We start from the raw sequence: 105156 nt of genomic DNA, 5'->3' as shown, positions 1-105156 counted from the left end.
AGGGCCGGGGTGTTTTCGGGCCATGTGAAACACTCACACAGGGCCGGGGTGTTTTCAAGCCATGTGGATTACTCACACAGGTCGGCTGTGTCTCGAGCCATGCGAATGCCCTTAGGCACTGATGACCTTGTGGGAGCGAGCTTGCTCGCGAAGACGGTGTTTCAGTCGATGCATTTTCGGCGCTTGTGCAAACTCTTTCGCGAGCAAGCTCGCTCCCACAGGTACGGGGTGTTTTCGGGCCATGTGAAACACTCACACAGGTCGGGGGTGTTTTCGGGCCATGTGAAACACTCACACAGGTCCGGGGTGTTTTCAAGCCATGTGGATTACTCACACAGGTCGACGGTGTTTCGAGCCGTGCGAATGCCCTGCGGCACTGATGACCTTGTGGGAGCTTGCTCGCGAAGACGGTGTTTCAGTCGATGCATTTTCGGCGCTTGTGCAAACTCTTTCGCGAGCAAGTTGGCTCCCACGGCCTTCGGCCAGAATCAAGAGCAGACCTGTGTATCGTCAGGTATCAGCGGCCAGCGCGGGACTCGCGGATGTAGAAGCGGGCTTTCTCGGACTTCTCGGTGCAGCCTTCAAACGCCTCGAACTGCTGCTGAGTCTTGGCACCCGTCAGCAGCGACAATGCCTTGGAGTAACTGACCGTTCCGGCAAAACCTTCAGCCTTGGCCAGATCCAGCTCATGCCAGGCAGCGTCGAGCTGAGTGGCACAGCTGTCGCGATATCCGGTCTTGCCAGCACAACCTGCAAGAACCAAAACAAGCAATGGCAGACAGATAAGGGCTTTCATTCGGGTGTTACCTCAAGAGTGAACAGGGAGTGTGCGGCTTTGACGGTGCGCGGCAGTAAAAGTGCCGCAGCACAAGGCTATGCTCGCTTTTTTCATCTAGTAATCAGCCAGCAGACGATACCCTATTCCAGGCTCAGTGAGGATGAACCGCGGAGCGGTCGGATCATCTGCCAGCTTCTGCCGCAAATGCCCCACCACGATACGCAGATAGTGACTGTCTTCTGTGTGCGTAGGCCCCCAGATATCCTTGAGCAATTGCTGCTGGGTAATGACCCGCCCGGGATGCCGCGCCAACTGCGCCAGCACCGCGTATTCCTTGCGGGTCAGCGCCACTTCCTGACCATCGAGCAACACACGCCGATAGGCCAGGTCCACGGTGAGCGGCCCGAACTCAAGCGCAGACTCGGGCTTTTCGCTGCCCGACGCCTGCCTGAGCAGCGCCCTGATGCGGGCCAGAAACTCCTGAATGCCAAACGGCTTGGTCACGTAATCGTTAGCGCCGGCGTCCAGCGCCTGAACTTTCTGTGCCTCGCTGGCGCGCACCGAAAGCACCAGCACCGGCACGGCCGACCACTCGCGAAACTCGCTCAACACCTGCTGACCGTCCATGTCCGGCAGCCCAAGGTCAAGCACCAGCAAATCCGGTTTGTTCAAGGCAGCCTGAGTCAGACCCTCGGCGCCAGTGGCGGCTTCCAGCACCTTGTAGCCCTGCGAGACCAGACTGATGCGCAGAAACTTGCGAATCTGCGGCTCGTCGTCGATGACCAGAATGGTGGTCGACTGGCTCAAGCGGTCTCCTCCAGTTCCACATCCGGCTGCGCCTGCAGCGGCAGAAACAGTGTGATGCGTGTACCCAGCCCGTCGATGCCCTCCTCGACCGTGAGCCGTCCACCGTGCGCGCCGATCATGCCCTGACAGATCGCCAGCCCAAGGCCCGTGCCCTGCCCGCCGCGATCGCCGCGGGCGGCGGTGTAGAACATGTCGAAAATCTTCGCTCGCTCGTCCTCGGGAATGCCGGGGCCTTCGTCACTGACCGAGAAAAACAGTTCACTGTCGACCACACCGGCCGCTACCTGCAAGCGTCCATCGACGGGTGAAAAGCGCGCAGCGTTCTCAAGCACATTGACCAGCGCCTGCTCGATCAGCGCCGCGTGCACGTACAGCAGCGGCAGCTCGCCAGTCACCTGGGTGCTGACCTGCAAGGGCGCCAGTACGGCACGCAGCCGGTTGAGCGCGCTACCGACGATATCGGCGGGCGACACCCAGTCGCGGGCCAGCTTCAGCGCACCGTGCCCCAGACGCGTCATGTCCAGCAGGTTCTGGATATAGCGGTCCAGGCGCTCGGCTTCATCGCGGGTACCTTCCAGCAGCTCGCGGCGATCCTCCAGTGGAATGGCTTCACCCAGGGCCAGCAGGCTGTCGATGCTGCCGCGCATCGAGGTCAGCGGGGTACGCAGGTCGTGGGACACCGAAGCCAGCAAGGCGCTGCGCAATTGCTCGGTTTCGCCGTGCAGACGCGCGGCTTCAAGCTCCTGGGCCAATTGCGCACGGGCCAGCGCCTGCGCCAGTGGCTGGGTGAGCGCGGCCAGCAGACGTCGATGTTGCGCGGTGAACGACTGGCCTTCCCGCGCGCAGACCCCAAGTAGAGCCAGCGGCCCTTCTTCTGCGGTGATCGGCCACCACCACCAGCGTCCGGACGGCAAGGTGCCAGTGCCACTGCCCGCGGGTTGATCGTGCTTCCAGGCCCAGTCGGCAGCGGCACGCTCGGCTTCCGAGAAGGTCAGCGGCCCGCCGGTTTCGACCACCCAGCCGCCCTCTCCGTCGCGGTCGACCAGACACAGGTGCAGTTCCTTCCAGCCGGAGAAATGCTGTTCTGCTGCGCTGAACACCGCTTTACCGTCAGTGGCGGCAGTCATCTTGCGCGACAGGTCGAGCAGCTCACTGGTCTGTTCCTGGGTATCGCGCAACGCCTGCAATTGCCTGCGCTGGCGTGCCGCGAGCTTGCCGGTCAGGGCCGACATCAGCAGGAAGAACAACAGCGTCAGCACGTCTTCTTCGCGCTGGATGTTCAGGGAAAAGCTCGGCGGAATGAACAGAAAGTCATACGCCAGGAACGATAACCCGGCGCAGGCCAGCGCCGGGCCCATGCTGCTGCGCACGGCGACCAGCAATACCGCAGCGAGAAAGATCAGGGAAATGTTCGGCAGTGCCAGCACGCCTGCAACCCCCCAGGCGACCAGACTGGCGATCAACGTAGCGACGAAAGCCAGGCCGTAATCGAACCACACCACTTCGCGAGCCGGACGCGCACGCGGCGGCTGATCGGGCAGTTCCTCGCTGTCGTCGAGTACCGAGATTTCCAGCCCGTGCCCTTCGCGCAGCAAACGCGCAGCCACACCGCCGCCGAAGATTTTACGCCGCCAGTGCCGACGCGACTGGCCGACCAGCACCACGCTGGCACGTCGTTCGATGGCATGCTGCACCAGCGTGCGGGCAACCTCCCCGGCGCGCAGCGAAACCGCTTCGCCGCCGAGCCGCTCGGCCAGTTGCTGGGCGCTTTGCAGACGCGCGCGGGACTGCTCGTCGAGGGTTTGCCCGTCGTCCACATGCACGGCGCTCCACGGCAGATGGCGACGCTGGGCAACCCGACTGGCGTGACGCACCAGACGCTCGGCATGGATATCCCCATCGATGCCCACCAGCATCCGCCCGCGAACCGCCGGGGCCGACTGGCCCAATTGCCGGTAGCCCTGCGCCAGATCGTTATCGACTTGCGCCGCCGCCGTCTGCATGGCCATTTCGCGCAGCGCGGTGAGGTTGGTCTGGGTGAAAAAGGCATCGATGGCCGCGCGTGCCTGCTCCGGCACGTAGACCTTGCCGTCGCGCAGGCGCTCCAGCAGTTCGCGGGGCGGCAGGTCGATCAGCACCAGATCAAAGGCTTCCTGCAACACCCAGTCCGGCAGCGTTTCACGCACCTGCACGCCGGTGATGCCACGCACCTGGTCATTCAGGCTTTCCAGATGCTGGACGTTGACGGTGGTATACACATCGATACCGGCGGCCAGCAGTTCCTGAATATCCTGCCAGCGTTTGGCGTGTCGACTGCCGGGCGCATTGGTGTGCGCCAGTTCGTCGACCAGTACCAGGCTCGGCGCAGCCTTGAGCAGCGCGTCGAGGTCCATTTCTTCGAGGGTCATGCCGCGATAATCAGTGCGCAGCAAGGGCTGTTGCGGCAGGCCGTTGAGCAGCGCCTCGGTTTCTGCGCGGCCGTGGGTTTCGACCACGCCCGCCAGCACCTTCACCCCTTGGCGCAGCTGCGCGTGAGCCGCCTGGAGCATGGCGTAGGTCTTGCCGACGCCTGGCGCAGCCCCGAGAAAAACCTTCAGCCGCCCGCGCCCCTCGCGGGGCAGCTGGGCCAGCAGTGCGTCAGCTCGACCGGAATCACTCACGTTGGTTACCACCCTCTTTCTGATCAGCTACAGCTTAGTGAATCTGCTGCGTACATGGCGCACTTTGTTACAGCTGCGCGTTGCGCGGTGCAGACGGTAACTGATTCAGGCTCATATTCAAGGCCAATACGTTAACCACGGGTGGGCCGATCAGCGGACGCTGGGTATTGGCGTCGATCAGCGCCTGCACTTTGTCCAGCGGCAACTGGCGCGCCGCGGCAACGCGACCGGCCTGCCAGGCAACCGCTTCAGGCGAGAGGTGCGGGTCAAGTCCGCTGCCGGAGGTGGTCAGCAAGGCCATTGGTATCGGTTCCTGCGAGACGTTGGCCAGTTTCGCGGCGTCCTCTTTCACGCGTGTCGCCAGCGCCGGGTTGCTCGGCGCGAAGTTACTCGCGCCGCTGGCCACGGTCGCGAATGCGCCAGCCGAGGGGCGCGACTGAAACCACTCATCGCCGGTGAACGACTGGGCGATCAGCGCCGAGCCACGCACCTTGCCCGATGCGTCATACACCAGGCTGCCATTGGCCTGCTCCGGAAACGCCACTTGCGCAACCCCGGTGACCACCAGTGGATAGGCCACGCCGGTGATCAGGCTCATCAACACGATCAGGCTCAAGGCCGGACGCAATACATTGGACATCTGCACATCCTCAATCAGGTGAGGCTGCACGCCGACCGGCGTGCAGCACAGGCTTCAAACAAGGCCGAGTGCGACCAGCAGCATGTCGATCAGCTTGATGCCGATAAACGGCACAACGATGCCGCCCAGGCCGTAGATCAGCAGGTTGCGACGCAGCAAGTGAGCCGCGCTGGCCGCCTGCACACGCACGCCACGCAGGGCCAGCGGGATCAGTACGACGATGATCAGCGCGTTGAAGACGATGGCCGAGACAATCGCGCTCTGCGGGCTGGCCAGCTTCATGACGTTGAGCACGCCCAGTTGCGGGTAGATCGAGGCAAACAGCGCAGGCAGTACCGCGAAGTACTTGGCCACGTCGTTGGCAATCGAAAAGGTGGTCAGCGCACCGCGGGTAACCAGCAACTCCTTGCCGATCTGCACCACATCCAGCAACTTGGTCGGGTCGCTGTCGAGGTCAACCATGTTCGCCGCTTCGCGAGCGGCCTGAGTACCGTCGTTCATCGCCATGCCGACATCGGCCTGGGCCAATGCAGGTGCATCGTTGGCGCCGTCGCCACACATCGCCACCAGACGCCCTTCGCCCTGCTCCTGGCGAATTCGCTCCAGTTTCTTCTCCGGCGTGGCTTCAGCCAGCACGTCGTCGACACCGGCCTCGGCGGCAATCGCTGCGGCAGTCAGCGGGTTGTCGCCGGTGACCATCACGGTCCGGATACCCAGTTTGCGCAGCTCTTCGAAGCGTTCGCGAATACCTGGCTTGACCACGTCCTTGAGATGGATCGCGCCCAACAACCGACCGTTGGCGCAGACCAGCAGCGGTGTGCCGCCGGTCTTGGCGATCTTGTCGACTTCACGGGCCAGTACAGGCGGCAGCTCGCTGCGCTGCATGTTGATGAAAGCCAGCAGCGAATCCACTGCGCCCTTGCGGTACACGTGGCCCTGGTAATCAACGCCGGACAGACGTGTGTCAGCGCTGAACGGCACAGCCGTCACCGAGCTCAGGGTCGGCTCGTTCATCGGGTGCAGGTTGCGCAGAAACTCGACGATGGATTTGCCTTCTGCCGTGTCGTCGGCCAGCGAGGCCAGCAAAGCGCCCTCGCCCAGCTCCTTCGGGGTCACGCCCGGTGCAGCGTAGACGGCGGCGCAGCGACGGTTGCCGAAGGTGATGGTGCCGGTCTTGTCCAGCAGCAGCACATGCACATCGCCCGCGGCCTCCACGGCGCGACCCGACTTGGCAATCACATTGAGGCGCACCAGGCGGTCCATACCGGCAATGCCGATGGCCGACAGCAGACCGCCAATGGTGGTGGGGATCAGCGTGACCAACAACGCCACCAGAAACACCAGCGGCAGGCTGCCACCGGCGAAGTGGGCGAACGGCTGCAAGGTGATGACCACCAGCAGGAAGATCAGGGTCAGGCCGATCAGCAGAATATCCAGCGCGACTTCATTCGGGGTCTTCTGCCGTTTGGCGCCTTCGACCAGCGCGATCATGCGGTCCAGTGTCGATTCACCGGGGTTGGCGCTGATGCGTATCAGCAGCCAGTCGGAGACCAGCCGGGTGTTGCCGGTCACAGCCGAGCGATCGCCACCGGATTCGCGGATCACTGGCGCGGATTCGCCGGTAATCGCGGCCTCGTTGACCGCAGCGATGCCTTCGATGACTTCGCCATCACCGGGAATCATTTCGCCGATCTCGACGCGCACCACATCGCCCTTGCGCAACTCGCTGGCATTGATGATGCGCAGGCTGCCGTTGTCGTCCCTGATACGTGCCTTGAGCCCTTCGCTGCCTGCCTTGAGACTGTCGGCTCGTGCCTTACCGCGGCCCTCGGCCAGCGCTTCGGCGAAGTTGGCGAACAGCACGGTGAACCACAACCACAGGGCGATCTGCACGCAGACCGAAGTCGGCACCTGCGGGTTGGGGATCACGCAGAGCACGGTGGTCAGGATGGCGGTCAGTTCCACCACCAGCATGACCGGCGAACGCTTGAGCTGACGCGGGTCGAGCTTGACGAACGCCTGCACCAGCGCCGGACGCCACAGGGCGGCGATGCCGGTTTTTGCCGATTCGGTGGCCTGCGATTCAGTAGATTTCGCAGCAGCATTTTTTGCAGGATTAATAGGTAAGTTCATGATCGGTTCCTCAGAAACCCAGGCTCAGGTGTTCGGCAATCGGCCCCAGTGCCAGGGTCGGCAGGAAGGTCAAACCACCCACCAGCAGAATCGTGACGGTCAGCAGGGTGACGAACAGCAGGCCATGGGTCGGGAAGCTGTTCTGGCCCTGCGGCGCGGTCTTCTTCATGGCCAGGCTACCGGCCAGGGCCAGCACCGGCAGGATGTAACCGAAGCGGCCGATGAAAATCGCCAGGCTGAGCATCAGGTTGTGGAACACCGTGTTGGCACTGAAACCGCCGAACGCCGAGCCGTTGTTGGCCGTGGCCGAGGTGTAGGCGTACAGCAACTGACTGAAGCCATGCGGGCCAGGGTTGCTGATGGCACCTGCCGGGCCGGGCAGGCTCGCGGCAATCGCGCCCAGCACCAGCACGCCGACCGGCATCACCAGCAGGGTGGCGACCAGCAGCCGGACTTCCTGCGCTTGCAGCTTCTTGCCCAGGTATTCCGGGGTGCGGCCGATCATCAGGCCCGCAAGGAACACGGCGATCAGCACGTTGAGCAGCATGCCGTTGAGGCCGACACCGACGCCGCCGAAGATCACTTCGCCGACCATCATGTTGACCAGCGCGACCATGCCGGTCAGCGGGTTGAGGCTGTCATGCATGCCGTTGACCGAGCCGTTGGAAGCCGCAGTGGTAGCGACTGACCACAGCACCGTGCCGGTGGTGCCGAAGCGGGTTTCCTTGCCTTCGAGCGGTGCGGTCTGCTCGACACCGGCGATGTTCAGCGCCGGGTTGGGCTGGTACTCGGCCCACAGCGAGACCGCGCCGCCGATCAACAGCAGCGCCAGCATGCAGCCGAGAATCGCGCGGCTCTGGCGCATGTCCTTGACGTAGTGGCCGAAAGTGAACACCAGCGCAGCCGGGATCAGCAGGATCGAGACCAGCTCGAACAGGTTGCTCCAGGCCGTGGGGTTCTCGAACGGATGCGCCGAGTTGACGCCGAAGAAGCCGCCGCCATTGGTGCCCAGTTGCTTGATGGAGATCTGACTGGCCGCAGGGCCCATGGGCAGGCTCTGGTCAGCGCCTTGCAGGGTCAGTGCGTCGATGTAGTGGCCAAAGTTCTGTGGCACGCCCTGCCAGACCAGAAACACCGCCAGCACGATACTGATCGGCAACAGGCCGTAGAGCGTGGCGCGGGTCATGTCGGCCCAGAAGTTACCCAGGCTCTGCGATGAGCGACGACTGATGCCGCGACACAGCGCGACCAGCACTGCCAGGCCGGTCGCGGCGCTGACGAAGTTCTGCACGGTCAGGCCGACCATCTGGCTCAGGTAGCTGAGCGACGCTTCGCCGCTGTAGGCCTGCCAGTTGGTGTTGGTGACAAAGCTCATCGCAGTGTTGAAGGCCAGCGACCACTCCATGCCCGGTAATTGCTGCGGGTTGAGCGGCAGCATGCCTTGCAGCATGAGGATGGCGAACAACACGACAAAACCCGCCAGGTTGAACGCCATCAACGCCCAGGCGTATTGCTTCCAGGACTGTTCGGTTTTCGGGTCGACGCCGGAAATCCGGTAGCAGGCGCGCTCGACCGGCCCCAGCACCGGGCTCAGCCAGGTGCGCTCGCCTTCCATGACCCGGTAATAGAAACGTCCCAGCCACGGCGCGGGGGCCAGCAGCAGGACCAGAAAGGCCAGGATCAACAGATAATCGTAACTGTGCATGATCACTCCTGACTCTGGTCGGCGCGCAACAGCGCCACCAGCAGATAGATGAACAGCCCGACTCCCATCAACAGAGAGATACCATCCATAACGCTCATTGAAATTTCCCCCATCAGGCAACACCGGTACGGCGAAGGCCGCGTGGGGTGATTGTCCGCAGGCAGGGTGTAAAGGCGCGAGATCGACAGGCTGGCCGGGGCGTAAAGAAGCTGTAAAAAAGCGCTACAGCCTTGACGGCGCAAGGCCTTCACGGTCCTGCGGCGCTGTCATTTATGTCAGGTTCGCGTTAGGGGTTGCAGGGGTATCGTGGTGCGGCGATCTTCAGGGAAAGGACTTCACCATGCTTCGCGACAATGGAAAACCACCCGGCACCACGCCGCCTTCCCAAGTCACACCCGCCATCGTCCAGTTGACTGTCAAGGAGCGACAAGTCCTGGAATGGGTGGCGCTCGGCAAATCCGCCTGGGAGATATCCCGGATACAAGGCTGCTCGGAAGCGACCGTGCACTTTCATACCAGCAATATCCGCCGCAAGTTCGGGGTGACGTCATTGAAGGCGGCGCTGGTGATGGCGATCAGGCAGGGAGTTATTTTGGTGGAGTGATGCAGCCCCAAAAAAACATCAAGATGACAAGGGTGGCTTTAACAGCCACCCTTGTTTGACACAGCTAGTTGAAACTATTAATCGAACCTGCCACCAGAATGAGCTGCTCCAACGAGCTCTCGTCTTTTACGTCCATTCCCAAGTCCTGCAGCTTGTCGACTTCGATAGTTTTTGACGAAACGAATGTCTTCCATTATTTCAGCAGCCTCTCTCCTGTTAACTGGATTAGCATGTTCAATCTTAAACACCAAGTCCTCGGCTGCCTTTCTAGAGGGACGAGTTACACCCAACCTCCCAAGATTATCTTGTGCATAGTTTCTTGCCAGATTCGCTTGATGAGAGTCAACACTCTTCTCATAAATCTTATTAATGTCGTCAGAATACCATGTCTGACGCTTTATAAACCCTTCGGGATCTGGAACGTTAATTTTACTCTTGGCATAATCCACCTTTGCTTGAAGATGCCTTGACATAGCCGCAACCTTGCCTTCTTTATGGCTTGCAATTTTATTAAAGTTACTGACATCGGCATCATCAATTTTATAAAAACGCCTTTTAGAAGTGCCCCCTAAAGCCCTGAGATCTCCTGGAATCTCCTGTGCGAGCGCAGATTTTGTAGTTGCAACCTTACTAAATTTTCTGACAACAGCTTTGTACAATCCAGAAAAAATACCATGCCCCGACGGATCCACGCTATTCACCGGATCCCCCTCGACATACGCATACCCATTCACCCCGCCCTCGCCAAACGGACTCCAGCTATCAGGACTGTTGAAGCGCATCAACACCGGGCTGTAGGCACGATAGCCATTACCCAGCATTTGCCAGCCGGTATCCGCCTCGGCCAGTTCGCCGTTGAACCCCAGTCTGCCGTGCGGTGGATCTTCGCCGCTAGCGTGGCCGTATGCCGTATACCACCTCCGGTTGATCCCGTTGGCATCGACTTCACCGAGCACGCTGTCACTGTCGTTGGTGGCAAGCAGCACCGTCCGATCAATCTGCTGTTCGGCCAGCAGGTAGTCGTCGCCACGCATGAAGGTGCTCTGCACATGACTGCCGAGTTGATTGGCCAGCTCCCCGTCACGATAGAAGCGCAGATCCCTGTCCTCTCCGCGGGTCTCCCCTGTCAGTTGGTCCTGGGGGTCATACTGATAGTGAATGCCGGCTGAGGGCGTGCCTACTTCGATCAGGCGGCCGAGGGGATCGTATTTAAGCGTGCGCCCGGCTTCGTCGATGTCCAGATTGCCGTCCGGGTCATAGTGAAGCTTGATTTCAGGCGGGTAGTGCGCGTGGTTACTGTTCGTTACCCGGCTCAACTGTACGGGGTCGTCTTTTTCGTAAAAATACCGGGCAGTGTTGGTACCGCCATCGAAGCGGGTCGTAACGACCGTCAGGTTATTCGCGCCATCGAAAGTGAAGTTCTGCGCGAGGAGGGTTCTGCCATAGGGGTCCACCGGCCGCTGAGTTCCCGTGCATTGGTATTGCATCAGGCGACCGGACGCATCGTAGCGGTAGGTTTCATCACGGAGTATTTCCGCGCCCTCGCTCAGGGTGCGCTGGACCATGTTATCCACATCGTCATAGACCTGAACCATGTGTTGCTCGACACCATCGAGGTCGAACACACGTCTGACTTCTCGCCCCAGGTCATCATATTCAAGGCTGATTGCGACAGTTCTTTCGCGGCTGATATCGGTTTTGTCGGTGGTAGTGATTTTTGCGAGGCGACCAAAGACAGCGTCATAGTCAAACGTCGAATAGACCTCACCCAGCCAGGTTTGCTCTAGACGACCGACGTTGTCATAGCGATTGACCTGCTCCTGTCCCAGTACGTCGGTGTAAGACAGCAGCAGACCCTGTCGGCTGTAGCTGTAGAACATGTCGTAGGGTTTGTTTTCAGAGGTGCGCGTCTCACTTTTCAGCGAGCCGGTACTGTAATACGCGCGATCCAGTATCTCGCCCTGCTCCGAGGAATGAATCAGACGAGCATTCTGCTTATCGTAACTGTAATCGGCAGTCACACCCGGCGCCAGCGTGTTCCCGGAGTCGGCGGTTCCAGGTTTGGGCACTGCCTCGGACTGCACCCTGCGCCACGGCTCGTCGCTTACCTGGGGTTTGTATTCGTAATCGATTTTCCGCCCGCTGGGCAGGGTTACCGTTCTGGGTTGCAGCAGACCGATGTCGTAAACGAGTTCACGTTTACGCCCCCCTGTGACAGACGTGACCAGGCGATCCAGCCCGTCGAACGCCTGCTCTCCCAGCACAATGCTTTTGCCGTTGTGCTCGATGCCGATACTGACCGGCAAGTCTTCGCTGCTGTGGCTTGCATAACTGCGACGCACGATGGCCCGGCTTGGCAATGTGGAATGGGTCACCCGATCGAAGACGTCGTAAACATAGATCGTGCGCCGCCCGCCGTTTGCCACCCCGATAACTTCTTCGACACGGCGGCCAAGGCCGTCGTAATGGTACTGGCTCAGGCTGACCGAGTTGCCCGCCTGATCCTGTCGCTCGCTGCGCGTCGGCTGTTCGAACAGGTTCATCCAGGTCTCGGTGAACTCGCTCTTGCCGACGCCATCGGCGCCTTCGATCCAGCTACGCTGAATCGGCCCCTGCGATTGCGATGTACCAATGGGGTCGGTCTCTTCGACCGTCTTGACTTTATCCGGCCCGGTAACGGAACGCTGTTCGCCCCAATCGTCGTATTCGAAGACGCTCTCCAGAGCCAGGTACTTCTCATCCAGCCAGTCGAACTCGGTCTCACGGGTCATCTGCCCCCATGCGTCGTAAACGGCAGCGTAGGTCTGTCGCGGCATTTTGAAGCGCGCAGGATTATCTGCGTCGTCCCGCTCTTCGTAGATAACTCGATTGAGGCCATCGAAGTGACTGGTGGTTTTTACATTCTTGACGTCGATGAGCGTCTGCATGGCCTGATCAGTGGCCTTGGCACACAGGCGATACTCATAACTTCTGGTCGCGTTATAGATCGCATCATCTGGCGCCACCGTTTCGCTCAAGACACGCCGCAGACTGTCGTAGACATAACGGATTTCCACGTTGTTGTCGTCGCGATTGAGCAAGGGTTCGCCATTGAGCAGGGAATCCTCCAGCGTAATCACCTTCGTCGCGCCGTCGAAGCCGGTCACGGTCTGTACAGTTCGCAGCACAGTCCCGGCGTAACGATTGCTCTCACGGGGGCGATCAGCAGCGTTCTCAGCGGCGTCCTCGGGGCGGGGCTCAGAGAAGCGTTTGGGCATGGTGTAGGCATAGCCTGTGCTGGTCACCTTCCCGCCCATGATCACTTCCTGCAGTTTGAGCCGACCGTGCAGGAGTGCGTTGTTCGGCTCATTGAAGTATTCATAGGTGGTGAGGCGCTGCTCCTGCTCACCGTCAGGAGCCTGCATCAGTAACGTCTCGCTTTGCGGTGCAAGCCATTCCTGTAGCTGACCGCCATCCACTGCAGGCAACGCCAGGTAGCGATAGCGGGTGATCAGGACCGGGGCCTCGCCGTAGCCGGACGCCGTCGGAATGACCTGGCTGCTTTTCATCCAGCGCACGAAGCCTTCGGGGTCTGGCGGGCATCCGTCCTCGCCGGCCGCCGGATACCACTCACTGACTTCGACCACACCGTTGGCCTGAGTCTGAGTGAGCAGATTACCGTGCGGGTCATAGGTGCTGCTGACGATCTCACTGCGCGGCACACTGCCGTCTGACGAGAGCCGCCAGGTGGTCTGGACCTCTTTGGGCAACTGGCAATAGGGAGGCTGAGTGAAAAAGGGCTCGCCCGGATCGATGTAGTAGCGAGTGTCCACCTGCATGACGCTAAGGTTCTTGCGCGTGGTTTCCCGGATGAGCAGGTGAAACTGGTTGAAGGTCCGCTCGATACTGCGCTCGGCATCAGGCTGGCCCGGGACCTGGACACGCAATGTCTCGGTCGACGAATACTCGTACGGCTCCGCCCCGAGGTATCGGTACAGATTGTCCAGACCGTTGTCTTCCCAGACGATATCCAGCCCCGCGCCCAGAAAGTTGCGCTGGCGCCCGGCGCTGTCCTGGTAGGTGTAATGGACGTCCATTTGCGCCTGACCGAATCCGGGCGTCGTGCGATGGCGCGTGACTCTGGGCAGCGGGTCACGTCCCGCCTTGGCGGGAAACTGATGGCCGCTGTCAGTGTAAAAGATCTCCTCCCGACCGCCGACGGGTGTTTCCACCGACGTCATGCATAAATGGTCACGGTTCAGACTGTATACAAAACGCCAGGAGGCCGCGTTGTCGGTCGGCAGTTCGATACGGCTTACATGGTGATCCGACCCGCCCAGCACCATCACGAATGTCGCATCCGGGCCTTCGCCAGTGGTCATACGCAGCGTCACCCGCGTGGCTTCGCGGCTGATGCCGAGCAGGATCTGCCCCGAGTCATCCGTGACTTCGCTCAGCATCTGATGCCCGCCGAACGAGGTGTAATCCAGCGTGACACTGTGACCTTCCGGAGCGAATACGCGTACCGGCAGTGCGATCCTGTTGGCCCCGCTGCCGCGCAGTTCGAGCAGCTCCACCAGACCGGACTTGTGCATCACCCGGTAGTGGGTTTCGTCCTCCTTGTACAAGTGAAAGCTGTCGATTTTCTTTTCCGGCATCAGCATCTGGCCGTTGCTGGTGCCATTGACCTTGAATGTCTCGCCGCTGCTCAGCGACACGATCTGGTTACTCGGATCGTACTGCGACAACTGCAGGTTCCAGCCCATCCCGAAGCCGCTGTCCAGGCGGTTGAGAGGGTTATAGTTGAGTGCCAGTGGCATGCCCGGGCCACGCAATCCGTTGGTCTTGACGTCGGGCAAGGTGATCGCCACCGTGTATTGCCCGGTACGGGGGTCAACGCCGCTCTGTACATAACTCAGAAAGTTGAACGCGTTGGAGTGTACGGAAGTCGATGCTGTCATGATTCATGAACCTCGAACTTTATAGAGTGGTATAACCGTCACCCTATGTGGGTGACGATTAACACGTTGGCCTGACAGGTCCGGTTGTGCTGAGGGCTAATCCGATACATCGACACGCACGCAGGACAACTTGCCTTTTATGTTTTCACCCCCGCTATACGCCTTGGTCAAAACAACGCCGCGAGTGATAATGCTGTCGACCGGTTTGCCTCTGAGCTGGTCGATGGAGATCCAGACTGTTGTAACGGGGTCGATAAAGGTTTCGAGTCCAAATACCCAGCCTCCCGGATCATCGCAATCTCTGGACTCCAGGCGTATCTTCATGGCCGAACGCACGTTATCCAGCTTGATAAAACTCATCTGATCGTTTGTGCATTCATGATCACCCTTGTTGAGACGAACCACGTCGTCCTTGGCGACAAACGTGCAGTTCTTGCCGCCGCCATCGGAGGTTTCTGCGAGCATGATCATTCGAACCGGCTCTGCCGGGGGCTTGGGTACGGGCCTGTGGGACGGGACTAACGTACAGCCTGCCAACCCCGCAAGAGCCAGGTACGCAAGGGTTTTATTCAACGCATTCATGGTGATGACTCCCTGTCAACTTGTTGCGTCAATGCCTCATTGGGGCCGGGTTTCCGAATACAAGGTATGCATGAGGCGGTTGCGCCTGCCGGAGCCGCTGGGCAGAAAACTGATTCGCCGTTTATGGGCATTGCCCTGCTTATCGATCAACAGGACTACCAGTGCACTCGGGGCTGCCAGTGTCCCCATCAACTTGTCGCGGGCGGGATCTCCTTCCGGGATATAGGTAAGGCCCCGGAGGCGATGCAGGCTGATAATCAGTTTGCCGGTCTCGAATACGGACATATCGACGTTAATGTCCAACGTGTGAACGTCGCCCATCACATCCTGGAGCGCTTCGTCAAAGTGCACCTTGCTCACATCGCCTTTGACCGCCGGGTCGTCGAAGATAAACCCCGTCCAACTGAACATTACTTCTGCTGCCTGCCTGCTTTCCCAGAGAATGATCGAGGTATTGATCACGTCACTGTCGGGCCTGTAGGGCAGAAACTTCAGCGTCTCGAACTTTACCTCTTGCTGGGTATCGGGGTTAGTGACATTCAGCTTCCAGTAATCGGTGGTATTGAAGTGCAAATCGAAAGGATCATCTGGAGAGCCTTCTGGAGGCGGATCAACCGAAGGATCTGTGCCATTGTTATCCAGACGTTTCGGAACGAAGGTGTAATTGCGGGTATCGAACGTGGGCACGCGTCGCGGGTTGATTTCGACCTTGCTGTTCACGTCTTCGTACCTCACTGAGGTCCACCACTTGCCGTTGTCATCCTGAAAGGTCGCGTAGAAAACACTGATCAAACCCGGTTCCGCCCGACTGTGCAGGTAGAAGTCCTGCGGGAATGGCCGTATGGCATCCAGGCCCGGCTCCGCAGCGAAAACGCCGGCGCCGGACAACTCGAAGCGGTTATGTTGATTACGCACGCGCCACGCCTGGTCATCACCTTCGGGCATGCCCTCGAGAAGCGGGAGCACTGACTCGAGGTTCTGCGCGGTGTTATCGTCTACCAGGCGCATCGAGGCCCTCTCTGCGGGGCTCAGTTCGGACTCGACACCGTCGACCGGCATCACCTGAGTCTTGACCTGCAGCCTGAGCTGCTGATAACCGTTGGGGTACAGAGTCCCGGTCCGGTGGTCAGGCGTCGACGTGCCGGGGACCGTGATGGTAAACATCGACATTTCTTCCCAACGCACTTCGTCGATCACTTCGGACAATTCGATGACGCTGTAGCCGCACGCCAGAACCACCCCGTTGTTCACCACTTCACAGCTCACCACGCTACTGGCGACGAGCGCCTGGTCGGGCGGCATGAAAAGCCCCTGCCGATCGACAGTGCCTGCTCCGCCCACCACCTTCCAGCGTCGCTCAAGCCCGGGCAGCAGTGCGTGGTCATCCTGCAACTGCACCGCGACCTTTGGCCGTGCTCTGGGCACAAAAGCCGGCTCGATGCGCAGCATTTGCTGCCCATTGGCGACAAGCACGGTAGCGATGCCAAGGTCATTGCCCTGCGCCTCTATCTGTTGCACGGCCAGCGCTCTTTTTCCGGACCTGGCATCCGGACTGAAGAGCGCGCCCTTGCCGGCCTCACTCAACCTGCCAAGCTCCGCGCCCAGCAGCGCCCAACTCACCGGGCTGCCGTCGAGCGTCGAAGCCGCCAGCGAGACCGTTTGCAGCGCAGCGCCCCCTGGTACTACCGTTACACGTGGTGCCAACTCCATGCTCCGCGATACCACACTGACCAGCGCCGAGACCTTGACGACAGCGCCTGACTCTTGATATGCGGCGGTGATCACCACGCACAGCGCGTCATGGCCGATCGCCTCAAGACTCGCCGCCGTGTAAACGCCGCCGGCAGAGATGCTGCCGCTTCCGGCAGCCACGTGGCTTTTAATGCTTAACGCAGTCCAACTGGTGGCCGGTATTTCTTCGCCTTGCGCGTTACGCAGGACAAAGCGCTGGGTCTGCCCGGCCGTTATGGTCGAGAACAGTGGTGTAAGGCTGGCCTGTGTTGCACGAAGGCTGCCAAACATCAGCAGGTCATGCCGGCGGTATTGCTCAAGCGGTTCAAATACGCATCCACCGGTGAACTTCAGGCTGTCCAGCACCTGCAAGCGTTCACGCTCGATCATCGTCAGGGTCTTTTGCGAGAGCATCAACACCGTGCCGTATGCTGGCTGATTGTCTGCCCCGCGATCATCAGGGATCGGATAAACGAAATCGTCTGTTGGCGGAAACAAGCCTTCGCCTTCGCCATCCTGTGCGTGCATGAACAGCATAAGCGCGCCATCCCCCGCACTTTCCATGTGCGCATCGCTTGAACGCGGCGCGGCGCGGGCAAGAAGGCGCAAGCTGCCTGGCGTCTGAACGTGGTAGCGATTGAGCTGTGCCTGCAGCACTGAGAAAACCCGGCGATGAAGCGCAATCTGCTTGAACTCCTGAGCGAAGAAATCCGCCAGTTGCTGATTGATCGCCTCATCGACGCCCCCCAGATTACAGGCAACGCCGGCTCCGCCAGCCAGATCGAGCAGCACATGCCCCTCCTCGCCCACGAAGAGGTCGACCGTCATCGCCAGCCTGAAGCCCATGGGTTCGCTGATGATGAAGCTGCCGGACACGGTGGTGGCGCTGCCCTGCGGCTGATGCAAGCCGCTGTAGCGGCCAGACACGATGTTCATCGTGACCAGCACACTGCTGTAGCCCGGCGAGTCAGTCAGAAACGACAGGACCGGCACACCCAGCCCGACCTGCTTGAGACGAACAGTGTCGCCTTGTCGCTCATCCACCACGATGTCGCCGGTGAACAACGGCAAGAAGGCCAGTTCCTGATAGCGCTCAATGTATTGCTGTTCGATATGCCGGTTGAGATCGCTGCGACTGACCGCTGCGACGGCTCCCCAGCCCTGGGTCAAGGAACCTGCACCCGCTTGCTGCACAATACCGCTCAGTGAACGGGGCATTGCATGACCCACCGAGCCCAAGGCCGGCTGTCCGGTCAATGCCTGCAATACGTCGGAAGAGCCACTCAAGGGCAGCGGCAGAATCAGGTGCCCGGCCAGCATGCCAATGGCTTCGTCGAAGAGTTCTGCGAACACGACAACGAAGCGTTCGGGTGCTTGGGGATCGCTGAAGTAAATACCCGAAGCATCTATGGAGCCTGGGCCGCTCAGACTCCATGTGACCGGGAGGTCGCGCCCATTGATGGTGACTTTCAGCTCGGCAAGCTCATTACTGACGCCGACAAGCGTGATGGGCAGCATCGGTGCGTGGCGCAGAACCAGAACCTGGATTGACTGGGTGTGCTGATCGTCGCTGACCGTTATTGTGTCAAGGACATAGGTGTTCCCTGCCCCACCTGGACCGGCGACGTAAAACTGCTCATGCGGCGCATCGACGCCATCCTCGAGCGTCCCGCTTTGTCCAGGCACCGGATCGACCAGGGTCCATTTCAGGGGAGTTGCGCGCGAGCTGCGTGCTGAAAGCGCTACCCGCTCACCGTAATTACACACCTGAATCAACGGGCTGACGCTGACGCTGCTGGTGAGCACCGTCAACAATGCCGTAGTGCCATGCCCCGACCCCGGGTCCATGGCCTTGATCAGTACGCGTTGAAGACCCTGCCTCACGGGCAGCCCTGCAGGCGCCGTATACACGCCTTGCGCATCAATTTTCCCCAGACCGTCAACACTGCCCCCCGATGGGTTGGCCAGAGACCAGACGATGCCCTTGCGCGCAGGCTGGGTGGTAAATTGCAGCGTTTCTCCCGTGCCGATCAGTGCCTGTTGCTCGACGATAATGAACGTGGACGCACCGGGATCGATACGACCGAACACTGCCAGGTCATAAGGCAGACGCTTGAGTACAGGTTGCAGCACTTGCTCGTCGGGCAATAACCAGCCGCCCAGAAAACGCTCGGCGCCGGTTGCATCCAGGGTTTTGCTCAACCCTTGCAGCAACGCGTGTTTGACGGTGTAGGCGACAAAACCGTTGACCTGCTCCAGCTCCCCGGCACTCAGGTTGTCCAGGGTTCCCGGAACGGCGCTGACTTCATGATCGAACAGATAAGGCGCATAAAGTTGCCCTTCCATTGCCTGATCATCTGACTCACTTTCAATCAGATGAAACTCATGCTTGAGGCTGATGTTGAACGTAGCGTTGTACGATTGCCATTGATCGCTGTCCAGCGCCCTGTAGCGAAAGCCCAGCGTGCAGGGGAATTCCCAGGTCTGCGTGGTCTGGGCGTACTCGAAATCAATGGTCAGGGGATGCTGGGCATTGAAGGCCTGGACACTGAAGGGGTCGGATTCGAAGACGAATTCCGCGCTCCGATAGCCTCCAGCCGGAACTGCAAACGTGCCGGCCTGAGCAATCATCCGCTGCAACGGTTTATCGTCCGAAACGATGAAGCTGAAGTCGGGCGTCTGCAGCATTTGCATCACCGCATGGCCAAAGGCTGCACGGTGCAAGGCGTGGGAGGAAAACACGGCGGTCGCCGAATACGAAAGCTGAGCATCGTTGGGAATCAGGTAACGGAAGTCGGACTCGTCACTCGGAATCCCGCCCGTGACGCCGTACTGCATGGTCGTGAACAGCAGCAAGGCGCCTTTTTTATGGACCGATGCAGCATCGGGGCTTTCAAGCTGCGAGCGCACATCAATTCTGCGTACGTTGAGCAACTCGTTGCTCTGCTCGTTGAAAATGCCCAGCCTGAACAGCTGCTCCTGATTTCCCGGGTTGCTCAACCAGGCCTGAAAAAACTCGCCGATCGTGCTTCGTTCTATAATCGCGCCGGGAAAATCCAGCGAAAGGTTTTGAGCCAGACCAAGATTCACTACCAGATCCGGGCCTTGACTAGTCAGCTGCAGATCGAAATCCAGGCCCGGCGCGTTCAGCGGATCGTAGGCAGTGATTCTGTAAACATTGTGCTGCCCATTCGTGTTTTCTACCACGGTATGCACACCGGCGATAACCGGAATGCGCCAGGCCAGCAGGGAATGCTCCAGGCCACTGTGCCTGAACGACAAGGCTGGTGCTCCGAGCACACAGCCCGAGAAAAAGTGAGAGTCGTACGTATCGGGAATCGTGATACTTCCGTCCGGCACCGGACGCGACAGCCCCTGAGCCGCCCCCTGCTGATAAACGTGATCGAGCAGCTCGTTGACCTTGTCGCCATCCAGAGCAATGATCGCGTCCCAACCTCTCAGACGCGTGGTATTTTTCATCCATGCCAGCAGACTTTCCGCTGAATAACCAGCCATGACATCACCTCCTGTGATGTAGATATACATAAGACCGATGGGCGTTCGGTTATGACGCCTGTACTTTTTTGCCCTTCATCAATTCCACGTCCCCGGCAAACCGGTCCAGCGGTAGCGGCAATACGATGTGTCCTTCTATGACGCCAAACGTTGTACTGGGCGCCTCGGCAAAAATAAGCACGAACCGGTCAGTCGACAGCACATCCGGGGTGTACAGGCCGTTACTGATACTCCCGCCCCCGACGCCCACTCTCCATTTCACGCCCGGCGGCGTCATGGCATTGGCAATCGCTTCCAGTTGAACCTGATCGGCACGAACCGCAAGGTTCACGCGCTTCCAGGTTTTCACGACTCTTACGACTTTCATGCCTTTCACAACGCGTACGACTTTCAACGTTTTTATCACTTCCAGCGCTTCCGAAACCTTCACGGTTTTTACGACTTTCACGACTATCCTTGGGGGTTGATGCTTTACCAGTACCCACGACGAAACACTCGCCTGCCCGCTGGTCACGACTATCTGATCCAGTACATAGGTTTTGCCGGTCACCTTTGATGCAGGGACGTAACGGTGATCACCATCCGCCAGTTCGCTGGGCTCCAGAACACCGCTTTCGCCAGCCACCGGATCCTTGATCGACCAGTGCAGTTCTTCCGTGCCGAGTGAACCTGCCTGCAGCTCCACCTTCGCCCCGGCGTCACACACCTCGATCAACGGATTGAGGGTGATCGGGTTGGTCACGATCGTGACCAGGGCTGAACTTCGATAGTCCGAGTCCATATCGGTGGCCGTGACCCGAACACGTGTGAAAGGAAGCTCGGTCACAGAGGTTTCTGGCGCGTAATACCTGCCGGTGCCGTTGATGGCGCCGAAGTTCTGTGCATCACCTTGCAGAAGTTCGACACTCCACGTCACATTCGCGCCCGGCGGTTGAATGGCGAACGTAGTGGAACTGTCGGCGACCATCAGATGCTCCGCCGGGCTGACGACAAAGTCTGCCCCGGAACTGTTGATGCGGCCGAAGGCAGCTATGTCTCTGGGCGCACGAAGTACGTCAGGCACAATGGCTTCGTTGAAGTTGAGATCGATGCTGTCCCGGATGAACGAACTGACCGGCACAGTGGCTTCAAGATCGCTCGTGAGGCTGTCCCTGATGCTGGACTCGAACCGCTGCGCATTCAGTCTCGCAAAGTTGTCCTGCACCACGACGATCAGTAAGCCTACTCCAAAGCTGGTTCCCGGATTGGTCGTAGAAGTCACTTCACTGGCAGTCGTGCTTACCGCCAGGTTGGGCCTGAGGACAAGGTCGTTGGCATACTCCGCAAAGGTGTAAGTACACGTCACATCGACAGTCACCACCTTACTCGCCGTGAGTGCAGGGGCGTCATAGCCTGGCACGGTCAGAAGGATGAATTCCTGTGCCTCTGCGGTCCAGGTCAGTACTGCGCGTCCGTCGTCATGGATCTCTACTGACAAGGGTTTCTTGCCCGCTGCATCAAGTTGAGTTCCGGCACTCCAGAGCTCGGCGATCACCGTCACGCCACCGACCTTGACTGGATGGGTTGTAAAGCTTGATTCAGAAGTGATGTAGGTTCCTGAGGTGGCGGTTGCCTTGATCAGTCGGCCGGAACCGTCATGGAAGCTCTGGAAAGTAAAGCGGTCGAAAATCGAAGAAGCTGCCGCCATGACTTCGCCAATGAACACTGCCGCCTTGAACGTCCGCTGCGCACTGAACAACACCGTGGCGGAGTAATCTTTCCCGGCATCATCCGGTATCAGGTATTGGTACTCTACTGGGATGTCGCCGCCTTCCTGACTGCCTTCCAGGCGAATGAACACCAGCACCGCCCCGTCGCCGTAGTTGGCGGCCTGCGGGTCGAGAGGAGCAGCAGGATTGGTCTGGGTGCGCAGTTTGAACGACTGGGGGTGCATCAGATTATTGCTGCCACGCTTGATCACGCCCAGCGTCCAGATGCGTTCCTCGTCCGGCAACGCATCGAACAGGGCTTTGAAAAAAGCCCCGCCAAGTGCCCGCTCAGCGCTGTTAACCGCGAAGGTCAGAATGAAATTGTCACTGTCCTTGAGATCGAGCCGCACCCGGCCATCGCTCTGGACAATGCCCGGGACCTTCTCCAGGGCGAGATCCAGTGTCAGTTTCGGACCTTGCAGCGCATCGATATGAATCACTCTGTAGGCTTCCCAATTGTCGACGTTATTTCTCATCGTCAATTGCGTTCCGCCCAGAATCGAACAGGTCAATGTTGCATGAGACTGACCCAGGTTATCGTTCGAGAACGCGAGCCTGGGCGCATCAAGAATGAAGTTGTGAATACGTTCCTTGACCTGGTCGGTCAGTGCCACCTCTCCGCTGACGGGCTTCAAGTAGGCGTTCGATGAGAAACGCGCGATGTACTCCTGAAGCAACAGGTTATTCACCTTGCCCCGAGCCATTGCAGCGATGGAATCCCAGCCCCACATCACATTGTTGCCGGGGTCTTTCATCCACTCGGTCAGGCTGTTCAGCGAGTTATTGGCCATACGATCACGTCCATGTAAGTGTGGGGTCATGCCGGTGCCTGTCGCGTCCTGCGCCAGCCCGCCGCCCTGTAAAAAAAGATCCTCCAGCACCGTGAAACCGATGGCCGGAAACTGCGTGTAATGCGCCCCTTCATCAAAGCTGACTTCAACTGTCACCGTGTTGGTCTGACTGTCTCTTTGCAGACTTTCCAGGAAATCCCTCGGGATAATCACCGACACCTTCTTGGCATCGTATTCCGCCTCACTGAGCGGTTCGGCGGCGCCGGTACGTAGTCCGACCGTCTGCTCCAAGCCCGATTTCAACAAGCCAGTGGCCTTGATTCGTACCCGTTGTCCGGGCGCCATGTAGACCCAGGACGCCAGGTCAAGACCAGCACCTTCTGGTGGTACCTCGGCCAGTGAAAGCCGGCCGTCGGTGGCGCGTGGGCGTATGATCTGGATGTACGGCCAACCGAAGTCCTCGGCTCTGACTTCCAGATCGAATACTTTCGAGGTGCCCGATTGCGTTGCTGAAACGACCTTGTAATACACGGCCAGACGCTTGCCCATGTTGGCCGGGACCGCTGTGGGCGGGATGAGGAACAGGCGCGGATCGTCTGGCGAAGGATCAGCGATAAAGCTGCCCGTGCTTCCGTAACCGTCCCAGTACATCTGTACCGTGGAGTCTTCGCCGATGACCGCTTCTTTCGGTATGCGAATCGTCACCCCGGTCTCCATCTGCGAGGCAAAGATATAGCCCTTCACCCCCCCTTCAACGGGATTCTCAATGATCGCGTCTTCGATAACGGGCACCGGTAGATCGAGTGGCCGACGCAGAATGACCTTGCGCGGCAACGAGCTGGCTGCACGGCCGGGTCGCGCGTACTGGTACACCAGCTCGATTTCCTTGCCGTTATTGGCGGAAAGCCAGGCCTGAGCCAGCGAGAACTGCAGTACGCCACTGTCGAGATTGGTTATGTCAGCCCTGAGGGTCTGCACCAGTCGATTGCCGCTGGAGACGTAAACCACGACATCGTCATCGACTTGAATGCCGAAAGGGTCGATCAGCAGGGTGATGCCGTCAGGAAAAGCCTCCGGGTCCAGTGAGCCGCCGTTGAAATCCTTGATGGTCAGGGCGGGCAATAACGCCGCTGAGGGTGCGACGATGGCCAGCGACTGAGCGACCGAAGCCGTCGTCGATGTGGAGTCGGCATACTCGATGCAGTAGCTCATCAGAACGAAGCCATTTTCAATGGATACAAATTCGTTGGGCCCTATCGGCCACTGCAAGGGCTGGCCCACCTCTTTCAGGGTCAATACCTGGGAAGAGGACAGAGAGTGCGAGTAATCGTTTTCAGCGTAATAAAGATCCAGCGTGAGGGTCACCCTGTCGCCCTCGCGCATGGCCAGATACGGCGGCGTCACGATCAACAAGTCCTCGCCTTGCCACAGCAGCTCAGGGTCAAGCTTCAGATCGTGAGACTCTTTGCATTGCGGCACCCCCAGCCCGGCGGCCGTTGACGGTGGTTTACCGACATAGAAGAACAGGCGCAGGGATTCATGGGGGCGACCAACGACGACGTACGAGTAAAACACCCACCCCTTATCAAGCCTCACCAGCAACGGATTATTGATCAACAGGGGCATGCCTTCAGGCTGCAATCCCACGACCTCGATCACATCGCCGACATAGTCCTCCACTGCGCCCAGAGCGCCGCAACCTCGCCAGTTGGGCATGAACCGATCGCCGTTCTTGATGCCTGGGTAGTCGATCCAGGTGGTCAGGTCGACACTGCCCAACTGATCCAGATCGAGGTAGTTCCCGGGCTGCTGCAGGCCGGGCACCTTGGGGGCGGGAAGATCCAGCGCCATGAGTGAGACTCCTTTCTCGTTTCCGCCTGAAATGGGTAGATCGCAAGGTTGCCCCTGAGAATGCGGATAGGATTTTTTTACGCCGATGCACCTCAGTTGCCCACTAGCACTACTGCTAGGTTGTTGCCCGGGCACGGACTGTTAGGGTTAGGCAAGACCTCCAGCCACACGGACGCCTCCGGGAATTCAGGCTTGGGGTCGTCAATGACCAGAGCGCAAGGACTGCACAATCGTCAGGCACCGCTGCGCTTGTCACGCATCAATCAGCGAGGTCCGCTCCATGGCTGCTTCTACTTCCGTGCACTCCAACGCGCTCAATTTCATGAGTTGTCTGAAAAGCGGCGTTGACCCACGCACCGGGCTGTACAACATATCGATCAGCTTGCCCGATCTGCAAAGCAATGACCTGCGCGGGCCAGAGTTTCGACTCGACATGTCCTACAGCCAGCTCAATAAGCTGGACAGCGGCTATGGCCTGGGCTGGAACCTGCAAGTGTCGCAGTACGATCCTGCCACTCAGATCCTGTCCCTCAGCACGGGCGAGACCTTCCGGGTCGACGGCACCAGCAGCGGCGGTCGACTGACGATGACGGAGAAGAAACTCGACACCTTCCACTTCTACAAGCTGGACGATGAGCGTTACCGGGTGGTGCACAAGTCAGGTCTGGAGGAAATCCTCAAGCTGCACAGCAGCGGCAATAAAAAAATGGCCTGGGCGGTGGAAATCACTGCGCCGTCGGGGCACAGCATTGCGCTCAAGCACACGGTGTTCAACAGCAGCACCTACAGGCTTGATTCGATCACTGATGACCTGGGTCAGACGCTGCTGAAAATTGCCCGCAGCACCACCTCCGTCGAGCTGGATCTGCATCCGTACGCGGGCGCTGGCGGCACTCCGCTGGCGCGCTTCCTGATGACCCTCGTCGGTACCGCCAAACACGTATCGCGCATCACCCTGCCCACCGAGAACAACGCGTCGTGGCGCTTCGAATATGGCCTGGAGAATGGCAATCAGTTATGTGTCAGGCATGTAGAGACACCGACAGGAAGCAGCGAAGACATTTACTACCAGGACGAGGGCCATGCGTTTCCATCCAGCGCCGGTCGCCTGCCCATACCCAGAGTGACACGACACATCATCGATCCCGGTCTGCGTCTGGCAAAGTTCGATGTGCGCTATACCTACAAGGACCGCCAGCAACGCTCACGAAATTTTCTCGGCGCAGGATTGCCCATCTTCTGGGAGGACAATGGCCTGGACAACCTCTTTAAACATGTGCAGGAGTACAACTATGTCTGCACCGAAAGCCTGTGGGTCGACAGCAAGGCCGTGCGCAGCATAGAGCGGACCTTCAACCGCTTCCACTTGCAGACCATTGAAGTCACCACCCAGAACAACAACCAGCAAACGGTCACGACCGACTACAACATCCTGGAGGGCGTGCATTACTCAAAGCAGCCCGCCGATTGTCAGCTACCCAGCAAAGTCACCACCCGCTGGCAACGACTCGACGAGCCTGAGCGGACCCGCACAGAGACCGTCACCGATACCTATGACATTTACGGCAATCTGCTGGTGCATACGCGAGCCAACGGAATCGAAGAAGTCAGCAGTTGGTACCCGGCCAGCGGTGGCGACGGTTGCCCGGCCGATGCGGAAGGGTTTGTCTCCCGGGTGAAAGAAAAAGTGGTCAAACCCGCCCTGTCGTCGCAGCCCAAGGCCCCTACCCTGTCCACGCGTTATCGCTACCGCACATTGCCCGCACTGACCAGCAGCGGCTTACCCGACTGGATCGTGCCGGAAACGGAAACGCTGCTGCAGCTTGAAAGCGATGGCACCACTGTGGAATTGCAAAAGACCCTGCTGGAGTACATCAACCAGCCGGATACGCCTTTCCAGCATGGTCGAACCGGGAAAAATATCGAGTCCATGAATGGAAACGACACCGTTACCGTCTACGAGTACAGCAACAGCAACAGCAAGGGCAAGAGCAGGCAACTGGAGGTCCCGGTACAACTCATAGAAATCACCACGATCGGCTTCGACGGCACCCGCATAAGCAAGCTGCAACAGCAGTCGTTGTTGACCGGCCAGGTGCTGCTGACCCTGCAAGAAGGCGTGGAGATCCTCTATGTCTATGACGCGCTCAACCGGCTGACCAAAGAAACGATCGCACCGAATTCGGGTTCCACCGGCTATGAAGCCAGTCGCGAGTACCTGTACACCCTGTGTTCCGCTCCGCAGCAGCAGGCAGAACAAGTGGTGATCGATGCCCGCAAGGTCAAGACCCGCTCCGTCATGGACGGCCTGGGCCGGGCAATACTCGAGGAACGGGACCACATCGACAGCAGTAATCCTGCAGTGATGCACATGATCCATTCCGCGCACTACAACGCCTGGAACAACGTGCAATACGAAACGGATTACGACTGGTTCGACAACCAGCAACTGTTCACCACGCGCAGCACCTACGCCTACGACGACTGGAACGTCCAGTCTGTCGTTACCACTGATCACGGCGTGCAGACGCACCAGTACTACGACCCCATCGGCAATGAAGAACATAACGGTCCTATCCAGAGCGCCTGGGTACAAAGCGGTGAAGCCGAACCTCTGATCAGTGGTCGCAGCGAGACCTGGCTGAACATGTTCGGCAAGCCCGTCAAGATCAAGAGCCAGAACGCAGCTGGGAAAGACCTGAGCTCACAAAGCTTTCTCTACGACGGACTGGGACGCTGCACGGAGCAGACCGATGAGTCCAACCACAAAACGCAGTTCAGCTATGACGCCTGGTCGCGCATGGTCAGCACCCGCTTGCCGGATAGCAGCGTGGCGCGTCGCAATTATGCATCGCACAGCAACGCCGAGCTGCCGATCGGCCTGGAAATGACTCATCCGGACGGCACTACCAAAACTCCGGCGGGTAAACAGGCGTTCGACGGGCTGGGGCGTATGACACTGGCCCAGGCCGGGCAACGTATCGAGCATTACCAGTATGAGGACGGTCACACGCAGGTCAAAACCCGCAAAACGGCCAAGGGTGACGGCATCAGCTACACCTACAAACTGGCACTCACCGACCAGATCGTCTCCAGTACTGCACCGGATGAGACCGCCGAGTTTGACTATAACAACGTCAGTGCCCGCCTGACCTCTGCCACCAATCAGCAAGGTAAGCGCGCTTACGCTTATGACGCGCACAACCAGTTGACCGAAGAGACCTGGAAGGGTGATCTACAAGAGCGGACCTGGAAAACCCTGCATCGGACATCCCTGCAGGGCCGTGCGATGTACCGCACCGACGTCGAACAAAAAGAAGTCAAAAACCCGGTCAAAAGCGTCGTCAAAGGCCGGCTCAAAGGCGGCGTAAAACACCGCGTCAAAGGTGTGGAAACGAGTTACCGGTACGACAAGTTCGGCCAGCTTGAAAGCATCGTCCAGGACAACGTGAAGGTGACTGTCGCGTATGACACATTGGGTCAGACCCGCGAGATCACGACCCACGACCTGGCCGCCGGGACCCGCCTGGTAAACCGCATGGAGTATGACGACCAGGGACAGGAAATTCTCAGGACGCAGATTGCAGGCGATCACCCGGTACGTACGCTGGAACAGCAATGGCGACCCGACGGGCTCCTGCAAAGCCGTCACTTGCAGAAGGCGGGCAACAGCCTGCTGCTGGAAGAGTTCAGCTATGACGCACGAAGCCGTCTGATCCTCGTCAGCTATTCAGGCAGCAAATTGCCAGTGCACGCATCCGGCAGGGCGATACTCAGGCAGTCGTTCAGCTTCGACGAACTGGACAACATGACCCTGAACTTTACCGAGTTTGCCAACGACACCATGGAGACAGCCACTTTTCGCTATGGCAAAGAGGGTGACCCCGAATCCGGGGACCGATGCCAGTTACTCGGCATCACCTACAGGCCTCCTCGGAGCACACCCGACCCGACGTTCAGGTATGACGCCAACGGCAATCAAACCAATGACGAGCATGGCAACCAGTTGGACTACGACAGCCAGAGCCGCCTGTTACAGGTGAATAAACCGGCGGGTGGGGCGATCAACACTTACACGTACGACGGCCATGATCATCTGCTCACCACCCGCAATGGCAATGACAGCGAAATACTGCGTTTTTATCAGGATCAGCAGTTGAGCAGCACCGTGCAGGACAGCCGACGCACTCAGTTTCTGCACATCGGCGAGCAACCCGTCGGCCAGCAGACCGTCGGAGAACCTGCAGACACCCTGCTGTTGCTGACGGATGCGAACCAGAGCGTTCTCGCTGAGTTTCAGCAGAACACCTTGCGAACAGCTGTATACAGCGCCTACGGAGAACGCCACAGCGATGACTCGCTGCTCAGCGTCACAGCGTTCAACGGCGAGGTATGCGAAAAAGACACGGGCTGGTACCTGCTGGGCAATGGCTACAGAGCCTACAACCCCGGAATGATGCGTTTTCACAGCCCCGATTCCTTGAGCCCCTTTGGCGCAGGCGGGCTCAACCCCTATACCTATTGCCTGGGTAATCCCATTGCCTGGCGCGACCCCACCGGGCATGACGCCAGCTCCCAGAGCGGCAGGCTGCGACGGCCCGATGAGGATGCGATACCGGCAGAGAAGCCAGGGGACCTGGGGATGGGGACCTGGCTCACGCTCGCGGCTGGCGTGGTGATCACACTACTCGGTTTCTACGCGACAGTTACCACCTTCGGAATAGCCACACCCATCACGGGCCCTATCACATTTCTGGGTATATCGATGACCGCATACTCGGCTGCCACCATTACAGCAGCAGTGTTGGCGACAGGGACCGTAATCAGTGCTGCATCAACGGTTGCCAGTACTTATGGTCTGGCGACGGGAGACACCAAAGCCATTCAGGCAGGGCAATACCTCACCTATATCGGGGCCGCTGTAGAGATTGGTGGGGGGATATTGAGAAGTGCGCTTAAAAGCGCGGTCCAAGCTGCGCTCAACGCTGGAGACGATGCAGCTAAAGCGGCAGCGACGGGCGGACTATTCAGTTTTTTTACCGGTTGGACGCGAAAGTCTAAGGGTGCGTCTGGTCCAGCGCCTTTGGGCGTAGATGACTTTGTAGGGAATAGTTTTCCAAGAGTGACGGTCAGGCCAATACCGAACCCGCGGCCGAGCACAGGCCCTAACGCCCGGGTCAGCCCGACATCGGCACGGGCTACTGCTGCTGCTAATGCTGCTGATGCTGCTTCTGCTGCACAAGCACCATCTAGAGCCAGGCGAGATTGGCGAGCTACCGGTTTATTAGAACCTATTCGCAAACTCGGCAAAGACGCATTCAAGTTTACACCCTACAGAATTCGCGAGAGATAAAGCTCGATTCCCAGCCGCCGACAAAAAGTTTGTTACTGTCGGCGGTATTTCAGTCAACGTTTTTTACTTCTCCAGCCGTTACATTCGCCCTTTCTATTTCCCTGCCCGAACAAATAACGCAAAGACCAGCGAAAAACCCGGAATAGCATTAAAAGCCAAGATTTAAAATGTACGACACTAGTTTAGGAAATATCCTACACCTCCCGCCATTAAACAAAGCCTTCCAGAGACTTTGCAACTAACGCCCCTGCTGTAAACTCCCGCCCCGTCATGACACGCAACACAAACCGTCTCCCAAGACACCATAAATAGTTACATTTTTACTCCTGTAACGTTAATACTTATAAGGTTTTTATCGTGAACAAAACGCTATCCGTACTGGGCCTTGCTCTGGCGACCACACTGACCGCCACTGTCGTATCCGCAAACCCCGCCCCCGGCACCATCCGTTTCGAAGGCAAGATCACCGCCACCACCTGCCCTATCGAAGTGGTCAATCCGGGCGATGGCTCTATCGGCAACGTGGTGAACATGGGCTCTATCGAAGCCAGCCGTTTCACCGGCATCGGTGACGAAGTGTCTGGCAAGAGCTTTGCCCTGCGCGTCAATGACGACGGCAATTGCGGCCTTACGTCTGGCGGCGCCGCGAATACTGCCAAAGTCACCTTCATCGGCGCCCCTGACAGCAGCGGCGATTACTTCGGCGTCACCCCTACTGTCGACGGGGCAAGGGGCGTTGCGATCGTGATCAAGGACCAGACCGGGGCCTCCATCAAACCAGGCGACGCCTCGGCGGCTTACCCACTGGTCGAGGGGGGTGTCACCGACATGGTGTTCAACGCCTACTACCGTTCGACACTGGCTACCGTTCAACCCGGTGCCGCTTCGGCGGATGTACAGTTCGTTGTCGGGATTAACTGATACATCGACTCATTCGCTCACCGTGTAAAAACCAACCGTTCTTTCACGTGAAGCATCTTCAATACGTTCAGGTTCGCTTCGGGCCTGAACGTACAAGGTAACTTTCCATGATTTTCCAACAGGCGTTTAAACCACCTGCGATTGCGGCGTGCATGCTGTTATTCATGTGCGCAGCTTATATACCCGCCAGCCAGGCAGCCTTGACTGTCAACGCAACTCGCATCGTGTTCGACGGCGACAAGCGCAGTACTTCGGTGGTCATATCCAATCCCAGTGATCGCCCGTTCGCGGTGCAGACCTGGGTAAATACGGAGGCAGACGACACGGTCACCGTCGTTCCATTCGCACCTTCGCCGCCACTTTTCCGCCTTAATCCGGGCAAGGAACAACAGGTACAGATCAATGGCCTGCCCCACGACCTGCCCTCCGATCGTGAATCATTGTTCTACTTCAACGTGCAGGAAATACCTCAGGCCAGTCAGTCGCAAGGCAATGTACTGAATATTGCCCTGCGCACCCGTATCAAACTGTTTTATCGCCCGGCTCTGCTGACTGACAACCCTATTGCCCGCCTCAAGGACCTGCAATGGTCGGTCAGGCAGATTGCGGGCAAGGCAGAGCTGACCGCGATGAATCCGACGCCCTTTCACGTGTCGTTCATTCGCCTCGAAGTCTCCGGCGGTGGCAGGACTGAAAAGCTCAGGGAGGTCGCCATGCTTGGCCCGTTCAGCTCTCGCCAATACGAGCTCAATGAAACGAAAGCCGGTCCGGGCCTGCAGGTGGTGTTTTCCGCGATCAACGATTACGGCGGCTACAGCACGCCGCTGACAGCCACGGCCACGCTGACTGACTGAACCAGCGCTGGCCCGCTCCATCCCCAGGACATTGAACATGACCCTATTACCCGATTCCGGGCTCATACCAGTGCGCCTGCGCTTTATGCAGATGCTGATTGTGTGCGGCAGCGTTGCCGTGCCGCTGGAACTCACCAGAGCGGCAACCCCCGCCAATTTCCAGTCCGGTTTCCTGCGTCAGGGCCAGGACTATGACAGTGAGGCCGCAGCCAGCGTGCTGAACCAGCTGGCAGTCGCCGACAGCCTCGGACCAGGCGAGCATTGGGTAGAAATCCACGTCAACATGCGCTATTTCGGCCAACGGCAGATCCGTTTCGATGCCGACCCGCAAGGCAACGGCCTGCTGCCCTGCCTGTCGCGAGAATTGCTGGAGCAGATCGGCGTACGCCTCGACAGCCTGGCCGACCCGGCTTTGTTGCAGGTTGCCTGTGTCGCTCTGGGGCAATTGATTCCGGACTCCAAAGTCGTACTGGACGGCGGCAGACTGCAACTGTCGATCTCGATACCGCAGATCGCCATGCGCCGCGATGCCACCGGCCGGGTGGACCCGGCGCTTTGGGATTACGGCATCAACGCCGCCTTCATCAATTACCAGACCTCGGCGCAACAGACGGCCCACAAGGAGACAGGCACCAGCAGCAGCGCAGACCTGTACCTCAATACCGGTATCAACCTCGGGGCATGGCGATTGCGCAGCAATCAAAGCGTGCGTCAGGATGCACAGGGACATCGAGAGTGGACCAGAGCCTATGCTTATGCACAGCGCGACCTGCCCGGCACGCACGCTAACCTGACCCTCGGTGAAACCTACACCGGCGGCGATGTCTTCCGCAGCGTGCCGATCAAGGGCGGGTTGATCAAAACCGATCAGGAGATGCTTCCCGATTCCCTGCAGGGTTACGCACCGGTGATTCGTGGCGTTGCGCAAAGCAGGGCCAAACTGGAAGTGCTGCAGAACGGCTACCCGATCTACTCCACGTATGTCAGTGCCGGCCCCTATGAAATAGATGACCTGAACACGGCGGGCAGCGGCGAACTGGAGATCGTGCTGACCGAGGCCGATGGCCAGGTACGGCGTTTTACCCAACCCTACTCGACCATCAGCAACCTGCTGCGCGAAGGCGTCTGGAAATACAGCGCAGCCCTGGGCCGCTTCAACGGTGCCTCTGCCACAGAACATCCCTGGCTGTGGCAGGGAACGCTGGCCGTTGGAACAGGCTGGAACTCGACCCTTTATGGCGGACTGATGACCGGCGACTTCTACCATGCCGCTGCGCTGGGCGTTTCACGGGACATGGGCACGCTGGGAGCGATGGCGTTCGACGTGACCCGGTCACGCGCCAGCATCGATCAAGCCGGCCAGTCCAGCGTGCAGGGCATGAGTTACGCCATCAAGTACGGCAAGGCGTTCACGACCCATACCAATCTGCGCTTCGCCGGTTATCGCTACTCCACCGAAGGCTATCGGGACTTCGACGAAGCCGTCAGTCAGCGCAGCAACGACGATACGTTCACAGGCAGCCGCAGAAGCCGCCTGGAGGCTTCGGTTCATCAGAGAATCGGCGCACGCAGCAGCGTGGGCCTGACGCTGTCGCAACAGGATTACTGGGGCAGCGATATCGAGCAGCGTCAATTTCAATTCAACTTCAACACCCATCATGCCGGGATCACCTACAACTTCTACGCCTCCCAGTCACTGAGCACAGCCAGTAGCCGTGGCAACGACCGGCAGTTCGGCCTGAGCATCTCGATGCCCCTCGGCACCGGCCATTCGAGCAACGCCACACTCGACCTGCAGAGCAGCGCCAATCGCCACAGCCAGCGAGGCAGCCTGAGCGGCAGCCTGAGCGGCAGCCTCTACGAAAACCGTGTCAATTATCACGCCAGCCTGAGCAACGATGATGGCGAGCAGCAAAGTGCCAGCCTTGCGGCGGGCTATCAGGCCCCCTTCGCCAGCCTGGGCGCCGGTGTGAGTCAAGGCAACGATTATCGAAGTGCGTCGGTCAACGTCAGTGGCGCCTTGTTGCTGCATGCGGACGGCATCGAGTTCGGCCCGAGCCTGGGCGACACCATCGCGCTGGTCGAAGTGCCGGATACACCAGGTGTTGGCATACAGAACGCGACCGGTGTCAGGACCAATAGCCGCGGCTACGCCTTGATGCCCTATCTGCGCCCCTACCGTTATAACCCGATCGCCTTGCAAACCGACCGACTGGGTCCCGAGGTGGAAATCGATAACGCCAGTACTCAAGTGGTGCCTGCCAGGGGTGCGGTGATCAAGACCACCTTCGCTGCGCGCACGGTGACACGCCTGGTCATCAATGCGACCACTCAAAGTGGCAAGCCGCTGCCATTCGGCGCCCAGGTCAGCGACGCGCAGGGCAACATCCTCGGCATCGCAGGCCAGGGCGGGCAGCTGTTGCTGTCCACCGGCATGCAGGCGCAAACCCTCGATGTCCACTGGGGAGAGAAAAGCGACCCGCAGTGCCGCCTGCACATCGACCCCGCCGGCATGCCTCTGACCAAGGGCTACCGAATGCAAGACATGACGTGCGCCCAGTGACATCAGGTCTGAGCCATCCGCGACATTGTTATTTCAGGAATCACCCCATGAACACTGCATTGAACGCCCTGCTCTCGAGTCTGATCCTGTTGGGGGCCAGCTATAGCGCTGCGGCTTATTCCGACGTACCGGACGACACCCCCAGCAACGATTGCTACTGGGTTTCCCCTCCGGGACTAAAGGATTACCGGCGTGACATCGGCACCCTCTACGTCCCGAGAGACGCCAGAGTGGGCACCGTCATCGGCAGCATCGATGTGTTTGAAGGCACACCAGACCACGCGGGCCTGGAGGCGGCCTGCAGAAATGACGGCACGGCCCTTCTCGAATTCAACGCAACGGCAACGGCTCCGATCTTTCCTGGCAACGTGGACCCTATAAATGGCGAAGACCTCAGCGGCAAGATCCTGCAAACCAATATTCCTGGCGTCGGGGTGCGGATCAGACTGGGGCACCCGTATGACAGCAACTGCCCCAATTGCTTCATGCCGGCAGGCGGCAGCGCCACCGTTCCGTTCATTGGCCTCAACGACCACCGGGATATGCTCACGAGCATTCGCTTACTGCATATGAACAACTACCTCACGCTGGTCAAGACCGGGCCGATTCCTTCCGGACCGAATGTGCTCAATGGCAGTGAGCTGTTCTCCGGAAGCATGACGACGCTTGGCAGGATCATGAGGTTCGGGCTAACCGGCACGGTACTTCAGGCACAGTGCAGCGTCGGTGCAGACCCGGTCAGTGCCGACCCGGTGCAGTTGGGTGAGTGGGACAGCGCTGACTTCACCGGTCCCGGCTTCACCACACCGGCGGTGCCCTTCAGTATTGCGTTGAGTAACTGCGAGACCGACACGGGCTCAGGCTTCGTGGCAACGGCGCATATCCAGCTCGATGGTGTCGAAGGCTCGGTCCCCGAGGGCCCTGCCAACAGCGGGGTTTTCAGCCTGACCAGCGATTCGGATGCCAAGGGCATGGGGATTCAGGTCCTCAAAGGTGATGGCGTCACGCCCATGGAATTGCAGACCGAAGTGCCACTGATCGCGATCACACCCGGCAACGTGGTGCTGAACTTCTACGCCCGCTTCTATCAGACGCAGGCCAGCAGCGCGATCCGGCCGGGCAAGGCCAAAGGGGCACTCAGCTTCACGATGACCTACAAGTAGCAATGCGCCATGGACCGCCGACCCGGCGGTCCATGACCTTCTCAGGCGTACAACGTCGGTCTCAGTGAAGGAAAAGGCTGCCAGGAGAGCGTCTGGTCGAAACTCACCCGCACCCGGACATCCAGCTGAGTGCCGATCAGAAATCTGTTCAAATCCGTTTTGCTGATCTGACCGGCGTCGATTTTATCGCCCACCAGCGGCACCGGGTACTCGTCCAGCACGCTAACGATCAACAACTCATTATCAGCACTGCTGACGCCATGCACCTCGACGCTGACAAACTGATCAGTGCCCATGAATGACCAACTGTCCAGGGTGAACCGTGCGTAACCTCCCTCGGCAATGTCATTCAGTCTCAGACGCCCCCCGGACACCTTGTCACACTGCACGACGGGAAAGCCTGTCATTCCCAGGATACTCAGCGTATGCCGGTCCGAAAGATGCGGTGAGTCGGCGTTTTTTTCGAACACCTCGTAGTACACCGGGATCGACTTGCCGAAATGCTGGGCAATTTGCGTGGGGGGAACGCGGAACAGTCTCGAGTCTGCGATTTCCGTAAGAAAGGAGCCCACACTGCCTGGCTCGGCCCATTGGACGCGGACCGTCTCACCGGGAAGAATCACCGCATTCTCAGGGATCAATACCACTGCGCCCTGAAAGGCATCTACCGGATCAAGCAAGCTGGCGCTTGCCGAGCCTGCGGCCTTCTGAACCCGCGGAGGAGGCAACACACGTGGAACTGGCTGAGCGGAGACCAGCAGCGAAACAGCCAGCGCTCGAGGCCCGGCATTGCCCGAACGATCCTTCAGCCTGTAGGACGCATAACGAATGCCATCGCCGCTCTCGAGAATCAGTTGCCTGTCGAAGGCAATATGGATCGCACTACCGATATCGGACGTTTCAAGCGTCAGGGTTCCGGTGTGCTCCGACCCCGTCAGCGTGCTGCTCCAGTACCAGGTAATGAGGTCCCCTGCGCTCGGCGAAAAATACGCAGGTACCTCGGCCAGCAGGGTATCGCCATGAGTGTCCAGCCAGGCCGCCGTGAGACCGTCACTGACGATTTCGGCTGGAAAAATCAGCGCCCCTTCGTCGGCGAATACCGGTGCCGTTTTATCAATGACAAAGGCCAGTGTTTCGGACTCGGTCTGCACCTGATTGGCGGTCTCGACGCTATAGCGGAGTCGATGCAGGCCTTCTATAAGGTATTGCTGCTCGATCATGCTGAACAGATCGGCAGGCTGTACAGGTTCGGTCCAGACCTTCTCCTCCAGCAGCATGTCATTCCAGTACACGCGCAGATACTCGGGATCGACCGGGGTGGGTCCGGAGTTTTGCCACATGGGAAAATCGACCCGCAACGGCACGAGCCAGGCGCTGCTGGGCAGCAAGTTGGGTTCACCACCGGGTACGTCAGGAAGAAGTTCGGCGATCATGGGCGGCGCAAGCAGCGCACTCTTGCGCCTTGAAGCTGGCCAGAACAGGTTTCTGATCTGTTCGATCCACTTTGAAATCACAGGCATGAGCCGGGCCTCCAGCACAATGAAGCGGTGGCCGACCCGTTTGCCGACCGCCATGCCCATCAGTTAACACCCTGTTTTTTTCTGCCGATACTGGCACAAGTGATAGGACCGTTGGCGCATCAGCGATCAGCGATCAGGCGTGAGCCACCGCGCCTCGCTGTCACTACCAGCTGTAACGCAAGCCCGCACTGGCGCCCCACGGCTGCTCGATGGCATCGCCGTTGCTGTAATCGAAATCAGCGTGCAACTGCAGGTTGTCAGACAGCGACACCGACACACCCGCCCCCAACTCGCCACGGGAACCGGAGAGGTCGTTGTTGAACACGTTGTCATTGACCTTGACCTCGTTCCTGTTGACGAACTCGTGAGCCACGGCCACCCGCACGTAAGGTTGCAGCGTACGTCCCTTGCCCAGGTCGAAACTGCGCCCCGCTGTCGTACCGACCTTGCCGAGCAGCGACCGGCTGCGGTCACCTTCGGCACGCATACCGTTATCCAGTGCGTAGTCCTTGCCCTGAACGACCAGACCCGCCAGCTGAGTATAGGGTTCGAGAAAATAGCCGTTGTCCAGTTTGATGTGCCGACCCAGCTCCAGCGACGCGCCCACTCCCAGATTGTCGTAGTTGCCGCGCGTGCGGGAACCATCGCTGAGATTGACTCTGGCCTTGTTCTTGAACTGATTGAGCTTGATCACGCCATCGACGTAATAGCCGCTCTCGCTGTCCAGCCAGGTGCTGTAAGCGCCCAGCGAGTAGCTGTCGACCTTGCCACTGGCACCGTGATCCAGACTGAGGTCGGACGTACTCTGCCCGATCATCACACCTGCCAGCCATTGCCCAGACCCCACAGGCAGCTTGCCATCTGCGCCGAGTGCGACACCGCTCTGAACCTGCTGATATCCAAAGCCTGAGGCGTCGGCGACATTGAATTTGTTGCCGTAGGTCCGTATCCAGCCACCGGAACGGGCCTGGTCCATACGCAACTCGCCCATGCGCGAACGTAGCGTCGTCAATTCCCCGTACCAGACAGTCGGCGCCGTGTTGAACAACGCCATGACAGTCTGTGCGCCAGGGCTGATGGTGCGGGTGGTGGCATCCAGATACCAGTCGTTGTCGCCCTGCTTGATCAGGTCATAGGACCAGGCACCCAGATCCACTGCGCCGCCTGCGAGCGAAAAGCTCGCATCGCCGGCTGCCGCATGCACGACGTGCAGGCTGGTATCGCTGAGCGGATCGACACCCGTGCTGCCGATAAGCACAGTATGACTGCCGGTCGCGCTGCCCGTGATGTCAAGAAAGTCAGTGGCCTGGCCACCGAAATCCACGTCCATCATGAACGTGCCGCTCCCTGACAGGCTTGCGAGTGACAAGGTGTAAAACGAGGCCGCGTCGCCAAACCTGACCGAACCGCCGTTCATGGACAGTTCATTCACCTGACCATTCTCGACCATCACCCACTGGCCCTGGCTACTGAGCGACAGGCTGGATACGTTCTCCAGGCGCCCGGTCAGGGTCGCGTTATTTTGCAGTGTCAGGCTGGCGGTACTGCCCTCACCCGCCGATACATCGCCCAGCAGATGGCTGTTGTCCACGGTCATGTGCGCCGTTGAACCGTTGATCAACTCCAGTATCTTGCCATTGCCGCCGGTCAACGTAGAACCATTGTTGACCTGGATATCGGCAGTCGCGGGCGCGCCGGTGGGCGTTCCGACGATCAGCGCCGACCCGGTGATACCTTCGACCCGGGTTCCCTCCAGAACCAGCAGATTGCTTGAGGGTACGCCCGGGTCAGCGCGCAAGCGCACGCCATATTGCTGCCCGGTGATGGTACTGGCGGACGCCTTCACCGTGGAGTCAAACATCTCCATGCCTCTGCCATTGGTGCCGGTGGCCGTCACCGAAGTCCCTTCCAGGGTCAGGTTGCTGAGCGAACCGGCATTTATCCCGCGATTCGTGGCCGTGATCGTGCTGCCGATGACGGTGGCCGTGGAGCCGACCAGTCGCGCACTTTCATTGCCCATCCCAAGGCCATCCGCGGCACCTGTCAGGACGCTACCGACGATCAACGCATCTGCCCCGGTCAGCGATACGGCTGAAGAGTTGGTGCCCGCACTGACCTGACTGCCAGTGAGCGTCAGCTTCGCCCCGGTGACCGTGGTTATTTGCAGGGTTGTCGCGCCGTTGGCGGTCAGATTCCCGGTGCTGACAATCCGATAGCTGTCCAGCGGGGCTGTCGCATCAATGGTCTGCGGCGTATCGACAAGGATTTGCGCAAGCGCATGACTGCCGGTCAGCAAGGGAGAGAGGAGAATAACGGTCTTCAATGTCCATGAAAGCGGACGCAGCACGAATGGAGCATTCATGAGTATGCATTACCTTGAGGTAAACCAGGTCGAACCCCGTGACGACTGCCCGAAAGCGGCCTCGGGAGGGAGGCCGCAAGACTAGCGGGATCCAACTGAATGCTCTGTAGGACGTTTCCTAGGTAACCGTAGGGAGGTTCCGACAGTAGAGGGTCGTCGAGGGAAATACCGATAAGCGTAGGTGACATGACCCGGTACGCGTCGGCCTTCCTAAACCGTTTGGGAGCAACCTGAGCCGGCTTATACCCGACAGGGTGCCTGCGACTGGCCGCAGACCCCCTCTATCGGCAACCCTTGTTACTTTTCTTTCGGCTCTTCTGGACGAAGAGGACAAGGCCCGGCTGCGTCGTACATCCCTACTCGGGCGGTGGTTTCCAGCGAGTTAATGGTTTTCCTGGTGATTTCCGGCGGGTTAACGGTTTTCCTGGTGGTTTCCGGCGGGTTGATGGTTTCGCTGGTGGTTTCCGGCGGTTTAGTAGTGGCGCTATCCATGCTGAAGGAGTACTTGATCCTTGCGCTCCCGTTTTGGCTGCGGCCGCCACGATCGTAGATGGGCAGGATGTGTGTATCGTAGGGGGTGACCAGCCAGGTGAAACCGGTGACAGGATGGCTGGCTCCCAGCAGGATATCCTCGTCTTTTTCGGTGCCGGGAATAGGCTCTTCGCCGGTATTTCCCTCGGAGCCATACCAGTGCAACGTCACGGTTTTACCGTCCGACAGATATTTCGAAAGATCCGGAACGCGGACCCGTATACCCGGTTCGCCCTTGTCCGGAGGGCCACTTGGGCTGGCGTAGAGTGAATTGCAATTCAGCCAGCCATTTGGACTGGTGCCCTCGAAGACCGGGGCTTCCGGCATGATGACAATGGCGTCTACGTTGACCAGAGTGTTCGGCGAGTGTTGCGTGTTTTCTGAATCGGGCCCATGAATGCGGTAATGAACCGGCAAGTCAACGCGATTGCCTTCATAATCGATGTAACTCCAGGGTATTTCAACATCACGCTCAGCGCCTGCCAGGTCGCCAGCAGCCACGGTGTATTGAGCCTCTGCTACATGGCTTGTGCCCCAGTAGAAATCTATAATTTCACCCGCTTGAAGTTTGTCATACAGCCTGAAACTGACCTTGGCAGGCTGGTTATAGTCCTCTTCTTTCAGGACGTTCAACTGATTGGACGTCTGGCCATAGACCTCGACCCGCAGTAATGCGTCGTTGACCGGATCCGGCCACCCAGGATCGGTTATAGGGTCAGGGCCGATAGTGGCGAAATTGACATTGACGCTGATGCTTTTCACTTCGGACGGAACGACGCCACGCAGGATTCGATAACTCACATCGGTGGGCTGGTCGCCGCCGCTCGCTTGATTGTATTGCCCCTGCAGAACCAGATCAGGGACTCTGATCGAAGTCGGAAAATCTGGAGAGCTGCCGACTTCCTCAGGTCGAAGCACCTCAGTGCCCCAAGTGACTTCGATGCGGTCAGCCGGCTTCCAGTTATCGAACGAATCGATCAACACTTCGACCCCGAGTCTCGCATCAGGCAGGTTGATCAACTTTTCTGGAGGCTCTGCCAATGGCACGACGGGGTCTTTCAGGTTGTCGGGCAATAGCCCCAGCGCCACGTCGATGCGTTTTGGGCTGGAAAGCGAAGTGCGATTGGTGGCTTTGTCGACCAGAATGTAAACGGCGTAGTAGGGCTCGTCCCTGGACGCTTCAATGGCCGAAACGGGGAAGGTCACCGTATTATTCGTCGGGTTGGCCACGTCAACGAAACCCACCGGATCCGGCAGGTCTTCAGCACTTTCTGGCAATGGCGTGCCAACCCAATAGAAGGCTACCTTGTCGCCGGGTTTCCAGTCGTCATAGTCAGGCAGCGTGCCGACCAGACCGTCGGGATGTGCGTCCAGAAACGCCTGGGTCAACTGATCTGTTGCCAGACTCATCTGCTCAGGCTCAAGCTGCTCGCCCGGCGGCGTGGTATCGACGATCAGGCTGATCGACGGGCTGGGGGTCTCTTGTTCATTCGGTTGTACAATCCGGTAGCGCAGACTGTAAGTACCGTCTGCAGGCTTGTCCAGGCCTGCCATTAAGCTGCTCAACGGAATCTCGATCTTCTTGGGAAAGGTGTCAGGGTCCACCGGTGCGGTAACGGTATCGCGAAACACCTGTTTAAACGCGTCGTTATCCGCCGCTGCACCGATGGCCCAATCGATGAAAAAAGTATCGGAGTCGCCCGGGTCAGTGACCAGTCCTGCCCACTGAGGCAGGGTGACCTCAAGGAATTCGCCGAGCAGGACATCCTTGTTCAGCGTTCCATCGTTCTTGTCCACAATGCCCGCCACCTCTGCCGGGGCAAGCGATGCGTCGGTCCGTGAACCGCGTTGAGTGCGCGCCAGCCGGTAGGCGATACGCGCTTTTTTTTTGTCATCCAACGTTGCTGTTGTTTTTGAATCGGCCATCATCAGCACTCCCTTGCTATCCGATTGCCGCCCCTGTCTATGTAGAAAACAGGCGGGCGGATTGATAATGCGCCCAGGGTCTGTTGCCCTTTCATCCCGAGCCACGATGAAGCGGCAACAGCCCCTGGCCTTCTCGACAAGTGTTTGTCTGCCAGAACCGGCCATCCAGGCCGGTAGCCCGTTCGATTAAACGGCAGTTGCGCGACACTGGATACTGTCATAACTATCAGGGTGAGCTTCGCAGGGCACGCTCGACAGGCGCTCGTATCAATCTCGATACATTTATGACATGCGCACGACATTCGATCACGCCACCCTACCGCCGAGCCTCCCGGCGAAGTAGCATGAGGGGCAGCGTTGATCTTCAACAGCAGCCAGTCCATGGCGGCACAAGCAGGCGACAGACGCATTATGCAAGCACTTCCCGACACCTCCCTGGATGCCACATCGACCGATCAGCGCTGGAGCGTTCGCGCGCTGATCGTCGATGACGATGTGGCCATTCGCGAACTGCTCTGCGATTACCTGACGCGCTTCAATATCAACGCCCGTGGCGTCACCGACGGCACGCAAATGCGTCAGGCGCTGACCGAGGAAACCTTCGACGTGGTGGTGCTTGACCTGATGCTGCCCGGTGAAGACGGGCTGTCACTGTGCCGCTGGCTGCGCAGCACGTCGGACATCCCGATTCTGATGCTGACCGCACGCTGCGAACCGACTGACCGGATCATCGGCCTGGAACTGGGTGCCGACGATTACATGGCCAAGCCGTTCGAGCCGCGCGAACTGGTCGCGCGCATCCAGACCATTCTGCGCCGGGTCCGCGACGAGCGCAGCGATCAGCGCACCACCATTCGCTTTGACGCCTGGCGCCTGAACAGCGTCCTGCGTCAGTTGACCGCCGCCGATGGCCTGGTGGTGCCGCTGTCCAACGCCGAGTTTCGTCTGTTACGTGTGTTTCTCGAACGGCCGCACCGGGTGCTGAGCCGCGAGCAGTTGCTCGATGCTGCGCGCGGGCGTTCGATCGAGGCGTTCGACCGCAGTATCGACTTGCTGGTCTCGCGTCTGCGCCAGAAGCTCGGAGATGATCCGAAAAATCCACAACTGATCAAGACCGTGCGCGGTGAAGGCTATCTGTTCGATGCCAGGGAGCTGGGTTGATCCGCAGATTCGACACGCTGTTTGCGCGACTGTTTGGTGGCGCCCTGTTGGCTATTCTGCTGGCGCACCTGCTGGCCTTCATCTGGTTCACCCAGTACGGCATGCGCCCGCCGCCGCCACCTAACGCGTTCAACGCCGAGCATGGGCAATTCGATCAGCGGCCCATGCACAGACCGCCGATCCTGGGGGGGCCGGCGATAGTGCTGCTCTTCCAGTTCATCACCATGATCATCGCTGCATGGTATGGCGCCAAGGCCCTCAGCCGTCCGATACAGCGACTCAGTGAAGCAGCCGAGCGCCTGAGTGAAGACCTCGACAGCCCGCCCTTGGAAATCAGCGGCCCGCAGGAAGCCCGACAGGCCGCACAGACATTCAACCTGATGCAAAGCAAAGTGCGCGAACAGATGCAGCAGCGCGGGCGCATGCTGGCTGCGGTATCCCACGACCTGCGCACACCCCTTTCGCGGCTCAAGCTGCGCGTCGAACAGATCGAAGAGCCCAGGCTGCATGGCCAGATGACTCAGGACCTCAATGACATGATCAGCATGCTCGACGCCACGCTCGCCTACCTCAATGAGCACCGACGCAGCGAAGGCCTGCAGCAGTTCGATCTGCAGGCACTGATCGAGTCGCAGGCCGAGAATGCTCAGGACAATGGCGACGACGTACAGTACGAAGGCCAGTGCAAACCGCTCAAGACGCAGCCGATGGCACTGCGCTCGTGCCTGCAGAATCTGGTCGACAACGCTCTGCGTTATGCCGGCAGCGTACACATCGTGATCGAGGACAGCAGCGAGCGTGTGCGCATCTCTGTGGTCGATCACGGGCCCGGCATTGCACCTGAATTTCACGAAGCCGTGTTCGAGCCGTTCTATCGCCTGGAAGGTTCTCGCAACCGTAACTCCGGCGGTATCGGCATGGGCATGAGCATTGCGCGGGAAGCGGCGCGACGCATCGGCGGCGAACTGTCGCTCACGCAAACGCCTGGCGGCGGCCTGACGGCGATACTTGACCTGCCACGTCTCTGACGCACTCTGTAACACACCGCGTACAAAGCCTATATCCCCTCGACAACTGACACCCCGAGGCTGCAAAAGCCGGTACACCGTTACCGGGCACATTCATCTCAGGGGAGTGAGACCAATGATCAGTGGGATAAACAGCAGTTTCTCCAGCTACACCAGTTCGAGCAGTGCAACCTCCAGCACCAGCAACAAGAAGTTTCAGGAAGAGCTGTTGGCCAAACTGGATAGCGATGGCGACGGCAGCATCGGCAAGAACGAGCTGAGCTCGGCCCTGTCGTCGAACAGCAAGGATGGCATCACTGTGAGCCTGAGCAAGGCATTCAGCGATCTGGACAGCAACGACGATGACAGCCTGGATGCCGACGAGCTGGCCGCGATGACACCACCTCCGCCGCCGCCCATGCAGTCGGTCGATGAGCAGGCAGAAGACCTGCTCGGCTCGCTGGACGGCGATGGCGACGGCGCGATCAGCAGCGACGAGCTGACCACCGGTCTGAGCAATGCGGGCAGCACGGCGAACAGCAACCAGGTGTTCGATGCACTGGATACTGACGAAGACGGCACAGTCAGCCTTGAAGAGCTGGTCGCCGGCATGCAACCGCAACAGCCTCCTGCCGGTATGTCGCCTGCGCAGGTGAGCACCTCCGGCAGCACTGACAGCGCCAGCCTGTTCAGTACACTGGACAGCGACAGCGACGACAGTATCAGCGCTTCCGAGTTGTCTGCCGCATTGAAGCAGAGTGACACCACCATCGATCAGGGCAATACCAATCAGATCGCCACTCAGGCCTTGAACAAGATGATCGCCGCACTCAGCGAAAAATATGACACCCAGAGCAGCAAGCCAGTCGGCAAGTACCTGGACACCGCGGCGTAACGCGAGGCTCCGCCGCCCGTCATGGCGCGGCGGAAACTTTCGCCGTCAACGGCTGCGGGCACGCTCGCTGCCGACCCAGTCGGTCAACAGGCTGTAAGCGACTGCCAGCAGCGTCGGGCCGATGAACAGTCCGATGAAGCCGAACGCCAGCAATCCGCCGAACACGCCCAACAAGACAATCACCAGCGGCAGATTGCCGCCCCTGCTGATCAGGTATGGCTTGAGCACGTTGTCCACGCCACTGATGACGAACATCCCCCAGATGCCCAGAAATATCGCCATGCCGTACTCCCCCTGCCAGACCAGCCAGGCAGTGGCAGGCAGCCAGACCAAGGGCGGGCCCATCGGGATCAGACTGAACAGAAAAGTCAGAATACCCAGCACCAACGCGCCGGGAATGCCCGCGATCAGGAAGCCGATCAGCGCCAGTACCGCCTGGGCCGCTGCCGTACCGATGACCCCGTTGACCACGCGTTGCACCGTGCCGGCGACCAGATCCAGATAATACTGGGCCCGCTCCCCGATCAGGCGCTCCAGCAGGCTGAGCACGAAGGCGGCCAGGCGCGGACCGTCCCTGTAGAAGAAGAAGGCGAAGACGATGCTCAGGGTCAGTTCCAGAATTCCGCTGCCGATCTGCGCACTGCGTGCCAGAATCCAGTTACCCACCTGCCCCAGATGCGGTTTCAGCGTCGCCATGAAAGCCGCGCCTTGCTGATCGATGGTGGTCCACAGCGCTACCAGTCGTTCGCCCACCAGCGGAATACCCGCCAGCCATTGCGGTGGGTCGGGCAAGCCGTCGACCTGAATGTCCTTGATCAAACCCGTGGCGTCACGCACATGGTCGGCAAGATTGAAGCCCAGCCACACCAACGGCGCCGCGACCAGCAGCATCCAGCACAGGCACATCACCAGCGCAGCCAGCGACTCACGGCCCTTGAACCAGCGGGTCAGCAAACGCATCAGCGGCCAGCTGGCAAAAGCCAGTACCGCGCCCCAGACCAGCGCCGACCAGAACGGCGCCATCACCCAGAGACAGGCACCAAACAGCGCCAGCAGCAGAATCTGCACCAACAGACGGTCATTGTTGAACATGCGCTATCCACTAAAAAGGATCGGAGGGAGCGAGCATAATGGCGAACCTGCCTGTCCGCCATCGCTGTTCTAGCGGATAACCTCGATCTTGAGCCCCTTGCCTTCAGTGACGCCCGCCTCGAGCCGGGCCGCGCGAACGCCTTTGGCGATCAGGGCGTCAAGCCAGGCGCCGGCACTGGGTCCGGACACCGTGGCGCGCAGGCTGCTGTCCAGGTTCAGGGCGCGAGAAACAAGGGTGACCCAGGCATCCTGTGGGTCGCCGCTCAGGTGGGGCAATTCCAGCTTGCCGGTGCTGCGCAGTTGGCGCAGCAAGGTGGCCGAGGTCGGCAGCAGTTCGCCCAGTGGCGCGGAGGATTCAAACTGCTCGACGTGCAGGTAGGCGCGGCGGTTGCCACGGGTGATGCTGTAAAGCGCTACCAGGGTGTCACTGCGCGGTTCTGCCAGACGCAGCAGCAGGTAAGCCTGGCGGTCATCCGCGCCATACAGCTTGGCGTTGCCGAACACTTCGTTGGCCCACAGGCTGCTTTCTCCGCAGTCGCGCGCCTGGCACCAGAACAGCAGCTCGGCGCCCTGCTGCAAGGCCTCGCGAGCCGCGGTGAAAGCGTCGTCGGAAGTCCGCTCGACAGGTAATTGATAGGTGACCGACGTCAGATTGCCACGCGCACTGACCTGGCCGTCGAAACGCAACTGGCCGCTGATCTTGCGGATCGAGCCCATGGGGTAGACCCGCTCGAGCTCGGCAGCCGGACGATAATCGACGATTTCCGTGTCGGCCAGACGCGGCAGAATCTGCAGATCACTGCTGCCTGTTACATCGGCGGCACAGAGCACAGCGCTGAACATCGACAGGCACAAGGTGACAACGGGAACACTTGATAAACGCATGAGTGCTCTCATTGGCAGGCAAGCGGGGAACGAAAATATAAAAGATCGCCAGCGAGGCGGTCACCAGAGGCTGCGGATTGATCCATCACGGTTGACTCCTGTTTCAACCCGTCCAGCGTCGGCAGTTGCAGGGCTCAAGTCAAGAAGCAGCGAAGAAGCGATTGATACAGTGTGCAACAGCGCTCGCACCCTGCTCGTCGTCCAGGTGCAGATGATGACCGCCTTCAAGCTGCACAACGTCGAAAGGCAGCCCGGACAGCACGAGCTGGTTTTTCGCCAGCATGCCGCCTGTGGCGACCAGCAGTTGCGTCGGGCAACGGATAGCGTTTACGAAAGACATCGCCTGCTGATGGGTAAGACGAATCGCAGACGGCAATGTCAGGCGGCTGTCGCTGCGCCAGGTATAGCCACCGGGTACCGGCATCAGGCCGCGCTGGGCGAGTAATTCGGCAGCCTCGCGACTGACCGGGACCACGCCTTTCATACGCGCCTGAACAGCACGTTGCTGATCCTCGTAAACCGGCTTTTTCTTGCCCGACAGCCTGACCTGCGCCTGCAGCGCGGAGCCCATCCGCTCGGCGGCGGATTCAGGGTCGCCGGTCAAGGGAATCAAACCATCGATCAGTGCCAGCCGCGTGACACGCTCCGGCAACGACCCGGCCAGCAATACCGAAATGATCGCGCCCAGCGAATGGCCCATCAGGGCGAAGCGCTGCCAGCCCAGTTGCTCGGCGACCTGCAGCACGTCGAACACGTAGTCGGCCAGCGCATAGGACGCCCCGGCAGGCCGATGCTCTGAATGACCATGCCCGGCCAGATCAAGCGCTACGATGCGCAGGCCCTCCAGCCGCGGTGCCAGGCGGGCAAAGCTGTTGGCGTTGTCGAGCCAGCCATGCACGGCAATCACCGGCTTGCCGTCCTCGGGACCGTAAAGATGGGCCGCCAGTTCGATATGCCCCAGATTGAAACGCACCTCCTCCACGGTAAACGTCACGCCGTCGCCCTTGAGGCGCTGCGCGCGTCCCAGCGAGCCAGCAGCGTCTTGAGCAGCAATGCGGTTTCATCCGGTCGTTCGAGGGGAAACATGTGCCCTCCGGGCATGGACAGGTATTCGCCTTCGCGCATGCGTCGGGCCAGATAGCCATGATGAGGCATGATCACCCGGCTGTGTTTGCCGCGCACCATGGCCAGCGGCACCTTGAGTTGCCGGGACGGCACGGGGCTGGTGTGCGGGATGCTGCGGTAGATGCTGATCTCGGTGGCCGGGTCGAAACGCAGCCGCCACTGCCCGCCGTCCTCACGCAGACCATGTTGCAGGTATGCGGTCAGGCAGTCGGGATCGAAGCGGCTGAACAGGGTCTTACCCGCGAAGTAGGCGCGTGCCGACGGCAGATCGTCAAACGCCTCACGACGGCCCAGGGTGCGACCCGCTGGCGTGATGCGGTCGATAAAGCCCAGACGCTTGGCAGCGCGTATGAACAACTGGTCAGCCAGCCCCAGCACCGGTGAGTCGAGCATCACCACGCCCCGGTAGAGTTCCGGGCAGCGCAATGCGGCATGCAGATGCAACACGCCGCCGAGCGAGTGCCCTACCCCCCACACCGGGCCCGGCTGCTCACGCAGATGGTGAAGCAACTCATCCACCAGATTCAGCCAATTGTCATCCACCGGAAAACGCGGGTCATGGGCGTGTTGCTCAAGATGGGCCACCGAAAATTCCGGTGCCAACGCGCAAAACAGCTTGCTGTACGTCGCCGAAGGGAAGCCATTGGCGTGAGCAAAGAACACGGGTTGCGACATGCCAATACTTCCATGGGCGGGCGAGTCACGATTGTGCCAAGTTGCTCCGCGGATCGGCAATGACTGGAACCGCCATCGCAGGTGTCACTCCGGCCATCAGGATTACCCGATACGGCGGTCGGAGCGGCGTGAAGGCTTATAAAGCCTGGGTGAACCGGTCCAGGCAAGCCTTTATGTAGGCGACCTGAAAACCAAAAGATTGTTTGACAAGGGCCTTGGCCTCAGCAGAGGGCTTGGCTTTTCTGAAATCCAGGATGGCTAACTGCATGGCTTGTACCGCGACATCCGACAACGGCTGGAATAGCGCGAGGGCGCCATTGTCGGGAAACTGGACCTTCAACTTGTCGAACAGCATGTCGGCATCATCACGCAAGGCCATGAACTCGGCCGAGGTCATCAGGTTATCCGCATAGACCGCCTTCAAGCGCTTTTCCAGATTCAATTCACCGTGTTGCGGTGGAGCCTTCGCTGCAGGCGGAGTTGCAGCAGCTATCGGTTGACCGGTGAGCACCCCGACAAAGGACGGTGGACTGCCCGGCAGAGCAGGCGTTTCAGACGCAACCGTGTGTTCAGGCGCAGGGCTCTCTCCGGGTGAGGCTGGCTTTTCTTCAGTCATCATCAATCCTCCTGAGAATGAATGTTCCCTCCAGGGAACATTCAGACACTAAGAGAAAAGATACCCTCTCACAACGGCCAAACCGGACCTGAGAACGCGTCCTTAATAGCTGAAAACACTCAATTGACTGGAGGCTCTTTGCCATGCGGTACGACGGCCACCGTCAAGCGCGAAATGCAGCTTGGCTTGCCTTCGTCGTTGCTGATGCGGATGTCCCATACATGGGTGGTCCGGCCTATATGTACGGGCCTGACCACACCGGTGACACGTCCGCTACGCACACCACGCAAATGGTTGGCGTTGACCTCCAGCCCGACGCAGAAATACTTGCTCGGGTCGACGATCAGGTAACTGGCCATCGACCCCAGTGACTCGGCCAATACCACGGATGCACCGCCATGCAGCAGCCCGAAAGGCTGATGGGTACGTTGATCGACCACCATGCTGGCTGTCAGAGAATCATCGGTGAATGCTTCGAAACGAATATCCAGCACTTCGCCGATGGTGTTTTTTTGAGCCGCCATAAGGGCTTCGATATCGGGAGCCTGACGCCATATGCTCATGCTGAATCCTTTTCCGGGGAGAGCCGCATTCGCTGCGGTCATTCATTGCGCGCACAGGCCGTTCAGACGTGCCTGACGCTGTTGAGGCGCATGCCGCCTGCCACTACGAACTCGCCTTCCAGCTCGGCAAGACTGGCCGTGCTCATCGGCTCGGCCTGTTGCGGACTGCCGTGCGCCAGTACCCCGATCAGTTCGCCCACCAAAGGCTGATGGCTGACCAGCAGCACTTCATCGATACCCAGCTTGTCCAGTTGCGCCAGCACCTCACGCGGGCTGCTGTCGGGTGTAAGCCAGGGCGCGGTGACGATCGAGTCATCGAATGCCAACGACTGACGCACCAGCTCGGCAGTCTGTTGTGCACGCACATAGGGGCTGGCGATGATCCGTTGCACGGGCTTGTCCGTCAGTTGCAGCGCACTTTTCAGCACTTCCTCACGCCCGTGTGCAGTCAACTCGCGCTCGGCATCGCTGCGCGCCCGCGACTGCGCTTCGCCATGACGCAATACCCAGACCTTCATGGCTTTAGCTCCTCATCGCGCACCGGTTGAGCCGCTGGCGGGACATGATGGGGCGCCTCGCCTTCGGGCGCGCGCGGCGCTGGCCAGTCGCCGAAAGGCCAGGGTTTGTGGTCGCTGTGAAACGTCCCGAAACGACCGATCTGCGCCAGGTACTGGCTGATGCTGTCGCCGAAGTTCATCAGGCCACCATTCGGCGCACCGTAAATCAGGCGGTAGACCAATTGCACCAGCACCACGCCCGCCAGAATGATCTGGGCGACGTGCCATACGCCCAGAAACAGCAGCATCCAAAGAATGCGCAGCAGGATCGATTCGTTGTGCTGGATTTTCGACTCGTTCAAGACCTTCTCCTGATCAGACTGAATTCAATTAAAGCCGGTAATCGAAATGAAATCGACGTCCGTCTTGGGCTCGGCCCGCATCAGCGCCTCGATGACCTGGCTGAGCGTACGGCCTTCAAAAAGAATCGCATGCAGCCCGGCGACCAATGGCATATACACCTGCACTTCCTGCGCTTTGACCTTGAGCACCTTGAGGGTGTTCACGCCCTCGGCCACTTCGCCCAGGCGCGTGACCGCTTCTTCCAGCGTCAGCCCCTGGCCCAAGGCAAAACCGACCTGATAGTTGCGGCTTTTCGGCGAGGAACAGGTGACGATGAGATCGCCCACCCCGGCCAGGCCGAGAAAGGTCATCGGGTTGGCGCCCTGGCTGACCGCAAAACGGGTCATTTCCGCCAGCGCCCGGGTGATCAGCATGCTCTTGGTGTTTTCGCCCATGTCCAGCGCCACCGCCATGCCGGCAATAATTGCGTAGACGTTCTTCAGTGCCCCGCCCAGCTCGACGCCAAACCGGTCATTGCTGGCATAGACACGAAAGGTGCGCCCGTGCAACGCAGCCTGAACCTCCTGACACAGCGCTTCGTCTTCGCTGGCAACCACCGTCGCGGTCAACGCATGCTCGGCGATTTCCCGCGCCAGGTTGGGCCCGGACAATACGCCGATACGCGCCTGCGGGACGATCTCTTCGAGGATCTGACTCATCAGTTTGAAGCTCTGCGCTTCGATACCCTTGGTCAGGCTCACCAGCATCTTGCCATTGAGGCGCTCGACGTGAGGCGACAGCACCGAGCGCAAGGCACTCGACGGCAAGGCGACGAAGATCAGTTCGCTGGCGTCGAGCACCGCCGTCAGGTCGGTGACCGGCTCGACTTCAGGGCGAATCTTGATGCCTTTGAGGTAACGGGGGTTTTCACGATTGACGCGAATGGCCTCAGCCTGCTCCGGATCGCGCATCCACTGACGAACCTGATGGCCGTTCTCGGCCAGCAGATTGGCAATGGCCGTACCGAAGCTGCCACCGCCAAGCACCGCGACGGGTTGCTGTGTGGTCATAAAACTATCCATCCAGAGCCATTCAAGTGGCGATGTCATCATTATACGGAGCAACACGTTATCAGCCAGCGACAAAGCTGATCTGTTATGCACTCTTGGCGGCATCCATCAACAAGTTCGCTGGAAACACGCGCCATCTCGGTTAACATGCGCGCACAGCATGAATCACCACGATGGCCGGCGTTGCCTTGTGCAGCCGGACCGATTCGCGACCACCGGGCGAACAGGCATGGACGCATCAATCGAACTACCTCCGCCGTGCCTTGCGCGCGAGGCGCACAGCCGATGAAGTTTCGGCACTGGGACATCAATACCCGCACGCAGATCATCAGCCTTGGCCCTGCCCTGTTGCTGACGGCTTTGCTGATCAGTTTTTTTACCTTCGTGCGTATCCAGGACCTGCGTCAGGAGCTCAACCACACCGGGCAGCTGATCGCCAATCAGCTGGCGACCGCGGTCGAGCCGGGCGTGACCACGGGCGATATCGAGGGGCTCAAGGCGTTGATGCGCGCCACCCTGTCCATGCCCAGCGTTCGCTATGTGGAAATTCAGGACAGCTCCAACACCGCCGTGATCTACATAGACCAGCCGCGCGATAACGAGCAGCAGACCCGGCAGATGGAAGTGTTCCTGGCTCCCGTTCAACCGCAGCGCACCACCATTCACGGCAATCCCGGCACGCCTGCCCCAGGAAAAAGCCAACCCGCGCAGGGCGCTTCACAGAGTTATCTGGGGCGGGTGCTGGTAGGCATGTCCAGCGAAGCATTCAGCCGACGTCAGCAGGAGATACTGCTCAAGGCTGGCGTCCTGGCGATGGTCGCCTTACTGTTCGCCTTTCTGCTGGCGCGCGGCCTGGCTTTGAGCCTGTCCAGACCCATCAGCGATATGGGCGAAGCGCTCAAGGCGATTCAACAGGGCGATTACCACACCCCCATGCCGGTCAGCGACGACGCCGAGCTGGGCGCGCTGGCGCGGCACATCAACAACCTGGCTGAGAACCTGCACCGCGCCAGCCTCGAGCAGCAGCGCTCGGTAGCCCAGCTGATCCAGACCCGGGAAGAAGCCGAACAGGCCAACCGCGCCAAATCGGACTTCCTGGCCATGATGAGTCACGAGCTGCGTACGCCCATGAACGGCGTACTGGGCATGCTGCAGTTGCTGGAAACCACGCACATGACCCACGAGCAGAGCGAATACGCGACGCTGGCGACCGAATCCACCGAGCATCTGCTGCGGGTCATCAACGATATCCTCGACTTTTCCCGCATCGAGCGCGATGCCCTGCAGATGGAAGGCATACCGTTCAACCTGGCTGAACTGGTCAGCGCCTCGACCCACGCCTTCAACCACAGCGCCGCGCAACGCCAGCTGCTGCTGGAACTGCACATTCAGCCAGGCCTGGAGACCTTGAACGTCATCGGCGACCCGACCCGCATCCGCCAGATTCTGGTGAACCTGATCGGCAACGCGCTTAAATTCACCGAGCAAGGCAAGGTCTGCGTCGACGCCAGGTGGGCAATGCTCGACGATGAGCTGCTGCACTTTACCTGTGCGGTACAGGACAGCGGCATCGGTATCGACGCCGAGCGACTGGAATCGATGTTCGATGCATTCAAGCAGGCCGACAGCTCTATTTCCAGACGTTACGGCGGCACGGGGCTGGGGCTGCCGATTGCGCGGACCCTGGCCGAACGCATGGGCGGCACCTTGCACGCCGAGAGCGAGGAAGGGTCGGGCTCGTTGTTCACGCTGCAGATCCCCCTGCCCGTCTCGCGCGACGCTTCGGTGGCCATTGCCAAGCCGCTGTCGATACTCGACGCGCATGGCCGGGAGCGCAGCATCCTGCTGGTCGAGGACAATCCGGTGAACCGCACGGTGGTGCAGGCCATGTTGCGTAATCTGGGGTGCGAGGTCGACATCGCTGTCGACGGTGCCGAAGCGGTGGCGAAGGCAAGCGCAGGCAATCACGCGCTGATTCTCATGGATTGCCGACTGCCGGTCATGGATGGCTATGAGGCCACCCGTCGAATCAGGCAACTTTCCGGGCTGGAACGAATCCCAATCATTGCCCTGACGGCCAACGCGTTACAGGGTGATCGGGACGCCTGTTTGCAGGCAGGGATGGATGATTACCTGCCCAAACCGTTCAAACATGCTGATTTACAGCAGGTTTTGCAGCGCTGGCTGTCCTTTGAAGCACCTGCGACTGGCGATAAATGTTAAATTGCGGCAGTCTTGGCATCCAGATCGGCCAGCAAAATCGGCTGAATGACAAAATTCAGTGTACAGGTGTACCTTGATTTCACCTGCGCTGTGACTTTCATTACAACGCAACAGTCTATGAGTAGGCTGCCGGACAGGGTCCTGGCGAAATTAGCGCCAGGACTGGCGTTCGGGCCAGTGGCGCCACAACCTGCCGCACAAGATTATTGAGGAGCTCGCATGACCAAACAACACGCCTTTACCCGGGAAGACCTGCTGCGCTGCAGTCGTGGCGAGCTGTTCGGCCCAGGTAATGCGCAACTGCCCGCCCCCAACATGCTGATGGTTGATCGCATCACGCACATCAGCGATGAGGGCGGCAAGTTCGGCAAGGGTGAGTTGGTCGCCGAACTGGATATCAATCCGGACCTGTGGTTCTTTGCCTGCCACTTCGAAGGTGATCCGGTCATGCCTGGATGCCTGGGCCTCGACGCCATGTGGCAGCTGGTTGGCTTCTATCTTGGCTGGCAGGGCAATCCCGGCCGTGGCCGTGCCCTGGGTTCAGGCGAAGTGAAGTTTTTCGGTCAGGTTCTGCCTACCGCCAAAAAAGTCACTTACAACATCCATATCAAGCGCGTCCTGAAGGGCAAGCTGAACCTGGCCATCGCCGACGGTTCAGTGAGTGTCGACGGTCGCGAAATCTATACCGCCGAAGGCCTCCGGGTCGGCGTGTTCACTTCCACTGAAAATTTCTAAGGGTACTCGCATGCGCCGCGTCGTTATCACTGGTCTGGGTATTGTTTCCTGCTTGGGCAATGACAAAGAGACCGTCACCGCTAACCTGCGTGCTAACCGCCCTGGCATCCGCTTCAACCCGGAATATGCCGAAATGGGTCTGCGCAGCCAGGTTTCCGGCTCCATCGACCTGAATCTGGAAGAATTGATCGATCGCAAGATCTTCCGCTTCGTCGGCCATGCGGCAGCCTATGCCTACCTGGCGATGAAAGACGCCATCACCGATTCGGGCCTGACCGACGAGCAGGTTTCCAACGTGCGTACCGGCCTGATCGCCGGCAGCGGCGGCGCCTCGACCCTGAACCAGATGGAAGCGCTGGATACCCTGCGCGAGAAAGGCGTCAAGCGCGTCGGCCCTTACCGCGTCACGCGGACAATGGGCAGCACCGTTTCGGCCTGCCTGGCCACGCCGTTCAAGATCAAGGGTGTGAACTACTCCATCTCGTCCGCCTGCGCCACCAGCGCACACTGCATCGGCAACGCTGTCGAGCAGATCCAGCTGGGCAAGCAGGACATCGTCTTTGCCGGTGGCGGCGAAGAAGAGCACTGGAGCCAGTCGTTCCTGTTCGACGCGATGGGCGCACTGTCCACCCAGTACAACGAAACCCCGGAAAAAGCCTCGCGTGCCTACGACGCCAAGCGTGACGGCTTCGTCATTGCCGGTGGTGGCGGCATGGTGGTGGTCGAAGAACTCGAACACGCCTTGGCGCGTGGCGCGAAGATCTACGCAGAAATCGTCGGTTACGGCGCGACCTCCGATGGCTACGACATGGTCGCACCCAGCGGTGAAGGTGCCATTCGTTGCATGAAGATGGCCTTGGGCGACATCGACTCCGGCGCCATTGACTACATCAACACCCACGGCACCTCGACCCCGGTCGGCGACGCCAAGGAAATGGAAGGTGTGCGCGAAGTATTCGGCGCCAACGCTCCGGCGATCAGCTCCACCAAGAGCCTGTCGGGCCACTCGCTAGGCGCCGCAGGTGTCCACGAAGCGATCTACTGCCTGCTGATGATGGAGAACAACTTCATCGCAGGTTCGGCCAACATCGAAGAGCTGGACCCGGTGGTTGCCGACATGCCTATCCTGCTCAAAACCAAGGAAGACGCCAAGCTCGATCTGGTCATGAGCAACAGCTTCGGTTTCGGTGGCACCAACGCCACGCTGGTCTTGAAGCGCTGGGCGGGCAAGTAATACTGCTTTTGCCACAAACAAAGAAGGCGCCTTTCGAGGCGCCTTTTTTGTGGGTCGGAAAAACGTGGCTAGTGCTCTTCGGTATATCTGCGTGGACGATGGATCTTCAGAACACCGATCGTTCCTCACGCTCCAGCGTGGGAATGCAGTTCACGACGCTCTGCGTCGCAAGGGGACGCAGAGCGTCCGGAACGGCATGCCCACGGAACGGTAGTGTCATCCGGCATGCCTTAGGGGAAGATCGTTGTTCCTTCAGCCGAACACTTCTTTCAGCAAATCATGCATCGACTTGAACGCGCGGCTCGATACTTTGGCGTCGTACATCATCATGCCCGGCACGTTGGCGTGCGGATCGGTGAAGGAATGGAATGCGCCGCCATAGCTGTACAGCTGCCAGTCCACGCCAGCGGCGTTCATCTCGTCTTCGAAAGCTGGTAGTTGCTCTTTCGGCACCAATGGGTCAGAAGCGCCGTGCAGGACCAGCACCGAGCCTTTGATGTTTTTGGCGTCAGCCGGGTTGGGTGTGTCCAGCGTACCGTGGAAGGAAATCGCGGCTTTCAGTTCGGCACCGGTACGCGCAAGCTCCAGAGAGCAGCAGCCGCCGAAGCAGAAGCCGAAGGTTGCGATTTTGCTTGAGTCCAGAGACGCACCGCCCTGGCCCAACAACTGGTCGAGTCCTGCCTGCATACGCCTGCGCAGCAGGCCGCGATCGTTCTTGAGCGGCGTCATGGCAGCGCCCGCCTCGTCATTGTTACCGGGGCGAATCTGCTGACCGTACAGGTCAGCCAGCAACACTACATAGCCCTGGGCTGCGACCGCTTTGGCGATGTCTTCGGCACCCTTGCTGACACCCATCCAGTTGGGCGCCATCAGCAGACCTGGCTGTGCAGCAGTAGCATTGGTGTCGTACACCAGACGGCTTTCATAAGGCTGACCATCAATCTGATAGATCACAGAACGAATTTCGATATTGCTGCTCATTACTGACTCCTGATCGTTGGAGAGATGAAGGACGTGTCGCGGGAAATGAAACAAAAAACCCGCCGAGGCGGGTTTCTTGTCAACCGGCTATCAAACCGACAGTTCTACCAGCAACTTGTTCAGACGGCGCACGTAAGCGGCCGGATCCTTGAGGCTATCACCAGCGGCCAGTGCGGCCTGATCGAACAGGATGTGCGACAGATCGCCGAAGCGGTCTTCGCTCTGTTCGGCATCGAGCTTGCCGATCAATGGGTGGGCAGGGTTGAATTCGAAGATCGGCTTGGAGTCCGGCACCTTCTGACCGCTGGCTTCCAGAATCTGACGCATCTGCAGCCCCATATCCTGCTCGCCAATGGCCAGAATCGCAGGCGAATCGGTCAGACGATGGGAAACCCGCACTTCGCTCACCGAATCGCCCAGGGCGGCTTTCAGGCGTTCGATCAGGCCTTCCTTGTCCTTGGCGATCTCTTCCTGAGCCTTCTTGTCCTCTTCGGAGTCAAGATTGCCCAGATCCAGGTCACCACGCGCCACATCCATAAAGCCCTTGCCATCGAAGTCGCTCAGGTAGCTCATCAGCCACTCGTCGATACGATCGGTGAGCAACAGCACTTCGATGCCCTTCTTGCGGAAGACTTCAAGGTGCGGGCTGTTCTTGACCTGTGCGTAGGATTCGCCAGTGAGGTAGTAGATCTTGTCCTGACCTTCCTTGGCACGCGTCAGGTACTCGGCCAGAGAAACGCTCTGTTCGCCGCTGTCGTCGGACGTCGATGCGAAACGCAGCAGACCGGCGATTTTTTCTTTGTTGGCGAAGTCTTCTGCCGGACCTTCCTTGAGGACCTGACCGAAGTTTTTCCAGAAGCCCTTGTACTTCTCGGGCTCGTTTTTCGCCAGCTTCTCCAGCATGTCCAGCACGCGCTTGGTCAGCGCCGACTTCATCGAATCGATGATCGGGTCTTTCTGCAGAATTTCGCGGGAAACGTTCAGCGACAGGTCATTGGAGTCGACCACGCCCTTGACGAAGCGCATGTACAGCGGCAAGAACGACTCGGCCTGATCCATCACGAACACGCGCTGCACGTAGAGCTTGAGACCACGCGGTGCTTCACGCTGATACAGATCGAACGGCGCACGCGCAGGCACGTACAGCAGCGAGGTGTATTCCAGCTTGCCTTCGACCTTGTTATGGCTCCAGCTCAGCGGGTTCTCGTAGTCGTGTGCGACGTGCTTGTAGAATTCCTGGTACTCCTCGTCCTTCACCTCGGTGCGCGGACGGGTCCAGAGTGCGCTGGCGCGGTTGACGGTCTCCCACTCCAGCGCCGGTGCCTCCTCACCTTCGGCCGCCGGAGCCTGCTCTTTGGGCAGTTCGATCGGCAAGGCGATATGGTCGGAGTATTTCTTAATGATGTTACGCAGGCGGTAGCCGTCAGCGAATTCCTCTTCACCGTTTTTCAGGTGCAGAACAATACGGGTGCCACGATCAGCCTTGTCGACGGTGGCGACTTCGAACTCGCCTTCGCCCTTGGAAGACCAGTGCACGCCTTCGCTCGCTGGCGTGCCGGCACGACGGCTGAACACTTCGACCTGATCGGCAACGATGAACGCCGAGTAAAAGCCGACACCGAACTGACCGATCAGGTGCGAGTCCTTCTTCTGGTCGCCCGACAGGTTTTTCATGAAATCAGCGGTGCCGGACTTGGCGATCGTGCCCAGGTGGGTGATCACGTCTTCACGGCTCATACCGATGCCGTTGTCTTCAAGCGTAACGGTCTTCGCGTCCTTGTCGAAGCTCACACGAATTTTCAGCTCCGCGCCGCCTTCCAGCAACTCGGGCGTGGACAACGCTTCAAAACGCAATTTGTCGACCGCGTCAGACGCGTTCGAGATCAATTCGCGAAGGAAAATTTCCTTGTTGGAATACAGCGAATGGATCATGAGGTGCAGCAGTTGCTTTACCTCGGTCTGGAAGCCCAGGGTTTCCTTTTGAGTTTCCACACTCATAATCATCAAACTCCGATCTGGATGGTATAAGCCGTCACGGTCAGGCAGCAGCCTGTGTGACAGCGGGTAGTCATCAAGGTGGGGGCTGGGTCGGGGATTTCAAGAGCCAATGATGCCTGGAGCGTGTTTCGTGCTTCGGGCACGAGGCGAACCCGCCTGCTCGGAGCTCGCCGGAACGGCTGATGATCGGCGCGCTTTCATCAGCCTGTAACGACCGTGAAACGGCGCCCTCCATTATTGTCGTCACGGGTGGAACTTAACCCTCGGGAGCAGGCTCTTAGGCTCGTGAATAATCAATAAGGAGAAACACCCCATGCGTAAATCTTTAGCCTATGCCTTGATGCTTTCTGCCACCCTGGGCCTTGCCGCCTGTGACAAAAAGTCCGAAAACACTCAGCAAGATGCCAACAAGGCAGCTCAGCAGTCCCAGGAGTCGATGGAAAAGGCTCAGGAAAAAGTGAATGACGCGGCCAAGGAAAGCCAGGAAGCCGCTCAGAAGAACGCTGAAGCCGCTCAGCAGCGCACCAATGAAAACGCCGACAAGGCGCCAGAAGCAGCACCAGCCACCAAGTAAGGCTGACACGCTCGCAGAACTAAAAAGGCCCGCTTACAGCGGGCCTTTTCATGCAGCACGATTTTTCCTGCGCAATCGTCTAAAGCACGGCCTTCAAGCCAGCGCCTCGCTGCGCTTGCCCATCACCCTGTCGACCACCACTGCAACCGCAAGTGTGACAACAGCAGGCACCAGCCACGCAAGCCCCTGATCACCCAGCGGCAGATGGCTCAAAACATCCGGCAGAGCATCGGCGAAACCAGCGCCCTTCAGCGCATCGATCAGGCCGAATACCAGAGAAACCAGCATCACGGGTGCCACCACACCTCCCTGGCTCTGCCATAGCTCTTTGCAGAAGCTCAGCGCGACCAGAACGATGCACGGCGGATAAATCGCCGTGAGCACCGGAATCGAAAACTGAATCAGTTTGGTCAACCCGAGATTGGACACCAGCAGCGAGAACACGGCTAGGATGATCACCAGCGTTCTGTAGGACAGCGGCAGCACCTTGGCAAAGTATTCGGCGCAGGCACAGGTCAGGCCTACGGCAGTCACCAGGCACGCCAGGGAAATCAGCACGGCAAGAAAACCGCTGCCCAGCGAACCGAAGGTGTGCTGCACATACGCATGCAGAACCGCTGCGCCATTGCTGGCACCTGCCGCCACGGCGTGGCTGCCGGAGCCGAGGCGAAACAGGCTGACATACACCAGCGCCAGCCCGACCCCGGCGATCAGCCCGGCAATGATCGCGTAGCGCGTGATCAGACGGGGCGATTCGACACCGCGCGAGCGGATCGCGTTGACGATGACAATACCGAAGACCAGCGCCCCCAGGGTATCCATGGTCAGGTAACCGTTGATGAAGCCCTGGGAAAACGGCGCTACGGCGTACGCCGGCTCCGCCTCCCCTATTCCGCCTGCCGGCAAGGCGAATGCCGCGATGCCCAGTACCGCCAGCGCGATGATCTTCAGCGGCGCCAGAAAGCGCCCGACGGTATCGAGCAGGCGCCCCGGGTACAGCGACACCCAGAACACCACCAGAAAATACATCAGGCTGTAGAGAAACAATGCCATCGGGGTGTCGCCGGTCAGCGGCGCCAGGCCAACTTCGAACGAAACCGTGGCGGTACGCGGAGTGGCGAACAATGGACCGACCGCCAGATAGCAGACGGCAGCGAGCGCCCCGCCGGCGATCTTGCCAATCGGACTGCTCAGGGCATCCATCGCGCCCCCGACCCTGGCCAGAGCGATCACGGTAATGACCGGCAAGCCAACCGCGGTGACCAGAAAGCCCAGCGCCGCTATCCAGACATGCGGCCCGGCCTGCAGACCCACTATAGGGGGGAAGATGATATTGCCAGCCCCGACGAACAGGGCAAATGTCATAAAACCGAGTGCCAGGATGTCCTGGCCTTTCAACACTTTCATTACGAGGGACCACACGGAATCGAAATAAGGGATGGGACGTCACCCATGAATGGGGCAGACGCAGCCCGTCGGCGTAAGACGTGGCAGTACCTTGCGAAACGCCCCTCGTGAGGGCAACGCAAAAACGGCGGACAGGGTAGCCAACTTCGCTCGAAAATGCACTGTCTCAGGGCGAGCCACCCGACGACGCACCCTTAACTGGCAGTTGCAAAAGCCGCTGTAAAACCAGAAATGCCTGACAGACCAGGCGTTTCCTAACGGATAGATTGGGCCTCCTCTCTATACCCGGCAGCTTATTTCCATGCCTGACATCACCCATCTGAGTGCGATACCCACGCCGACCCTGTACACGCCGCGCCTGGTCCTGCGGCCGTTGCAGCTTGAAGACGCTGCGGCGATGCAACACCTGTTCAACCAGTGGGAAGTGGTGCGTTATCTGACCCACCACGTGCCCTGGCCCTACCCTGACGGAGAAGCGCTGCGTTATATCCGCGAGGACGCCCTGCCAGCCATGCAGGACGGTGAAGAGTGGCACTGGTCGATTCGTCTTTGCGGCGAACAGGATCATCTGATCGGTGCCGCGTGCATGATGGATGAGCCAGACAACAATCGCGGGTTCTGGCTCTCCCCACCCTATCAGGGGCTGGGCCTGATGTCGGAGGTGTGCGTGGCCATCGACCGTTTCTGGTTTGAAACCCTGAAACGACCCGTTTTACGTGTGGCCAAATCGGCCTTGAATGAAGCGTCGTGCCGCCTGTCTCGGCGCGAAGGCATGCGCCTCGTGACCGTTCAGGAAGCGCAGTTTGTCTGCGGGACCACCCAGGAGCAAATATGGGAGTTGACCCGTCAGGAATGGCAGATGAATAACCATCGATAGACGAAAACAGGACCAGGACGCCCCGCCGCCTTTTTCAGCCGCCCAAACAAAAGCCACCCGAAGGTGGCTTTTGTCGATTACCCGAAAAGCAAGCGAGGCTTACTTGGTCGGCCAACCAGTCAGCTCGGCCAGGGCCTTGCCGATGTCTGCCAGGGAGCGCACGGTTTTCACGCCAGCGTCCTGCAGTGCAGCGAATTTCTCGTCTGCAGTACCTTTACCACCCGAGATGATTGCACCGGCATGGCCCATGCGCTTGCCCGGAGGCGCAGTCACACCAGCGATGTAGGAAACAACCGGCTTGGTCACGTGTGCCTTGATGTAGGCAGCCGCTTCTTCTTCAGCCGAACCGCCGATCTCACCGATCATGACGATCGCTTCGGTCTTCGGGTCTTCCTGGAACAGCTTCAGGATGTCGATGAAGTTCGAGCCCGGGATCGGGTCACCGCCGATACCAACACAGGTGGACTGACCGAAACCGGCGTCAGTGGTCTGCTTCACAGCTTCGTAAGTCAGGGTGCCGGAACGCGACACGATGCCTACCTTGCCTGGCAAGTGAATGTGACCTGGCATGATGCCGATCTTGCACTCGCCCGGAGTGATGACGCCTGGGCAGTTAGGACCGATCAGGACCACACCCAGCTCGTCGCACTTGACCTTGGCTTCCAGCATGTCGATGGTCGGGATGCCTTCGGTGATGCACACGATCAGCTTGATGCCGCCGAACGCTGCTTCAAGGATGGAATCCTTGCAGAAAGGAGCCGGAACGTAGATGACGCTGGCGGTTGCGCCAGTGGTGTCTACCGCTTCTTTCACAGTGTTGAACACTGGCAGGTTCAGGTGCGTGGTGCCGCCCTTGCCTGGTGTCACGCCGCCAACCATCTTGGTGCCGTAGGCAATGGCTTGCTCGGAGTGGAAGGTACCTTGCGAACCAGTGAAACCCTGGCAGATAACCTTGGTGTCTTTATTGATCAGGACGCTCATTACTTGCCCTCCGCGGCTTTGACAACTTGTTGAGCAGCGTCGGTCAGGCTGGTAGCAGCGATGATGTTCAAACCGCTTTCTGCCAGTACTTTAGCGCCCAGCTCAGCGTTGTTGCCTTCAAGGCGAACAACAACCGGGATTTTAACGCCGACTTCTTTCACTGCACCGATGATGCCTTCGGCAATCATGTCGCAACGAACGATGCCGCCGAAGATGTTGACCAGTACTGCAGCGACGTTGGCGTCGGACAGAATGATCTTGAACGCTTCGGTAACGCGTTCCTTGGTGGCACCGCCGCCAACGTCAAGGAAGTTTGCAGGCTTGCCGCCATGCAGGTTGACGATGTCCATGGTACCCATGGCCAGACCGGCACCGTTGACCATGCAGCCGATGTTGCCTTCCAGCGCAACGTAGTTCAGTTCGAACTTGGCTGCGTGAGCTTCGCGAGGATCGTCCTGCGAAGGATCGTGGAAGCCCTTCAGCTTTGGCTGACGGTACATGGCGTTGGCGTCGATGTTGATCTTGGCATCCAGGCAATGCAGATCGCCGTCAGCCTTGATCACCAGCGGGTTCACTTCCAGCAGTGCCAGGTCATGGTCTTGGAACAGCTTGGCCAGACCGACAAAGATCTTGGCGAACTGGGTGACCTGCTTGCCTTCCAGACCCAGCTGGAAAGCCAGCTCGCGACCCTGGAACGGCTGAGCGCCAACCAGTGGATCGATGGTGGCCTTGAGAATCTTTTCAGGAGTGTCGTGAGCGATCTTCTCGATGTCCACGCCACCTTCGGTGGAAGCCATGAACACGATACGACGGCTGGAACGATCGACCACAGCGCCCAGGTACAGCTCTTTGGCGATGTCGGTGCAGGACTCGACCAGGATCTTGGTCACTGGCTGACCGTTGGCGTCAGTCTGGTAAGTCACCAGGCGCTTGCCCAGCCACTGTTGAGCGAACGCTGCAGCGTCTTCTTTGCTGCGAACCAGCTTTACGCCGCCCGCTTTACCGCGACCACCTGCGTGAACCTGGGCTTTGACGACCCACTCGGTCCCGCCGATCTTGTCGCAGGCTTCTGCTGCTGCTTCCGGGGTGTCTACCGCGTAACCCTTGGATACTGGCAGGCCGTACTCAGCGAACAGCTGCTTACCCTGATACTCGTGAAGATTCATGCTTATTACCGTCTTCGTTTAGGTACTGCGCATTCGGTGCTGCACGTCGGCGTGCCGCACCACCTGTGACCGCTACTCCGGGTGGACTCCGCAAGTGCCGTGGGACACTCATGAAGCCGCCTGAGAGGTCGAGTCCGGCGCAGATTCCGCGGTAAGCCCTGCTTGCAAGGCCAACGACGGGCACTGCGCCGTGGTTTCTCTTGTTGTCTTAGCGTTTCTTGCGATTCTGGATATGGATGGCGCCGCCATTCACAGCCAGTGCAGCTTCATGCAGCGCTTCGGACAGGGTCGGGTGCGAGAAGACCATCATGCCGATGTCCTCTGCGCTGCTGCCGAATTCCATCGCGATTGCGCCCTGCTGTACCAGCTCTGCAGCGCTCGGGCCGATAACGTGAACACCCAGTACGCGATCGGTCTTGGCGTCGGCAATGATCTTGACGAAACCGCCGGTGTCGTTGGCTGCCATGGCACGGCCACTGGCTGCGAACGGGAACGTACCGACATTGACTTCAACGCCTTCGGCCTTGAGTGTCTGCTCGGTCTTGCCGACCCAGGCGATTTCCGGGTGGGTATAGATAACCGACGGGATCAGGTTGTAGTTCATCTGGGCCTTGTGGCCCTTGATGCGCTCGACAACCATGATGCCCTCTTCCGAGGCCTTGTGCGCCAGCATCAGACCGCGAACCACGTCACCGATGGCGTATACGCCCGGTACGCTGGTGGTGCAGTAGTCATCAACGTAGATGAAACCGCGCTCGTCCAGATCGACGCCGCTGTCCGAAGCCAGCAGGTCGGTGGTCACAGGGCGACGGCCCACGGCAACGATCAGACGGTCGAAGGTGATCGACTGTTCGCCGGCAGCGTCGGTGTAGCTGACCACAACCTGCTCGCCTTCGACCTTGGAACCGGTCACGCGAGCGCCGAGTTTGATGTCCAGGCCCTGCTTGTTGAAGGTTTTCAGCGCTTCCTTGGAAACCGCTTCGTCAGCGGCCGGAATGAACTTCTCCAGCGCTTCCAGAACGGTGACCTGAGCACCCAGGCGAGCCCACACGGAACCCAGTTCCAGACCGATCACGCCAGCGCCGATGACGCCCAGACGCTGTGGGACCTGCTGGAATTCAAGAGCACCGGTCGAATCGACGATGACTTTCTGGTCTACCGGAGCAGGCGGAATGTCGATAGGACGCGAGCCCGATGCCAGGATCACATGGTCCGCTTCGATGATTTCGACAGTGCCGTCGGCTGCAGTCAGCTCAACCTTCTTGCCGGCCAGCAGTTTGCCGTGGCCCTGCAGAGTGGTCACGCCGTTGGCTTTGAACAGGCTGGCGACGCCGCCGGTCAGGCCTTTGACGATGGTCGACTTGCGGCCGATCATCGCTGGAACGTCGATGTTCAGTTCAGAGGTCGAGATGCCATGTACGCTGAAGCCGTTCTTGGCTTCATAGAATTTCCAGGAGCTGTCGAGCAGTGCCTTGGAAGGAATGCAACCCACGTTCAGGCAGGTACCGCCGAGGGCCAGTTTGCCCTCCTTGTCCTGATACTTCTCGATGCAGGCAGTCTTGAGACCAAGTTGCGCAGCCTTGATGGCGGCAACATAACCGCCAGGGCCTGCGCCAATCACTACCACGTCGAATTTCTGGGACATAAAAAAGAATTCCTCTATAGCTGCGAGCTTTAACCTGCAAGCTGCAGACAGGTCTGTGATGCTTTACAGACGAGCGTTGCAGCCTGTTCATTAGATGTAATCTGCAAGACCCGGTCTGTGCGACAGACTGCGCTCTTGCGCAGCCTGTCGTGTGCAGCCCGGGACTGCGTCATCAAATATCCAGCAGCAGACGAGCCGGATCTTCCAGCAGGTTCTTGATGGTCACGAGGAAGGTTACCGCTTCCTTGCCGTCGATCAAACGGTGATCGTACGACAACGCCAGATACATCATCGGGCGAATCACGACCTGACCATTGACCGCCATCGGACGCTGCAGAATGTTGTGCATACCCAGAATTGCAGCCTGTGGCGGGTTGACGATCGGCGTCGACATCATCGAACCGAAAGTACCACCATTGGTGATGGTGAACGTACCGCCGGTCATCTCGTCGATGGACAGCTTACCGTCGCGGGCTTTCTTGCCGAAGGTGGCGATGCCGCCTTCGATTTCAGCCAGGCTCATGTGCTCTGCGTTACGCAGAACCGGTACGACCAGACCGCGATCGCTGGAAACCGCTACACCGACGTCGGCATAGCCGTGGTAAACGATGTCGGAACCATCGATCGACGCGTTGACGGCCGGGAAGCGTTTCAGCGCCTCGGTGGCTGCCTTGACGAAGAACGACATGAAGCCCAGACGTACGCCGTTGTGCGACTTCTCGAACAGGTCCTTGTACTTCGAACGCAGCGCCATGACTTCGGTCATGTCGACTTCGTTGAACGTGGTCAGCATCGCCATGTTCGACTGAGCTTCGACCAGACGCTTGGCAACGGTTGCACGCACGCGGGTCATCGGCACACGCTTCTCGGTGCGATCGCCAGCGGCGACGACAGGAGCAGCGGCGGCGGCAGGCTTGGCAGCAGGTGCAGCGGCCGGAGCGGATTTCTTCGCTTCAACGGCAGCAACCACGTCTTCCTTGGTGATACGGCCGTCTTTACCGGTGCCCTTGAGGCTGGCCAGATTGATGCCGTTTTCTTCAGCCAGTTGACGCGCAGCAGGCGCAGCAATCGGGTCTTCTTCGCCAGCAGATGCAGCCGGTGCAGCGGCGGGTGCCGAAGCAGACGCCGAGGCAGGCGCAGCAGCAGCAGGTGCCGGAGCAGCAGATGCTGTAGCACCGTCATTCAATGTCCCGAGCACTTCGTTGGACAGGACGATGGCGCCCTCTTCCTTGGTGATCGCGCCCATCACGCCGTCAGCTTCGGCCAGCACTTCGAGGACAACCTTGTCAGTCTCGATATCGACCAGCATTTCGTCACGCTTTACCGCATCACCCTCTTTTTTGTACCACTTGGAAATGGTGCCGTCGGCAACGGATTCCGGGAAAGAGGGGGCTTTAATCTCGATAGCCATTATCTGTAATTCCTTAATTCGGTTTCTAATGCTCGAAGGCGTTAAACAGTGAAGGCATCTTGCAGCAGTTTTTCCTGCTGCTCGGCGTGCATCGACGCATAACCACACGCTGGAGCGGCAGAAGCATCACGACCGGCGTACTCGAGAACGAGTTCACGTTTGTGGTTGCCCATGCTGCGACGCAGGTGGTGTTGACTGCTGTACCAGGCACCCTGGTTCATCGGTTCTTCCTGACACCAGACCACATGCTGCAGGTTGGTGTAAGGCGCGATGGTTTCCATCAAATCATCTTCAGGGAACGGATACAGCTGCTCGAGGCGAACGATGGCGATGTCTTCACGCCCTTCGGCACGGCGTTTTTCCAGCAGGTCGTAGTAGACCTTGCCGCTGCACAGCACCAGACGCGTGACCTTGGCCGGATCGAGGGTATCGATTTCCGGAATGACGGTCTGGAACGAGCCTTCGGCCAGATCTTCCAGGGTCGAAACAGCCAGCTTGTGACGCAGCAGCGACTTCGGTGTCAGCACGATCAGCGGCTTGCGCAGCGGACGGATGACCTGACGACGCAACAAGTGATAGATCTGCGCCGGAGTCGTCGGTACGCACACCTGAATGTTGTGCTCGGCGCACAATTGCAGGTAACGCTCCAGACGTGCCGACGAGTGCTCTGGCCCCTGCCCTTCATAGCCGTGAGGCAACAGCATGGTCAGACCGCACAGACGGCCCCACTTGTGCTCGCCGCTGGTGATGAACTGGTCGACAACCACTTGGGCACCGTTGGCGAAGTCGCCGAACTGGGCTTCCCAGATAACCAGCGCATCAGGCTGGGTGGTCGAATAGCCGTATTCGAATGCCAGTACAGCCTCTTCCGAAAGGAACGAGTCGTACAGGTCGAAACGTGGCTGACCGGAGTACAGATTCTGCAGCGGGATATAGGTCCCGGCGTCTTTCTGGTTGTGCAGCACGGCGTGACGGTGCGAGAACGTACCGCGACCGATGTCCTGCCCCGTCATGCGGATCGGGTGACCTTCGAAGGCCAGTGTGGCGTACGCCATGGTTTCGGCGTAACCCCAGTTGATCGGCAAGCCACCGGCCTGCATCTTCTGGCGGTCTTCGTAGATCTTCTGAACCTGACGCTGCACGACGAAGCCTTCCGGCAACTCCATGAGCTTGGCGGACAGTTCCTGCAGGGTCTTGAGATCGAAGCGGGTGTCGTGACGCGCAGTCCAGGCATGGCCCAGGTATGGACGCCAGTCGACGAACAATTCCTTGTTCGGCTCCTTGACCAGGCTTTTCACCACGTGCAGACCGTTGTCCAGCGCGCTGCGGTAGTCGTCGACCTTGGCCTGAACGCGGGCATCGTCGAGAACGCCGGTCTTGATCAGATGCTCGGCATACAGCTCGCGGGTGGTGCGCTGCTTGGTGATCTGCTGGTACATCAGAGGCTGGGTGCCGCTAGGCTCGTCAGCTTCGTTGTGACCACGGCGACGGTAGCAGACCAGATCGATCACGATGTCACGCTTGAACTGCATGCGGTAATCGATGGCCAACTGGGTCACGAACATCACGGCTTCCGGATCATCCCCATTCACATGGAGGATCGGTGCCTGGATCATCTTGGCAACGTCGGTGGCGTACTCGGTAGAACGCGAGTCCAGCGGGTTGCTGATGGTGAAGCCCACCTGGTTGTTGATGACGATGTGGATCGTGCCGCCCGTCTTGAAGCCGCGAGTCTGCGACATCTGGAAGGTTTCCATGACCACGCCCTGGCCGGCAAAGGCCGCGTCGCCGTGGAGGGAAATCGGCAGAACCTTGTCGCCGTTCGGATCGTTGCGACGATCCTGACGCGCACGCACCGAACCCTCGACCACTGGAGACACGATCTCCAGGTGAGACGGGTTGAAGGCCATGGCGAGGTGGACCTCACCGCCTGCGGTCATCACGTTGGAAGAGAAGCCCTGGTGGTATTTGACGTCACCGGAACCCAGCTCCACTTTCTTCTTGCCTTCGAACTCGTCGAACAGGTCGCGAGGATTCTTGCCGAAGGTGTTCACCAGTACGTTGAGGCGGCCACGGTGGGCCATGCCGATCACGACTTCCTTGGTGCCATAGGACCCGGAACGCTGAATCAGCTCGTCGAGCATCGGAATCAGGCTTTCGCCGCCTTCCAGACCGAAACGCTTGGTGCCCGGGTATTTGGTGCCCAGGTATTTTTCGAGGCCTTCAGCTGCGGTAACACGCTCGAGCAGGTGGCTCTGAATGTCAGCCGAGAACACCGGACGGCCACGAACACTCTCGAGACGCTGCATGAACCAGTTGCGCTGCTCGGAATCCACGATGTGAGTGAACTCGGAGCCGATGGTGCGACAATATGTCTGCTGCAACGCTTCATGAATTTCGCGTAGGCTCGCTTCCTCTTTGCCGATGAACAGGTCGCCGGCACGGAAGGTCGTATCGAGATCGGCATTGGTCAAGCCGTAATGATTGATCGACAGATCCGCAGGCGCAGGGCGCTGCCACAGGCCCAGCGGATCGAGTTGGGCAGCCTGGTGGCCACGCATCCGATATGCCTGGATCAGTCGCAGCACTTCAACCTGCTTCTTCTCGTGTTCGCTGCTCACACTGCCGGCGGACACCGGTTGAGCGCGGCGCTGGTTTTTGGCCAGCAACACGAAATGATCGCGAATGGTCGAGTGCGATACATCAGTGGCAGAGCTGCCGTCTGCTGGCAACTTCTGAAAGTAGGTGCGCCATTCTTCTGGCACAGCGTTAGGGTCGTGCAGGTAAAGCTCATAGAGCTCTTCCACATAGGCAGCGTTACCACCGGATAGGTGGGCACTGTTCCACATGCGCTGCATCACGCTTTCTTGCATGCTTGGTCACCCTCGGTAAGGGGACACCACCGGCGAAGACACCAGAGCAATCCTGAAATAGTCGTGTGCAGCGACTGTATCAAGTCACCAGGGATCACGCAGATAGTCCGGGTACCAGCCCGGATGCCCCTGCTGGTCTCATTTCTTCAAAATAAGAGCCGCAGCTTTGCGAGCTACTGCTCAGGTTAAAACTACGGCGCCGGTTGAAGCCTGCGCCGTAGCCACTTCAGTGCAACGGTGTAACAGATAAAGCGATAAATCAGACGCCGTTCTGCAACAACATGTTGCGTACGTGACCGATAGCCTTGGTTGGGTTAAGGCCCTTCGGACAGACGTTGACGCAGTTCATGATGCCGCGGCAGCGGAATACGCTGAACGGATCGTCAAGCGAAGCCAGACGCTCACTGGTGCGAGTATCACGGCTGTCAGCCAGGAAACGGTAGGCTTGCAGCAGTGCAGCAGGACCCAGGAACTTGTCGGGGTTCCACCAGAAGGACGGGCAGGAAGTCGAGCAGCAAGCGCACAGGATGCACTCGTACAGACCATCGAGCTTTTCGCGCTCTTCCGGCGTTTGCAGACGTTCGATGGCCGGAGCCGGCGTGTCGTTCTGCAGGAACGGCTTCACCTTCTCGTACTGCTTGTAGAAGATGCTCATATCGACGACCAGGTCACGGATAACCGGCAAACCAGGCAGCGGACGTACGATCAGCTTGTTCTTGGCAACGACAGCCGACAGCGGCGTGATGCAGGCCAGGCCGTTCTTGCCGTTGATGTTCATGCCGTCGGAACCGCACACGCCTTCACGGCACGAGCGACGATAAGAGAACCCTTGATCCTGTTCTTTGACCAGGGCGAGCACGTCCAGCACCATCAGGTCCTTGCCACCGGTATCGACCTGAAACTCCTGCATGAACGGCGCGGCGTCCTGCTCAGGGTTGTAACGATAAACACTGACTTGCAACATATCGGCCACCCCTTAATAAGTCCGAATCTTGGGTTCAAAAGTCGGAACAGTCTTCGGCGAGAAGTTCACGGCACGCTTGGTCACGCGCTTGTCACCCGGGAAATACAGGGTGTGGCACAACCAGTTCTCGTCGTCGCGATCTTCGAAGTCTTCGCGAGCGTGAGCGCCGCGGGACTCTTTACGATGCTCTGCGGCAATCGCCGTGGCTTCGGCAACTTCCAGCAGGTTTTGCAGTTCAAGCGCTTCGATACGGGCGGTGTTGAACGCCTGGCTCTTGTCGTTGATCTTGACGTTGGCGATACGCACACGCAGATCAGCCAGCTGGGCAATACCCTTCTGCATGTATTCGCCAGTACGGAACACACCGAAGTAGTTCTGCATGCAGCTCTGCAGTTCTTTACGCAGCGACGCAACGTCTTCACCGGTGGTGCGCTCGTTCAGGCCGGCAAGGCGTGCGAGGGCAGCATCGATGTCGGACTCGGAAGCGCGTGCATAATCGACGCCCTCACGCAGAGCCTGCTCCAGGTGGATACCCGCAGCGCGGCCGAACACCACCAGATCGAGCAGCGAGTTGCCGCCCAGACGGTTGGCGCCGTGAACCGATACACAAGCCACTTCACCTACCGCGAACAGACCTGGAATGATCTGGTCGACGCCCGCCGCATCCTGAGTGATCGCCTGACCATGAATGTTGGTGGCAACGCCGCCCATCATGTAGTGGCAGGTCGGTACGACAGGAATCGGCGCGGTTGCAGGATCGACGTGAGCGAAGGTCTTGGACAGCTCCATGATGCCTGGCAGACGGCTGTGCAGCACTTCTTCGCCAAGGTGATCGAGCTTGAGCATCACGTGATCGCCATCGGGACCACAGCCGTTACCGGCAATGATTTCCTTGACCATGGAACGTGCCACAACGTCACGACCGGCAAGGTCCTTGGCGTTCGGAGCATAACGCTCCATGAAACGCTCACCGTGCTTGTTGATCAGGTAACCGCCTTCACCGCGACAACCTTCGGTGACCAGTACACCTGCGCCGGCAATACCGGTCGGGTGGAACTGCCACATTTCGATGTCCTGAACCGGCACACCGGCACGCAGCGCCATGCCGATACCGTCACCGGTATTGATCAGGGCGTTGGTGGTCGACGAGTAGATACGGCCTGCACCGCCAGTCGCCAGCACGGTTGCATTGGCGCGGATGTACGAGGTTTCGCCCGTCTCGATGCAGATCGCGATGATGCCGACAAAGGCGCCATCGTTGTTCTTCACCAGATCAACTGCATAGTATTCGTTGAGGAATACAGTGCCGGCCTTCAGGTTGGCCTGATACAGGGTGTGCAGCAGCGCGTGACCGGTACGGTCGGCGGCAGCGCAGGTACGGGCAGCCTGCCCGCCCTTGCCGAAGTCCTTGGACTGGCCACCGAACGGACGCTGGTAGATACGGCCCTGCTCGGTACGGGAGAACGGCAGGCCCATGTGCTCGAGCTCGAAGACCGCTTCCGGACCTACGGAACACATGTATTCGATAGCGTCCTGGTCACCGATGTAGTCGGAACCCTTGACGGTATCGTACATGTGCCAGCGCCAGTCATCGTTCGGATCGGCGGAAGCGATTGCACAGGTGATGCCACCCTGGGCGGATACGGTGTGCGAGCGGGTCGGGAAGACCTTGGTGACCACGGCAGTCTTGTGACCGCCCTGGGCGAGCTGCAGCGCAGCGCGCATGCCGGCACCGCCACCACCAATGATGATGGCGTCGAAAGAAAGCGCATTAATGTTAGCCATGGATCAGATACCCCAAAGAATCTGCACGCCCCAGACGAAGTAGGCGAACATCAGAACGCCACATACCGCCTGGAACAGGAAACGTACTGCAGTTGCGGACTTGCCCAGCGCCATCGGCGTCAGGTAGTCGGTCGCGATGGTCCACATGCCGACCCAGGCGTGAGCGCCAAGGGCAACGAGGGCCAGGAGACTGAAGATACGCATTCCGTTGTGAGCGAACAGACCATGCCATTGGGCGTAGCTCAGACCCGGGTGAAAGACCATGTAACCGATCAGGAAAATGAAATAAGCCGCGAGCACGACTGCGGAAACACGCTGAGCCATCCAGTCATAGAGGCCCGAACGCGACAGGTTGGTGACGTTGGTTACCATATCCATACTCCCGCCAGAAGAATCAGAATCACGGAGACCGCGATAACGATTTTGGAGCCCAGCTTGCCGCCTTCAAGCGTCTCGCCTACCCCCGAGTCCATGATGAGGTGACGAATACCGGCCACCAGGTGGTACAGCAGGGCAGACAGAAGTCCCCAGATGATCAGCTTGGCCAGCGGACTGGTCATATACGCCTTGACTTCACCAAATCCCTCTTCGGAGGCCAGCGACTTGTCCATTGCATACAGCATGATTGCAATACCGACAAAGAGGATGACACCGGAGATGCGGTGAAGGATGGACGTGTAAGCGGTGACTGGGAGCTTGATGGTCCTTAGGTCTAGATTTACAGGTCGTTGGCTATTCACGGCTTTTTTTCACACTGAAGAGCCCCTAACAATCAGGGCAAGTTGTTGGGAAGTGCACTGGTCAGGTACCCACCACCCAGGAAGTGACGACCCCCTTGAAACAGGCCAAAAGCCTCTGGCGGTCGGACGCCGAGTATAGACAGTTAGGTTACTAATGACAACGCGCAGACGTACCGCCAATAGCGGATTGCGTTGCCGCGACAAAAGGCGTAAACGGCAGTAAACCGTCTGCAAAATCCACGGCCGAGCCCTTGCGGAACACGACTTTAGGCAAATTGACTTTAGAATTTATCTCACTATAGTGATGCGGGCCCTGCGTGGGGGGCCTGTCTGATGATTTGAAGCATAAATAGGAGGCCACATGGCTGACAAAAAAGCGCAGTTGATCATCGAGGGCGCTGCCCCCGTCGAGCTGCCAATTCTGACCGGTACAGTGGGTCCGGACGTGATCGACGTACGCGGCCTGACCGCCACCGGCCGCTTCACATTTGACCCTGGCTTCATGTCCACGGCCTCTTGCGACTCGAAGATCACCTACATCGATGGTGATAATGGCATTCTGCTACACCGCGGCTACCCGATCGAACAACTGGCCGAGCAGTCCGACTACCTCGAAACCTGCTACCTGCTGCTCAACGGTGAACTGCCCACCGCCGAGCAGAAAGCCCAGTTCGTGGCCGTGGTCAAGAACCACACGATGGTTCACGAACAGCTCAAGACCTTTTTCAACGGTTTCCGCCGCGACGCCCACCCGATGGCCGTCATGTGTGGCGTAGTCGGCGCCCTGTCAGCGTTCTACCACGACTCGCTGGACATCAATAACCCGCAGCACCGCGAGATTTCCGCGGTACGCCTGGTCGCCAAGATGCCGACCCTGGCAGCGATGGTCTACAAGTACTCCATGGGTCAACCCATGATGTACCCGCGTAACGACCTCAGCTACGCGGAAAACTTCCTGCACATGATGTTCAACACCCCGTGCGAGATCAAACCGATCAGCCCGGTGCTGGCCAAGGCGATGGACAAGATCTTCATCCTCCACGCCGATCACGAGCAGAACGCTTCGACCTCTACCGTGCGTATGGCAGGCTCTTCCGGGGCCAACCCGTTCGCCTGTATCGCAGCCGGTATCGCAGCGCTCTGGGGCCCTGCCCACGGCGGCGCCAACGAAGCGGTACTGACCATGCTCGATGAAATCGGCGATGTGTCGAACATCGACACGTTCATTGCCAAGGCCAAGGACAAGAACGATCCGTTCAAGCTCATGGGCTTCGGCCACCGCGTGTACAAGAACCGTGACCCGCGCGCCACCGTAATGAAGCAGACCTGCGACGAAGTACTGAAAGAGCTGGGCATCACCAACGATCCTCAACTCGAACTGGCCATGCGCCTCGAAGAGATCGCCCTGACCGACCCATACTTCATCGAGCGTTCGCTGTACCCGAACGTCGACTTCTATTCGGGCATCATCCTCAAGGCCATCGGCATTCCGACCAGCATGTTCACCGTGATCTTCGCCCTGGCGCGGACTGTCGGCTGGATCTCGCACTGGAAGGAAATGCTCTCCAGCCCTTACAAGATCGGTCGCCCTCGTCAGCTGTACACCGGCAACGTGCAACGCGACATCGTCGCCCTGCAAGACCGCAAGTAAGCGCCACGCGCAAAAAAAGGGCTGCCATTGGCAGCCCTTTTTTGTGCGCGCTATCCAGTGCGGATCATTTGCTTTGCGCGGCACGCTCCCTGAGCGCTTTCAAGGTGTTGTACGGTGCATCGACAACGAACTTGTTGGCCAGCATCGACGGCACACTGCCACCCGGCTCGGTGTGAACCTGATAGGTCACTTCAGTCTGGTTCGGCCCCTTCGGCACCATTTTCCAGAAGCCTTTGACCTCGGTCACCCGCACATAGCCCTTCTCCTCGGGGATATACGAAGGCTGCTCTTCGAGGTTACGGGTAACACTCCCGTCAGCACCTTCCTGAGTGGTGATCAACAACACGGAATCGCGAGGCGTCACCGGCCAGGGCGTATTGAACTGGCTGTAGGTCCAGGTCTTGTTGCCTTCGTGCTTGAGCACTTTCTGCAACTTGCACTCATGAATCCAGGCGCAGGCCCCCGCGACATCCTCCTGAAGGGCACGCAACTTGCTCACGCTGGCGTTGATCAGCGCAATACCCTGATACGCCTTGTAATCGGACCCAGGCACGTCGCTCAACGAGACCTTGATGCCATCCTGATTCTTGACCTCTTTCCACTCTTCAGCCTGCGCCGTTCCGGCAAGCATTACAGTGAAGCCACAAGCAACAGCCATGCGATACAGCGGACCCATTGTTTTATTCCTTGTTTTGAAGTTCCGAAGAAGCATTTGTGCTCGAAAACACTTTTTCAGGCCACAGCAGTGGCTTTTTCCCACCAACCGATCAGGCGAATGGCATCCGCCTGATCGGCACCGCAGACATCCTCTGCCGCCTTGAACTGACTGCACACCGCGGGCCGCTCAGCCCTGCCGAACAAGGCGCACAAAAACTCGACCGACAGATGCAGACAGCGCTCGCCAGCAGGCTTTCCGTCAGGCATACCGGGTATGGGAGACGTGATGGAAGGCGCTATGCAGCACGCGCCACAACCGGAACGGCAGTCCATGACCACACACCCTTGTTTGAAAATTGAAAAAGAGAAGGGATATTAACCGTCAAAACGTCTGTTTGAAAACGCCGTATCGGACGACAGGCAGGACTTACTGCTTGAATTTGAAGTCCAGCGCAGCGCCTTCTACATCGCGACGGTTGTCATTACGCATCTGCAATTGCATTTCGTTGGTCAGCAATCGCCCCTCGAGCTCGAACGGGCCGGGGTTCGCAGAATCGCCCTTGTCGCTGAACATCTGCGGCAATATCGGCTTGCGCTTGTTGGTAATCACCTTGGCAGGCGGGTCGAGTTCCTTGACCAGCTCGGGAGGCAGGCTCAGGTCCAGCTTGGGTGCTTTGATTCGCACATCCTTGACGCTGGCGGTCTTGGCATCCTTGGCGTTCTTGCGCTTGCTCGCAGGTGCCTTGGCTGCCGCAACCCTGGAAGAGGCTTTTTCGGAAGTCGCCGATTTGACGCTCTGAGGGGCTGCAGGTTCTGATTTTTCCTTTCCGACCACCACAGGCACGACTGGCACGCCCGGCATCAGCTGATGCATGGTGTCCGGCGCCTTGATTTGCTTGGCATCGGTGGCGACTGCCTGCGCAGGTGCCTCAGTCTTCAGATGCACCTCGGGCGATACCGGCGCGGTGATAACCGCCTCGGTCCTGGGTTTGGGCACAGAGGTATCCGGAGCGTCACAACCACTCAGAAGTACGACGACAAGCAATCCGAGACAGCGAAAAACATTCATAGGCAAAAAGTCAGGCAAGGCAGTGGCAAAAAGCCGGAAAGAAACACATGCTGTCCTTTTGAGGCCAACCTGACAAGACAAGAGTTCCGAAGAATTGACAAATATCTTTGCCAATCAATAAGCCTGAACAGCCTCCTGACATAACTGCTTGGCCAGAATCCCCAATGTCATCAATGCGCGCTCGGCTTCCTTGTTCCATTTCATGCCGCAATTCAAACGAATACAGTGGTTGAACTGCTCGGTATTGCTGAAAATCAGCCCGGGCGCGATGCTGATGCCCTGCTCGAGCGCACGCACGTGCAATTCCTGGGTATTGACTCTGCCCGGCAGACTGACCCACAGGATAAAGCCCCCTGCGGGACGACTCATCTGCGTACCTTCGGGAAAGAACTGCTGCACCGCCAGCTGGTAGGCACTGAGGTTCTTGCGGTATTCGAGACGAATGAAGCGCAGGTGCCGATCGTAGCCACCGTTTTCGAGGTAAGCCGCGACGGCCATTTGCGTGACACTGCACGCCGAGTGAGTACTGAAGGTTTGCAGACGCTGAATTTCCGCCTGGTACTTGCCGGCTATCATCCAGCCGACACGCACACCCGGCGACAGGGTCTTGGAGAAGCTTGAGCAGTAAATCACCCTCCCCAGCCGGTCGAACGCCTTGAGCGCCTTGGTCCGCCCTACTTCGAACATCAACTCGCCGTAGACGTCGTCTTCAACCACCTGGATATCGAAATCCGAGGTCAGACGCAGCAGGTTTTTCTGCCGCTCCTCCGGCATGGTGCCGCCCAGTGGATTGCTCAGCCGCGAGGTCAGTACCAGAGCCTTGATGGACCATTGATTGGCCGCCAGCTGCAAGGCTTCAAGACTGATGCCGGTGGCCGGATCACTGGGGATTTCGATGACTTTCAAACCCAGCAGGTCGGCAAGTTGCAGCAACCCGTAATAGGCTGGCGATTCGGCGGCTATCAGATCGCCGGGCCGGGTCAGCACCCGCAGCGCCATCTGCAGCGCATCCACGCAGCCGTGAGTGATCACCACCTCAGACGGGTCGACCACCACGCCGGCGTCGCGCATGCGGATGGCGACCTGCCTGCGCAAGGGTTCGAAGCCAGGGCTGAACATGTAACTGAAGGCCCGCGGGCTGTGAAAACGCGTGACCTTGGCCAGTTGCTGATGCAGCGCGCGCACCGGCAGGTAATCCACATGAGGCACCGCAGCCCCGAGGGCGAACACACCTTCGCGGCGGGACTCTTCGAGCACCTGCTGGATAATGCTGCTGCGCGTGACCAGGCCGGGCCGCTCGACCCGAGCGATATCTGGGGTCGAAGCCGTCAGCGCGGGCGTTTGATGGACGTAGTAGCCGGACTGGGGCCGTGCGCGGATCAGCCCCTGGTCTTCAAGGTTCGCGTAAGCCTGCAATACAGTGGCATGGCTGACGTTGAGCTGCGAACTCATTTTGCGGACGGACGGCACCCGCTCGCCTGGCTGATACACACCACGACGGATGTCTTCGGCCAACTGCTGAGCGATACGCTGGTAGAGCAAGAGATTGGTCATGACACAGCCTCAAAAGACCGGTGATTTATTATTTTTGAAAATACAGATGCGTAATAACCGGCACAGATCGGAAGTGTACGGGAACAGTTTGAAATCAGGCCAGCATTGATGATTGCTGAGTGAAAATAAACGCGGGCAGAAACGCCATAATCAATGTGATTAAAGACAAAAAAGCCCGAGGCCGTTTCCGGCGTCGGGCTTTTCATCGGCTTTTTATCAGCGAGCTGCGCCCAGCTGACCTTTTTCGTCCGAGAAAACGATCTCGACACGCCTGTTTTGCGCACGGCCCCGCTCGGAGGTATTGGCATTCACAGGAAACTCCTGCCCATAGCCTTCGACGTGGATACGCTTTTCATCGATACCCAGGTCCATCAGCACGTCAGCAACGGCCTGTGCCCGGTCTTTCGAGAGTTTCAGGTTCTCCTGACGATCGCCCGTGCTGTCGGTATAACCTTCGATCCGGACCACTCGGCGCGGGTTGATCTGCAGAAACTGCACAACCTTGAGAATGGTACGGCTGGCGGAGTTTTTCAGCTCGGCATGCCCGGCGTCGAACAGCACATCACCCAGGGTCATGACCAGGCCGCGGTCGGTTTCGGTGGTGGCCAGGCTGAGGATCTGATCCTCCAGCCAACGGCCCTGCTGCTGGGCGCTGGCCAGCTTGGCTTCACGCAGTGCCAGCTGCATACGCTGACGCTCCATGTCCATTTTTGCCAGACGCTCCTGACTCAGCATCAGGTTGCTGTGCTCACGCGCGATTTCGCTGTAACGGCTGCTGAGGTAGGCGTAGTGAGCGACATCGGCACCGCTCCCCAGGTAGCTGGACAGACGCTCGGCGCGGGCCAGCGACTCACCCGCGCGAATGACATCTTTGGGCGCACTGCGCAGCACATCGGTATCTTCCTTGACCTTCTGGAAGTCGGCACTGGCCTGCTGCAAGGCCTGGCCGCTGTCCTTGTGACCGGCACAACCGTAAAGGCCAGCCGACCCTAGCAACAGACACACACTCAGGACACGGGGAATACGGTTCATTGCGCCTCCCCCAGCTGCTTGCGCAAGCGATTGAGGCGGGTATTCAACTGATTGACCTGCTCCTGGCTCTTGAGGGTCAGCACTCGCGCTTCGGCCAGGCGCGCATCAAGTTCGGCCTGCTCGGCTTTCATGCGCGCGTCCTTGTAGGCGTGGATTGCCATGGAGGCGCGGGCTTCGGCGAATCCGGCCTGGGCGACTTCCATCTCGGGTTGATCGTCACTGGCGCCGACCGCCTTGGCCTGCTCCAGCGCCTGCTCGGTCAGTTTGAACTGCTCGGTTGGTACCGGATCACTGGCGCAACCGGCCAGCGTGGCGATTGCCATGACGGCAATTGAAAAACGAATACTCACAAAAACATCCCTACTTGTTGGGTGCGCTGGCGCTGGCAGGTTGCAGCAGTTGGGCTTTCCACAACTCCAGGTTGTGCCTGATGACATCGCCCGCAAGGCCAGAGGCGGCCGATTCTGTCATCTTTTTCGCCAGCTGTCCGCGCAACCATGGTTCATTGCAAGCCGAGTTGAACGACAAGGCCAGATAAAAACCCGGCGTATCGACCGGTAGAGGCTGCGCTATCAGGTCTTTGGAAAGCCCCAGGGTCTGCACCATGACCAGACCGGCATAACGCCCGGCAAGCACGTAATCCACCTCACCCAAGGCCAGCTTCTGGAACGCGGGCGTAAGTGCAGGCACCCTCTCCAGGGTCAGACTCTGTCTGGCCAGCGCATCAAAGGATGGCGTCAGGCGGGTCTTTTCCGACATGGCGCCGGGATGACCCTGCAGCTCGCTGACGGCATTGAACGGCACACTGTGATCGTGACGCGTCCAGACCATGATTTCGTTCTGCACGATCGGCGGATGAATGTAATCCAGCGCTTCGAGTTGTGCCGCGTTCAACGGCGCGTCAGCCAGCAGGTCCATGCGCCCGGTGCGCACCTCTTCGAGTGCCTGACTGCGCTTGCCGCCATACAGAAACTCAACCTTGATACCCAGCTCGCCCGCTGCCTGAGTCAGCAGATCGGCATTGGCGCCCATCAGGTGACGCGGGTCCTGGGGATCACGCCACAGATAAGGCGGCGCGTCCGGGCTGCCGGTCACGATCAGACGCTCGCACTTGCCTGCGGCGAAGGCCAGCGTCGGCAGCGCGATCAGCCCGAAGAGAAGCGAAGACAGCAGCCGGGAATGCACCATGAAAAGTCCTTTCGATACCCAATAAAAAACCCGTTCGATCCGGGCAGGCGCACCGCAAACCGCCGGTGCGCGAACCCCGAATGGAACGGGTTCTCTTTATAGTGGAAGCGCGTGGCTTAAACCAGCTTCTCCAGCTCAGGGATGGCTTCGAACAAGTCAGCCACCAGACCGTAATCGGCGACCTGGAAGATCGGCGCCTCTTCATCCTTGTTGATCGCAACGATCACCTTGGAATCCTTCATACCGGCCAGATGCTGAATGGCACCGGAAATACCGACCGCGATGTACAGCTGGGGAGCAACGATCTTGCCGGTCTGACCGACCTGCATGTCGTTGGGTACGAAACCGGCATCGACCGCAGCACGGGAAGCGCCCACTGCCGCACCGAGCTTGTCGGCCAGCGTGTACAGGTGCCTGAAGTTGTCACCGTTCTGCATGCCGCGACCACCGGAAACGACGATCTTCGCTGCTGTCAGCTCCGGACGATCGGATTTGGCCAGCTCTTCACCGACGAAGCTAGACTTGCCGGCATCGTGAGCAGCCGAAACCGCTTCAACAGCGGCCGAGCCACCCTCTGCAGCCACCGGGTCGAAGCCGGTGGCACGTACGGTGATGACCTTGACCGCAGCCGTCGACTGCACGGTGGCGATGGCGTTACCGGCGTAGATCGGACGCGTGAAGGTGTCGGCGGAAACCACCGAAACGATCTCGGAGATCTGATCGACATCCAACTGAGCGGCGACGCGCGGCAGGATGTTCTTGCCATTGGACGTTGCCGCGGCCAGAACATGGCTATGGCCCGCAGCCAGCTCCACGACCAGCGGTGCGATGTTTTCAGGCAGTTGGTGCGCGTAGGCTTCGTGATCGGCCACCAGGACCTTGGTCACACCGGCAATTTTGGCGGCTGCGTCGGCAACGGCGCTCACGCCGGAACCGGCCACCAGCAAATGAATGTCACCGCCGATCTTCTGGGCAGCAGCAAGGGTGTTGAGCGTAGCCGGGGCTACGGTCGCATTGTCGTGTTCAGCGATAACCAGGATCGTCATTTAGATTACCTTCGCTTCGTTTTTCAGTTTCTCGACCAGTTCAGCCACCGACTTGACCTTGATGCCGGCGCTGCGTGCAGCCGGCGCTTCGACCTTGAGGGTCTTGTTGGTCGAGGCCGTGGAAACGCCCAGTGCATCCGGGGTCAGCACTTCGAGCGGCTTCTTCTTGGCCTTCATGATGTTGGGCAGCGAAGCGTAGCGTGGCTCGTTCAGACGCAGGTCCGTGGTCACGATGGCTGGCAGGCTCAGGGAAACAGTCTGCAGGCCGCCGTCGATTTCACGGGTTACGGCGACCTTGTCACCGGTCACTTCAACCTTGGATGCGAACGTACCCTGCGGGTAGCCGCTCAACGCAGCCAGCATCTGGCCGGTCTGGTTGTTATCACTGTCGATGGCCTGTTTGCCAAGGATCACCAGTTGTGGCTGCTCCTTGTCGACCACGGCCTTGAGCAGCTTGGCCACGGCCAGAGAAGTCAGTTCCTCGGCGGACTCGACCAGCACGGCACGGTCGGCACCCAGTGCCAGGGCGGTACGCAGTTGTTCCTGAGCGGTGGTCGGGCCGATGGTGACGACGACGATTTCGGTGGCTACACCCTTCTCTTTAAGACGAACCGCCTCTTCAACGGCGATTTCGCAGAACGGGTTCATGGACATTTTGACGTTGGCAAGATCGACGCCGGAGTTGTCCGCCTTGACGCGAACCTTGACGTTGTAGTCGACCACTCGTTTGACAGCTACAAGAACCTTCATGGATTCCTCACTCTCCGGTGAAAAGAAGTCGCCCGGCGGCACCAGGCGATCGATATGTGTCCTCAACAAGCAATCGCTATGCGTGCAGGCCATTCGGACGGCTTTAAAAAGCCGTATAAAAGCCGGGAGTCACCCGTCAAGCAGCGGCTGGGTGTGTAAAATGCGCCGTGCGACGTTGACCTGTTGCCTGCAGCGCGTCTGCCTGATGCCTTTTGAGAGATTGCCCGCAATCCGGGAACCTCGTTTCAGCCTACGGCAAACGCAAAACCGCCCGTATATTGACCGCAACGCCTTTTCCGGTCAATACGCCAAATCGGCCAGTTCCGAGTCTGGTGTCTTTGATTTATCTGGCCTGCGGCCGATTCAAACAAACGTTTGTATTGGACCCGCGCAGTGGTGTAGATATAATGCGAACCATTAAAAGACGGGGCGGTTCAATACCTCCATGCGTCGGCCTGCAGCAACCAAAAAAGCAGTGCCCATAAAAACACCGTGAGCCTTGAGAGTAGGAGATAGCCTGTGGAACGCGAATACATGGAATTCGACGTCGTTATCGTCGGAGCCGGCCCGTCCGGGCTTTCTGCCGCTTGCCGCCTTAAACAGAAGGCCGCTGAAGCTGGCCAGGAAATCATCGTCTGCGTGGTGGAAAAAGGCTCCGAAGTCGGTGCACACATCCTCTCCGGTGCCGTGTTCGAGCCCCGCGCACTGAATGAACTGTTCCCCAACTGGCAGGAACTGGGCGCTCCGCTCAACACGCCGGTCAAGCGCGACGACATCTATGTGCTGCGCGACGCCGAAAAAGCACAGAAAATACCGGACTTTTTCGTCCCCAAGACCATGCACAACCATGGCAACTACATCATCTCGCTGGGCAACCTGTGCCGCTGGCTGGCGCAGCAGGCTGAAAACCTCGGTGTCGAAATCTATCCGGGCTTTGCCGCACAGGAAGCGCTGTTCGACGAAAACGGCATGGTACGCGGCATCGTCACCGGCGACCTGGGTGTCGACCGCGAAGGCAATCCGAAGGAAGGCCTGTACACCCCCGGCATGGAACTGCGCGCCAAGTACACGCTGTTCGCCGAAGGCTGCCGTGGTCACATCGGCAAGCAGCTGCTCAAGCGCTTCAAGCTCGACGACGAAGCCGACGTGCAGCATTACGCTATCGGCCTCAAGGAAATCTGGGAAGTCGATCCGGCAAAACATGAACAGGGTCTGGTGGTACACACCGCAGGCTGGCCGCTGGACGATGACAATCCGGGCGGCTCGTTCCTTTACCACCTGGAAAACAATCAGGTCGTGGTCGGCCTGATCATCGACCTGTCCTACAGCAACCCGTACCTCTCGCCGTTCGACGAATTCCAGCGCTACAAGCATCACCCGGTCGTCAAGCAGTACCTGGAAGGCGGCAAGCGCATCAGCTACGGTGCCCGCGCGATTGCCAAGGGCGGCTTGAACTCCCTGCCGAAAATGGTCTTCCCCGGCGGCGCGCTGATCGGCTGCGATCTGGGCACGCTGAACTTCGCCAAGATCAAGGGCAGCCATACGGCCATGAAGTCCGGCATGCTGGCTGCCGATTCGGTGGCCGACGCGCTGCTCGCCGGCAAGGAAGGCGGCGACGTGCTGACCTCCTACGTGGATGCCTTCAAGGCCAGCTGGCTGCATGAAGAGCTGTTCGCCAGCCGCAACTTTGGCGTGGCGATCCACAAGTACGGCGCAATCAAGGGCGGCGCATTCAACTTCATCGATCAGAACATTTTCGGTGGCAAGCTGCCGTTCACGCTGCATGACACCAAGCCGGACTACGCCTGCCTCAAGCTGGCAGCCGACTCGAAGAAGATCGACTACCCGAAACCCGACGGCAAGCTAAGCTTCGACAAGCTCAGTTCAGTATTCCTCTCCAGCACCAACCATGAAGAGGAACAGCCCTGCCACCTGAAGCTGACCGATCCGAGCATCCCGATCAGCAAGAACCTGCCGCTGTATGACGAGCCGGCTCAGCGTTATTGCCCGGCTGGCGTGTATGAAGTCATCACCAAGGAAGACGGCGAGAAACGCTTCCAGATCAACGCGCAGAACTGCGTGCACTGCAAGACCTGCGACATCAAGGACCCGTCGCAGAACATCACCTGGGTGGCACCGGAAGGCGCTGGCGGCCCGACCTACCCGAATATGTAACGGTCGCAGCAAGCCTCAACAGAAAAAGCCCCTTTCGGGGCTTTTTTTCATTCAGGCGGGGACACGCAGGTTGCTGCTCTCCTCCCCCGGACTGCGCTCGAAATAGCGCTTGTATTCACGACTGAACTGCGACGCGCTTTGATAGCCGACCTTCAACGCGACCTGCGCCACTCCCAGGCCCTCGGCCACCAGCAATTGCTGAGCCTTGAGCAGGCGCAGGCGCTTGAGGTACTGCACCGGCGACAACAGCGTGCTGCGCTTGAAATGCTCATGAAAGGTCGACGTGCTCATGTTCGCGCAACTGGCCAGCGTGTCGACGTTCAACGCGTGGTCATAATGCTCATGCAGGTAGGTCACGGCCGAGGCAATTCGTGCGAACTGCCCCTGCTGTTCGACCAGCGCACGCAACACCCCCGACTGCGGTCCGCGCAGCGCGGTGTACAGCACCTCGCGAATCCGTGCCTGGCCCATGGCCTGACACTCCAGCGGATCATGCAGACAACGCAGCAGACGCTCGACACTGTCGCGCATGGTGTTGTCGATGCGCACCGAGGTCATGGATTCCGGCGTCTGCACCTGACTCTCGTGCCCGGTGACCGGGCCCATCGCCTGCACCAGCTCACCGAGCAACACGCGGTCAATGGCCACTGAAACGCCGTAAAGCGGCTTTTCCGGAGTGGCGAAGGTTTCGCACTTGAACGGTACAGAGAGCGCCTGAATCAGGTAATGCCCAGTGCCGTATTCGAACGTGCGCGGCCCCAGGCACGCGACCTTGCTGCCCTGCACCACGATCATCAGGCTCGGCTCGTAGATCTGCGGGCTGCTGGCGACGTAACCAAACGCCGAAAGCACGCGGACCTCCGGCAACGGCGTAGCGACAAACCCCGGGCGCACTGCCAGCGGCTGGATCAGGGAAACGAGGGTGGCATTGCCATCTGGCACAACAGGTAAGGTCATGGGCACAGCCTGACAGAGAAACAGACAGCCGTATCATCGCAGATTTGCGCCTCAGCGCCGACCCTGAAATATCAGACCGGAGGAATAGGCATGAAACACGGAGGATTCACCATAGCCGCGAAGAGCCTGTATCAGGACAATGGTTCGCCTCTCTTCCGTTACATCTTGCGAGGTCAAACATGTACACAGCTATCGGTTACGCCGCACAGTCAGCTACCGCACCCCTCGCCCCGATGACCTTCGAACGTCGCGCTCTGCGTGCCGACGACGTTGCCATCGAAATCCTTTATTGCGGCGTCTGCCACTCCGATATTCACCAGGCACGCAACGAATGGGGCATCGCCGTCTACCCGCTGATGCCGGGCCACGAAATTGTCGGTCGTGTCACTGCCACCGGCAGCAGTGCAACCCAGTACCAGGTCGGTGACATGGTCGGTGTCGGCTGCATGGTCGATTCGTGCCGCGAATGCTCGGCCTGCAAGTCGGACCTCGAGCAGTACTGCCTGGAAGGCCCGACCATGACTTACGCAACGCCGGACCGCGTGGACGGCAGCAACACCATGGGCGGTTACTCGAATAGCATCGTGGTCGCCGAGCACTTCGTCGTGCGCGTCCCGGAAAAACTCGACCCGGCCGCTGCTGCGCCTATTCTCTGCGCAGGTATCACCACCTATTCGCCGCTCAAGCACTACGGCGTCAAGGCGGGCGACAAGGTCGGCATTCTGGGCATGGGCGGTCTGGGCCACATGGGCATCAAGTTCGCCAAGGCCATGGGCGCTGAAGTGACCCTGTTCACCCGCTCCGCCGCCAAAGCTCAGGAAGCACATCGTCAAGGCGCCGATCATGTGATCGTATCCACCGATGCTGAACAGATGAAGGCTGCTGCCGGGCACTTCGACTTCCTGCTCGACACCATTCCGGTGCAGCACGACCTGAACCCCTACCTGGAAACCCTGCGTTTCGACGGCGCCCACATTCTGGTCGGCCTGATCGAGCCGATCGAGCCGCCAGTACACGCGGCCAACCTGGTAATGAGCCGTCGCGTGCTGGCCGGTTCGTTGATTGGCGGTATCGCGGAAACTCAGGAAGTACTGGATTTTTGCGCCGAGAACGACATCACCTGCGACATCGAAATGCTCGATATCCGCAACATCAACGAAGCCTACGAGCGCATGCTGGCCGGTGACGTGAAGTACCGCTTCGTGATCGACATGGCCACGCTGAAGGCCTGATCGACTGCCGATCAGCCGCCGAGATCGGCCGAGAGTTCCGCTGCGATGGTTTTGATCAGCGGAACCAGCTCGGCCATCTTCTCCAGCGGCATGTAGGGCACGGTACTGGCGACACTGATGCCGGCAACGATCTGTTTGCTGGCATCACGTACCGGCGCTGCGACACAACGGATCGACGGTTCGTTGTCCTCCAGATCGAATGCATACCCTCCTTCTACGTACTCCTCCCGCCGCGCCTTCAACTGCTCCCAGGTTTGCTGCTCATGAGCAGGCCATAGCGGATGTCTGCCTGTGCTCGGCATGCTGATTTCATACAGCCGTTGCCACTCGGACTGAGCACTGTCCAGCAGCAGCGCCTTGCCGATACCAGTGCGCACCAGCGGCATCCGATGCCCGACCCGCGAACGCATTTCCGGCCCATTGCGACCGGGATTCTTGTGCAGATAGAGCACTTCGTCCCCTTCCCGTACTGCCAGATGCACGGTATCGCCGGTCAGCTCCGACAAGCGATCCAGATACGGCCGGGCGAGCATCGCCAGGGGCACCTCTTCACGCGCCTGAAACCCCAGCTCGATCAATTTCGGCCCAAGCAGGTAGCCCACCTGAGGAACGATGCGCAGGTAACGTTCCTCTACCAGACAACTGGCCAGACGGTGCGTGGTGCTGCGCGTGGTGCCGATCAGCCGGGCGATCTCCTTGAGGTCCCGTGCGCCACCGGCAACCGCCTGCACCACCCCCAGCCCGCGCAGCAAGGTCTGAGTCCCGGTGGGTACGGAATCCTTGCCGGTAATCTTTTCAGGGGTGGTCGAATCGTTGTGCATGAGAGGCCTTGCTCGGATCAAAAGGGTTCGGATCGAAAACCGGCGGCATTATCGCCGCCTGCGTCCGGATGCGTCGACATCAGAGCTCGATACGCTCCACTTTTCCTACCAGCAGGATGTACGACAGCGCGCCCAGCAGCGCCAGGACCGAAATGTAAGTGATGGCAGGCGCGAACGAGTCTCCCGACGCCAGAAAGCCAATCACGATCGGGGTGGCGATGGCAGAAAGGTTGCCGATGAAATTGAACGTGCCACCGGTCAGGCCCAGCAGGCGCGCCGGTGCCAGGGTCGAGACCAGCGACCAGGTAATCGACGCCAGACCGTTGCCGAAGAACGCCAGCGCCAGAAAGGTGATCACCAGCGGCGTAGAGTCGACAAAGTTGGCACCGATGATCGAGGTCGAGATCAGCAGCCCGGCAATGATCGGCAACTTGCGTGCAAAGCCTACGCTATGCCCGCGGCGGATCAGCCAGTCGGAGAAGAAGCCCGAGCACAGCACACCGACAAATGCGGCGAGGAACGGCAACGACGCCAGCAGGCCGGACTTGATGAAGTCCATGCCCCGGTATTTCACCAGGTAGGTCGGGAACCATGTCAGAAAAAACCACAGCGTCGAGTTCAGGCAGAACTGCCCCAGGTAGATGCCCCACAGCTTGCGCTTGCTCAACACAATGCCCAGGTCCAGCCAGCTGAACGCCTGCTTCTGTTTTTCGACGTCCTTCTGGATGTCCACCAGCCCGCCGCCCGCCTGAATCAGCTCGATTTCCTGCTGATTGACGCCTTTGAAATCACGTGGCTCGCGATACACCGTGTACCAGATCAGCGCCCACAGCACGCCGACCCCACCGGTGGCGACAAACACCATGTGCCAGCCGTAGTGCGCCTGCAACCAGGCCAGTACCGGGGTCAGAAATGCCAGGCCGACGAACTGCCCGGAGGTGTAGACGCCGATGGCGGTGGCTCGCTCGCGCTCGGGAAACCAGGTGGTGACCACGCGACTATTGATCGGATAGGCAGGTGCTTCCAGCGCACCGACCGCCATGCGCAGTACGAACAGGGCGATGAAGCTGGCGGCGAAGCCGAGCATGATGGTCGCGATGGACCACAGCAGCAGGGCTGCGGTATAGAGAATGCGCGGCGGCACGCGGTCCACCAGCCAGCCCCCGGGCAGTTGCATGGCGGCGTAGGTCCAGCCGAACGCGGAAAAGATCAGCCCGACATGCACCGGATCAAGGCCCAGTTCGGAGGTCAGCGCTGGTGCGGCAATCGACAGGTTGCTGCGGTCCAGGTAGTTGATCACTACGGTGATGAACAGCAGCACCATGATAAAGAAACGTTTGCGGGACGGCGTCACCAGGGATGCCGCACCCTCCAGAGTTCGAGTGCGCATGGAATGTAGCCTCTTGTTGGATTTATTGAGGTCTGTGTTTCGATATAACCGAGCTGAAGGCACGCCGATTCTCGTTCCCACGCAGAGCGCTCATCGTTATACGCAAGTGCGCTTTGGATTCTGGCCGAAGGCCGTAAGAGCGAACTTGTTCGCGAAGACAATTGTTCAAACGAAACATTTTCAGAGAACATGTCGGCCTGTTCGCGAACAAGTTCGCTCCTACGCCCTGCGGGCAGAAGCCTGAACGCCCATTTTCCAGGCTCTTCAGGACTTATGTATGGCGATGAGCGCAGAGCGCCTAAACGATGGTTAGCGGATTTGCTGTTCTACCACTCCGCAAAACTGCCATCCGCATGACGCCAGATCGGGTTGCGCCAGCGGTGGCCGATGGCGGCGCGTTCGATGACGTACTCTTCGTTGATCTCGATGCCCAGGCCGGGGCCGTTGGGGATCTTGACCATGCCTTTGTCGTAGTCGAAGACTTCCGGGTGCTTGACATAATCGAGCAGGTCGTTGCTTTCGTTGTAGTGGATACCCAGGCTCTGCTCCTGGATGAAGGCGTTGTAGCAAACCGCGTCCAGCTGGAGGCACGCCGCCAGCGCGATAGGCCCCAGCGGGCAGTGCAACGCCAGTGCGACGTCGTAGGCTTCAGCCATGTTGGCGATCTTGCGGGTTTCGGTAATGCCACCGGCGTGTGAGGCATCCGGCTGGATGATGTCGACGTAGCCTTCGCTCAATACGCGCTTGAAGTCCCAGCGCGAGAACAGCCGCTCGCCCAGCGCAATCGGCGTACTGGTCAGCGGCGCCAGTTCCTTCAGTGCTTCATAGTTCTCGCTGAGCACCGGCTCTTCGATGAACATCAGCTTGTACGGGTCCAGCTCTTTCATCAGCACCTTGGCCATCGGCTTGTGAACCCGGCCGTGGAAGTCCACACCAATGCCGACATTCGGCCCCACGGCATCACGCACAGCGGCCACGTTGGCCAGCGCCAGGTCGACCTTGTCGAAGGTGTCGAGAAACTGCAGCTCTTCGGTGCCATTCATCTTCACCGCAGTAAAACCGCGCTCCACCGCTTCCTTGGCGGCGCGCGCCGTGTCGGCAGGACGATCACCGCCAATCCACGAGTAGACGCGAATCTTGTCACGCACCTGACCGCCGAGCAGATCACTGACCGACACCCCCAGCGCCTTGCCCTTGATGTCCCACAACGCCTGATCGATGCCGGCCAGCGCACTCATGTGGATCGCGCCGCCGCGGTAGAAACCGCCGCGGTACAGCACGGTCCAGATGTCTTCGATGTTGCGCGGGTCTTTGCCGATCAGGTAATCGGAAAGCTCTTCTACAGCGGCAGCGACCGTGTGCGCGCGGCCTTCGACCACTGGCTCGCCCCAGCCGACAACGCCCTCGTCAGTCTCGACCTTGAGGAAGCACCAGCGCGGCGGAACGATGAACGTGGTGAGTTTGGTGATTTTCATGAGTGCAGTTTCTCTTGTTGATTCTCTTGTTGGATAGCGGCTACTGAACGGCGGCGTCTGCTGCGCCGGTCAGTCTGCAAGCGCTGCGCTGTGCTGCTTCCAGGCCGCCACATAGGCCTGGGCACGCTCGGTGACGTCTGCGACGCTCATGCCGGGTTTGAACAGCCCCGAGCCCAGGCCAAAACCCTTCACGCCGGCGTCGAGAAATACCTTCATGTTGTCCGGCGAAATACCACCGACCGGCAGCAGGATCGTGCCCTTGGGCAGGACCGCCAGCCACGCCTTGACCACTGCAGGCGACATCTGCTCGGCAGGAAACAGCTTGAGCACATCGGCGCCTTCGGCCAGTGCCGCAAAGGCTTCGGTCGGCGTCGCAACCCCTGGCGACAGGAACAGCCCGGCCGCCTTGGCCGCACGCAGTACCTTGGCGTCACTGTGCGGCATGACGATCACCTGCCCGCCAGCATCCTTGACCTGAGTCACCTGCTCAGCGGTGAGCACGGTGCCAGCACCGATCAGGCAATCGGCAGGCAATTGCTGACGCAACAGGCGGATGCTGTCGAACGGTTGCGGGGAGTTAAGCGGCACTTCGATCACCCGAAACCCCGCTTCGTACAGCGCATCGCCCATGGCAGGCGCTTCTTCGGGACGCAGGCCGCGCAAAATCGCGACCAGACCATTTTCTTTCAGTGCTTGCTTGAGCATGTCAAACCTCTCGAATGTGTTGGGACGAGCGGCGCGCGATCAGACCGGCCTGCACGGCGACCTGCCACAGACCGCGCTCGGTCGCCTGCTCGGCCAATGTCACCCCGGGAAAGCCACAAACGGCCAGCCCGCGTGCATAGCGCGTGCACAGCGAATCGCTGCCGATGAGGATCACCGCAGGCAATTGTTCGTGGTTGTGCAGATGCAGCCTGGCGATGGCGCCCAGTTCATGGCCAATCAACAGGCCGGAAAGATAGTCAGGTTGCGCGCTGGCACTCAATTGCCCGGTCAGGCCGAGCGTTCGCGTGCTGAAAATCGTCGACAGCGGCCCCGCGGAGCCCGCGTCGGACAGGGCAATCGACAAGCCGCGGTCAAACGCCTGCTCATCGAACGCCTCGGCAGGCTGCATGGTGCGTCCGAGAATGGTGTGGGCGCAGAGCGCGGCGTAGACCTCGCCGGTCATGAAGGTATCGAAGTGAACGATGCGGCCGCGCTCTACCTGCACCCATTTGGAGTGGCTGCCCGGTAGACCGATCAGCAGAGGCTGGCTGCCCTGCCCTTCTTCGAGCCCTGCCAGCACACCCAGCACCTGGGTTTCTTCGCCACGCATGACGTTGGGCAGGGTCGAGCGCTGCAGGACGCCGGGGATGATGTGCACGGTTACACCGCGCACGCTGCGCACGGTCTGCAACGCTGCGCTCAGTTCGTTGACGCTGGCCGGCGTTTCCCGGTAGGCCGCCTCGCGCCAGCCCTGTGCGCTGCCGACCATGCCACAGGCAATCACCTGCAGATCCGGCTGGGCATCGAGCCAGTCGCCGCACGCCTGGTCAAAGGCCAGCTCGAAACCGTCACTGCAGAACTGCCCCGCGATCAGCCGCGGCGTGGTTGGCAACTGCATGATGCCCGCGCTCAATGCGCGCTGTTCCAGTACCTGGCCATGTTCGCCAAGTCGATAAGCACGAAGTGAGGTTGTCCCCCAATCGAGCGCGATCAATTGCGCCTGCATTGCGTCACCTGTTGTTTTTTTGGAAGTGAGTGCAGGACGACTATAAACCTGTTGTTACACTTATCTCAATATGTAAATTTCAATCCCATATATAGGGACAAAGGACGATAAATCAAAAGTATCAGCCATTAAAAAACCCGCCTCCCTTTCGGAAAGCGGGTTTGCTGTGAAACCGAAGTCTCAACGCTCCAGCAGGATTCTCAGCATGCGACGCAGCGGCTCCGCAGCGCCCCATAACAGCTGGTCACCCACGGTAAAAGCGCCCAGGTACTGCGAACCCATGTTCAGCTTGCGCAGACGCCCCACCGGAATGCTCATGGTGCCGGTCACCGCCGTCGGGCTCAGCTCGTGCATGCTGGCCTCGCGGTTGTTCGGCACCAGCTTGACCCACGGGTTGTGCTGGCTGATCAAGCCTTCGATGTCCGCAATCGGCACATCCTTGTTCAGCTTGATGGTCAGCGCCTGGCTATGGCAGCGCATGGCACCGATGCGCACGCAGATGCCGTCCACCGGGATCGGGCTCTTGAAGCGACCGAGGATCTTGTTGGTCTCGGCCTGGCCTTTCCACTCTTCGCGGCTCTGGCCGTTTGGCAGCGCCTTGTCGATCCACGGGATCAGGCTGCCCGCCAGCGGCACGCCGAAGTTCTCGGTAGGGAACGACTCGCTGCGCATGGCTTCAGCCACCTTGCGGTCGATGTCCAGAATGGCGCTGGCCGGATTGGCCAGATCATCGGCCACCGAAGCATGCACCGCGCCCATTTGCCGGATCAGCTCACGCATGTTCTGCGCGCCGGCGCCGGAGGCCGCCTGATAGGTCATGACGTTCATCCACTCGACCAGACCGGCATCGAACAGACCGCCCAGGCCCATCAGCATCAGGCTGACGGTGCAGTTGCCACCGATATAGTTCTTGGTGCCTGCGTCCAGTTGCTGGTCGATGACCTTGCGGTTCACCGGGTCCAGCACGATGACCGCGTCATCCTGCATGCGCAGGCTGGACGCCGCATCGATCCAGTAACCCTGCCAGCCGGCTTCGCGCAGCTTGGGGAACACCTCATTGGTGTAGTCGCCACCCTGGCAGGTCAGCACCACGTCCAGGGTTTTCAGCTCGTCGATGCTGTAGGCATCTTTCAGGGGCGCAACATCCTTGCCCACCGAAGGCGCCTGGCCACCGACATTGGAAGTAGTGAAGAACACCGGCTCAATGAGATCGAAGTCCTGCTCTTCCCGCATCCGCTGCATGAGCACGGAACCGACCATGCCACGCCAACCGATCAGACCTACACGTTTCATCGCAACTACACCTTGAATAAAAGTGGGACCGCCGCTCTGCGCGTACACAGCAGGCGGCGGGCCAGAGAGATTACAGATTCCGCAGCGCGGCGACTACAGCATCGCCCATTTCCTGCGTACCGACTTTGACTTTGCCTTCCGACCAGATGTCGCCGGTGCGGATACCCTGATCCAGAACCAGGCTGACAGCCTTTTCGATGGCGTCGGCCGCATCGGTCAGATTGAAGCTGTAACGCAGCATCATCGACACCGACAGAATGGTCGCCAACGGGTTGGCAATGCCTTTGCCGGCGATGTCCGGCGCCGAGCCGTGACATGGCTCGTACATGCCCTTGTTGGCCGTGTCCAGCGAGGCCGACGGCAGCATGCCGATGGAGCCGGTGAGCATCGACGCCTGATCGGAAAGAATGTCGCCGAACAGGTTGTCGGTCACGATCACATCGAACTGTTTGGGTGCACGCACCAGTTGCATGGCAGCGTTGTCGACGTACATGTGGCTCAGTTCGACTTCAGGGTAATCCTTGGCGACCTGCTCGACGATTTCGCGCCACAGCTGGCTGGACGCCAGAACGTTGGCCTTGTCCACCGAGCAGAGCTTCTTGCCACGCACCATGGCCATGTCGAAACCGACTTTGGCAATGCGGCGGATCTCGCTTTCGCTGTACGGCAGCGTGTCGTAGGCCTGACGCTCGCCATTATCCAGCACGCGCGTGCCGCGTGGCGCGCCGAAATAAATGCCACCGGTCAACTCGCGAACGATCAGGATATCCAGGCCGGCGACGATTTCCGGCTTCAGGCTCGACGCATCGGCCAGTTGCGGATAAAGGATCGCCGGACGCAGGTTGCCGAACAGGCCCAGTTGCGAACGGATTTTCAGCAGACCGCGCTCAGGACGGATGTCGCGCTCGATGGTGTCCCATTTCGGGCCGCCGACGGCGCCGAGCAGCACGGCGTCGGCCGCACGGGCACGATCCAGGGTTTCATCGGCCAGCGGCACGCCGTGCTTGTCGATGGCTGCGCCGCCGATCACGTCGTGGGTCAATTCAAAGCCCAGTTGATACTTTTCGTTGGCCAGCTCCAGCACCTTGACCGCTTCGGTCATGATTTCCGGACCAATACCATCACCTGGGAGAATCAGAATCTGCTTGCTCATAACATCCTCGATTTTGTGCATCGGCGTCTTTGACAACGCCTGCTTGAAACGCTCGATACCACAGAAAATTTAGCGTGCCGCGAAAACACTTTTGCCAGCAAGGCGCAATTGCACCTTACTGGCAAACATGCATCCGCTGGAGATCGATCAGTCGCGGAACAGCCACGGCTGGCTGGCGCGGTGCTTGCTCTCGAAACCGGCGATGGCCTCGGCGTCCATCAGCGTCAGGCCAATGTCGTCCAGACCATTGAGCAGGCAATGCTTGCGGAACGCATCGATTTCAAAGCTCAGAACCTTGCCATCCGGGCGGGTCACAGTCTGCGCCTGCAGATCGATACTCAACTGATAACCGGGCTCGGCTTCTACCTGCTTGAACAGTTGATCGACGTCTTCCTCGGAAAGGATGATCGGCAACAAGCCGTTCTTGAAGCTGTTGTTGAAGAAGATGTCCGCATAGCTCGGCGCAATGATTGCGCAGAAACCGTACTCCTCCAGTGCCCACGGCGCGTGTTCGCGGCTGGAGCCGCAGCCGAAGTTTTCCCGGGCCAACAACACACTGGCACCCTGGTAACGCTCGTGGTTGAGGACGAAATCATGGTTCAGCGGACGCTTGGAATTGTCCTGATACGGCTGCCCCACGTCCAGATAACGCCATTCATCGAACAGGTTCGGGCCGAAGCCGGTGCGCTTGATCGACTTGAGAAACTGCTTGGGAATGATCTGGTCAGTGTCGACATTGGCACGATCCAGAGGAGCGACCAGGCCATGGTGCTGGGTAAAGGCTTTCATACGGGACTCCTCAGTGCTGGATCAGGTCGCGAACATCGATGAAACGGCCATTCACCGCAGCGGCAGCGGCCATCGCCGGGCTCACCAGATGCGTGCGGCCACCGGCCCCCTGACGACCTTCGAAGTTACGGTTGGAGGTCGACGCGCAGTGCTCGCCGGAACCCAGGCGGTCCGGGTTCATCGCCAGGCACATGGAGCAGCCCGGTTCACGCCACTCAAAGCCGGCTTCGATGAACACCTTGTCCAGCCCTTCCTTCTCGGCCTGCGCCTTGATCAGCCCCGAGCCTGGCACCACGATGGCCTGCTTGATGGTTGAAGCCACCTTGCGACCTTTGGCAACGTCCGCAGCGGCGCGCAAGTCTTCGATGCGCGAGTTGGTGCAGGAACCGATGAAGACCCGGTCCAGCTGGATATCGGTAATCGGCTGATTGGCTTTCAGGCCCATGTACTTGAGCGCACGCTCGATGGAGCCGCGCTTGACCAGATCCGGCTCTTGCGCAGGGTCCGGCACGTTCTGATCAACCGCCAGAACCATTTCCGGTGAAGTGCCCCAGCTGACCTGCGGCTTGATCTGTGCGGCGTCCAGCTTGACCACGGTATCGAACACAGCGTCCGGGTCGGACACCAGGTCCTTCCAGGCTTCGACAGCGAGGTCCCACTCCGCGCCCTTGGGTGCGAACGGACGGCCTTTGACGTACTCGACGGTCTTCTCGTCGGTGGCCACCATGCCAACCCGTGCGCCCGCTTCGATGGACATGTTGCAGATGGTCATGCGCCCTTCGATCGACAGGTCGCGAATCGCGCTGCCGGCGAATTCGATGGCGTAACCGTTACCGCCTGCGGTGCCGATCTTGCCGATCACCGCCAGTACGATGTCCTTGGCCGTCACGCCGAACGGCAATTGCCCTTCGACCGACACCAGCATGTTCTTCATTTTCTTGGCGACCAGGCACTGGGTGGCGAGCACGTGCTCGACTTCGGAAGTGCCGATGCCGTGGGCCAGCGCACCGAATGCGCCGTGGGTCGAGGTGTGCGAGTCGCCGCAGACCACGCTCATGCCTGGCAGGGTTGCGCCCTGCTCCGGGCCGATCACGTGGACGATGCCCTGGCGCGGGTCATTCATCTTGAATTCGGTGATGCCGTACTCGTCGCAGTTGTCGTCGAGGGTCTGCACCTGCAAGCGCGACACCTGATCCTCGATGGCACCGATGCCACCCTTGCGTTCCGCGGTGGTCGGCACGTTATGGTCAGGCGTGGCGATGATCGAGTCGATCCGCCACGGCTTGCGCTTCGCCAGCCGCAGACCTTCGAACGCCTGCGGCGAGGTCACTTCGTGGATGATATGACGGTCAATGTAGATCAGCGCCGAACCGTCGTCGCGCTGTTTGACCAAATGCGAATCCCAGAGCTTGTCGTAGAGCGTTTTCCCGGCCATCGGACGTACTTCCTCATCAGCTTCTTTCTATGCCTTGGGCAATCGTGGCGATGACCCTTTGGCTTGTGCGGTCATCCTATGGAATATGCTTAAATAACTCAAATTCATAATTTTCATACTTTGGATAACCAACTGGAATCTGACCATGGACCTGGCCAACCTCAATGCCTTTATCGCCATTGCCGAGACCGGCAGCTTCTCCGGGGCAGGCGAACGCCTTTACCTGACCCAACCGGCCATCAGCAAGCGCATTGCCGGTCTGGAGCAGCAACTCAACGTGCGCCTGTTCGACCGCCTGGGCCGCGAAGTCAGTCTGACCGAGGCCGGACGCGCCCTGCTGCCGCGCGCCTACCAGATTCTCAACGTGCTGGATGACACCCGCCGGGCACTGACCAACCTGACCGGGGAAGTCACCGGGCGACTGACTCTGGCGACCAGCCATCACATCGGCCTGCACCGTTTGCCGCCGATATTGCGGGCCTTTACCCGTACTTACCCGAAGGTTGCACTGGACATTCAGTTCCTGGATTCGGAAATCGCTTATGAAGAAATTCTTCACGGGCGCGCCGAGTTGGCAGTCATTACACTGGCGCCCGAGCCGCATGCACTGATCCGCGCCGTGCCCGTCTGGGACGATCCGCTGGATTTCGTCGCTGCACCCGAGCACCCGCTGGCCAACAGCGGCCCGATGAAGCTAGAGGATATTGTGCGCTATCCGGCGGTATTTCCCGGCGGTAACACGTTTACCCATCACATTGTCAGCGGCTTGTGCGAGGCCCAGGGCCTCAAGCCCAACATCGCCATGAGCACCAACTATATGGAGACCATCAAGATGATGGTTTCCATCGGCCTGGCCTGGAGCGTTCTGCCGCGCACCATGCTCGACGAGCAGGTGGCGCGCATTCCGCTGCCGGGCGTGCAGCTCAATCGCCAGCTAGGCTACATCCTGCACACCGAACGCACGCTATCGAATGCGGCACGGGCATTCATGAAACTGCTCGATGCGCAGACACAGTGAATAGAGGCTGCAGGCCGCAGACAGATCGCTCTGGCGGCTCCATCGATCAAAGGCTCGGATACCATGCCCAACCCACCGGATAACGCCGCGCCGAAAGCCACCGCACAGACGGCCTCTGCCAGGCTGTCGCTGAAAGACGCAGAGCGGGCCCTGCAGGAAACCCGTGATCGCCTGGAGCTGGCACTGGACCTGGCGCAAATGGGCACCTGGGATCTGGATATCGTCCGCAACCGGCTGCAGGCTTCGGCACGCGCGGCGCTGTTGCACGGCATGCCGGCACTGCCCGTCGATGAGTCTGGCGGGCAGTTCTTCGGCAGCCTGCCCGCCGAAGAACGTCGTCGAATGCGCGCGATCTATGCCGTGGCACTCGAAACCGGGCAGGACTGTCTGCAAGTCACCTACCGGTTTCAGTTGAAGAACGGCACATCACGCCTGCTTGAAGGCCGCGCGCGGATTTACCGAGATGAACGGGGCCAGCCTGTCAGGCTGGCCGGCACCCTGCTGGACATTACCCAACAGTGTGCTCAGGTCGCCCTGGAGGCCAGCGAGGAGAAATTTGCCAAGGCGTTTCATTCAAGCCCCGACTCGATCACCATCACTGAAATCGACTCGGGCCGCTATGTCGAGGTCAACGACGGCTTCAGTCGCCTGACCGGTTTCAGCGCCCAGGAAGTGCTCGGCCGTACAGCGCATGAAGTCGGTATCTGGACCGACACCTTGCAGCGCGAACACATGCTTGAAGAACTGCGCCAGAAAGGCCGCGTGCATCACCGGGAAATGGACGGTCGAGACAAGCATGGCGCGCCGCTGGTGCTGGATATATCGGTCGAGTTCATTACCTTGAACAACACCGCCTGCCTGTTGATGAACGCCCGCGACATCGGCGCGCTTAAAAATGCCCAGGCGCAGATTCAGCACCTGGCTTATCACGACCCGCTGACCGGGCTGCCCAATCGCGCACTGCTGCTCGACCGTCTGAGCCAGCAAGTGTCGCTGCTTCAGCACCAGAACCTGCGCGGCGCCCTGCTGTTTCTAGATCTGGACCATTTCAAGCACATCAACGACTCGCTCGGCCATCCGGTAGGCGACAGCGTCCTGAGCATCATCGCCGCGCGCCTGGAAGCCAGCGTGCGCCAGGAAGACACCGTGGCCCGCCTGGGCGGCGACGAATTCGTGGTGTTGATCTGTGGCCTGGAAGGCTCGCAGGACGAGGTCACCCGGCAAGTGCGGGAGCTGGCCGACAACCTGCGCAACCTGCTGGCCGAACCGATGTTTCTCGACGGCCATCGCCTGCAGGTCACACCGAGCATCGGCGTGGTGCTGATTCCGGATGATGGCCTGACCCCGGCCGATCTGCTCAAACGCGCCGATATTGCCCTGTATCGGGCCAAGGATTGCGGGCGCAACGCTTCGCAGTTTTTCCATGTGTCCATGCAACAGGCCGTCAGCCAGCGTCTGCGCCTGGAAAATGACTTGCGCCTGGCCCTGACCCGCAACGAATTTCACCTGCACTTCCAGGCCCAGGTCGACTGTCGCAACGAATACATCACCGGGGCCGAGGCCCTGCTGCGCTGGCAACACCCCGAATACGGCTTGCTGGCGCCTGATCAGTTCGTGCAGATACTTGAAGAAAGCGGCATGATTCTGGAGGTCGGCAGCCATATTCTGAACGAAGCCTGCAAAACCGGCGGCCTGCTGTTAAGGCAGGGGCTGATCCCGGAAAACAGATTCCTGATGGGCGTCAATATCAGCCCGCGACAGTTTCTCCAGCACGATTTCATCGAGCGCGTGGAACGCAGCCTGACCCTGAATCAGTTGCCTGCGTCCATGCTCAAGCTGGAAATCACCGAAGGTATCGTCATCCAGAACCTGGACGACACCATCCTCAAGATGCTCAGCTTAAAGGCGCTGGGCGTCAGCTTTGCGATGGATGATTTCGGCACCGGCTATTCGTCCCTGACCTATCTCAAGCGTTTGCCGGTGGATACGCTGAAGATCGACCAGTCCTTCGTCCAGGATGCCACCAGCGACCCCAATGACGCAGAAATCATCCGCGCCATCGTCGCCATGGCGCAGAGCCTCAACCTGAACGTGATCGCGGAAGGCGTGGAAACCTCGGAGCAATTAGCATTTCTGGAAAAAGTCGGCTGCTACACCTATCAAGGCTATCTGTTCAGCGAGCCGCTGCCAGGCCCGCAGTTCGAGTCATTGCTGCAGCTCAAGCGGCCTGCGCAGCAAACCGCACATCAGGACTGAAAAAAGAGAAGGCGCCCCGCAGGCGCCTTCTCCGTTACGTGCCGCTGACTCAACATCACCTGATGGATCAGTTTTCCAGCGCTTTCTGGCTATTGAGCGGAATACGCTTTGGTTTCGCTTCTTCCGGCACGTTGCGCACCAGGTCAATATTCAGCAGGCCGTGAGACAGATCGGCCCCTTTGACTTCGATATTGTCCGCCAGCCTGAATGACAGCTTGAATTCACGCCGGGCAATACCCTGATGCAGATACGTCACGTTTTCGGCTTCTTGCTCGCGCTTGTTGCCGATCACGGTCAGCACGCCTTTTTCAACCTGCAACTCGAGATCCTGCTCTTGCATGCCTGCTGCAGCAATCACGATTCGATAATGGTCATCGGTGTGCCGCTCGACGTTGTAGGGCGGGTAGCCGCTGGTTGTCTCATTTCGTGCCGCCGACTCGAAGAGGTCGTTGAAGCGGTCGAATCCCACTGAGTTGCGAAACAGTGGAGCCAGAGAAAATGCAGTAGCCATAACAATTCTCCTGTTTATCAGCGAGTGGTTTACGCGACCCGTGTTCGGCATCGCTTGATCACCAAAATAGGGACAGCCTTTCGCTTTTCAAGAGACTTTTTTCAGGATTTTTTTGACCGTTCGTCGGGATCAGCTTCTAGGTAAGCAACCGGGCGCGCAGCCCAGCAATACGCTGATGCGATCGCAGTCGGTCTCGCGGCGCAACGTATTGAACATCAGGGTCGCCTCGGGATAACTCTTAGTTAGCAGCACCAGCCACTGCTTGAGCCGGCCCGGCGCTTGAATCAGCGTCATCTTCGCCAGACAGTCCTGCCAGAAGACCCGCAGCATCGGCTGCAGCTCGTCCCAGGTCATTGGCACGACCTCTTCGCCCTTCTGCGCCGCAGCGATCTGCCGGGCCAGATCGGGACGCGCCACCAGCCCGCGACCGATCATGATGTCCCGCGCGCCACAGATTTCGCGGCAACGGCGCCAATCCTCAACGGTCCAGATTTCCCCGTTGGCAACCACCGGGACCTTGACCACTTCCTGAATGCGCGCAATCCACTCCCAGTGCGCCGGCGGCTTGTAGCCGTCGACCTTGGTGCGGGCGTGAACGACGATTTGCTCTGCCCCCCCGTCAGCCAATGCCCGCGCGCAATCCAGCGCGCCATCGGTGTTTTCGTAACCCAGGCGCATCTTGGCGGTGACAGGAATATGTTGGGGCACGGCACGGCGTACCTGGCTGACGATCGAATGCAGCAATTCCGGCTCCTTGAGCAGGATCGCGCCGCCCCGCGAGCGGTTGACGGTCTTGGCCGGGCAGCCGAAGTTGAGGTCCAGCACGGGGGCGCCCAACTCGCAGGCGAACGCGGCGTTCTCGGCCAGGCACACGGGGTCAGAGCCCAGCAATTGAAGGCGTAACGGCGTGCCTGCGTCAGTTTTCGCGCCTTGGTGAAACTCCGATGCGTACTTGTAGAAGTAGTGCGCCGGCATCAAGCGCTCGGACACCCGGATGAATTCGGTCACGCACCAGTCGATGCCGCCGACTTTCGTCAGCACATTACGCAGGATGTCGTCGACCAACCCCTCCATGGGCGCCAGAGCAATTTGCATGGGTCACACTCGAAAAAAAGTCCGGCAGTTTACTGCCCGACGTGCGGATTGGGAACGGCGCTGTCAGAGATGGCTGCGCCATAGCCCTCGATGAACTCGGCAGGCATACGCTTGGGCTTACCACTGGACAGTTCGATGCAGACAAAGGTGGTTTGCGCGCGCAGCAAGGTCAGGTTGTCGGCAGGACGCTTGAGCTGAAAACAGCGGGTCATTTTCAGCCGGCGGTCCCAGTCGACGATCCAGGTCGCCAGTTGCAGTTCGTCGTTCTCGTAGGCGCTGGCGAGGTAGTCGACCTCATGCCTGACCACCGCCATCGCACGGTCGAGGCGTCGGTATTCGGTGAGGTCCAGCCCGAGGAACTGCGAATGACGCCAGGCACAGCGTTCCAGCCAGGACACATAGACGGCGTTATTGGCGTGCCCCAGCCCGTCGATGTCTTCGGCGGCGACATTCAGATCGATGACAAACGGCGTTGCCCGGTCCCAGACCATGCGTGCTCCTGCTTGAGTGGATGTGATTGGCGGGAGTGTAGCGGGTCATGGCGCGCGTTCACACGCGTTGGCATGAAAAGCGCCCCTCCGAACGCCTTTTGCTCTTCACGCTACAGCGCTCAGAGTCATACACAAGTCTGGATAAGCCCGGATAAAAGGCCTGGAACCGTAAGTGCAGACTGGTCACAGACCTGTGGGAGTGAGCTTGCTCACGAAGACGATGCATCCAACCCCTATTTCCTGGGGGCTATACCGGCCTCTTCGCGAGCAAGCTCGCTCCCACAAGACTTGTGTATAACCAAGAGGGCTGCAGCGCGAGGATGCAGTTCGCGGCGCACTGCGTTGCGAACGCATAGAGGACGCGGAGTGTCCTGAACGGCATGCCAACGCAGTATCGGCACGAGAGTCGGTTACAGTTGAGTGTGGCAATAGATAAAAACAGAAAGAAGGATTTTTCGAACCCTGAAAAAACAAAAGGGCCATTCAATAATCGAATGACCCTTGGTCCCGCAGAGCGGGAAATCGTGGCGTCCCCTAGGGGACTCGAACCCCTGTTACCGCCGTGAAAGGGCGGTGTCCTAGGCCACTAGACGAAGGGGACGCAAAACCTTCAGTCAGGCTCATCGAACGATGAACCCTGGCAAAATTGGTGGAGCCAAGCGGGATCGAACCGCTGACCTCCTGCGTGCAAGGCAGGCGCTCTCCCAGCTGAGCTATGGCCCCGTATTTACGCCTCTCGGCGGAGATCAACCTTCCGGCATCACTCGGTAAAACTGGCGTCCCCTAGGGGACTCGAACCCCTGTTACCGCCGTGAAAGGGCGGTGTCCTAGGCCACTAGACGAAGGGGACAAAACCTTCTCGTAAAGCAAACGGTCGCTGGATCCGCTTGTTTCACATCATTCCAGAGCAGTGTAGCAGCACTCTGAAGCGCTAAATTTGGTGGAGCCAAGCGGGATCGAACCGCTGACCTCCTGCGTGCAAGGCAGGCGCTCTCCCAGCTGAGCTAAAGCCCCACATCAGTGGACGGGGCGCATATTAAGCGTGAGTGACAGGGCTGTCAAATTTATTTTCTACAATCTGCAAAATTTTTTGTCGGTAATACAACCACTTACCATTCAACCCCCGGAGAACCGGGGGCGATTCACAGGAACAGGTAATGCCTCAGGCAATCGAGCCCAGCAGCTTTTCCCATTCCTTGTTTTCTTTCTTGGAAACGCCGCCCAGCAAATCGAGTGCCTGACGAAGCCGGAAGCGGGTCAGGTCCGGACCGAGGATTTCCATCGCATCGGTCACCGACACCGAGTTGGCCTGACCGGTGATCGCAGCGAACATCAGTGGCATGGCATCACGCAGCTTGAGTTCGAGATGTTCGACCACGGCCTGGATGCAACCCATGATGCGGTCCTTCTCCCACTGACGCAGCGATTCCAGCTTCCACAGGATCAACTGGATCACCTGACGAACCTGCTCCGGAGACAGCTTCTTGTGTTCGAACAGCTTCACATCAGGCGTGACGCCACCAGCGAAGAAGAAGCCGGCCAGCGGTGCAACCTGACTGAACGTCTCTACCCTGCCCTGCACATGCGGTGCGATCTTCATCATGTAGTCAGGATTCAGCGCCCAGGTCTTCAGACGCGAGGCAAACTCCTCGACTGGCAGATCACGCAGCCATTGGCCATTGAGCCAGGAAAGCTTCTCGATATCGAAGATCGGCCCGCCCAGCGAAACACGCGACAGGTCGAAGTTGTCGACCATCTCCTGCAAGGAGAACTTCTCGCGCTCGTCAGGCATCGACCAACCCATGCGCCCCAGGTAGTTGAGCATCGCCTCGGGCATGAAGCCCATGCGCTCGTAGAAAGTCACCGAGGTGGGGTTCTTGCGCTTGGACAACTTGCTCTTGTCGGGGTTACGCAGCAGCGGCATGTAGCACAACTGCGGCTTGTCCCAGCCGAAGTATTCGTACAGCAGGATCAGTTTGGGTGCCGATGGCAGCCACTCTTCGCCGCGCAATACGTGGGTGATGCCCATCAGATGGTCATCGACGACGTTGGCGAGGAAGTAGGTCGGCAGGCCGTCGGTCTTCATCAGGACCTGCATGTCCATGCGGTCCCACGGGATTTCGACTTCGCCACGCAGCATGTCAGGGACGATGCAGACGCCTTCGGTCGGCACTTTCATGCGGATCACGTGTGGCTCGCCAGCGTCCAGGCGGCGCTGGACTTCTTCCTTGGAGAGCAGCAAGGCGCGACCGTCATAACGCGGGGTTTCGCCCTTGGCCTGCTGTTCGGCGCGCATCTGGTCCAGTTCTTCAGCAGTGCAGAAGCACGGGAAGGCATGGCCCATGTCGACCAGTTGCTGCGCGTATTTCTTGTAGATGTCGCCGCGCTCGCTTTGGCGGTAGGGGCCGTGAGGACCACCGACGTCGGGGCCTTCGCTCCAGTCGATGCCCAGCCAGCGCAGTGCGTCGAAGATCTGCTGTTCGGACTCGCGGGTAGAGCGCAGTTGATCGGTGTCTTCAATGCGCAGGATGAACTCGCCGCCATGCTGTTTGGCAAAGCAGTAGTTGAACAGCGCGATGTAGGCCGTGCCGACGTGGGGGTCGCCTGTGGGCGATGGCGCGATGCGGGTACGAACGGTGGTCATGGAAAATCCCGAATTAGGTCGATCAAGCGCGGAATGTTAACAGGCCGGGGGCATGGGGCTCCAGCAAGAAAGGCAATTGCCCGGACGCCTCTCGTTCCGCATGCTCCGCGCCCGGAGCTGTAAACAAATTCAGCTGATTATCGTGCCAATGCTCCGCGTTGGCATGCAGTTCGTGACGCTCTGCGTCACACGGCGGTTCTGCGACATCAGGTGGATTGGGGTTGGGTGAGGTCCGGCCCGGAGCCTGATGACTATCGTTCCTCACGCTCCGCGTGGGAATGCAGTTCGTGACGCTCTGCGTCACACGGCGGCTTTTCTTCGTCAGGTGGATTAGGGTACGGCTCAGGTCACCTTTTCGTCCCTCGGCGACCTACTTTGATGGGGCCAAAGTAGGCAAACCCCCTCGCTCCGGTTTCCGGCCCGACTTCGTCGGGTTCCTTCGCCCTGTCACTGATCCGGGGGTCGGATCAGCGCCAGGACTCAGCCGTCACTAACGTCGCACTCTGCGTCGTCAGCAGATCGGAAGAGCGTCGTGTAGGGAAAGAGTGTAGATCTCGGTGGT

General features: G+C 59.4%; 77 protein-coding genes and 4 tRNA genes. 19 read left to right on the top strand and 62 right to left on the bottom strand.

All coding sequences use genetic code 11. The features are described 5' to 3' along the window. Positions 1-517: 517 nt before the first annotated feature. From P406_RS17855 to kdpF, 7 genes are all read right to left on the bottom strand, one after another. A complete protein-coding gene (locus P406_RS17855) occupies positions 518-796 on the bottom strand; it encodes a lipoprotein (protein WP_003316607.1) in 279 nt (92 codons plus the stop codon). A 96-nt stretch (positions 797-892) separates the two neighbouring features. Continuing rightward, entirely contained in the window at positions 893-1585 is a 693-nt protein-coding gene (locus P406_RS17850; protein WP_003419981.1) for a response regulator, read from the bottom strand. After that, positions 1582-4245 carry a DUF4118 domain-containing protein gene (locus P406_RS17845; RefSeq protein WP_003419980.1) on the bottom strand — a complete coding sequence of 888 codons (2664 nt, stop codon included), beginning with the start codon at positions 4243-4245 and terminating at the stop codon, positions 1582-1584. The genes P406_RS17850 and P406_RS17845 overlap by 4 nt, the downstream gene beginning before the upstream one ends. A 67-nt stretch (positions 4246-4312) precedes the next feature. After that, positions 4313-4885, bottom strand: a complete 573-nt coding sequence (kdpC, locus tag P406_RS17840) for a potassium-transporting ATPase subunit KdpC (protein WP_003394661.1) — start codon at positions 4883-4885, stop codon at positions 4313-4315. Positions 4886-4939: 54 nt separating this feature from the next. Further along, the gene (gene kdpB / locus P406_RS17835) at positions 4940-7018 is read right to left on the bottom strand and encodes a potassium-transporting ATPase subunit KdpB (RefSeq protein WP_046236893.1); all 2079 of its coding nucleotides are present in this window, start codon (positions 7016-7018) and stop codon (positions 4940-4942) included. Positions 7019-7028: 10 nt separating this feature from the next. Then, positions 7029-8723, bottom strand: coding sequence for a potassium-transporting ATPase subunit KdpA (kdpA, locus tag P406_RS17830; RefSeq protein ID WP_046236892.1), 1695 nt, complete (start codon positions 8721-8723; stop codon positions 7029-7031). 2 nt (positions 8724-8725) lie between these two features. Next, positions 8726-8821, bottom strand: a complete 96-nt coding sequence (gene kdpF, locus P406_RS17825; RefSeq protein ID WP_003406089.1) for a K(+)-transporting ATPase subunit F — start codon at positions 8819-8821, stop codon at positions 8726-8728. A gap of 242 nt (positions 8822-9063) precedes the next feature. Between kdpF and P406_RS17820 the strand changes: the two genes are divergently transcribed. Beyond that, positions 9064-9327 (top strand): helix-turn-helix domain-containing protein, encoded by a 264-nt coding sequence (locus P406_RS17820; protein WP_011267398.1) that lies wholly within the window; start codon positions 9064-9066, stop codon positions 9325-9327. A 77-nt stretch (positions 9328-9404) separates the two neighbouring features. Here P406_RS17820 and P406_RS17815 read toward each other — a convergent pair whose 3' ends face one another. The 4 genes from P406_RS17815 to P406_RS28010 all read right to left on the bottom strand — a co-directional run bounded on the left by P406_RS17815 (position 9405) and on the right by P406_RS28010 (position 24486). Next, a complete protein-coding gene (locus P406_RS17815; protein WP_235810298.1) occupies positions 9405-14267 on the bottom strand; it encodes an RHS repeat domain-containing protein in 4863 nt (1620 codons plus the stop codon). A 96-nt stretch (positions 14268-14363) separates the two neighbouring features. Continuing rightward, a complete protein-coding gene (locus P406_RS17810) occupies positions 14364-14849 on the bottom strand; it encodes a hypothetical protein (RefSeq protein WP_046236891.1) in 486 nt (161 codons plus the stop codon). Positions 14850-14885: 36 nt separating this feature from the next. After that, positions 14886-20096 carry a hypothetical protein gene (locus P406_RS17805; RefSeq protein WP_046236890.1) on the bottom strand — a complete coding sequence of 1737 codons (5211 nt, stop codon included), beginning with the start codon at positions 20094-20096 and terminating at the stop codon, positions 14886-14888. A gap of 49 nt (positions 20097-20145) precedes the next feature. Continuing rightward, entirely contained in the window at positions 20146-24486 is a 4341-nt protein-coding gene (locus P406_RS28010; protein WP_082100850.1) for a hypothetical protein, read from the bottom strand. Between the two features lie 280 nt (positions 24487-24766). On the opposite strand from P406_RS28010, the gene P406_RS17790 reads away from it, so the two are divergent. The 5 genes from P406_RS17790 (at position 24767) to P406_RS17770 (ending at position 35340) form a co-directional block, all read left to right on the top strand. Continuing rightward, entirely contained in the window at positions 24767-29839 is a 5073-nt protein-coding gene (locus P406_RS17790) for an RHS repeat-associated core domain-containing protein (protein ID WP_046236889.1), read from the top strand. A 357-nt stretch (positions 29840-30196) separates the two neighbouring features. After that, positions 30197-30760 (top strand): fimbrial protein, encoded by a 564-nt coding sequence (locus tag P406_RS17785; RefSeq protein WP_046236888.1) that lies wholly within the window; start codon positions 30197-30199, stop codon positions 30758-30760. 107 nt (positions 30761-30867) lie between these two features. Next, positions 30868-31614 (top strand): fimbrial biogenesis chaperone, encoded by a 747-nt coding sequence (locus P406_RS17780; protein ID WP_046236887.1) that lies wholly within the window; start codon positions 30868-30870, stop codon positions 31612-31614. Between the two features lie 37 nt (positions 31615-31651). Beyond that, on the top strand, positions 31652-34177 hold the full coding sequence (locus tag P406_RS17775; RefSeq protein ID WP_046236886.1) for a fimbria/pilus outer membrane usher protein: 2526 nt from the start codon (positions 31652-31654) through the stop codon (positions 34175-34177). Positions 34178-34224: 47 nt separating this feature from the next. Continuing rightward, positions 34225-35340, top strand: coding sequence for a fimbrial protein (locus P406_RS17770; RefSeq protein WP_046236885.1), 1116 nt, complete (start codon positions 34225-34227; stop codon positions 35338-35340). A 41-nt stretch (positions 35341-35381) separates the two neighbouring features. Here P406_RS17770 and P406_RS17765 read toward each other — a convergent pair whose 3' ends face one another. From P406_RS17765 to P406_RS17755, 3 genes are all read right to left on the bottom strand, one after another. Beyond that, positions 35382-36920, bottom strand: coding sequence for a hypothetical protein (locus P406_RS17765; protein ID WP_046236884.1), 1539 nt, complete (start codon positions 36918-36920; stop codon positions 35382-35384). A 103-nt stretch (positions 36921-37023) separates the two neighbouring features. Next, positions 37024-39222, bottom strand: a complete 2199-nt coding sequence (locus P406_RS17760) for an autotransporter outer membrane beta-barrel domain-containing protein (RefSeq protein ID WP_046236883.1) — start codon at positions 39220-39222, stop codon at positions 37024-37026. A gap of 297 nt (positions 39223-39519) precedes the next feature. Continuing rightward, positions 39520-41682, bottom strand: coding sequence for a hypothetical protein (locus P406_RS17755; RefSeq protein WP_046236882.1), 2163 nt, complete (start codon positions 41680-41682; stop codon positions 39520-39522). A gap of 408 nt (positions 41683-42090) precedes the next feature. On the opposite strand from P406_RS17755, the gene P406_RS17750 reads away from it, so the two are divergent. The 3 genes from P406_RS17750 (at position 42091) to xopAW (ending at position 44742) form a co-directional block, all read left to right on the top strand. After that, positions 42091-42840: a response regulator gene (locus P406_RS17750; RefSeq protein ID WP_024665634.1), complete on the top strand. Its 750-nt coding sequence runs from the start codon at positions 42091-42093 to the stop codon at positions 42838-42840. Further along, the gene (locus tag P406_RS17745; protein WP_046236881.1) at positions 42837-43868 is read left to right on the top strand and encodes a sensor histidine kinase; all 1032 of its coding nucleotides are present in this window, start codon (positions 42837-42839) and stop codon (positions 43866-43868) included. The genes P406_RS17750 and P406_RS17745 overlap by 4 nt, the downstream gene beginning before the upstream one ends. A 115-nt stretch (positions 43869-43983) precedes the next feature. After that, entirely contained in the window at positions 43984-44742 is a 759-nt protein-coding gene (gene xopAW, locus P406_RS17740) for an EF-hand domain-containing protein (protein WP_046236880.1), read from the top strand. Between the two features lie 45 nt (positions 44743-44787). Here the strand turns inward: xopAW and P406_RS17735 are convergent, their stop codons facing one another. The 9 genes from P406_RS17735 to P406_RS17695 all read right to left on the bottom strand — a co-directional run bounded on the left by P406_RS17735 (position 44788) and on the right by P406_RS17695 (position 51607). Continuing rightward, the gene (locus P406_RS17735) at positions 44788-45834 is read right to left on the bottom strand and encodes an AI-2E family transporter (RefSeq protein ID WP_003419937.1); all 1047 of its coding nucleotides are present in this window, start codon (positions 45832-45834) and stop codon (positions 44788-44790) included. Between the two features lie 69 nt (positions 45835-45903). Continuing rightward, a complete protein-coding gene (locus P406_RS17730; protein WP_046236879.1) occupies positions 45904-46719 on the bottom strand; it encodes a DUF4892 domain-containing protein in 816 nt (271 codons plus the stop codon). Between the two features lie 139 nt (positions 46720-46858). After that, positions 46859-47713, bottom strand: a complete 855-nt coding sequence (locus P406_RS17725) for an alpha/beta fold hydrolase (protein ID WP_046236878.1) — start codon at positions 47711-47713, stop codon at positions 46859-46861. Then, the gene (locus P406_RS17720) at positions 47710-48519 is read right to left on the bottom strand and encodes an alpha/beta fold hydrolase (RefSeq protein WP_003419933.1); all 810 of its coding nucleotides are present in this window, start codon (positions 48517-48519) and stop codon (positions 47710-47712) included. Before P406_RS17720 ends, P406_RS17725 begins: the two co-directional genes overlap by 4 nt. Positions 48520-48655: 136 nt before the next feature. Further along, positions 48656-49138, bottom strand: coding sequence for a hypothetical protein (locus P406_RS17715; protein ID WP_046236877.1), 483 nt, complete (start codon positions 49136-49138; stop codon positions 48656-48658). A gap of 116 nt (positions 49139-49254) precedes the next feature. Next, positions 49255-49698, bottom strand: coding sequence for a hotdog fold thioesterase (locus tag P406_RS17710; protein ID WP_004410366.1), 444 nt, complete (start codon positions 49696-49698; stop codon positions 49255-49257). A gap of 62 nt (positions 49699-49760) precedes the next feature. Next, positions 49761-50216, bottom strand: a complete 456-nt coding sequence (sixA, locus tag P406_RS17705) for a phosphohistidine phosphatase SixA (RefSeq protein WP_004410363.1) — start codon at positions 50214-50216, stop codon at positions 49761-49763. Next, positions 50213-50557 (bottom strand): DUF4389 domain-containing protein, encoded by a 345-nt coding sequence (locus P406_RS17700; RefSeq protein ID WP_046236876.1) that lies wholly within the window; start codon positions 50555-50557, stop codon positions 50213-50215. The genes sixA and P406_RS17700 overlap by 4 nt, the downstream gene beginning before the upstream one ends. Positions 50558-50581: 24 nt before the next feature. Next, complete coding sequence (locus P406_RS17695) at positions 50582-51607, bottom strand: NAD(P)H-dependent glycerol-3-phosphate dehydrogenase (RefSeq protein ID WP_003316574.1); 1026 nt, start codon at positions 51605-51607, stop codon at positions 50582-50584. A 285-nt stretch (positions 51608-51892) separates the two neighbouring features. On the opposite strand from P406_RS17695, the gene P406_RS17690 reads away from it, so the two are divergent. The 3 genes from P406_RS17690 to fabB all read left to right on the top strand — a co-directional run bounded on the left by P406_RS17690 (position 51893) and on the right by fabB (position 55799). Beyond that, on the top strand, positions 51893-53830 hold the full coding sequence (locus P406_RS17690; RefSeq protein ID WP_004410350.1) for an ATP-binding protein: 1938 nt from the start codon (positions 51893-51895) through the stop codon (positions 53828-53830). A gap of 219 nt (positions 53831-54049) precedes the next feature. Further along, positions 54050-54565, top strand: a complete 516-nt coding sequence (gene fabA / locus P406_RS17685; RefSeq protein WP_003316569.1) for a 3-hydroxyacyl-[acyl-carrier-protein] dehydratase FabA — start codon at positions 54050-54052, stop codon at positions 54563-54565. A 10-nt stretch (positions 54566-54575) separates the two neighbouring features. Continuing rightward, complete coding sequence (fabB, locus tag P406_RS17680) at positions 54576-55799, top strand: beta-ketoacyl-ACP synthase I (protein ID WP_046236875.1); 1224 nt, start codon at positions 54576-54578, stop codon at positions 55797-55799. A 252-nt stretch (positions 55800-56051) separates the two neighbouring features. Here fabB and P406_RS17675 read toward each other — a convergent pair whose 3' ends face one another. Continuing rightward, positions 56052-56780: a dienelactone hydrolase family protein gene (locus tag P406_RS17675; protein WP_046236874.1), complete on the bottom strand. Its 729-nt coding sequence runs from the start codon at positions 56778-56780 to the stop codon at positions 56052-56054. Between the two features lie 90 nt (positions 56781-56870). Continuing rightward, entirely contained in the window at positions 56871-58778 is a 1908-nt protein-coding gene (gene htpG, locus P406_RS17670; RefSeq protein WP_046236873.1) for a molecular chaperone HtpG, read from the bottom strand. A gap of 313 nt (positions 58779-59091) precedes the next feature. Here htpG and P406_RS17665 point away from each other — a divergent pair, with 313 nt between their 5' ends. Beyond that, the gene (locus tag P406_RS17665; protein ID WP_003316565.1) at positions 59092-59352 is read left to right on the top strand and encodes a lipoprotein; all 261 of its coding nucleotides are present in this window, start codon (positions 59092-59094) and stop codon (positions 59350-59352) included. A 93-nt stretch (positions 59353-59445) separates the two neighbouring features. On the opposite strand, the gene brnQ is transcribed toward P406_RS17665, so the two are convergent. Next, positions 59446-60759 (bottom strand): branched-chain amino acid transport system II carrier protein, encoded by a 1314-nt coding sequence (gene brnQ, locus P406_RS17660; RefSeq protein ID WP_046236872.1) that lies wholly within the window; start codon positions 60757-60759, stop codon positions 59446-59448. A gap of 301 nt (positions 60760-61060) precedes the next feature. Here brnQ and P406_RS17655 point away from each other — a divergent pair, with 301 nt between their 5' ends. Then, positions 61061-61636 carry a GNAT family N-acetyltransferase gene (locus P406_RS17655; protein ID WP_046236871.1) on the top strand — a complete coding sequence of 192 codons (576 nt, stop codon included), beginning with the start codon at positions 61061-61063 and terminating at the stop codon, positions 61634-61636. Positions 61637-61735: 99 nt separating this feature from the next. Here P406_RS17655 and sucD read toward each other — a convergent pair whose 3' ends face one another. From sucD to sdhC, 9 genes are all read right to left on the bottom strand, one after another. Then, on the bottom strand, positions 61736-62617 hold the full coding sequence (gene sucD, locus P406_RS17650) for a succinate--CoA ligase subunit alpha (RefSeq protein ID WP_003316562.1): 882 nt from the start codon (positions 62615-62617) through the stop codon (positions 61736-61738). Continuing rightward, positions 62617-63783 (bottom strand): ADP-forming succinate--CoA ligase subunit beta, encoded by a 1167-nt coding sequence (gene sucC / locus P406_RS17645; RefSeq protein WP_003419916.1) that lies wholly within the window; start codon positions 63781-63783, stop codon positions 62617-62619. The genes sucD and sucC overlap by 1 nt, the downstream gene beginning before the upstream one ends. Positions 63784-63991: 208 nt before the next feature. Continuing rightward, the gene (lpdA, locus tag P406_RS17640) at positions 63992-65428 is read right to left on the bottom strand and encodes a dihydrolipoyl dehydrogenase (RefSeq protein ID WP_003409846.1); all 1437 of its coding nucleotides are present in this window, start codon (positions 65426-65428) and stop codon (positions 63992-63994) included. A 172-nt stretch (positions 65429-65600) separates the two neighbouring features. Then, entirely contained in the window at positions 65601-66839 is a 1239-nt protein-coding gene (gene odhB, locus P406_RS17635; RefSeq protein ID WP_046236870.1) for a 2-oxoglutarate dehydrogenase complex dihydrolipoyllysine-residue succinyltransferase, read from the bottom strand. Positions 66840-66880: 41 nt separating this feature from the next. Beyond that, the gene (locus P406_RS17630) at positions 66881-69712 is read right to left on the bottom strand and encodes a 2-oxoglutarate dehydrogenase E1 component (protein ID WP_003366703.1); all 2832 of its coding nucleotides are present in this window, start codon (positions 69710-69712) and stop codon (positions 66881-66883) included. Positions 69713-69971: 259 nt separating this feature from the next. Then, positions 69972-70676 (bottom strand): succinate dehydrogenase iron-sulfur subunit, encoded by a 705-nt coding sequence (locus P406_RS17625; RefSeq protein WP_003343563.1) that lies wholly within the window; start codon positions 70674-70676, stop codon positions 69972-69974. A gap of 12 nt (positions 70677-70688) precedes the next feature. Beyond that, positions 70689-72461, bottom strand: a complete 1773-nt coding sequence (gene sdhA, locus P406_RS17620) for a succinate dehydrogenase flavoprotein subunit (RefSeq protein ID WP_003419913.1) — start codon at positions 72459-72461, stop codon at positions 70689-70691. A gap of 3 nt (positions 72462-72464) precedes the next feature. After that, positions 72465-72833: a succinate dehydrogenase, hydrophobic membrane anchor protein gene (sdhD, locus tag P406_RS17615; protein ID WP_003316551.1), complete on the bottom strand. Its 369-nt coding sequence runs from the start codon at positions 72831-72833 to the stop codon at positions 72465-72467. Further along, the gene (gene sdhC, locus P406_RS17610) at positions 72827-73201 is read right to left on the bottom strand and encodes a succinate dehydrogenase, cytochrome b556 subunit (protein ID WP_003423585.1); all 375 of its coding nucleotides are present in this window, start codon (positions 73199-73201) and stop codon (positions 72827-72829) included. Before sdhC ends, sdhD begins: the two co-directional genes overlap by 7 nt. Before the next feature lie 361 nt (positions 73202-73562). Between sdhC and gltA the strand changes: the two genes are divergently transcribed. Further along, entirely contained in the window at positions 73563-74852 is a 1290-nt protein-coding gene (gltA, locus tag P406_RS17605) for a citrate synthase (protein ID WP_003366698.1), read from the top strand. A gap of 64 nt (positions 74853-74916) precedes the next feature. Here the strand turns inward: gltA and P406_RS17600 are convergent, their stop codons facing one another. From P406_RS17600 to P406_RS17560, 9 genes are all read right to left on the bottom strand, one after another. Continuing rightward, a complete protein-coding gene (locus tag P406_RS17600) occupies positions 74917-75528 on the bottom strand; it encodes an START domain-containing protein (protein ID WP_003419910.1) in 612 nt (203 codons plus the stop codon). A gap of 56 nt (positions 75529-75584) precedes the next feature. After that, positions 75585-75842, bottom strand: a complete 258-nt coding sequence (locus tag P406_RS17595) for a YkgJ family cysteine cluster protein (protein ID WP_003406159.1) — start codon at positions 75840-75842, stop codon at positions 75585-75587. Between the two features lie 94 nt (positions 75843-75936). Continuing rightward, complete coding sequence (locus P406_RS17590; RefSeq protein ID WP_082100848.1) at positions 75937-76578, bottom strand: translation initiation factor 2; 642 nt, start codon at positions 76576-76578, stop codon at positions 75937-75939. Between the two features lie 114 nt (positions 76579-76692). Beyond that, positions 76693-78132, bottom strand: coding sequence for an aminotransferase-like domain-containing protein (locus P406_RS17585; protein WP_046236868.1), 1440 nt, complete (start codon positions 78130-78132; stop codon positions 76693-76695). Positions 78133-78348: 216 nt separating this feature from the next. Next, on the bottom strand, positions 78349-79164 hold the full coding sequence (locus tag P406_RS17580; RefSeq protein WP_046236867.1) for an OmpA family protein: 816 nt from the start codon (positions 79162-79164) through the stop codon (positions 78349-78351). After that, entirely contained in the window at positions 79161-79514 is a 354-nt protein-coding gene (locus P406_RS17575) for a DUF4398 domain-containing protein (RefSeq protein ID WP_046236866.1), read from the bottom strand. The genes P406_RS17580 and P406_RS17575 overlap by 4 nt, the downstream gene beginning before the upstream one ends. A gap of 10 nt (positions 79515-79524) precedes the next feature. Then, on the bottom strand, positions 79525-80352 hold the full coding sequence (locus P406_RS17570) for a substrate-binding periplasmic protein (RefSeq protein WP_024650446.1): 828 nt from the start codon (positions 80350-80352) through the stop codon (positions 79525-79527). 116 nt (positions 80353-80468) lie between these two features. Further along, a complete protein-coding gene (locus P406_RS17565; RefSeq protein WP_003366683.1) occupies positions 80469-81398 on the bottom strand; it encodes an electron transfer flavoprotein subunit alpha/FixB family protein in 930 nt (309 codons plus the stop codon). After that, positions 81399-82148, bottom strand: coding sequence for an electron transfer flavoprotein subunit beta/FixA family protein (locus P406_RS17560; RefSeq protein WP_003394537.1), 750 nt, complete (start codon positions 82146-82148; stop codon positions 81399-81401). 519 nt (positions 82149-82667) lie between these two features. Here P406_RS17560 and P406_RS17555 point away from each other — a divergent pair. After that, a complete protein-coding gene (locus tag P406_RS17555; RefSeq protein WP_046236865.1) occupies positions 82668-84323 on the top strand; it encodes an electron transfer flavoprotein-ubiquinone oxidoreductase in 1656 nt (551 codons plus the stop codon). Between the two features lie 51 nt (positions 84324-84374). On the opposite strand, the gene P406_RS17550 is transcribed toward P406_RS17555, so the two are convergent. After that, positions 84375-85280, bottom strand: a complete 906-nt coding sequence (locus P406_RS17550; RefSeq protein WP_003423578.1) for an AraC family transcriptional regulator — start codon at positions 85278-85280, stop codon at positions 84375-84377. Between the two features lie 179 nt (positions 85281-85459). On the opposite strand from P406_RS17550, the gene P406_RS17545 reads away from it, so the two are divergent. Continuing rightward, complete coding sequence (locus P406_RS17545) at positions 85460-86512, top strand: NAD(P)-dependent alcohol dehydrogenase (RefSeq protein ID WP_003406175.1); 1053 nt, start codon at positions 85460-85462, stop codon at positions 86510-86512. Between the two features lie 11 nt (positions 86513-86523). Here P406_RS17545 and P406_RS17540 read toward each other — a convergent pair whose 3' ends face one another. The 9 genes from P406_RS17540 to leuC form a co-directional block, all read right to left on the bottom strand. Next, positions 86524-87333 carry an IclR family transcriptional regulator gene (locus P406_RS17540; protein WP_046236864.1) on the bottom strand — a complete coding sequence of 270 codons (810 nt, stop codon included), beginning with the start codon at positions 87331-87333 and terminating at the stop codon, positions 86524-86526. 79 nt (positions 87334-87412) lie between these two features. Further along, positions 87413-88723, bottom strand: a complete 1311-nt coding sequence (locus tag P406_RS17535; protein ID WP_046236863.1) for an MFS transporter — start codon at positions 88721-88723, stop codon at positions 87413-87415. A gap of 326 nt (positions 88724-89049) precedes the next feature. After that, a complete protein-coding gene (dgoD, locus tag P406_RS17530; protein WP_003394509.1) occupies positions 89050-90198 on the bottom strand; it encodes a galactonate dehydratase in 1149 nt (382 codons plus the stop codon). Between the two features lie 69 nt (positions 90199-90267). Beyond that, entirely contained in the window at positions 90268-90903 is a 636-nt protein-coding gene (locus P406_RS17525) for a 2-dehydro-3-deoxy-6-phosphogalactonate aldolase (RefSeq protein WP_024650129.1), read from the bottom strand. Position 90904: 1 nt separating this feature from the next. Further along, positions 90905-91909 (bottom strand): 2-dehydro-3-deoxygalactonokinase, encoded by a 1005-nt coding sequence (locus P406_RS17520; RefSeq protein ID WP_046236862.1) that lies wholly within the window; start codon positions 91907-91909, stop codon positions 90905-90907. A 180-nt stretch (positions 91910-92089) separates the two neighbouring features. Next, a complete protein-coding gene (asd, locus tag P406_RS17515) occupies positions 92090-93202 on the bottom strand; it encodes an aspartate-semialdehyde dehydrogenase (protein WP_002552957.1) in 1113 nt (370 codons plus the stop codon). 70 nt (positions 93203-93272) lie between these two features. Then, entirely contained in the window at positions 93273-94355 is a 1083-nt protein-coding gene (leuB, locus tag P406_RS17510) for a 3-isopropylmalate dehydrogenase (protein ID WP_010435132.1), read from the bottom strand. A 147-nt stretch (positions 94356-94502) separates the two neighbouring features. Next, the gene (gene leuD / locus P406_RS17505; RefSeq protein WP_003419882.1) at positions 94503-95144 is read right to left on the bottom strand and encodes a 3-isopropylmalate dehydratase small subunit; all 642 of its coding nucleotides are present in this window, start codon (positions 95142-95144) and stop codon (positions 94503-94505) included. Between the two features lie 10 nt (positions 95145-95154). Beyond that, positions 95155-96579, bottom strand: a complete 1425-nt coding sequence (gene leuC, locus P406_RS17500) for a 3-isopropylmalate dehydratase large subunit (RefSeq protein WP_003316525.1) — start codon at positions 96577-96579, stop codon at positions 95155-95157. Between the two features lie 145 nt (positions 96580-96724). Here leuC and P406_RS17495 point away from each other — a divergent pair, with 145 nt between their 5' ends. Continuing rightward, the gene (locus P406_RS17495; protein ID WP_003345646.1) at positions 96725-97597 is read left to right on the top strand and encodes a LysR family transcriptional regulator; all 873 of its coding nucleotides are present in this window, start codon (positions 96725-96727) and stop codon (positions 97595-97597) included. A 63-nt stretch (positions 97598-97660) separates the two neighbouring features. Further along, on the top strand, positions 97661-99853 hold the full coding sequence (locus P406_RS17490) for a putative bifunctional diguanylate cyclase/phosphodiesterase (RefSeq protein ID WP_046236861.1): 2193 nt from the start codon (positions 97661-97663) through the stop codon (positions 99851-99853). A 67-nt stretch (positions 99854-99920) separates the two neighbouring features. On the opposite strand, the gene P406_RS17485 is transcribed toward P406_RS17490, so the two are convergent. From P406_RS17485 to gltX, 8 genes are all read right to left on the bottom strand, one after another. Next, positions 99921-100364 (bottom strand): Hsp20 family protein, encoded by a 444-nt coding sequence (locus tag P406_RS17485; protein WP_003316521.1) that lies wholly within the window; start codon positions 100362-100364, stop codon positions 99921-99923. Positions 100365-100493: 129 nt separating this feature from the next. Next, entirely contained in the window at positions 100494-101459 is a 966-nt protein-coding gene (locus tag P406_RS17480; protein WP_046236860.1) for a tRNA dihydrouridine synthase, read from the bottom strand. 29 nt (positions 101460-101488) lie between these two features. Then, positions 101489-101950 carry an acyl-CoA thioesterase gene (locus P406_RS17475; protein ID WP_003409815.1) on the bottom strand — a complete coding sequence of 154 codons (462 nt, stop codon included), beginning with the start codon at positions 101948-101950 and terminating at the stop codon, positions 101489-101491. A gap of 525 nt (positions 101951-102475) precedes the next feature. Next, a tRNA-Glu gene (locus P406_RS17470) sits at positions 102476-102551 on the bottom strand. A gap of 46 nt (positions 102552-102597) precedes the next feature. Then, positions 102598-102673: transfer RNA gene (locus P406_RS17465), tRNA-Ala, on the bottom strand. 51 nt (positions 102674-102724) lie between these two features. Beyond that, a tRNA-Glu gene (locus P406_RS17460) sits at positions 102725-102800 on the bottom strand. 88 nt (positions 102801-102888) lie between these two features. Continuing rightward, a tRNA-Ala gene (locus tag P406_RS17455) sits at positions 102889-102964 on the bottom strand. A gap of 148 nt (positions 102965-103112) precedes the next feature. Beyond that, positions 103113-104594 (bottom strand): glutamate--tRNA ligase, encoded by a 1482-nt coding sequence (gene gltX / locus P406_RS17450; protein WP_046236859.1) that lies wholly within the window; start codon positions 104592-104594, stop codon positions 103113-103115. Positions 104595-105156 lie beyond the last annotated feature (562 nt).

Origin of the sequence: Pseudomonas syringae pv. coryli str. NCPPB 4273 (genome assembly GCF_000972175.1) — a bacterium.
Taxonomy (GTDB): Bacteria; Pseudomonadota; Gammaproteobacteria; order Pseudomonadales; family Pseudomonadaceae; genus Aquipseudomonas; species Aquipseudomonas syringae.
Note: the sequence above shows the minus strand (reverse complement) of the source record. Positions and strands in the feature narration are given on the sequence as shown.

What these genes read in the sequence shown, in the direction of transcription:
- P406_RS28010 (WP_082100850.1), bottom strand. Translation starts at nt 24,486, where the DNA reads ATGGCGCTGGATCTTCCCGCCCCCAAGGTGCCCGGCCTGCAGCAGCCC.
- P406_RS17475 (WP_003409815.1), bottom strand. Translation starts at nt 101,950, where the DNA reads ATGGTCTGGGACCGGGCAACGCCGTTTGTCATCGATCTGAATGTCGCC.
- P406_RS17695 (WP_003316574.1), bottom strand. Translation starts at nt 51,607, where the DNA reads ATGACCACACAGCAACCCGTCGCGGTGCTTGGCGGTGGCAGCTTCGGT.
- kdpF (WP_003406089.1), bottom strand. Translation starts at nt 8,821, where the DNA reads ATGAGCGTTATGGATGGTATCTCTCTGTTGATGGGAGTCGGGCTGTTC.
- P406_RS17585 (WP_046236868.1), bottom strand. Translation starts at nt 78,132, where the DNA reads ATGACCAATCTCTTGCTCTACCAGCGTATCGCTCAGCAGTTGGCCGAA.
- P406_RS17730 (WP_046236879.1), bottom strand. Translation starts at nt 46,719, where the DNA reads ATGCGTTTATCAAGTGTTCCCGTTGTCACCTTGTGCCTGTCGATGTTC.
- P406_RS17550 (WP_003423578.1), bottom strand. Translation starts at nt 85,280, where the DNA reads ATGACCTTACCTGTTGTGCCAGATGGCAATGCCACCCTCGTTTCCCTG.
- P406_RS17565 (WP_003366683.1), bottom strand. Translation starts at nt 81,398, where the DNA reads ATGACGATCCTGGTTATCGCTGAACACGACAATGCGACCGTAGCCCCG.
- leuD (WP_003419882.1), bottom strand. Translation starts at nt 95,144, where the DNA reads ATGAAAGCCTTTACCCAGCACCATGGCCTGGTCGCTCCTCTGGATCGT.
- leuC (WP_003316525.1), bottom strand. Translation starts at nt 96,579, where the DNA reads ATGGCCGGGAAAACGCTCTACGACAAGCTCTGGGATTCGCATTTGGTC.
- P406_RS17540 (WP_046236864.1), bottom strand. Translation starts at nt 87,333, where the DNA reads ATGCACAACGATTCGACCACCCCTGAAAAGATTACCGGCAAGGATTCC.
- P406_RS17790 (WP_046236889.1), top strand. Translation starts at nt 24,767, where the DNA reads ATGGCTGCTTCTACTTCCGTGCACTCCAACGCGCTCAATTTCATGAGT.
- dgoD (WP_003394509.1), bottom strand. Translation starts at nt 90,198, where the DNA reads ATGAAAATCACCAAACTCACCACGTTCATCGTTCCGCCGCGCTGGTGC.
- P406_RS17655 (WP_046236871.1), top strand. Translation starts at nt 61,061, where the DNA reads ATGCCTGACATCACCCATCTGAGTGCGATACCCACGCCGACCCTGTAC.
- xopAW (WP_046236880.1), top strand. Translation starts at nt 43,984, where the DNA reads ATGATCAGTGGGATAAACAGCAGTTTCTCCAGCTACACCAGTTCGAGC.
- lpdA (WP_003409846.1), bottom strand. Translation starts at nt 65,428, where the DNA reads ATGTCCCAGAAATTCGACGTGGTAGTGATTGGCGCAGGCCCTGGCGGT.
- P406_RS17820 (WP_011267398.1), top strand. Translation starts at nt 9,064, where the DNA reads ATGCTTCGCGACAATGGAAAACCACCCGGCACCACGCCGCCTTCCCAA.
- kdpC (WP_003394661.1), bottom strand. Translation starts at nt 4,885, where the DNA reads ATGTCCAATGTATTGCGTCCGGCCTTGAGCCTGATCGTGTTGATGAGC.
- P406_RS17780 (WP_046236887.1), top strand. Translation starts at nt 30,868, where the DNA reads ATGATTTTCCAACAGGCGTTTAAACCACCTGCGATTGCGGCGTGCATG.
- kdpA (WP_046236892.1), bottom strand. Translation starts at nt 8,723, where the DNA reads ATGCACAGTTACGATTATCTGTTGATCCTGGCCTTTCTGGTCCTGCTG.
- P406_RS17690 (WP_004410350.1), top strand. Translation starts at nt 51,893, where the DNA reads ATGAAGTTTCGGCACTGGGACATCAATACCCGCACGCAGATCATCAGC.
- sdhA (WP_003419913.1), bottom strand. Translation starts at nt 72,461, where the DNA reads ATGGCTAACATTAATGCGCTTTCTTTCGACGCCATCATCATTGGTGGT.
- leuB (WP_010435132.1), bottom strand. Translation starts at nt 94,355, where the DNA reads ATGAGCAAGCAGATTCTGATTCTCCCAGGTGATGGTATTGGTCCGGAA.
- odhB (WP_046236870.1), bottom strand. Translation starts at nt 66,839, where the DNA reads ATGGCTATCGAGATTAAAGCCCCCTCTTTCCCGGAATCCGTTGCCGAC.
- P406_RS17750 (WP_024665634.1), top strand. Translation starts at nt 42,091, where the DNA reads ATGCAAGCACTTCCCGACACCTCCCTGGATGCCACATCGACCGATCAG.
- P406_RS17735 (WP_003419937.1), bottom strand. Translation starts at nt 45,834, where the DNA reads ATGTTCAACAATGACCGTCTGTTGGTGCAGATTCTGCTGCTGGCGCTG.
- P406_RS17480 (WP_046236860.1), bottom strand. Translation starts at nt 101,459, where the DNA reads ATGCAAATTGCTCTGGCGCCCATGGAGGGGTTGGTCGACGACATCCTG.
- P406_RS17490 (WP_046236861.1), top strand. Translation starts at nt 97,661, where the DNA reads ATGCCCAACCCACCGGATAACGCCGCGCCGAAAGCCACCGCACAGACG.
- htpG (WP_046236873.1), bottom strand. Translation starts at nt 58,778, where the DNA reads ATGAGTGTGGAAACTCAAAAGGAAACCCTGGGCTTCCAGACCGAGGTA.
- sdhD (WP_003316551.1), bottom strand. Translation starts at nt 72,833, where the DNA reads ATGGTAACCAACGTCACCAACCTGTCGCGTTCGGGCCTCTATGACTGG.
- P406_RS17775 (WP_046236886.1), top strand. Translation starts at nt 31,652, where the DNA reads ATGACCCTATTACCCGATTCCGGGCTCATACCAGTGCGCCTGCGCTTT.
- P406_RS17545 (WP_003406175.1), top strand. Translation starts at nt 85,460, where the DNA reads ATGTACACAGCTATCGGTTACGCCGCACAGTCAGCTACCGCACCCCTC.
- fabA (WP_003316569.1), top strand. Translation starts at nt 54,050, where the DNA reads ATGACCAAACAACACGCCTTTACCCGGGAAGACCTGCTGCGCTGCAGT.
- P406_RS17755 (WP_046236882.1), bottom strand. Translation starts at nt 41,682, where the DNA reads ATGATGGCCGATTCAAAAACAACAGCAACGTTGGATGACAAAAAAAAA.
- P406_RS17535 (WP_046236863.1), bottom strand. Translation starts at nt 88,723, where the DNA reads ATGCGCACTCGAACTCTGGAGGGTGCGGCATCCCTGGTGACGCCGTCC.
- P406_RS17485 (WP_003316521.1), bottom strand. Translation starts at nt 100,364, where the DNA reads ATGGCTACTGCATTTTCTCTGGCTCCACTGTTTCGCAACTCAGTGGGA.
- sixA (WP_004410363.1), bottom strand. Translation starts at nt 50,216, where the DNA reads ATGAAGGTCTGGGTATTGCGTCATGGCGAAGCGCAGTCGCGGGCGCGC.
- brnQ (WP_046236872.1), bottom strand. Translation starts at nt 60,759, where the DNA reads ATGAAAGTGTTGAAAGGCCAGGACATCCTGGCACTCGGTTTTATGACA.
- P406_RS17810 (WP_046236891.1), bottom strand. Translation starts at nt 14,849, where the DNA reads ATGAATGCGTTGAATAAAACCCTTGCGTACCTGGCTCTTGCGGGGTTG.
- P406_RS17495 (WP_003345646.1), top strand. Translation starts at nt 96,725, where the DNA reads ATGGACCTGGCCAACCTCAATGCCTTTATCGCCATTGCCGAGACCGGC.
- fabB (WP_046236875.1), top strand. Translation starts at nt 54,576, where the DNA reads ATGCGCCGCGTCGTTATCACTGGTCTGGGTATTGTTTCCTGCTTGGGC.
- gltA (WP_003366698.1), top strand. Translation starts at nt 73,563, where the DNA reads ATGGCTGACAAAAAAGCGCAGTTGATCATCGAGGGCGCTGCCCCCGTC.
- P406_RS17630 (WP_003366703.1), bottom strand. Translation starts at nt 69,712, where the DNA reads ATGCAAGAAAGCGTGATGCAGCGCATGTGGAACAGTGCCCACCTATCC.
- P406_RS17590 (WP_082100848.1), bottom strand. Translation starts at nt 76,578, where the DNA reads ATGAATGTTTTTCGCTGTCTCGGATTGCTTGTCGTCGTACTTCTGAGT.
- P406_RS17560 (WP_003394537.1), bottom strand. Translation starts at nt 82,148, where the DNA reads ATGAAGGTTCTTGTAGCTGTCAAACGAGTGGTCGACTACAACGTCAAG.
- P406_RS17805 (WP_046236890.1), bottom strand. Translation starts at nt 20,096, where the DNA reads ATGGCTGGTTATTCAGCGGAAAGTCTGCTGGCATGGATGAAAAATACC.
- P406_RS17710 (WP_004410366.1), bottom strand. Translation starts at nt 49,698, where the DNA reads ATGAGCATATGGCGTCAGGCTCCCGATATCGAAGCCCTTATGGCGGCT.
- P406_RS17720 (WP_003419933.1), bottom strand. Translation starts at nt 48,519, where the DNA reads ATGTCGCAACCCGTGTTCTTTGCTCACGCCAATGGCTTCCCTTCGGCG.
- P406_RS17625 (WP_003343563.1), bottom strand. Translation starts at nt 70,676, where the DNA reads ATGTTGCAAGTCAGTGTTTATCGTTACAACCCTGAGCAGGACGCCGCG.
- P406_RS17570 (WP_024650446.1), bottom strand. Translation starts at nt 80,352, where the DNA reads ATGGTGCATTCCCGGCTGCTGTCTTCGCTTCTCTTCGGGCTGATCGCG.
- P406_RS17580 (WP_046236867.1), bottom strand. Translation starts at nt 79,164, where the DNA reads ATGAACCGTATTCCCCGTGTCCTGAGTGTGTGTCTGTTGCTAGGGTCG.
- kdpB (WP_046236893.1), bottom strand. Translation starts at nt 7,018, where the DNA reads ATGAACTTACCTATTAATCCTGCAAAAAATGCTGCTGCGAAATCTACT.
- P406_RS17815 (WP_235810298.1), bottom strand. Translation starts at nt 14,267, where the DNA reads ATGACAGCATCGACTTCCGTACACTCCAACGCGTTCAACTTTCTGAGT.
- P406_RS17770 (WP_046236885.1), top strand. Translation starts at nt 34,225, where the DNA reads ATGAACACTGCATTGAACGCCCTGCTCTCGAGTCTGATCCTGTTGGGG.
- P406_RS17760 (WP_046236883.1), bottom strand. Translation starts at nt 39,222, where the DNA reads ATGAATGCTCCATTCGTGCTGCGTCCGCTTTCATGGACATTGAAGACC.
- P406_RS17715 (WP_046236877.1), bottom strand. Translation starts at nt 49,138, where the DNA reads ATGATGACTGAAGAAAAGCCAGCCTCACCCGGAGAGAGCCCTGCGCCT.
- P406_RS17765 (WP_046236884.1), bottom strand. Translation starts at nt 36,920, where the DNA reads ATGGGCATGGCGGTCGGCAAACGGGTCGGCCACCGCTTCATTGTGCTG.
- gltX (WP_046236859.1), bottom strand. Translation starts at nt 104,594, where the DNA reads ATGACCACCGTTCGTACCCGCATCGCGCCATCGCCCACAGGCGACCCC.
- P406_RS17600 (WP_003419910.1), bottom strand. Translation starts at nt 75,528, where the DNA reads ATGGGTCCGCTGTATCGCATGGCTGTTGCTTGTGGCTTCACTGTAATG.
- P406_RS17525 (WP_024650129.1), bottom strand. Translation starts at nt 90,903, where the DNA reads ATGCTCAAGCAAGCACTGAAAGAAAATGGTCTGGTCGCGATTTTGCGC.
- P406_RS17595 (WP_003406159.1), bottom strand. Translation starts at nt 75,842, where the DNA reads ATGGACTGCCGTTCCGGTTGTGGCGCGTGCTGCATAGCGCCTTCCATC.
- P406_RS17665 (WP_003316565.1), top strand. Translation starts at nt 59,092, where the DNA reads ATGCGTAAATCTTTAGCCTATGCCTTGATGCTTTCTGCCACCCTGGGC.
- sucC (WP_003419916.1), bottom strand. Translation starts at nt 63,783, where the DNA reads ATGAATCTTCACGAGTATCAGGGTAAGCAGCTGTTCGCTGAGTACGGC.
- P406_RS17520 (WP_046236862.1), bottom strand. Translation starts at nt 91,909, where the DNA reads ATGCAGGCGCAATTGATCGCGCTCGATTGGGGGACAACCTCACTTCGT.
- P406_RS17675 (WP_046236874.1), bottom strand. Translation starts at nt 56,780, where the DNA reads ATGAGCAGCAATATCGAAATTCGTTCTGTGATCTATCAGATTGATGGT.
- P406_RS17855 (WP_003316607.1), bottom strand. Translation starts at nt 796, where the DNA reads ATGAAAGCCCTTATCTGTCTGCCATTGCTTGTTTTGGTTCTTGCAGGT.
- asd (WP_002552957.1), bottom strand. Translation starts at nt 93,202, where the DNA reads ATGAAACGTGTAGGTCTGATCGGTTGGCGTGGCATGGTCGGTTCCGTG.
- sucD (WP_003316562.1), bottom strand. Translation starts at nt 62,617, where the DNA reads ATGAGCGTCCTGATCAATAAAGACACCAAGGTTATCTGCCAGGGTTTC.